This is a genomic window from Mesorhizobium album (genome assembly GCF_033977205.1).
Taxonomy (GTDB): domain Bacteria; phylum Pseudomonadota; class Alphaproteobacteria; order Rhizobiales; family Rhizobiaceae; genus Mesorhizobium; species Mesorhizobium album.
This window is the reverse complement of the sequence record NZ_JAVIIW010000005.1, coordinates 1-110,670: the sequence shown is the minus strand read 5'-3', so window position 1 is coordinate 110,670 and position 110,670 is coordinate 1. Positions and strand designations below refer to the sequence as shown.

The following is a 110,670-nucleotide window of genomic DNA, read 5'->3' as shown; positions in this document are numbered from 1 at the left end:
TTCGAAATGTTCGGCCGCGGCGGCGATGAGTCCGTGCATCCGCTGCGCGTCATCAGGAATTTTCTCAGGCGGTTGTTCGTCAATCCGCTGATCATCGGGATATTGACGGGGCTCGCCTGGCGCATGACCGGCGCGCCGTTGCCGGCGCTGGTTGGGCGTCTGGTCGATGCGCTCGCCAATACCGCCGGACCGGTAGCGCTGTTTGCGATGGGCCTCAGCCTGCGCCGTTTCGGCATTTCCGGCAACATCCGGCCGGCGCTCTCGCTCTCGGTGCTCAAGCTCTTCGTGATGCCGGGGCTGGTGCTTCTCCTGGTCTGGCTGCTCGGCCTGCCCCCGCTGACGGCGAAGGTCGCGGTCGTCGTTGCCGCTCTGCCTTCGGGCGTCAATTCCTACCTCATCGCCGTCCAGTTCAACACCGGCCAGGCGCTGGCGTCGAACCAGATGACGATTGCCACGGCAAGCGCGGTGCTCACGACCTCCTTCTGGCTGACCGTCGTCATCCATGTCTTTGGATAGGGGATGCCGATATTCAGTGATGCGGGACTGAATCCCAACATCCTTCGCTGGTGGCACAAACAAGCGTCCGACGCTCGCTTTTGCTGGCCCAACCCCTATATGCCATCTTGTGATTGCTTGCCGGCCCTTCCCTAGGTAAGAGCAATGCGCCGGCGTGCTACAAGCGCACGCCCACGATACACCAACAAAAACGGCCGTCAGTGCGCCGAACGGAGGCCAGACCATGCTTCAGAAGACCAGCCATTTCCTGCGCCAGGCCAATCTCATCAACGGCGAATGGGTGCAGGCCGACAGCGGCCAGACCATCGACGTCAACAATCCGGCCACCGGCCTCAAGATCGGCACCGTGCCGAAGGCCGGCAAGGCGGAAACCCGCCGCGCCATCGAGGCCGCCGAGGAAGCCTTCAAGAGCTGGCGCAAGACCACCGCGCTCGAGCGCTCGAAGCTTTTGCGCAAGCTGCACGATGCCATGATGGACAATCAGGACGTGCTTGCCGAACTGCTGACCATCGAGCAGGGCAAGTCGCTGTTCGAATCCAAGGGCGAGATCGGCTCGGCCGCGAGCTACATTCTGTGGTTCGCCGAGGAGGGCCGGCGCGTCTATGGCGATATCGTGCCGTCGCCCTGGGGCGACCGGCGCATCCTGGTGACCAAGGAGCCGGTCGGCGTCATCGCCGCCATCACGCCTTGGAACTTCCCCTCCTCGATGCTTGCCCGCAAGATCGGGCCGGCGCTTGCCGCTGGCTGCACCGCCGTGGTCAAGCCGGCGTCGCAGACGCCTTATTCAGGCCTCGCCTGGGGCGCACTTGCCGAAGAGGTCGGGTTCCCCAAGGGCGTGATCAACATCCTGACCGGCTCGGCCGGCGAGATCGGCGACGAGCTCTGCACCAATCCATTGGTCAAGAAGATCACCTTCACCGGCTCGACCGAGGTCGGCAAGATCCTGATCCAGAAGTCGGCTTCGACGGTCAAGAAAGTGTCAATGGAGCTTGGCGGCAACGCGCCGTTCCTCGTCTTCGACGATGCCGACGTCGATCGCGCCGTCACCGGCGCCATCACCGCTAAATACCGCAATTCCGGCCAGACCTGCGTCTGCACGAACCGCTTCCTCGTGCAGGCGGGCGTCTATGACGAGTTCGTCGAGAAGTTGGCCGCCGCCAGCAACAATCTGAAGGTCGGCTCCGGCCTGGAGGAAGGCGTGCAGCAGGGACCGCTGATCGACGAGAAGGCGGTCGAGAAGGTCGAGGAACTGATCGCCGATGCAACGTCGAAGGGCGGCGAGGTCGTCGCCGGCGGCAAGCGCCATGCGCTCGGCGGCTCGTTCTTCCAGCCGACAGTGATCGCCAACGCCACGCCGAAGATGCGCTTCATGAAGGAAGAGATCTTCGGACCGGTGGCTCCCGTGTTCAAGTTCGAGACCGAGGAAGAGGCGATCGCGCTCGCCAACGACACCGAGTTTGGGCTCGCTTCCTATTTCTACACCGGCAATCTTGGCCGCGCCTTCCGGGTCATGGAAGGGTTGAAATACGGCATGGTCGGCATCAACGAAGGCCTGATCACCACGCCGGAGGCGCCGTTCGGCGGCGTCAAGGAATCGGGCCTTGGCAGGGAAGGTGGCCATCAGGGCATCGACGATTACCTCGACACCAAATATGCCTGCATCGGCGGCCTCGGCCTCTGACAGCTATCCTAGGGGCGGGGCAGGCGCGTTGCCTGCCCTTGCCGGACGAGACACAGCCGGCCGAAGTCCATGGATCAACGAACTGACGTTTGGGCACAGCGATGAAGGACGGCGAGGTCTTCGGCACGACGCAGGCAGGCGAGGCCGTGCGCCGCTTCACCATCAGAGGTGGCGGCCTGACCGCCAACATCATCGGGCTCGGCGCGATTGTCCAGGACCTGCGGCTCACCGGCCACGACGCGCCGCTGGTGCTGGGCTACGACCGGTTCGAACCGTATGAGACCGACCGCGCCTATTTCGGCGCTGTGGTCGGCCGCTTCGCCAACCGCATTCGCGACGGCCGCTTCACCATCGCCGGCAAGCGCTATCAGACGGAGCGCAATTTTCTCGGCAAACACACGCTGCATGGTGGCTCGGAAGGCTATTTCCACCGGCCGTGGACGGTCTCGCTGCATGGCCGGGATTTCGTGACGCTGACGCTGCATGATCCGGACGGCACGATGGGCTTTCCCGGCGCACTCGACGTCACTTGCACGTACCGGCTGAAGATCCCCGGCACGCTCAGCATGGAGCTGACCGCCACCTGCGAGGAGCCGACGCTTTGCAACCTCGCTCAGCACTCCTACTTCAATCTCGACGATGGTGGCGCCGGCGATATCCTCGACCACCGGCTGATGCTCAATGCTAGCGCCTACACGCCCGTCGACGGCGAGATGATCCCGACCGGCGTGGTGAAGCCTGTCGACGGCACGCCCTATGACTTCCGCCAGGCACGGCCGCTGCGCATGGAAACGGAAGGCGAGCAGCTTCCCTACGACGTGAATTTCTGTCTCGCCTCCAGCCGCGGACCGCTCCATCAGGCGGCCTGGGTGCAAGGCGCCAATTCCGGCGTCGAGATGGAAGTCTGGACCACCGAGCCCGGTGTGCAGTTGTATATCGGCCAGTATGTCGCGCCGTCGTCAGCGGGGCTGGATGGGCGCCGCTACAAGGCGTTCTCCGGTTTCTGCCTCGAAGCGCAGACCTGGCCCGACGCGCCCAACCGGCCCTATTTCCCGCAGGCCACGCTGTGGCCGGGTCAAATCTACCATCAGGTGACGGAGTACAGGTTCCGCTTACCTTGAGGTCTATTGACGCCTCGGTGAGGCTGGCCTGACCTCACGGCTCAAGGCGCCTCAGCTCTCGAAAGCGGCTCGCAGCGTCTCGAAGGTCGCCAGCGCGCCGCGAACCTGCACGACGGCGGCGGCGACGCGATGCGCGCGCCGGACCGCATCGGCGGGCGCATGGCCGACGAGACGGGCGGCGAGATAGCCGCCGTTGAAGGAATCGCCGGCGCCGGTGGTGTCGACCGGCGTGGCAACATGCACTGCGTCGACTGTTTCCGAGGCGCCGCCCGTGGCAATCGTTGCCGGCTGCTCGCCATTCTTGACGACGACCTCGCCGACCAATTTGCCGAGGCGTTCGGCGGTCGCCTGCGGTGTCTCGTCTGCGAACAGCAGCTGCTCATCCGGGAAGGTGGGCAGAGCGATGTCGGTGACGGCAAGCGCCTCTAGAATCGCGGCCTGAGCGGCCTCGCGGCTTCGCCAGAGCCGGGGGCGGTAGTTGGGATCGAAGGCGACCAGCGAGCCAGCCCGACGGGCTGTCGCTACGGCTGCAAGCAAGGTCTTGCGTGACGCGTCGTCCAGAATTGCCAGGGTGATTCCGGAAAAATAGACAAGCGCCTGTTTTTCGAGGCTCTTCGCCAGCGCGGCCGGATCGGAGGCGAGCTGGCGCGCCGCCGCGTCGCTGCGCCAGTAGGTGAAGGCGCGCTCGGCTCCGGTGAGGGTGATGGCGTAAAGGCCGGGCCTGGCGCCGGCGATGACCGGGCTGCTGCCGATGCCGATGCCGTTTTGGGCAAAGAAGGCGATCTGGTCGCGCGAAAACGGATCGTCGCCGAAGGCCGAGACATAGGTCGCCGGCCGGTCAGGGCTCAGCGCATGCAGCGCCCACAGCGTGTTGAAGGTGTCGCCGGCAAAGCCCATTCGCCAGTTCGGACCCGCCTGGCCCGACAGTTCGAGCATGCATTCGCCGATCGACGCGACACCATTGGCTTCCATATGGCTGATCCTCCTAAGGCTTTGTTGCTGTAGCTTTTTGCAGGCAGTAGCGCCATGCTTGGCGCAGGCCGTTTTTTGCGCCAGAAGCGATTTCCCACAGGCGGGACGGGATGCTGCGCGCAACTCGTGACGTTATCAGCCGATGAGGAACCGGTTTGGCATCGATATGGCGTTACATTCTTGCGGGTCTCGGTCTGGCTGCCCTGCTCGTCGGCATCCTGGCAGTGGTCTATCTGACGGCGCCGCATCCGGCGTCCGGTCCCGATACCTCGCGCTCGAAGAAGACGGCCAACGGCCTGTTCGTTGCGAGCTTCGAGCCGGAACGCGGCGTGATCCGGCAAGGCGAGCTGCAATCCTGGCTGCTGACGCTGAAGACAGCCGCCGGCGCTCCGGTGGAGGGTGCTGCGATCACCGTTTCCGGCGGCATGCCGCGGCACAGTCACGGTCTGCCGACCAGCCCGCAGGCGACCGACTATCTGGGCGAGGGGCGCTACCGCATCGACGGCGTCAAATTTACCATGAGCGGCTGGTGGCAGCTGCGCATCGCCATCTCGGCGGCAACGGGTTCCGATTCCGTCGTCTTCAACATCGTGTTGTGAGCGGCTGATGAGGTGTCTTGCCCGCGTCGCAACCCTGGCCGCTCTGGCCGCGCTCGCCTTGCTCGGCGGCTGCGGCAAGCCTCAGTTCAGCGATGCCGAGAAGAAGACCATCGCTTCGCTGGCGCTGAACACCTTGCCGGCGTTGAAGCCCGACACGACCAACCAGTATGCCGATGTGCCGGCGGCGGCGGCGCTCGGATCGACGCTTTTCTTCGATGTTGGCATGAGCCTTGACGGCACGGTGTCCTGCTCGACCTGCCACAAGATCGACCGCCAGTTCCAGGACGACCTGCCGCAGGCCGTCGGCGTCGGCCGCACCAACCGGCGCACCATGCCGTTGGCCGGCGTGGCGCGCGATCCGTGGTTCTTCTGGGACGGAAGGCGCGACAGCCTTTGGGCGCAAGCGCTGACGCCGCTCGAAAATCCGCTGGAGCAAGCCGGCAACCGCGCCGCCTTCGCGCATTACATCAAGAAGCGGTTCGGCGAGCGCTATGAGCGCATCTTCGGGCCGCTGCCCGATCTTTCGGTGGTGCCGGCCAATGCCAGCCCGCTCGGCACCGATGCCGAGAAGGCGGCCTGGAAGGCCATGCCCGCCGACCAGGCCGACGACGTCAACCGCGTCTTTGCCAATATCGGCAAAGCGATCGCCGCCTTCGAGCGATCGATCGAGCCTTCGCAGACGCGCTTCGACCGCTTTGCCATCGATCTGGCGACCGGCACGAAGCCCGAGGGCGATGCAGCGTTCTCGCCGGAAGAGGTTCTCGGGCTGAAGCTGTTCATTGGCAAGGCCAATTGCGTGACCTGCCACAACGGTCCGCGTTTCACCGACAACTCTTTCCACAACACCGGCGTGCCGCCGGTGAACGGCCTGCCGCCTGATCGTGGGCGGGTCGATGCTGTAGCTCAAGTCCAGGCCGATCCGTTCAACTGCTTCGGCAAGTTACGCGATGGTGATGCCAGCGCCTGCCGCGAGCTGCGCTTTATGGTGAAGGACGGGCAGCAACTGGTGCGCGCCTACAAGACGCCGTCGCTGCGGGGAGTGGCAGACCGACCGCCTTACATGCACGCCGGACAGTTCTCATCGCTCGACGAGGTGGTCGCGCATTATTCGAAGGCGCCGGCGAGTGTCGAGGGCGTTTCGGAGGTGCATCCGCTCAATCTTTCCGACCGCGAACGGGCGGCGCTGGTGGCCTTCCTCAAGACCCTGTCGGAGTAGCTAACGGTCCTTCACCGTTTCCATCGCGACGAAGGTCGAGGTCTGGGCGACGTGGGGGAGGGCCGAGATGCGCTCGCCGAGCACGCGGCGATAGGCGGCGATGTCGGTGGTGCGGACCTTTAGAAGATAGTCGAAGCTCGACGCCATCATGTGGCATTGCTCGATCTCCGGCACGCCCTGCACCGCGCGGTTAAAGGCATCGAGCGCCGCCGAGCGCGTGTCCGATAGCTTCACCTGGACGAAGGCGACATGACCTTCGCCCATGCGCTCGCGGTCGATGATTGCGCGATAGCCTCTTATGTAGCCGTCCTTTTCCAGCCGCTTCACCCGCGCCTGCACCGGTGTCTTCGACAGGCCGACCTTTGTGGCTAGCGCGGACATGGATAGCCTGCCGTCGCGCCCCAGCGCGGACAGGATGTTGCGGTCTATGCGGTCCAATTGGTCTTCAACCATCGAACTGGCGGTCAAAATGATCGTAGAAAGGAATATATGATAGTTCAAACGGACCATCTTGTCGAACTCTTTGGACCGGTCGAAAATTCGCAGCTGTGCTAGCTTTGCGCCAATCGGTTCGGTGACCGCCAGACCGCTCCCTAACGCTTGCTTTATGGACCCGACATGCCGCTTGACGAGATCCGCCAGCAGATCCGCGCCAATTACCTGCCCGACGAAGACGAGGCGGTGAAGCGACTGTCGGCGGCGGCCGGTCTTTCGGCCGAGGAGCGCAAGGCGATCTCGGCCCGAGCCGCCAATCTGGTGCGCGCGGTGCGCGGGTCAACGGACCCTCGACTGATGGAAGTGTTCCTCTCAGCCTACGGCCTGTCGACGAAGGAAGGCGTGGCGCTGATGTGCCTGGCCGAGGCGCTGCTGCGTGTGCCGGACACCGAGACGATCGACGATCTCATCGCCGACAAGATCGCGCCGCATGACTGGTCGGCGCATTCGGGCGGCTCAAGCTCCATCTTCGTCAATGCCTCGACCTGGGCGCTGATGCTGACCGGCCGCGTGCTGGACGAAGGCGAGGGCGGCATCGAAGGCACGCTGCGCGCCATGGTGAGGAGGCTCGGCGAGCCGGTCATCCGCAGGGCGGTGGCGGCGGCGATGCGCGAAATGGGCGAGCAGTTCGTGCTCGGCCGCACCATCGCCGAGGCCGTGCGACGCGGGCGCGCGATGACGCAGAAGGGCTATCTCTATTCCTTCGACATGCTGGGTGAGGCGGCTCGCACGGAGGCCGATGCGCTTCGCTACCACAAGGCCTATGCGGACGCGATTTCCTCGCTTGACGCCGGCTCGAACGGACCCGACATCCGCTACAACCACGGCATTTCGGTCAAGCTCTCCGCACTGCATCCGCGCTATGAGGTGGCGCAGAGGGAGAAGATGCTGCCGGTGATGGCCGAGCGGCTGGTGTCGCTGGCGCTCGCGGCACGGCATTCGCGCATGGGCCTCAACATCGATGCCGAGGAGGCCGATCGTCTCGATCTCTCGCTCGATGTCATCGAACGTGTGCTCGCCGAACCGGAACTCGCCGGCTGGGACGGTTTCGGCGTCGTCGTCCAGGCCTATGGACCACGCGCGGCCTTCGTCATCGACTGGCTCTATGCGCTCGCCAGGAAATACGACCGCAACATCATGGTGCGGCTGGTGAAGGGCGCCTATTGGGACACCGAGATCAAGCGGGCGCAGACGCTGGGGCTTGCCGGTTATCCGGTCTTCACGCGCAAGACCAACACCGACGTGTCGTATCTTGCCTGCGCGCGAAAGCTGCTGTCGATGACCGACCGCATCTATCCGCAGTTCGCCACGCACAACGCGCATACGGTGGCCGCCATCCTGTCGATGGCGAAGGACCGCGATTCCTTCGAGTTCCAGCGCCTGCACGGCATGGGCGAATCCCTGCATGAGACTGTGCGCAAGTCCGAAGGCACGCGCTGCCGGATCTATGCGCCGGTCGGCGCGCATTCCGACCTGCTCGCCTATCTGGTGCGGCGTCTACTGGAAAACGGCGCCAACTCCTCCTTCGTCCATCAACTGACCGACGAAGAGGTCGAGCCCGAGGAGATCGCGCGCGATCCGCTGGAGGCGGTGGAGAAACAGGGTGCGGCCGCCAATCCGGCGATCGCGCGCCCGGCCGCAATCTTCGGCGCCAACCGGCGCAACTCCAGAGGCTTCGATATCACCGATCCGGTGACGCTTGCAGCTGTCGACCGGGCGCGGGCAGAGTTTGCCGGAGCGGACCGCTGGCACGCCAAGCCGATCACGCGCGCCGCCGGCTACGGCAAGCAGCGCCAGATCGTCAATCCGGCCAAGCCGGACGAGATCGTCGGCACGGTGCATGAGGCCGCGGCCAAGCAGGTGGCGACCGCTGTGCGCATCGCCGTCGACGCGCAGCCTGCCTGGGCGAAACGCCCGGTCGTCGAGCGCGCCGCGATCCTCAACCGCGCCGCCGACCTCTACGAGGCCAATGCGGCCGAGTTCTTCGCTTTGGCCACCCGCGAGGCCGGCAAGTCGCTGGCCGACGGCGTCGCAGAGGTGCGCGAAGCGGTCGACTTCCTGCGCTACTACGCGGCCGAGGCGGCGAATGCCGAAGCGGGCACCGAGGCGCGCGGCGCGATCGTCTGCATCTCGCCGTGGAATTTCCCGCTGGCGATCTTCACCGGCCAGATCGCTGCGGCGCTCGTCACCGGCAATTCGGTGATCGCCAAGCCCGCCGAACAGACGCCGCTGATCGCCTTCCGCGCCGTCGAGATGCTGCGCGAGGCCGGCGTGCCGGAGGATGTCATCCAGCTTCTGCCGGGCGACGGCCCATCGGTCGGCGCGCCGCTGACCGCCGATCCGCGCATCGCCGGCGTCTGCTTCACCGGCTCGACCGAGGTCGCCAAGCTGATCGAGAAGCAACTGGCCGAGACCGCGGCGCCCGACGCCATGCTGATCGCCGAGACCGGTGGGCTCAACGCCATGATCGTCGACTCCACGGCACTGCCCGAGCAGGCGGTGCGCGACATCCTCGCTTCCGCCTTCCAGAGTGCGGGGCAGCGCTGCTCGGCGCTGCGCGTGCTCTATGTCCAAAAGGACGTCGAGAAGAAGATGCTGGAAATGCTGAAGGGCGCGATGGAGGCACTCAATGTCGGCGATCCGTGGGCGATCTCGACCGATGTCGGCCCGGTCATCGACGAGGAGGCGCAAGCCTCGATCAGCGACTACTGCAAGAAGAAGGGGCTGGAGGGCCGGCTGATCGCCAAGCTGGAGGCGCCGGCTGCCGGCCGGTTCGTCGCGCCGCATGTCTTCCGCGTCAAAGGCATCGAGGAGATGGAGCGCGAGGTGTTCGGCCCGGTGCTGCATGTCGCGACGTTTGACGCCGACGAGATCGATGCGGTGATCGCCGCCATCAACCGCAAGGGCTACGGCCTGACCTTCGGCCTGCACACCCGCATCGAGGGCCGCGTCCAGCACTTCGTCGATGGCATCCATGCCGGCAACATCTATGTCAACCGCAACCAGATCGGCGCCGTGGTCGGCTCGCAGCCTTTCGGCGGCGAGGGGCTGTCGGGTACCGGGCCGAAGGCCGGCGGGCCGCATTATCTGCGTCGCTTCCGCAAGGGACCGGAGGCCGGCACGGAAGTCGGCGAAGGCCACAAGGTGACGGCGACAGAACTGGCCGACAATCTGCCCGATCCGACGCTTGGCGGCTGGTCGACGCGGCCGGATCGCGTGGCGATCCTGAGAAAACATCTGCGCGGCAAAGGGGCGGCTGCAATTGCTGCCGCCGCGAGCCTCGATTTCGGCCAGGTCGACCTGCCCGGACCGACAGGCGAGGCCAACACGCTGTCGCTGGCGCCGCGCGGGCGCGTGCTCTGTCTCGGCCCGGATGCCGATACACTGCTTGCGCAGACGATCCAGGCTTTAGCTGCCGGCAATGCCGTGCTGGCGGTGGCGCCCGGCGCTCCGGCTGCGCTGTCGGCGCTGACCGGCAAAGGGCTGCCCCTCGCGGCGATCGACGGCCGGCCGGACCCGGTCGAGGCGCGGTCGCTGAAGGTCGATGTCGTCGCCTTCTCCGGCACGCCGGAAGCGGCACGTATCGTGCGCAAGGTGGTTGCCGAGCGCGCCGGGCCGATCGTGCCGCTGGTCAGCGAAGTGCTCAACCCGGCGGCCTACGCGCATGAGCGCGCGGTCTGCGTCGATACGACGGCGGCCGGCGGCAATGCCAGCCTGCTCGCCGCTGCCTAGGGCGTATTGATATTCAGGTGATGCCGGCCTGCAAACGGCGGCTTCCTGCCCTTCCGGTGCTCACGTACGTTAAGTACGCTCCGCTCCGGTTCTCGGAGCCACCGTTTTCGCCTCGGCCTGACCTGAATCTCAACACACCCTGGCCGTCAAAAAGATTGATCGTAGCGGTCAGGCGCCTTCGACGACCGAAAATCCCTCGAATTGGGGATGGCCGAGATAGTGCACCTTCGAGGTGCCGGCGTTGCGATGCGCGGCGCGGAAATTCTCCGATTTCGTCCAGGCGACGAAATCCTCCTGGCTCGCCCAGACCGTGTGCGAGGCAAACAACGTGTAGCCTTCGGTCTCGTTGACCGGGCCGCGCAGCAGGTGGAACTCCCGAAAACCCTTCATTTCGGAGAGGCTGGAATCACGGTTCTTCCAGACGTCCTCGAAGGCCTCTTCCGAGCCGTTCTGGACCTTGAAGCGGTTCATGGCGATATACATGGGTTTCCTTTCGAAATGGCGAGCCAAGATTGATTGGGTTGAAGGCGCGGTTCTCAAAACGGGCCGATGGCGCCGGTGAACTCCAGGCTGTCCCCGACCTTTGCAGGAATCGGAGGGAAGGGCGCTGCCTTGCGGACGAAGCCAAGCACCAGCTTGTCGAAGCTTTCCGAGCCTGAGCTTTCCAGGACGCGCAACTCATCGATGTTGCCGCGTTTGCCGATGACGAATGTCACGACGGTGTTGCTCCTCGCCGTCGCCTGCACCGAGGGCGGCACGCCGCGATAAATGCGGCCAAGCTTGCGGATCACGTCGCTCCGGTAGCTGTCCTCCGCGACAGTCCCCGCCTGATTCTGTTTCTTGCCCTTGCTCGCCGTACGCTCGGAGCGGTTCTGGCCATCCGCCGCGCCGCTCTTCTCGTCGGCTTCTTGCCGACTCGCGGTCACCGGCCTGGCGGTCGGAACCGGCGGCTGCGCCGGAGTGGGAGGAGGAGAAGCACTTTCCGGCTCAATCGCCGCGGTGGCCGCTGTCTTCTCGTCCGGCATGACGCTGTCGGCATCATTACGCGGGGCTTCCGTTGCAAGTATGTCAGGCTCAGCCGGAGGTTTCTTGGCTTCGATGTCAGGCTCGGCCGGAGGTTTCCTAGCTTCCAGCGTCGGTCGCGGCTGCACGGTTTCGGCCGGCCGGGGCGGCTCCGCCGGCGGCACCGGTTTCGCCGGTGGTGGGGGAGGCGGCACCAGGGCAACATTCAATGCCGATTGCTCAGGATTGAGCGCGCTGCCGACCACATTGGCGCCGGACCTGTCGCTGCCTTCAGTTTGCGCCGAATCCTGTAGTGCGGACCTTGCGGAAGGGGATATCAGCAGCGTCGCCGCCACCGCGCCATGGACCAGGCATGAGGCCGCGATCGCCAACCGTCCACTTGCCGTTTTCGCTGCGCGGCTGCGGACCGGCCAGCGGCTCGCCGGGAGCCGCCGTCAACTCGCTGTTGGTGTCGGATGTTTCGCTGATGTCCTGCATGGCGCGGGCCGCAAGCTGCCGCGACCAGTCGCAAATTGTCAAATCAAGATCGCTTGCCGCAAACGGCGGAAGACCAATGCTGGCCAAAGGCCAGACGGCGGCGTTTCGCGCGAGTGCCGGCTCTATGCACATTGCTTGTTCAGACCCCGAAAGCGATGCCGGTTCTGGTCGAGGCCTTCAGACCGCGCATACATGCCGCCGGCTCGACGCCGGGCGCCGGCGCATTCCGTCGCGCTGTTGGTCAGCACGCGGCTGAGCTTGCCGCAGTCGGCGCCGGCAAGGTCGAAGCGCGTCACTTTCGTCTTGCCGGCCGGCAGGTCCTTGAAGTCGAGCACGGTGAGGCGGTCGACGGTGCCGGCCTCGTCGAACAGCGCGATCTCGAAGGCCGCCTTGGTCAGATCGGCGCCGAGCGCGTTGTTGACGACGAAGGTCAGCCGGCAGCCCTTGTCGGAAGGCTGCGCGGCGTTGAGCTCGAGGTTTAGGGCCGGAGCCGGCGCGGACTGGGCCCACGCCGGCACCGGGCCGAGTGACATCGCCGCCGCCGCGGTCAAGAGACGAAGCGATGTCATCAAACGTGGCATGTCCGGTCAGCCTCCGAAGCGCATGGTTGCCGCCAGTTTCAGCGTGATGCCGGGTTCGTAGAGACCGGCGGTCGTGCTTCCGTTGAGCGGGTTGGTGTATTTGACGTCGAACAGATTGTCGGCGCGGAAGTCGACCTTGAGATTGTCGGTCGCCTGGTAGCTGGCGAAGGCATTGACCAGCGTATAGTTCTTGGCCACGGGATTGCCCTTGGGCTTGCGGTTATATTGCACTTCGCCGCCGACGGTCAGCCTGTCTTCGAGGAAGCGAAGGCCGAGCTGCGCTGTCACCTGCGAGGACGGGATGGTGGCGAGGTCGGCCCGCTCGCCTTCATACGAGATGGTGTGGCCGTTGATGATGGAGGCCGAAAGGCCGGCATAGCCCCAGCCGGCGTCATATACACTCTCCAGCTCGAAGCCGCTGATCTTGGCCTTGGCGAAGTTCTGGTATTGGAAGCAGATCGGGATGCCCGGGCCGAACGGACAGCCGCTGGTCGGGTCGAAGGCCGACAGCGTGACGCCGTCGATATAGTCTTCGACATTGTTGTTGAAGTAGGCGGCCTTGAGCCGCAGCGCGTCGCCGGCCTCGACAATGTCGTTCTGCTTGTAATTGACACCGAATTCGAAGGTCTTGCCGGTTTCAGGCTTGAGATTGGGGTTCGGCAGGAACGGGAAGGTGACGCCGGCCGGGTGATTGCCGCTGATCAGCGTCTCAGTCAGCGAGGGCGACCGGTAGCCCTCTGCATAAGTGCCGTAGAACTGCAGGCCTGCGAGGCCGGCGCTTTCAAAAGGCGCGACACCGACGGTTATGCGCGGTGACAGCCGGTCACCCGATGTCTCGTGCTCGGAGTCCTTGAGGCTGTAACTGTCGTAGCGCAGGCCGGTGATGACCTCGAGCCATTCCCAGATCAGCTTGTCCTGGATGTAGGCGCCGGAGACGTTGCGCTTGCCCGACGGTGTGTAGAAGCTGTCGCCGCCGGCAGTGCCGCCGGTCTCGACATCGTCGCCGACCCAGTCGCCGCCATAGGTCAGATCATGCGCGATGCCGGCGGTCTCGAAGCGCGACGTGTTCCAGATATCGATGCCCGTCGTCCCCACATCGAAGGTCGACAGCGAGCCGGCGGGCAGCACCACGGGCAGACCTGTGCCCGGGTCGAACCGTTTTTGCGGGACGAGCGTCGTCAGATCGAGGTCGGTCTTGTTGTAGGAGGCATTGATGTGCAGATCGAGCCAGCTCTTGGCATCGTCGGTGATGTTGTAGCGGGCGGTGAAGGTGTTCGACTTGAGGTCGACATCGTTGGCCGGCACGCCGCCGCTGGTCTCCGTCCAGCCGTCGCTGGAGCCGACCCAGCCGAGCTTCAGCTCGCTGTTCTCGGTCGGGCGAATGGTGGTCTTGAGCAGGCCGCTCAGCACGTCAAAGCCGGTGCCGGCGACGGTGTCGCCGGCACCATTCTTGTAGTCGTCGTAGTCGCGGTAGACGATGTTGCCCAGCGCGTCCCAGTTCTCGTTGAAGCGGTAGGCGCCGCTGGCGCTGGTGGTCCAGCCCTTGCCGTTGCTTTCGTAGCGCCCGGTGACGGAGGCGGCCCAGCTTTCCTCCCGCTTGAGGAAATCGTCGGCGTCCTTGGTATCGAAGAAGACGACGCCGCCGATGGCGCCGGAGCCACAGGTGTTGGCGACCGGGCCGCGGATCACGTCGACGGATTTGACGAGCTCGGGATCGACATAGAAGGTCGATTGCGTACTGTGGTCGGAGCGCTGGAAATCCTGCCTCGCGCCGTCGACGATCACCGCGACGCGGCCGAAATCCTGCAGGCCGCGGATGTTGATGCTTGAGCTGACGCGTCGCGCGTCGGCCTGCACGGCAACTCCCGGGACGCCGAGCAGCATCTCGTTCGGTGTCGTCGCCATGCGGCGCTCAAGCTGTTCCCGGTCGACATGGCTGGCCGAGGCCAGCGACTGGATCGAGGTCTCGCCGGTACGGCTGATGACGAGGATCTTGTCGAGCAGGGTGCCTTCAGCCGCGGCTTTCTCGTCCGTTTTCCTTTGATCGGCCTGCTGGTCGGTAGCCGTCTGCGCGGCCTGTTGAGCTTTCGCGGCCGGCATGCTGAGCGCGATTACCGCCGCTCCGGCCATCAATACTGCGACGCCGTTTGCCATCGATCGGAAGCTCGGGCCCGCGTCAGCCAGACCCGCCCGTCCCCAATTCACCAACCCCATGCCCCAACTCCAATATTTCAGGCTCGACGCTGGCTGGCGCGGGGCTCGCTCGCATTTTTGATCACGTCCGGCGTCTTAAATGTTGACTCATTTTGTCCGGTAATGCACTGACTATTAAACATGATAATTCTAGTCAAGAATTGAATCGGCATTTTACGAGGGCAGCCGGCCAGGTGGCCGAGCAGGAAAGGACCGAATGAGATGAACACGTACAACCCCAACGACTTCCGCTACCGCGTCCGCCGCTCAGACGACACGCCGGTACGCTACGAAAGAGTGCCGATGGCGGTGCGCACGCTCTCCAGCAACACGCTGTTCCAGGGCGAGCACGAGATCGGCATAGAACATCACGGCGCGCTCTACCGCCTGAAGATCACCCGCCAGGGCAAGCTGATCCTCAACAAGTAAGCAGACGAAAACAGGTGGACGACATGGACCAGCGCGTGAAGCTGTCGCCGGACGAGATCCGGCGGGCGCGGGAAGGCAATCCGACCATGCGCGAGCGCGATCTCGCGGCCCAGCTCGGCATTTCGGAAGCGGAACTGGTCGCGGCGCATTGCGGCTTTGGCGCCGTGCGCGTCGAGCCGCGCGTCAACGATCTGCTGACCGGCCTCGAAGCGGTTGGCGAGGTGATGGCGCTGACCCGCAACGGAAGCGCCGTGCACGAGAAGATCGGCGTCTACGACAAGGTCGTTACCGGCAACCACAATGCCATGGTGCTCGGCGACAACATCGACCTGCGCATCTTCCCGAAGGTGTGGGCGCATGGCTTCGCCGTCGAAAAGCGCGATGGCGGCGAGATCCGCCGCAGCCTGCAGTTCTTCGATGCATCGGGCGAGGCGGTGCACAAGGTGCATCTGAGGCCTGCGTCCAACCTCTACGCTTACCAGAAGCTGGTGGCGAGCCTCGAATCGTCGAACCAGGAACCGGACGTTGCGATCGCCTCAAGAGCGCCGGAAAGCGCAGCGGAGGCCCAAGGCTCGGTTGCCAGCGACGATCTGCGCGACCGCTGGAGCCGGCTGACCGACGTGCATCAGTTCTTCGGCATGCTGAAAACGCTGAAGCTCAGCCGCCGCGAGGCGGTGCGCATGGTTGGCCAGGACTACGCCTGGCTGCTCGACAATGATGCCGTCAGCGCCATGCTCCACCACGCCGCCGAAGGCGAGATGCCGATCATGTGCTTCGTCGGAAACCGCGGCTGCATCCAGATCCATTCCGGCCCGATCAAGTCGGTAAAGCCGATGGGACCGTGGATCAACGTGCTTGACGAGACATTCCACCTGCATCTCAGGACCGATCAGATTCACGAAGTCTGGGCGGTGCGCAAGCCGACCAAGGATGGCCATGTCACCTCGCTCGAGGCCTACGACGCCAAGGGCGGTATGATCATCCAGTTCTTCGGCAAGCGCCGTGAAGGCGAGGGCGAGCGCGAAGATTGGCGTTTCCTTGCGGAGAACCTGCCCCGCATTCCTAGCCCGACTGCGGCATGAGGCAGGACCCAATGCGTGTTGTTTTCAATATCGGCTCGGCGCTTGCGCCAGTGCTCGGCGCTCTGCTCGCTTTTACTGCTCTGCCTGTGGGAGCCAGCGAGAGTGCGGCCGTCTTCTCCGATACGTCGCGGATTGCCTCCATCGGCGGTTCCATCACCGAGATTATCTTCGCGCTTGGCGAAGAGAGCCATGTCGTTGCCCGCGATTCGACCAGCTCTTTCCCGCAAGCGGCGCTCAAGCTACCCAATGTCGGTTATATGCGCGCGCTGTCGCCGGAGGGCGTGCTCTCGGTCAATCCGTCGGGGATTCTCGCCCTTCATGGCAGCGGCTCAAAGGAAGCGGTCGACGTGCTGAAGAAATCGAGCGTGTCCTTCATCGAAGTGCCGGAGCACTACAGCCATGAAGGCATCCTCGAAAAGATCCGCATCGTCGGCAAGGCGCTGGGCGTCGACGCCAAGGCTGAGAAGCTTGTTGCCGAGATGGATGCGAAGCTGAAGTCGGCCGAAAAGCAGACGGCCTCGATCAAGGAGCGCAAGCGCATCCTGGTCGTGCTGTCGACGCAGGGCGGCAAGATCCTGGCCGCGGGCAGCGACACAGCGGGCGACGGCATCATCAAACTCGCCGGCGCAGTCAACGCGGTCGAGGGCTTCTCTGGCTACAAGCAGATGTCCGACGAGGCGATCGTCACCGCCAGGCCGGATGCGATCCTGACGATGAAGAACGCCGGGCCGCCGATCTCCGAGGATGAGCTGTTGGCCAATCCCTCGATCGCCTCGACGCGGGCGGGCGCCGCCCGCAAGGTGATCAGCATGGATGGCGGCTATCTGCTGGGCTTCGGGCCGCGTACGGCCGAGGCTATCCACGATCTCGCCGTCTTGCTCTATGGCAACCAGGTCGCGGACTGAGCGGCCATGGCCGAACAGTCGATTGCCGGCCAGGAGGTGAGGGCGATGGCAGCCGATGGCGACCGCTCGGCACGGGCCAGGACCGTCATCCTGCTTTTGTCGCTCGCGCTGGCGCTGTCCGTATTCCTGTCTCTGACGTCCGGCGCTTCCGACGCGTCCGCCGTCCGCGTCATCCGCGTCTGGCTCACCGGAGCCGTGCCTGTCGATGCGGCGCTCGCCGCTCGCGACCAGCTGATCGTCTACGACATCCGCATGCCGCGCGTCCTGCTCGGCGTGCTGATCGGCGCCACGCTCGCGGTTTCCGGCGCGGTGATGCAGGGCCTGTTCCGCAATCCGCTTGCCGATCCGGGCCTGATCGGCGTCTCGGCCGGATCGAGCCTGGGCGCGGTGGCGATCATCGTGCTCGGCACGACCTGGCTTGCGCCTGTCACGCTCGCCCTCGGCACGCTCGCCTTGCCGCTGGCGGCCTTCTTCGGCGGCCTGGCTGTGACGTCGCTGCTTTATGCGATCGCGACGCGGCACGGCCGGACATCGGTTGCTACGATGCTGCTCGCCGGGCTGGCGATCGCCGCCCTTGCCATGGCGCTTACCGGCATCCTGATCTTCATGGCCGACGACCGGCAATTGCGCGATTTGACCTTCTGGCAGCTCGGCTCGCTCGCCGGCGCGACCTGGCCGAAGATCGGTACCGTCGGGCCGGTGATCGTGCCGGCGCTGGCAACCATGCCCTTCCTGTCGCGCGGGCTCAACGCGCTGGCGCTCGGGGAAGCGACCGCCGGCCATCTCGGCATTCCGCTGCAGCGGTTGAAATACACGGCCATCATCGGTGTTTCGGCGGCGGTCGGCGCGTCGGTTGCCGTGAGCGGCGGCATCGGCTTCATCGGCATCGTGGTGCCGCATCTGTTGCGTCTCGCGATCGGTCCGGACAATCGCTACCTTTTGCCGGCCTCGGCGCTGCTCGGTGCCTCGCTGCTTCTGCTCGCTGACGCCGTCGCCCGCACTATCGTGGCTCCGGCTGAGCTGCCGATCGGCATCGTCACCGCGGTCGCCGGTGCGCCCTTCTTCCTGTGGATACTGCTGCGCAAGCGCGGCATCGTCGATCTGTGAGCCGCCGATGATCGAAGCACACGACGTCTCCGTGGCGATCGGCAACAAGCGCATCGTATCGCATGTCTATTTCGCGGCGCGGCCGGGCGAGGTGACGGCAATCGTCGGGCCGAACGGCTCAGGCAAGACGACCCTGCTCAGGGCGCTGACGGGCGAGCTTTTCTATACCGGCACCGTCACGCTCAACGGTCGCGATCTGTCCTCCATGAAGCCGGTGGAGGCGGCGACGCTTCGCGCGGTGCTGCCGCAGTCGACCTCGTTGTCCTTCCCCTTCACGGTGTGCGAGATCGTTCGCCTCGGGCTTATCGGCGGCCGTTCCGGTGTGGTGCCCGGCGAGGATGCGCGCCTGCCTGAGCGGGCGCTGGCGCGCGTCGATCTCAAGGGCTTTGCCCGCCGCTTCTATCAGGAGCTTTCCGGTGGCGAGCAGCAGCGCGTGCAACTGGCGCGGGTGCTGTGCCAGGTCTGGGCGCCGGTGCTGGAGGGCAGGCCGCGCTATCTTTTCCTCGACGAGCCGGTCTCCAGCCTCGACGTCAAGCACCAGCTCATCATCATGAACATCGCGCGCGACTTCGCCCGGCGCGGCGGCGGTGTCGTTGCGATCCTGCACGACCTCAACCTGACGGCCATGTATGCCGACCGCGTTTTCGTGCTGCATGGCGGCCAAGTAGCGGCTGCCGGTTCGCCGCAGGATGTGCTCAATGACGAGCTGATCGAAAGGGTATTCGACTGCCGGCTCAGGGTCGGCGCGCTGCCCGCGCCGAGTGTGCCGTTCGTGCTGCCGCAATCCGCGGCTTAGTTTAGGCTGCCGGAGCGCGCTGCTCCAGGAGGTCGATGCCGAGCAGGTGGCGTACGTTCGGGCGCGCGGCGATGAGATCGGCGATGGTGTAGCGGGATAGCACAGCGAAGAAGGCGTTGAGCGCTTCGCGCAGCGCCGAATTCAGGGCACAGCTGTCGATCAGCGGGCATTCGGCGGCGTCATTCTCGAAGCATTCGGCCATGGCGAAGCTCTCTTCGGTGACGCGCACGACGTCGAACAGGCTGATCTGCTCGGCCGGACGACCGAGCCTCACGCCGCCGTTGCGGCCGCGTACGGTCTCGACCAGCCCCGCCTCCACCAGCGGCTGCAGGATCTTGAACAGGAACAGCTCCGAAACCGAATAGGCGGTGGCGATCTCAGGGATTCGGCTCAGCCTGTCGGTGTTCGCCGCGCAATACATCAGAATGCGCATCGCGTAGTTGGTCTGGCGCGTGAGCCGCATGGTATCCTCGCGAAAACATTAGCTTGGGCCGAATATGGCCCATAGTTTGGAACAATTCCAGACTGGACCGCTACATAGCTGAATAATCGTGTCAACTTTTTGTGCCTGTCCGAGCGAGCGCGGCCCGGTGAGCTTTGAGCGAGCGTTTCGCCGGGGCAGGCACTAGATAAGTTCCGGGTGCAACCAGGAAACCGGCCTTTCCATGTCACAATCAGCTCAAGCCCTCGCGCCGGTCCGATTCGACCCGATGCGCAGGCAAAGCTCTCGGCACTGCGGCGAACCAAGTGGATCGCGGCCGCTGCGCTCGCCCTGTGCATCCTTGTCTTCGCGCTCGCCAAATCCTTTGAAGGTGCTTATCCGTGGCTCGGCTTCGTCGCAGCCTTTGCCGAGGCGGCGACCATCGGCGGCCTTGCCGACTGGTATGCCGTCGTTGCGCTGTTCAGGCGGCCGCTCGGCCTGCCGATCCCGCACACAGCCATCATCCCTGAGAACCAGCACCGCATAGCGGACAATCTCGGTCGCTTCATCGAGGCCAATTTCCTGGCGCCGGAGCCGGTGCGGGAAAAGCTCGCCGAGGTCGACTTTGCCGCTTTGGTCGCCGACTGGCTGGTCGATGCAGAACGCGCCGCCGGGCTGTCGCGATTCGTCGCCCGGCTGGTGCCGCAGACACTCACCGCCGTGGAGCAGTCCGGGCTGCGCGACTTCGTCACCAGCCGCATGCTGGAGCAGATCGAGAAGGTGCCGCTGGCGCCGCTTGCAGCGGAGCTTTTGTCGGCGCTGACCGACGATCGCCGCCATCAAAGACTGTTCGACGAGTTCATCAGGGTGGTCGGGCGTTTTCTGAACGACGAGAAGGCGCTGGCGACGATGCGCGAGAAGATTCGCGAGGAATTGCCCTCGCTGTTCAACCTCTTCCGCGCCGACGCCTATCTGTTGAAGAAGATCGTCGCTTCCGCCGGATCGCTGCTGGAGGAGGTGCGGGCCGACCCCGACCACCCGATGCGCGCCGAATTCGACCGTTTCGCGCTGGCATTTATCGAGAGGCTGCGGACCTCCAAGCAATATGCAAGACGCGCCGAAAAGCTGAAGCGCGATTTCCTTGGCCGTCCAGAAATCAGGGCGCTGGCCGGCGACACATGGGCAAGCCTGCGCCTGTTCATCGAGCAGGACGCCGGCGCGCCCAATTCGATGATCCGCGAGCACCTTGCCAACATGTTCGTCGCGGTTGGCCGGGATCTGGCCAGCGATGCGCAGGTCAGGGCCGACATGAACAAGGGGTTCGTCATGGCACTCGCCTCCTTCGTCGAGAGCCAGAAGAGCGGCGTGTCCAAATTCATCGCCGACCAGGTCAAGCGTTGGGACCTTGCGCAGCTGACGCGGCTGATCGAGGTAAACATCGGCAAGGACCTGCAGTATATCCGCTTCAACGGCATGGTGATCGGCGGCCTGGCCGGTCTGGTGCTCTACATGGCGGAACGACTGTTTCTCCTCAATTGACGCGGGCCGGGCGCGCACTATTCTCCCTTGAGGGTGCCGCAGACGCGGCAGATCGGGAGGCAATGACATGGCAAGACGACCGGAATCCGACTCTTTCCTGGACATGTTCAACAGGTTCGGCCGCGACCTGAAGCTGCCGAAGGTCGATGTCCAGGCGATCCTTGATCATCACCGCAAGAATCTCGAGGCGCTCGAAAAGTCGGCCAGGACAAGTGCAGCCGGCGCGTCCTCGGTTCTGTCGAGGCAGCACGAGATGGTGCAGGAGGCGCTGGGCGAAATCACCCGAATGGCGCAGAGCTACCAGGCTCCGGGCAATCCGCAGGAGATGATGACGAAGCAGGTGGAATTCGCCCGGAAATCCTTCGAGACAACGCTGAAGAATGCCGGCGAGGTGGCGGAGATCGTCAGGAAGTCCGGCACCGAATCGATGGAAATCCTGCGCGACAGGATCAAGGACGCGATGGCGGAAATCCGCGCCGGCTACGACGGAAAGTGAACGAGCCGGCGTAGCTATTCGGTTTTTCCGGATCGGGTTCGCGCTCCTGAGCAACCGGTTCGTGTGGCTGCGCGTTCTCAGTTCACCGCAAAACCGTCAACCCTACGAGTGAAATCGCGGGGCCGCGAATTGACAGGGGCCGCCGGTTCATGGTCGGGAGATTGGCAGAAGCCACCGGGAAAGCTGGAATGACGGAAAATCGGCCGAGAACGCCGCCGACCTTCGAACAGTTGCGCACAATGGCCGGCCAGGAGGTCGGTGTGTCGGATTGGACGACGGTCGACCAGCAGCGCATCGACCAGTTCGCCGAATGCACGGGCGACCATCAATGGATCCATGTCGATCCCGAGCGCGCCAAACGGCAGAGCCCGTTCCGCACCACGATCGCGCACGGGTATCTCACGCTGTCGATCATCGGCGCGCTGGCGCTGGAGATGGGCATCGTGCCGGAAAACACGCAGGCCGCCTTCAATTATGGCTTCGACAAGGTGCGCTTCCTGGCGCCGGTGAAATCCGGCGCGCGCATCAGGCTGCGCACGACGCTGCTTTCCATGGAGGATCGCGGCCCCGGCCAGTATCTGATGAAGGCGGCGAACACCGTAGAGATCGAAGGCGAGCAGAAGCCAGCGCTGACCGCCGAGACGCTGGTGATGATGTACGAGCGCCGCAAGCGGGCAGGCGCTTAGGGTCCGCCGATATTCAGCTAAGGCCGGCCTGCGACGCACCTTTGCGGCGCGACGCCCCCATTGCTCTCTCAAGCACCCTGAAGATGCGCTCGTCGGCGCATTGGGCGACGTTGAAGCGCATGAAACGGCCGGCGCTATGCGACAGGCTGAAGGCATTACCGGGAGCCAACACGACATTGTCCGCCAGCGCATGGCGGGCGACATCGGCGGCGTCGATACCGTCGGGCAGGCGGCACCACAGGAACATGCCGGCCGGCTGATCGATCCAGGGCATGATGCCCGTTGCCTTCAGCCTGCCCGCGGTCTCGGCCATGGCGCGCGACAGGCGGGCGCGCAACTGCTCGACATGCTTGCGGTAGCTGCCGTCCTTCAAAAGCGTCAACACAAGTTCCGAAGACAAGCGTCCGCCGCCGAAAGTCGTGGCAATCTTGAGATCGGTCAGCCCATCCGTCCAGTCGCGCGGCGCCGCGATGAAGCCGCAGCGCACTGAGGCCGATAGCGTCTTGGAGAAGGAGCCGATCTGGACGACGCGGCCGCGGCCATCGAAGGCCGCCAGTCGCGGTGCCGGCGTGTGCTCGAAATCGGCGAAGATATCGTCCTCGACAATGGCGAGATCCGATTGATCGGCGAGCTTTAACAGCCGATGCGCCACGACTGGCGAGAGTACCGCGCCGGTCGGGTTGTGGAGCGCCGAGTTGGTGATGTAGAGGCGTGGCCGATGCTCGGCGAGCGCCTGCGCAAACAGATCGATATCGGGGCCCGACGGCGTCATAGGGACACCGACGACCTTCGCCCGATGGGCGCGCAGCAGCGCATGGAAGTTGAAGTAGCAGGGGTCGTCGACCAGGACGGTATCGCCGGGCTCGAGCAGGAAGCGACATAAAAGGTCGATGGCCTGCGTTCCGGATTCGGTGAGCATGATCTGGTCGGGTGAAGCCTCGACGCCGTGCGCCGACAGGCGGCGGGCAAGCACCTGCCGCAGCGCCGGCAGCCCGAGCGGCGTGCCGTAGTCGGCAAGCGTCGCATCGTCAGTTCTTGCTGCTCCCCGCAAGGCGCGGCGCAAGGCCGCCTGCGGCATCCAGGAGGCCGGCAGCCAGCCGCAGCCGGGTTTCAGCATGTCGCCGCCCGCCTCCAGCGCCTGGCGCGAGACCCAGAGCGGATCGACGGCGCGGTCGAGTCGCGGGCCGATCTCGGCCAGCGACAGCGGCGCCAGCGGTCCGGCGGCATAGAAGCCGGAACCGGGCCGCGAGCGGATCGTGCCTTCGGCGGCGAGCCGCTCATAAGCCTCGACCACGGTCGACTTCGACACCTGCATCGTGCCGGCGAAGGCGCGGATAGACGGCAGGCGCGCGCCGGGCGTCAGGATGCGCGCGGCGATTCGCTGCCGGATGGCCGCCATGACGGTTTCGACGAGCGTTCCGCCGCCTGCATTCGGGTCGGGTGTGTCCATCTGTACTTCCCTGAAGGCCATTACAGTTTTGCGGAATTGTACTCCACTGTCTCTGGCAATGCCATGCGCCGCACCGGTACGGAAGCGCAAACGGAGCGGATGATGGACAAGAGTTTCAACGGCTGGCTGAACGGCTTCATCGGCGTGCTGATCTTCAGCGGCTCGCTGCCGGCGACGCGCGTGGCGGTGGTGGATTTCGACCCGACCTTCCTGACGTCGGCCCGGGCGGCGATTGCCGGACTGCTCGGCTTTGCGATGCTGTTCCTGTTCCGCGAGAAGCGCCCGGGTCCCGGGGACCTGGTTTCGCTCGTCGTCGTCGCGCTGGGCGTCGTGGTCGGCTTTCCCCTGCTGACGGCGCTGGCGTTGAAACACGTCACCGCGGCGCATTCCATCATCTTCGTCGGCCTGCTGCCGCTGGCGACTGCCATCTTCGGCGTGCTGCGCGGCGGCGATCGTCCGCCCCCCGCCTTCTGGCTGTTTTCATGCCTGGGCAGCGCGCTCGTCGCGGGTTTTGCTCTGACGCAAGGCGTGACCGCATCGCCGGTCGGCGACGGCTTGATGCTGGCTGCGATTATCGCCTGCGGGCTGGGCTACGCCGAGGGTGCGGCGCTGTCGCGCAAGCTCGGTGGCTGGCAGGTGATCTGCTGGGCGCTGGCGCTGTCGCTGCCGGTCATGCTGGCGCTGAGTTTTGCGACGCTGCCGCCATCCTTCGCCAGCGTCGGCCCCGGCGCATGGATCGGCCTCGCCTATGTCTCGCTGTTCAGCATGCTGATCGGCTTCGTGTTCTGGTACCGCGGCCTGGCGCAAGGCGGCATCGCCGCCGTCGGGCAATTGCAACTGCTGCAGCCCTTCTTCGGCCTGGCGCTGGCGGCGAGCCTGCTGCACGAGCGGGTCAGCCTGCTGATGGTGGGCGTCACGCTGGGCGTCGTGGCCTGCGTGTTCGGGGCGAAGAAGTTCGCTAGGTAGACTTCCTACTCAGAACTTCGTCACCACGCCGATGCCGACGCCTTCGAAACCGCCCATCGCCATCAGCGCGACAGGCGCCTCCTCGAGGCTGATCCTTTTGCCGACCAGGAGCTCTGGCTTCAGCTTGCCGGTGCGGATCATCTCCATCATCGCGGAATAGCGGTAGGCCTGCATGCCGTGGCTGCCGAGGATTTCGAGCTCGAAGGCGATGACCTTGTCCATCGGCAGCTGCGGGCGGGCATGCTCGCCCAGCATCAGCCCGACCTGAACGTGGCGGCCGCGCCGGCGTAGGTTGGCGATCGAGTTGAAGCATGTCGTCGGATGGCCGAGCGCGTCCATCGACATATGCGCGCCGCCATTGGTAATCTGCTTGACCGCCTTGACCACGTTCGGCGTCGTCGAGGCGTTGATCGTCGCTACCGCGCCGATCTTTTTCGCAAATTCCAGCTTCTCGTCGGTCAGGTCGACGGCGATGACATTGGCGCCCATGGCGCTGGCGATCATGATCGCCGACAGGCCGACGCCGCCGCAGCCATGCACCGCCACCCATTCGCCCGGCGTCACCCGGCCCTGGTCGACGATGGCGCGGAACGAGGTGACGAAACGGCAGCCGAGGCTGGCGGCGGTGGCGAATTCCATCCCGTCGGGCAGGCGCACGAGATTGGTATCGGCATGCTCGATGCCGACATATTCGGCGAAGGAACCCCAGCCGGTGAAGCCCGGCTGGGTCTGATGCTCGCAGACCTGATGATTGCCGGAGTTGCATTCGAAGCAGCGGCCGCAGCCGACGGCGAAGGGCACGGTGACGCGGTCGCCGGCCTTCCAGCGGCTCACCTGCTTGCCGGCGGCGACGACGACGCCCGCCAGCTCGTGGCCGGGGACATGCGGCAGCGTGATGCCGTCATCATGGCCCATCCAGCCATGCCAATCGCTGCGGCAAAGGCCGGTCGCCTCGACCTTGATGACGACGCCGTCCGCCGCCGGCTTCGGATCGGGCACGGTCTGGATCGTCGGCGCCTCGCCGAATTTCTCGAAGACGACAGCTTTCATGGAAGTGCTTTCATATTTCGGTTCAAAGGGCAGTGCGGGTTTGAATGGTCCGAAGCTAAGTTGGCGATGGTGGTTGGTCGAGCAGCGGTTGCCGCCTACGAAACCACTCATCGGCTTCGGCATCCCAAGGCCAAATGCCGGAGGTTGTCGGAAACACGAGTTGCATAACCCGAAAATCCGGACCGTAGTAGAACCATATGTCCCAACCGAAATATTCGGGATAGTGATCCCGATGGACGGCGCCGAATTGGCAGTCGAAGCCACCGCCCAGGAAACCGGACGCTCGCTCTCCGACGCTGAAGCTTTCGCCGCTCCGCACCCGTCGGCAATACTCATTGATGATCGTCTGCGAAAGCTCCGGCTTCAATCCGATGACCACCAACTCAGGTACCTTGAAATTGTGCTCTATCCCCACTGCGTAAGCGAATGGCGGATGCTCGTCCTCCTCCAACACATAAAGGACGTGGCAGCCATACTCTTCGATGTCGGCGAGCGTCTTGGCTTCGTCCGGGTCTGTGGCTTTTCTATTCGGCATCGATCTGGTTCTGCGGTGCCGCCCTCTGAAACGCCGGCAGCGCCATGCAGGCGGCGTGGATGCGCGAGATCTCCGGGTAGGGCGCCATGTCGACGCCGAAGCGGGCGTTGTTGGTGACCTGGGCGGCGAGGCAGATGTCGGCCAGGCCGGGCGTGTCGCCATGGCAGAATGTGCCGGTCCCAGGCGACGAAGCCAGAAGCTTTTCAAGCGGCTGGAAGCCTTCGTTCACCCAGTGCCGGAACCAGTTGACGACATCCTCGTCGCCGGCGCCGAACAAAGTTCGCAGCGAGGTGAGCACGCGCAAATTGTTCACCGGATGGATGTCGCAGGCAATCATCTGCGCCAGCATCCTGACGCGGGCGCGACCCAGCGCATCCTTCGGCAGCAGCGGCGGCTCCGGCACGGTCTCGTCGAGATATTCGATGATCGCCAGCGACTGGGTCAAAAGCGTGCCGTCGTCGAGCACCAGCGCCGGCACCAGCCCTTGCGGATTGACCGCGAGATAGGCGGGCTCGAGATGCTCGCCATGGCGCAGGTGATGCGGCACATAGGTGTAGCTCAACCCCTTCATCTCCAGCGCGATCCGCACCCGGTAGGAGGTGGAGGAGCGATAGTAGTTGTGGAGGACGAGGTTGCTCATCGCTTCGGCTGCCCGATGGTCACCTCGACGGTGCCGATGCCATCGACACCGCCGGTAATCCTGTCGCCTGGTTGGACGGCGCCCACGCCGGCCGGCGTGCCGGTGAAGATCAGGTCGCCGGGCCGGAGCTCGACCGCCTCGCTGCAGATCGAGACGACATCGGCAACCGGCCAGATCAGCTCGGCGAGGTCGCCGTCCTGCCTGACCTCTCCATTGACCGCGAGCCAGATGCGGCCCTTTTCGGGATGACCTGACTTCGCGACCGGCACCAGCGGACCGCAGGGCGCGGAACGGTCGAAAGCCTTCGACCAGTCCCAGGGGCGGGCCTCCTTCTTGGCCTGGTCCTGCAGGTCGCGGCGGGTCAAGTCGACGCCGACGCTGTAGCCCCAGACATGGGCAAGGGCGTCTGCGCGAGGGATGCGAAAACCGGCCCTGCCGATCGCCACCACCAGCTCGATCTCGTGGTGGAGATTGGCGGTCAAAGGCGGGTAGGGGATCTCGGCGCCGCTGTCGACCACCGCATCGGCCGGCTTGGTGAAGAAGAAGGGCGGGTCACGCTCGTCATTGCCGAGCTCGCGCGCGTGCGCTGCGTAGTTGCGGCCGACGCAGAAGATGCGGCGCACGGCAAACCGCTCCGCCGCGCCGGCGACGGCAACCGATGCGATTGCTGGCGGCGGGAGGACGAAGTCGGTCATCGGCATTCTCTGCGTTGTCATGAATCCGTCCGTACCTTCGGCCGATTTGATCAGGCGGGCAAGGTATTAAGCCTTGGAAACTATTGGCCCTGTCGTTTTGCCGACAACGCGACTTTCAGGCGATGTACTATTTGGCAATAATCTAGCCATGGTCACGGGACTATCCTGTGCCCGACGAAACCGAACCGATGCCCGAACTTATGCAATGACCGCCGTCAGCGATCGCGCCCGCTTCCTGATCATCGACGATCACCCGCTGTTTCGCGAGGCGCTGCACAGCGCCGTGCAGATGGCCTACCCGGATGTCGACACCGTCGAGGCGCGCTCGATCGCGGAAGCGATCGATCTTCTGGCCGATGCAAAACCGTTCGACCTCGCCCTGCTCGATCTCAGCATGCCCGATGTGCACGGTTTCGAAGGGCTGCTGCAGCTCAGGACCCGTTATCCGCGCCTGCCGGTGGTGATCGTCTCGGGCTATGAGGAACCCAAGATCATCTCCGAGGCACTGTCCTACGGCGCCGCCGGCTTCATCCCGAAATCGGCAAGGAAAGGCGACCTCGCCGCCGCGATCCGCTCGGTGATGGACGGCGCGGTCTACGTGCCGGAAAATTACGAAGGCCAGCCGTCGGACCCCGACAGCACCGACCGCGCCGACATGGTGCAGCGTCTGGCCACACTGACGCCGCAGCAACTGAGGGTCTTGCAGATGCTGCGCCAGGGCATGCTGAACAAGCAGATAGCCTATGAACTGCAGGTGGGCGAGACCACCGTCAAGGCGCATGTCTCGGAAATCCTGCGCAAGCTCAACGTCTACAGCCGCACCCAGGCGGTGATCGAGGTCTCGAAGCTGGACAATGCGGAGCTGTTCAGGGATCAGACGGGGTTTTGAGTTCTAAGCCAGCAAATGCGCCAACAGCGCCCGCAGTTGCGCAGGCTTTAGCGGCTTGCGCATCAGCTCGATGCCGGCGGCGCGGGCGGCTTTGGCGACGAGCTCGGAGCCGTCGGCGGTGACGATCAGGGCAGGCACGGGCCGGCCGAGATACTCACGGACTTCGGCTATCGTTGCGGTGCCGAGGTCGCCGCCGTCGAGATGCTGGTCGGCGATGACGATGTCGGGTACCCAGTCGGTGTCGCTGATCAGGTCGAGAGCGTCGTCGGTCGAGGTGGCGGCGCGTACCAGGCACTGCCAGCGCTCGAGCAGCGAGGTCATGGCGCTCAGCACGTCGGCGTCGTTCTCGACCAGCAGCACCTTGGTGCCGAAGAGGCCGTAGCCGCGCGGCCGCTCCATTTCGGCGGCGCTTGCGGCCGGCTCGGCAGCGGCGCCGATGCCAATCGGCACGTCGATATGGAAGATGGTGCCGCGCCCGACCTTCGAGGAGAAGGTGACGGGGTGGCCGAGTGCCGCCGCCATGCGGCGCACGATCGCCAGGCCGAGGCCCAGTCCGCCGGCCAGCCCTCCGTCGACAAGGGCCGAGATGCCGCGATGGAACTCCTCGAAAACCGCCTCGCGCTGGTCGTCGGGGATGCCGCAGCCGGTGTCGGCGACATCGATGCGGATGGTGTCGCCCCTATGCCTGGTGCCGACCAGAACGCCGCCGGAGCGGGTGTAGCGCAGCGCGTTGGACAGGATGTTCTGCAGGATGCGGCGCAGCAGCGTGCGATCGGAGCGCACGACGACATTGACCGGTCGGAATTTCAGCGACAGACCCTTCTTCTGCGCCTCAGGCAGGAAATCCGAGCGCAATGAGGAAAACAGCGCCTCCAGGCTGACATCGCCGATTTCCGGCTGCACCACGCCGGCGTCGAGCTTGGAGATGTCGAGCAGCGTGCGCAGCAGATCTTCCATCGTCTCCAGCGAGCGCTCGACCTGCCGGACCAGCTTCTTGCCTTCCTCGCTGGTCTGCACTTCGGCGAGCGCCGAGACCGACAGGTGCGCGGCGTTGAGCGGCTGCAGCACGTCGTGGCTGGCGGCGGCGAGGAACCTGGTCTTGGAAAGATTCGCCAGCTCGGCGTTTTCCTTTGCCGCGCTGAGTTCGATGTTCGACCGCTCGAGACGGCGCAGTGTCGTATGCAACTCCTCGGTGCGGGTGCGCACCTGGTTCTCCAGCGAGATCGCGGTCTGGAACAAAGAGAAGGCGTTGACCTGCTGGTCCATCGAGCGTTCGACGCGGCTGACGAGAGCGGCGTTGATCTTCTTCAGCTTCTCGATGTCGTCGATATCACGAAGCGGCATGGCAGTTCACTCGGCCGCTCGACGCTCACCGAAGGCGATGCCGGTGAAGGTCTGGTTGAGATGCATCGAGCGGTACTGCTCGCCATAGGTGCCGAAACCGATGACGTTGCTGGTCCGGTAAAGCTCGGAAATGTCGCGGAAGACCTGGCGGTTGCGCGCGTCGAGCCGGCGCAGCACGCAGTCGAAGCCGAGCACCATGTCGATACCGCCGAGCTTGCGCTCGACATCCAGCAGGGCGGCACGCGTAGCCTCGACCAAGTTCTTGGGCTGAGCGATGGACAAAACGACGCCGTCGTCGATGGCGCAGAAGAAGGACAGCGAGCCGTCGGCATGCATGCGCTGGATCGAGCGGCAATAATATTCGCCACCAACCTTCACCACGACAGGGTGGGATGCGAAGCTCAGCGGTGTCAGCGCCTGCGGCACCATGCCGACGGCGGCGGCGTATTCCTCCGCGGCGTTGGTGGCGTTGAATTCGCGCACGATCCGATGGTTGGGATCGGACGCCGTCACCACCAGCTTCTCGTCGGTGGGAATGAAATTGTCGGTCTTGAAGACATGGAAGGGGATCTCGGTCGCGATCAGCACGACGATGGCGCTGTCGGAAGCGACCTTGCCGTTCGAGATCAGCCTTGTCGTTTCGAATTTCAGGTCGTCGCCCGCCGAGCCGCCAATCAGCGGAATGTCATCCAGCCCCCAGTGGATAGCCGAGGTGACCGCTTCCTCGGCATAGGACAGCCCATCGATGAAGCAGAGCGCGAACACGCTCTTCGCCCGCTCATCGCCGGCGCGGCCGCGCAGCAGGCGCCTCAGCGAGGCGACCTCGCCGGTGATCCTGTCCATTCCGGAGGAGGAGAGGTTCTCGACCATGGTGCTGGCGGTCGAAAACGATGCGTTTGGCAAAAGCAGCGCGAGGACATGGCCTTCCTCGAGCCCTTGCGGCGTGATCTCGCCTGCGGTCGAGCAGCCGGCATAGGCAAGCGAAGGCGCATGCCGCTGCAGCGCATGCGCCAGTGCCGAAGCGTCGACGAGGCTTTGGGAGAAGAACAGCAACGCAAAGCCGGCGTCGACGGCCGCGGCTTCGGCCGCGATGGCCTGGGCAAAGGCATCTGGGTCGGGCTCATCGGTGGTGAGCGCCGAGAGGCCGCATGCGTAGCGCGTGCTGGAATTGGCCAGCTGCCTTCCTCCTGCTTTCCTCCGACGCTTGTTTTTGCGTGTCTTTGCGTGTCTTTATATGCGTGTCGGGCACGCGCGCGTCTAAGGCATCTTTGCCCTCAATTCCGGTTTTGGCAATGGGCCGGTTGCTGCGCCGCACAGGCGCTCTTGCCATGTCCGAAAGTACAATGGGAGGAGCGCTGGCAGCGCTGTTTTGCCCGTTGTACGGTGTGGAAATAACGCACTGCCGAAGCACAAGCACGGCATCGGCAACGCGATGGACCAAGGTTATACCCAGGGGAGGTTGCATGTCGGAAGTGTCGTTGACAGTGAATGGGAAGCGGGTGAGCGGGAGCGCCGAAGACCGAACGCTGCTGGTGCATTTCTTACGCGAACATCTCGGTCTCACGGGAACACATGTCGGCTGCGACACCTCGCAGTGCGGCGCCTGCGTCGTGCTTGTCGACGGCAGAGCGGTGAAATCCTGCTCGATGCTGGCCGCCCAGGCTTCGGGCTCGACCATCGTCACCATCGAGGGGCTCGCAAGCGGCGCCGACCTGCATCCGGTGCAGGCGGCGTTCAAGGAACATCACGGGCTGCAGTGCGGCTTCTGCACGCCGGGCATGATCATGACGGCGACCGACATGATCTCGCGCCATCCGGAAGGCCTTGACGAGGCCACCGTGCGCGCCGAGCTCGACGGCAACATCTGCCGCTGCACCGGCTACCACAACATCGTGAAAGCGATCCTCGCCGCATCGCAAGCGATGGCGAAGGGATCGAAGGGCAAGGCGAAGCAAGCTGCTTGATAGGGGAGTAAGGGAATAGGGGAGTAAGGGAGTAAGCCACTTGGCACTTAATTCCCTACTCCCTTACTCCCCTACTGCCCTACTCCCCTAATTCCGGAGGAATTTCTAATGGGTATCGAAGGTGTCGGCGCTCGCGTGGCGCGCAAGGAAGACAAGAGGTTCATCACCGGCGGCGGCCGCTATGTCGACGACATGGTGGTTCCCGGCATGAAGCATGCCGTGTTCGTGCGCAGCCCGCACGCGCATGCGCAGATCAAGAAGATCGATGTGAAGAAGGCTCAAGGCATGCCCGGCGTCGTCGGCGTGCTGACCGGCAAGGAGCTCAAGGCCGACGGCATCGGCAACCTGATCTGCGGTTGGATGATCCATTCCAAGGACGGCTCGCCGATGAAGATGGGCGCCTGGTCGCCGCTCGCCGTCGACAAGGTGCGTTATGTCGGAGACGCGGTCGTCATCGTCATTGCAGATACCAAGGGCCAGGCGCGCGACGCGGCGGAAGCGGTCGATATCACCTATAAGGAACTGAAGGCCGTGGTCGACGCCACCAAGGCGCTTCAGCCGGGCGCGCCGCAGATCCATGCGGAGGCCGAGAACAACCTGATCTTCGACTGGGAGATCGGCGACGGCAAGGCGGTCGATGCCGCGATCAAGTCGGCGGCGCATGTCACGCGCATGAAGATCGTCAACAACCGCCTTGTGCCGAACGCCATGGAGCCGCGGGCCGCACTTGGCCATTACGACAAGGCCGAGGACCACTATACCTGCTGGACGACGTCGCAGAACCCGCATGTCTCGCGGCTGGTGATGAGCGCCTTCTACAATGTCGCACCGGAAAACAAGCTCAGGGTGATCGCACCCGATGTCGGCGGCGGCTTCGGTTCCAAGATCTACATCTATCCGGAAGAGATCGTCTGCCTGTGGGCGTCGAAGAAGACTGGTGTGCCCGTCAAATGGGTGGCCGACCGCACAGAGAGCTTCCTCTCCGATGCGCATGGCCGCGACCATGTCTCGACCGTGGAGATGGCCTTCGACAAGGACAACAGGATCACCGGCCTCAAGGTCGACACGATAGCCAATCTTGGCGCCTACATGTCGCTGTTCTCGTCCTGCGTGCCGACCTACCTCTATGCCACGCTGCTGTCGGGCCAGTACAACATCCCGGCCATCCACGCCAATGTGCGCACCGTCTACACCAACACCGCCCCCGTCGATGCCTATCGCGGGGCAGGGCGGCCGGAAGCCACCTACCTCCTGGAGCGCACGATGGAGACGGCCGCGCGCGAGCTCGGCGTGACGCCCGCCGAGTTGCGGCGCAAGAACTTCATCACGTCCTTCCCGCACCAGACGCCGGTGATCATGAACTATGACGCAGGCGACTATAACGCTTCGCTCGACGCGGCGATGAAGGCAGCCGACTATGCCGGCTTCACCAAGCGCAAGGCGGACGCCGCCAAGCGCGGCAAGCTGCGCGGCATCGGCATGAGCTGCTATATTGAGGCCTGCGGCATCGCGCCGTCGGCGGCGGTCGGCTCGCTCGGCGCCGGCGTCGGCCTTTGGGAATCGGCCGAGGTGCGCGTCAACGCCGTCGGCACGATCGAGGTGCTGACCGGCTCTCACAGCCACGGTCAAGGTCATGAGACGACGTTCGCGCAAGTGGTCAACCAACGCTTCGGCGTGCCGATCGATTCGGTCTCGATCGTCCATGGCGACACCGACAAGGTGCAGATGGGCATGGGCACCTACGGCTCACGCTCCGGCGCCGTCGGCTTGTCGGCGCTCGTCAAGGCGCTCGACAAGGTCGAGGCCAAGGCCAAGAAGATCGCGGCCCATCTGCTCGAAGCGGATGAAGGCGACATCGTCATCGAGAATGGCGAGGTCAAGGTCGCCGGCACCGACAAGAGCCTGCCCTGGTTCCAGGTGGCGCTTGCCGCCTATACCGCCCACAATTTGCCGGCCGGCATGGAGCCGGGCCTGAAGGAGACGGCCTTCTACGATCCGTCCAACTTCACTTTCCCGGCAGGCTGCTACATCTGCGAGGTCGAGATCGATCCGGAGACGGGCCTCACTGAAATCATCCAGTTCGTTGCGGCGGACGATTTCGGCAACATCATCAATCCGATGATCGTCGAGGGGCAGGTGCATGGCGGCATCGCGCAAGGCGTCGGCCAGGCGCTGCTGGAAGGCGCGCATTATGACGCGAGCGGGCAGTTGCTGACGGCGAGCTACATGGATTACACCATGCCGCGCGCCGACGACCTGCCGTCGTTCAAGGTCTCGACCTCGAACACGCCGTGCCCGGGCAATCCGCTCGGCATCAAGGGCTGCGGCGAGGCCGGCGCGATCGGCTCGCCGCCGGCGGTGATCAACGCCATCACCGATGCGCTCGGCGTCGTCGACATTGCCATGCCGGCATCGCCGTCGACCGTGTGGTCGGCCATCCATGCCAAGAAGCACTGAAAAGAAGCGAATTGCGAATAGGGAGTAGCGAATAGGGGAAAAGCGCGATGCGAAGGGATAGGTCCTATTCGCTACTCTCTATTCGCTCTTTCCCCGAAGGGAGGAAGACAAATGTACTCAGTCAACTACCATCGCGCCACTTCGGTCGCCGATGCCGCCAAGCTGTTGAAAAGCGGCGGCGATGCCAAGCTGCTTTCCGGCGGCATGACGCTGATCCCGGCGATGAAGACGCGGCTTGCCGCACCTTCCGATCTGGTCGACGTGTCGCGGCTGAAGGAGCTGCAGGGCGTCAAGGTGTCGGGCAAGACGGTGACCATCGGCGCGGCAACGACACATTATGATGTCTCCACCGACGAGAAGCTGAAAAAGGCCTGCCGGGCGCTCGCCCATATGGCCTCCCTGATCGGCGATCCGGCGGTGCGTCACAAGGGCACGATCGGCGGCTCCATCGCCAACAACGATCCGGCGGCCGACTATCCTGCGGCGCTTTTGGCGCTTGGCGCAACGATCGTCACCAACAAGCGCGAGATAGCCGCCGACAAATTCTTCAAGGGACTGTTCGAGACGGCGCTGAAGGAGGGCGAGATCATCACCGCTGTCACCTTCACCGCGCCGGCCAAGGCGGCCTACCAGAAATTCCGCAACCCGGCGTCGCGCTATGCGATCGTCGGCGTGTTCGTGACCAAGGGCAAGGACGGGGTGAGGGCCGCCGTGACCGGCGCCGGCGACGATGGCGTCTTCCGCTCCAAGGAAATCGAGGCGGCGCTGGCCAAGAAATTCGACGCCTCGGCGCTGGATGGCCTCAAAGTGCCCGCGAATGGCTTGATGAGCGACATTCACGCTTCGGCCGACTACCGCGCCAATCTGATCGCTGTGATGGCGAAGCGCGCCGTTGCCGCGGCCAACGCCTGAACGCTCTCAGCTTGGCTGAAAGGAAGGGGCCGCCGTGGCCCCTTTTTCTTTTGTATTCGCAACCACTTGGCAGGAATTGCCTGAGAATTCGCAGCTTCGCACTTGCACAAGATTATCCCGCACTGAAAAATAAATGCGGCGGGAAACGAAGCGGTTCCGGGTGCGGCTAGCCGTGCCGGGGCTTCGAGTTGCGAAGGGACGGGCATGACCGACATCTCCGCGACGGCCGGTGTCCTGCCACGGGCCGCCGTCGACCGCACGGCACGGACAAGGCTGGCCTATCTCGACGGCTGGCGCGGTCTGTCGATCGCGCTGGTTCTGATCGGCCACTTCTTTCCGGTTCCCGGCATCAATCTCGGCGTCCTGGGTGTCGAGTTCTTCTTCGTGCTCAGCGGACGGCTGATGGCGGAGATCCTGTTCATCGAACGCTTTCCGCTGAAGAAATTCTTCAAGCGCCGCTTCTCGCGCATCTATCCTGCGCTGCTGGTGTTCGTGATTGCCGCTATGATGGGCCTTGCCAGCACCTTCATCGCCTTCAAATGGAAGGCGGCACTGACGGCACTGACCTTCACCTACAACTATGCCGGCATTCTCGTTAACCGCGCCGGCGCGCTCGACCATATCTGGTCGCTCGCCATCGAGGAGCATTCTTATGTCATCCTGGCGCTGATCAGCGTGGTGGTATCAGGGCGCGCCAATGTCGTGCGGCTGCTTGTGGCATTGTCATTGCTGGCAATGGCAAACGGCGCCATCTCATACTGGGTTCTCGGCATGGACTACGAGACCAGTTACTGGCGCACCGACGTGCATATCGCCTCGATTCTGCTTTCGGCCGCGATCTGCATGCTCAAGGCCGACGGACGGCTGCCGGCATTCCTCAGGAATCAGCATGTGGCACTGGCTGCGGCCGCGGGCGCGGTCCTGCTTTTCCTCGATACGGTGCCGACGCCGGTGCACTATCTTCTGGGCGTGCCGCTGCTTGCGCTTGCCGTCAATACGCTCGACTTCGCCGGCGGCTATCTGACCGGATTGCTGTCGTCGCGGCCGATGGTGATGCTCGGGCTGTGGTCCTATTCGCTCTATCTCTGGCAGCAGCCCTTCTACAAATTCGTCTATGACCGCGACGGCGCGCCGATCCCGATGCTGGCCGCGGTCTTTGCCTGCGCGCTTGCGAGCTACTACATCGTTGAAAAACCCGCACGCGGCTGGCTCAACCGCAATTGGTGAGGATGGGTCAGGCCACCTTGTCACTCTTCCGCGCGGCGAGATAGCGCCGAAGTCCGGCTTCGCCGCGCGGCGTGGTCCAGCGGTGATTCCACGCGAACGCCGGCCTTAGCAGCGGCGCGAAGAATTTGAGGATCGGCCTCTCGACCGTGACCTGCCAGATGAGATTTACATGCGTGCCGGTCCCGGATGGCGACAGTTCGGCCCGCCACAATCCGTCGAAATCGCCGAAAGTCTTGACCACCACCAGGCGAGCGGGCTCGAGCTCAGCGGCCTCGATGATGAAGTTCAGCTCGTAGGGCAGGGCGCCTCGCGCCCTGGCTCTCGCCCGCGAGCCGACGACACCCTTGCCCTTCCTGTCGAGCGGCTCGACCTCCTTGTAGACGTCGCCCCACCAGAGCGGCAGCAACTCGGCATCGGAAAGCACGTCCCATACTTCCTGAGGCGTCGCTTCCGGGATGTCCCAGCTCTCGTCGAAGCGGAAGACATTGCTTGGCATGTGTTCGCCCCCGAACCCGCGGAGCGGATACATTAGCGTCAGCTTGTCTTCAGTGCCAGTGGCGCTGCTCAGCCTGTGACCGGCTTGACGTAATAGCGCACCGACTTCTTGCCGCCGTCGATCACGGCGTCGCCGACCTCGGCAAAGCCGAGCGCGGCATGGAAGGCGTCCGAGGCAGGGTTCGGCGGATCGGCGTTGACCTCGCAGGTGACGATGGTGTGGCCGTCGCGGCGGACCTGCTCGAACATGTCCTCGTAGAGGCGGCGGGCATGGCCGCGGCCGCGCGCTTCCGCCGCGACCACCACCCGGTCGACATAGACGAAGCGCGGATAGCGCTCGCGAAACCAGAGGAAATTCGGGCTGTCGTAGCGGGCGTCCTGATCGAAGCACATGATGAAGGCCTCAAGCGCGCCGATGCGGCGCGTGTAGAACGCTTCGCTGAGCAGGAAGGAGAGCTGTTCCCGCTCCAGCCAGGACAGTTCGGTCGCGTGCTCGTTGTTGAGCGCGAGGATCGCGGCCTCGTCGGCGGGCGCGATCCGTTCGATCGGCAGCCGGTCCTTCGACATCGTCTTCTCCGGCATCACGCCCTCGCAGCCGCGATCGTCGCCGCCACGAGGGCTCCATCCGTCACGGTGGTGCGATACTCACGGTCGAGGTCGGTGCCGCCCATGCCGACATGCGGGTTGCGGTAGCGCATGGCGCTCGGAACGTCGGCAAGCGCGGCAAAATGCATTTCGCTCAGCCCGGTTCGCCTCAGGACCTCACCGATGTTATCGGGTGCCAGCCCGCCGCAGCCGAGGATGATGATGCGCCCGCCCGCCTGGCGAACGAGCTGGGCGAGCAGATCGGCGCCCTCCAGCGCCGTGTCGCGCTGGCCGCTGGTCAGCACGCGCCCGACCTTGCAGCGGATCAGCGCTTCGAGCGCCTCACTAGAGTCACGCGTCATGTCGAAAGCGCGATGGCAGGTGACATTGAGAGGGCCGGCGGCCCGCACTAGCTCGTTCATGCGCGCCTCGTCGATGGCGCCGTCGGCGGTCAGGCAGCCGACGACGACGCCGGCCACGCCGAGGTCGCGCAAGGCGCCGACATCGGCGAGCATCGAGCGGTATTCGGCCTCGCTGTAGAGAAAATCGCCGCCGCGCGGACGCACGATAACGTGGAAGGGAATGGTCGCGCGCTCGAGCGCGGCACACACCGTGCCGAGGCTCGGCGTGATGCCGCCTTCGACGAGGCTGGCGCAAAGTTCGACCCGGTCGGCACCGGCGGCTTGCGCGGCGAGCAGCCCGTCTATGCCTTCGACACAGAGTTCGATCAGGGGTTTTTGGGTGTCGGTCACTGGTGTCCATCCATGCCAAGAGAAGACCAGCCCTAGCATCGGACAGCTTGCCGCGAAAGCCGCAACGGTCGATCCGGCCATGGAGCACTTGTCACGTGCAAACAGCGCAAAGCCCGTTGACATAGATAACTCTATGGTTATAGATAAACCCATAGCTGGTAGGTTATTGATCTGGATAGGAGAGCCCGCGAATGGTGGGCAAAGTTCCTCGGCCTCCGCCAGACCAGAGACTCCCCTGCAGCAGCCTGGCAGCGTCATGTCTCGGCTCTGGAGACATTGTTGGAGAAACCGGACAAGGAGGATGGCATGAATGACATCACAGAAAGAACGATGACTACTGAGACCAAATCGATCCTCGTCGAACGGCTCCTTCCGCACGCGGTCGACAAAGTGTGGCGCGCACTGACCTCTCCGCATCTGGTCGCCGAGTGGCTGATGGAGAACGATTTTGAACCCGTTGAAACCCACCGTTTCACTTTCCGCGCGAAACCAGTGCCCGGCTGGTCAGGCGTGGTCAACTGCGTGGTGCTGAAGGTCGAGCCGCCGCATCTGCTCGCCTACAGCTGGGGCGACGGAAGCGAGTCCGACAGCGGCTTGACGACTATTGTGACCTGGTCACTGACGCCTGAGGGGCCATCCACGCGGGTGCGGATGGAGCAATCCGGTTTCAGGCCGCAAGACGAGGCTGGCTACAAAGGCATGGGAGGCGGCTGGCCACGCATCCTGGAGCGGCTCGAACAAGTCGCGGCTGGGCAAGGTTGATATTCCCGGCATTGCGCTAGCCGAGCTCGCAGCCTGACAACAGCAAAACCAGACCTAATCCCTGTCGCAGTGCATCCAGGGCTCATGAAAACACATCCAAAGGAGATTGGCCATGGAAGCAAGACTGAAGAATCCGGTGATGCTCATTCCAGGAGCCCTGCAGGCGCTGCTGGCACTCGACAAGTCGACCGAGGCCGCCGAGGTGCCCTACATCACGCGCAAGCTCATCCATCTGCGCGCCAGCCAGATCAACGCCTGCAGCGTCTGTGTCGACATGCATGCGCGCGAACTGAAGAAGGCCGGCGAGAAGGAGGAGCGGATCTTTGCCGTGTCGGCCTGGCGGGAAACGCCTTATTTCACCGGCGCTGAACGGGCCGCTCTTGCATTGGCGGAGGCCGCGACGCGATTGGCAGACCGCTCGGATGCGGTGCCCGACGATGTCTGGGACGAGGCCGCCCGCCACTATGACGACAAGGCGCTTGCCGCGCTGGTAATCCAGATCGCGCTGATCAATGCCTTCAACCGCCTGAACGCGCCGACCCGGCAGCCGGTGGGTGCCTGGGGCTGACATGGATATCGGGCATCCGCCTTGGAGCGAGCGCCCCATTGGCAGAACGGCGTTGCTGCCGGCTACTGCTTCAAGATCGTGTTCTTTGCGCCTTGTTCCACCTGGTCGATGACCAGCAGCTTCACCGGATCGGTGCCGATATTGGTTGCCTGGTGCCACTCACCGATCATCTCGACGATGAAATCGCCGGTCTTGTAGGTGTTGCTGTCGCCGGTCTCGACATTGGTGACCTTGAGTGTGCCGGCCTCGACATAAGCGTAGCGCGGGAAGGGGTGCTTGTGCACCGGGAGCGTCGCGCCCGGCGCGATCTGATAGGCGGAAACTTGGACCTCGACATTCTCCTGCGGCAGCGTGATCGGCTGGCCTGAGGCCGTCTTCGTCTTGGACGCCAGCGGCGTCACGACGACCGGCGTGCCGGAACTGTCCAGCGCGCCGGCGGTGGTCGTGTAAAGGGCCGCCGCCAGCAGCAGCGCCGATGCCAGGATGTTCCGCATGAGTCCTCCCCGAAATGGTCGGCAAGATCGCGCAGGCGCCATCGGCGCGCAAGGACGGTGGCGCGGAAATCTTGCATGGATCGCTGATGACTGGGCTTCCCGGGCAGGATTCGAACCAACGGACCGCCGCGCGTTTTCTTCCAGGCGCCAAACTGGCTCGCGCCTGCTTCCACAAGACACGAGCCAGCCCGGCCCGGTGTTTTTTGTTGGGTGGGTCCACCGAAGGCCTCTGCGGCGTGCCAAGGGCGCACACGGCATTGCCGGCATCGCGCGCCGATTGACCGCCTCTGTCAATTGATCACATTAGGGGAGCGCTAATACGAACGAGTTAGGGTTTCCGGCGCGCCCTATCGACGGCGTCGAAGCCAAAAACGGCTGTCGCGTTTCGATGCCGGCGACCAGTCGAGGCTGATCATTGTTGAGCGTCGTGTACTATTGGGCGGCTCCCGTGGCCTTTTGCCGGAGGGATCTGACCGCCTCCAGCAGTTCACGCTCACTGGTGTGAGCATTTCGAAAAATGGCCACAACCATCACCGCTAAGATTTCGGCGGCCGGGTCCAAAGGATCGAGCTGTTCATCCGCGCAGACCTGATTGAACACGCGTTCGCAAACAGCCAGATCGAGAGGGCTAAGACAGGTGCGATTAAAACGCTGACGCAGCATTGAGCGACCCTTTCCGGCCCGCCGCCCATGCTTTGCGGCGGGCTTTTATCACTGAGGCTTGTGTGAGAAATGTCGTCAATATTCTAGTAAAATTGCCAAGTATACTATGATTGCGTTGCCAATAATCCCAAGATCTCCGCGCATTCGCGAGATCGATATTGTCCTGAGATCATCAGCTGATAATAGTCTTGCCGCTTGTTTTCAGGTATGCGAAAGCCGCGCCGAAAATCTGCCGCCTCTTTTGGGGTTCTAGTGCAGCCAAGTTTGCTGGCGCTGACTTTCAAGCTCGCCAGTGAGCATCCGAGCTTTGCCGCAATGTCTTTCAATGGTTCGTTTTTGACGTATCCATCAAGAATTATCTTGCGGCGAGCTTCTCCTCTGATCTTTTCGTTCATTTTTGTGGTCTCCTCAACATCGCTTTCACGATGTCGGATTCTATACGCACCAGTTTGAAGAGTGTCGTTATCTTCGCATCCAGAAACTTATCTCGGGATGCATTTCTTGCTGTAATCCGGCGTGATCGCCGATGCGGTCGACAGGCTTGCCAGATGCCCAGGATACACCACATGATTGCGAGGGCATGGGCATACCGGAATCGGATATGGCACCACGCGCGGTGGACGCTAAGAGGCAAGACGAGGCGCATGCTGGGCAAGCACAAGCGCCGGAGCGCGAGCGACGTCGTTGGCCACGCGACGTTCAACCTGACAATGAGGCCGCTCCACCACTTGCGCCGGTGCTGGAACCGTTGTCCTTCTCAACGCTCAAACTAGCACCAGAGGATCAATTCACCGCCTGGCAAGCGCATGTGGCACCGCTTGTTGAGGTCAAGCTGCCGGATGACAAATCGCTGGACGACGGCTTTCCCGCCGACCACAGGGCCTGGAATCTTGGTGGCATGCTGATCGTTGAACAGCGCGCGCCCGCGCACAGTTACACGCGGTCTGCCGCGAAGCTACGGTCCAGTTCGATCGATCACTGGTATGTCGCCCTACCACATACTGGTCGGACCTGGACGGAGGTTGATCGCCGCGTCGCGGAGGGCCAGCCGGGCAAATTGGAGATCAGATCGCTTGGCTACCCGTTTCGCGGAAGGACAACGGAATCCGAAAGTCTCTTTCTCTATTTGCCGCGTGATTTGTTCGCCGACGTGGCGGGGACCCTCGACGCAAACAACAACTCAATTCTGTCCGGCAACTTTGCCAACCTTTTGATCGACTACATCAACAGCATCGTAGCAAGACTGCGCAATCTCACGGCGGAAGATCTGCCCCGCATCGTACACGCAACGCGCAGCATGATCATTGCCTGCCTTGCGCCTCCGGCGGAACATGCCGCGGCGGCCGAACAGCTGGCGAGTGTCGCGCTAATGGAGCGAGCACGTCGATACGTCCAAAACAATCTGGACGCGGCTCATCTGACACCGGGTTCAATGTGCCGGGCGCTTGGCGTTTCACGATCTCGCCTCTATCAGTTGTTCGAACCGAGCGGTGGTGTTCTCCATTACATTCAAAGTCGCCGACTCTTGGCTGCCCATCTCGCGCTTAGCGATCCGGCGGACAACCGACGCATTGTTGAAATTGCGGAAGCCTTCGGGTTCAGTTCAGCGGCAAACTTCAGCCGAGCGTTCAGCAAGGAATTCGGTTACAGCCCCCGCGAAGGCCGCAGGACGATGGTATTGCCGCGCCCCGCCCACTCTGTTTCGCTTGGCGAGCACGAGAAGGCCTCTTCCTTTGAAGGTTGGCTCAAGGCGCTTGGAAGCTGATCAGGGCGTCGCCGGCGGTTGAGATCGGCGGCCCCCCGGGTTCTGCTGGGTGCCGGGCGGCAATCCTCCTGCCAGGCCAGGGACTGCGTGGGCTGACGGCACCCAAATGGCAACAGCCGTGGGCGAGAGATGCTGCGCCGATATCGAGATATGTACGCCCGGATAAGTATTTGGATGCGCAGCTAACGACAACGCGACGTTATTCGTAGATGTTCACGATGACTTTAGCGGGGGGCTCGGCACAGGCGGCAGGTTTCCAAGTTGGGGGGAATATCGCACCGCCTGTGCCGACCGCCGCCGCTTCCGTCAAAGGTGGTGGCGTAATTGAGTTAGCGCGCCAAGGCCGGGGGGCGGCCGGCTGGTGTTCATTCCGCCGCAAAATGGCTTCGTGGGGGCTCGATGGCTTAGTGGGGGCTCGGCACAGGCGGCAGGTGTCCAAGTTGGGGGACATCGGATCGCCTGTGCCGCTCGCGCCACCGCTGTCCGTCAAACGTGGTGGCGTAAGTTGGGTAAGCGTGCCAACGTCGACGGCGACCGGCTGGAGTTCATTCCGCCGCAGATGCCAACTCTTGTCGAGCAGCCGCCCCAAGATGAGGGGTGGGTTCACGAGGCCGAGCTCGACGGCTACCGGACGCAGATCATTATCGATAAGGGCGGCGTGCGTCTCTACAGCAAGAACGGTCGTGACTGGACGACAAAATACTGGCCGATCGCGCTGGCGGTCGAACTCCCGTGTCGGGCCGCGATTCTCGACGGCGAGGTGATTGTGTCAGGCGTGCGGGGTGCGCCCGATTCCCCTGAGCTGGAAGCCGCGATCTGGAGCGAGCCGAACCGGCTGGTGTTCGTCGCGTTCGACATCCTGCATCTCGACGGTCGCAATCTTGCCCCCTTGCCCTTGCTGCAGCGCAAGCAAGCGCTGCGGCAATTGGTTGGGCCAGGCGTCGGCAAGATCCAATACAGTGAGCATTTTGAGGGCGACGCGCTGGCGCTCTTTCGCGCCATCGAGAAAATCGGGCCCAATGGCGTCATTTCGAAACGTGCCGATAGCCGCTACAAGGGCGGACCATCCAAAACATGGCTGAAGGCCAGATGTTTGAGAAAGCCGTTTTCGAAATTCTAGGTGTGTGATCCCGCCCGAGCACCCAATCCGCTCAAGGCGAAATCGTAAGCAGAATATTAGCTATGCCGCAGATAAGACAAGGGAATCCACAAGGCGCAATAGATCCTCGACCTTGATCACTCCGTGGGAAGCAGATATCGTAGAATCGCTCGCGGATAGACTGAACGCATGCGTGGAATATTGGTCGGCATAGGAGCGATCCTTGCCGAAGTGCGATTACTGTTGGCGAGCCGAGGGAGCAACAATGGGAGCTGATGCCCCGCATGCATCGGCGATGGTGAATGCTCCGCAGTCGCGGCGCTGGATACCTTTGTTGCGGGTCCTTGCGCCACCGGCGCTTTTGATTGTTACAGCAGCGATTATTCGATTGAGCCTTGGACCAGCTTTGGAGAGGCTGCCGGCTGACTATACCGCCAGCATCATTCTCGAATCGGATAGCCGCTTTCGGCAGACGCCGGATGCGGCCTTCGCCGCGTTCCACCAGGAGGGCCGTCGTGTCGACCAAGTGCTGAGCGCCACCGGTGACGTTGCCATCGTTCAAAGCCATATCGATTGGACGACTGACACCGGTGAGGTGAACTATCAAACTACCGGCCTTTATGGCGTTGATCGCAAGACCCGCCGGAATGTGGCGGGTTACGGCGACCAGAGCCGCAGCGGGCAATTCATGTTCCCGCCGCAGCTGAGGGGCGTTGCTGACGAGGTCTGGGACCCCTACTATGGCGGTCCACGACACTTGGCTTTCGATCGCAATGAGGTGGTCGATGGTCTGGCGCTCGCAGTGTACCGCTTCACGATTGCGGACCTCGATGAGACCAAGACCTATGATTACCTTCCCGACGTACCCGAGCGCTTCGGTGTCGGGACAGACGGCGAAGGCTTTCTGTGGGTCGAGCCCGTCTCAGGTACCCTCGTCGACATGACGGATAATGGCCACAGCTATTTCGTCGATCCGGCCACGGGGAAATCGATCGGAGACTTTAGTGTCTGGCAGGCTAGGTACTCCGCGCGGTCCAAGGCCGACCTGTTCGGCACGGCGACTTCGGTCCGACTGCGCATATTGGCGGCGAAAATCTGGCTGCCCGCTGCCCTGCTAGCGCTGGCTCTCGCTTGGTTGGGGATCGGTTTGCTGCGGCTTCGCCGCGGCGCGCGGCCTGATGCGGAATGAGCACGCGGTCGCATGTAGATCCGCAAGGGGCCTTACCGCCTTTGCGGCTTGGGATTTCACAAAAGCTTACCCTGCTTTTTGCGCTCTTCGCTGCAATTCTCCTCGGCGCGACAGGATGGCTGGCCTTCAACCAGGGCAGGGCCGCGCTTGAGAGCAGCGTTGTTGCCGAGGTCCAATCGCGAGCACTGGAAAAACAGGCCGCGATCGGGTCTTGGCTCGACGGGCAGTTGAGCGAGCTGCGCGGGCTCAGCGAATCGCCCCACATTGTCGACGACGTCACCAAGCTCGCCGATCTTCCCGCGGATGCGACGCCTGACAATTGGGTCGACGTCCGCGATGATCTTGCGGCGCGCACCGGAGAGGGCCAGGACTTTGTCGCCCTTTTTGTAATGGAACCGAAATCGGGCCGAGTCCTAACGGCGACGGATCCCACCGACCGTGGCCGACAGGGCGCTGGCGAGCCTTATTTCACCAATGGCAAGATCCGCGCTGGCCTCTACCTGGTGCCGGACCGTTCAAGCAACTTCACCCTGTTGTCGCCGTTCTTGTCCACGCCGCTTCGTGCCCGCAACGGTGCCCTTGTTGCCGTTCTGGTCGCCCGTCTCGGAACAGAGAGTTTGGCTGGCACCGTCGATCGACGAGCGGGGCTGCGCGCGACCGACGAAGCATACTTGATCGACACGCACAGGCAGTTTCTCAACAGGCCGCGCCTGCTGACCGATGCCGACGCGAGCACCCTTACCTCGGACCGAAGCGAGGCGGCCCGGCTCTGCCTTCAACACAATGATGGCCTGGATCTCTCGAACGACTACCGCGGCGTTCCAGCGATCACCGTTTATCGCTGGATGCCGAAGTTTGGTTTGTGTCTCATCACAAAGCTCGACAAGGCCGAAGCCTTTGCCACTATTTATCAACTCGGCCAGAGCCTTGCGATCGCTGGCGGCCTGCTTTTGCTCGTTGCATCGGCGGCGTCGGGATTGTTGTCGCGAACCATCACCAACCCCATTCGGCGTATCGAGGCGGGCGCCAGACGAGTCGAGGCGGGCGAGCGGGATGTGGTGCTGCCTGAGTCCTCGAGCGACGAGCTTGGTCGTTTGGCGCGTGCCTTCAATCGAATGACGAGCGCGCTCAAAAGCCGGGAATCCGAGCTGCAGGCGCATGCTGCCACCCTGGAGCACCGTGTCGCGGAAAAGACGCGCGAGCTTGACCTGAGGGCAAGCGATCTGGCCCGGTCAAACATCGAGCTTGAGCGCTTCGCTTATGTCGCCTCGCATGACTTGCAGGAGCCGCTGCGAATGGTGGCAAGTTATACCCAACTGCTTGGCAGGCGTTACAAGGGACGGTTGGATGCCGATGCCGACGAGTTCATCCATTTCGCTGTGGATGGCGCTGCACGGATGCAAGCATTGATCAATGACCTGCTGGTCTATTCACGTGTCAGCACGCAGGGCGGCGCGTTCGAGGCGATCGATTGCAACCTTGCGGTCGAGCACGCCTTGACGAACCTCAAAGCGGCGCTGATCGAGAGCGGCGCGATCATCCGAAAGTCCGAGCTGCCGAAAATCGATGCCGATCGATTCCAGTTGGTTCAACTGTTCCAAAACCTGATCGGCAACGCCATCAAGTTCCGTGGCGAGCGCATCCCGGAAATTGAGATCGCGGCGCGGCGAGACGGCAGGGAATGGTTATTCTCAATCGCGGACAATGGCATCGGCATTGATGCCAAGTACATTGAGCAGCTTTTCACCGTTTTCAAGCGCTTGCACACACGGGCCGAATATCCCGGGACCGGCATCGGTCTTGCCATTTGCAAGAAAGTTGTCGAACGCCACGGCGGTCGAATTTGGGTCGAGTCTGAGGTCAACCATGGCTCGACCTTCTTCTTCACGCTTCCTTGCCGGGATATAGAGGACACCAACCAAGCGCGGAAGTTGACTCCAACATCTTCGGCACCTCAAATGGATCCGGTATGAACATCAGCTCGACTGAACGCGCCATCAACATCCTCCTCGTTGAAGACAATCCCGGCGACGCTCGGCTCACGATCGAGGCGTTGCGAGACGCGAAGGTGCGCAATGAACTCAACGTTGTGCAGGACGGCGTCGAGGCCATGGCGTTGCTACGGCGAGAAGGGCGCTACGCCGACGCACCACGTCCTGACCTGATCCTGCTCGATCTCAATCTGCCGCGAATGGACGGCCGTCAGGTTCTCGCCGAGATCAAGGCGGACGAAAACTTGCGACGGATCCCGGTTGCGGTGCTGACCACTTCGCAGGCCGAGAAAGATATCCTGACCAGCTACAACCTGCACGCCAACTGTTACATCACCAAGCCGGTCGACCTGGATGAATTCGTACGCGTAGTGCGGGGGATCGAGAATTTCTGGCTCTCGATTGTAAAACTACCGCCGGAGTAACGCGAGTTGAGCGAAAGCCCGTTAAACATCCTCCTCGTTGAAGACAATCCCGGTGATGCCAGGCTGATCCGGGAACTGCTCACGGACGGCAACGCCAAGGCTTTCATGATCTCGACAGCGGATCGGTTGGCCCATGGCCTCGAGCAATTCGCCGATCAGAGCTTCGACCTCGTATTGCTCGATTTGTTTCTCCCCGACAGTACGGGTTTGGATACGCTTCGGCAGTTTCAGGCGACAGCTCCCGACGTCCCAGTCATCGTGCTGACCGGCCTCAACGACGAAGGGTCCGCGATTCAAGCGGTTCGCGACGGCGCACAGGACTATCTCGTCAAAGGGCAAATCGACGGGCAGCAAATTGTTCGCGCAATCCGCTATGCCCGGGAGCGTCATAGAATGATGCTGCAGATAAGGGACCTGTCGCTCGTCGACGACCTTACCGGCCTTCACAACCGCCGTGGCTTCGCAGTGCTCGCCAGAGAATTGATGAAGCGCGCCGCCAGGACCGGAACCGGGTTGGTGTTGGCCTTCATCGATCTGGACAGCATGAAGCGCATCAATGATCGTTTTGGCCATGACGTCGGTGATCGGGCGTTGATCAGGACCGCGGGGGTTCTGCGTTCCGTTTTCCGGGGATCCGATGTGATCGCCAGGATCGGCGGCGACGAGTTTATCGCGATGACAGATGGCGTCGACGCGGCTGCTGTCGAACTTTTGCGTCACCGCCTCACGAGCGCTGTGGAGGATCACAATCGCGAATCGACGGGGGAGCCGGCGTTGGGCCTCAGTTTGGGCTTCGCCCACCACAATCCAACAACGGGAACGTCGAAATCTATCGACGATTTGATAGCAGAGGCGGACGAGGCGATGTACGTGGATAAAGATAGCCGTCGGACCAAGGCGGCCCAACGATAGCCTCCCTTCCTCATCCTTGGGGTGTTCGTTCTCCCTGCGGCAATTGAATCAAACTTCCTGATCCTATCGAGCCAGGCTCGGAGCTTCCTCCGCGGTGCGCCCTGACAGGCCCCGTACCCGGCTGCAGAGACAGAAGGCCCTGGGCGGAACCTATCGCCAGCCGGGAGGTTTTCGCACTCAGAAGGAGAATAGGGCCATGGCTAAGTGCGACCAGTGCGGCAATGACTACGACAAGGCATTCCAAGTGAGTCTGGGCGGACAAACCTACACGTTTGACAGCTTCGAGTGCGCGATCCAGAAGCTTGCTCCGACGTGCCCTCATTGCAGGGTACGGATCGTTGGGCATGGCGTCGAGCAAGGTGACATCATCTATTGCTGCGCGCACTGCGCCGAGCAGGAAGGGGCCCGCGCTCTGACCGATCGCGCGCCTTGATTCTCCCGCTCTCGATCACCTGAGCCTGCACGAGCGAGCCTGGCCGGCCGCTCGTCATGGTCTGTCCCGGTATACGGGGCAGGTTTCCTGGCTGCGCTCCTAACCGCGAAGCTGGGCAGTCGTTCAAGTTCCAGCCGTGCTACGCCGCCTGAACGATCTCGACCAGCTCAACGTCGAACACCAGGTCCTTTCCAGCCAGCGGATGATTGCCGTCGAGCTTGACGCTGGCGTCGTCAACGCCGACGACCGTCACCTGCATGGCGCGGCCTTCCCGGGTGCGGGCCTGCAATTGGGTGCCGATATCAACGTTGATGTTGTCCGGCACGCTGGCGCGGTCGATGGTTACGACCGCTTCGGGGCGATGGGGCCCATAGGCGGCGTCGGCGGGAACGGTGACGGTGCTTTTCGCGCCGACCTCCATGCCCTCGACATGGGTTTCGAGACCGGGAATCACCTGTCCTTCACCCAGCGTGAATTGCAGCGGTTCACTGCCCGAAGAGTCGAATTGAGTGCCGTCGGTCAGACGTCCGGTGTAGTTGATGCGTACGGTGTCGCCATTCTTGGCCTGTGTCATGGCAGCATCCTTTCGGGAGTTTTGAGGGACCGGCCCAGGGCTCTCGGTCCCGTTCTCGATCATCCACGCATGAGAGTGCGCGGTGCGAAACACTAAAGCTAGGTGCTCGGCTGCCGATGTAAAGTGCTGGGGCTGCGGGAAATGTTGAGGCTGGGTCTTGTGCCTAAGACCTGTCACGCCCAACACCGACCGAACCGTGATCGATTTGCCTTCAACGAGAAGGGCGGGCCAACGCGTCCTTGATGCACCCGATTCATCCCCTAGGTATTCTGTGGGCGCCGCAGTCGCGAGTTTTGCTCGGGGGCACCGGCCGCTGCGCCGATCTGACCGCATGCCGCGGAAGGACGGCCAGGCCGACGCACTTTGGAGGTTGCCGTGCGCCAGTCCCCTGGATCCAGCTTGGCATGTTTCGCATTCACTTGCTCGATTGTGCTAGCTTGCGCGGGAGCCGCAGCCGGCGGCGCGCACGGCGGAGGGCATGACGCTGGTGGCCATCATGGTCAGGACGGCGGTCATGACGACGGCAGCCATAACGACGAAGGCCACAATGGCGGCCCGAACAAAGGACCCGGCGGCGATCCCGGCGACCCCACCAGCGATCCACCGTCGGACGATGACGGGATCAGCACCATTGCAACAGGGGGAGTGTCACCACCTTCAGCCGCCAAAGCCGCCACTGTCGACCCGTCCTCGGACGGCCGACAGTCACTCGACCTGCCGCCCGCCCTGCAGCCTTCCGAAGACATCGCTATTTCGCCAGCGGTCTATCCAATCGAAGCGTTGCCGGGCGTCCCGGATAACGTCGTTCGCGCCTGCCAAGACGCAATCGAGCAGGCCGCAGTCCAGTTTGGCGCGACCAGCGTGCGCGTCAGCAGCGCAGGTCCGATCCATCGGTTGAGCCCGGATACGATCTCGGCCCCCATTCAGGTCAGCATCGACTATGCACATCAAGGCAGCGTGGAGACGCGCCAGTCGCCGGTCGGGTGCGAATTGAACGCGAGAGGAAGCGTGGTCGGGCTAACATAGCGCACAGCACGGAACGCCTCGCCGTCGCCGTCAATTCATCCCATCTCACTCTTGGTTTTCCAAGGCAGTCTTTTGGGACTCACTCCAACGTCGAGTGTGTTGGCCGGAGGGAAAAGGGAAGCGTGATAGAACGCACGCGGATCACCCGCGACGGCTTTCGAACCTTGCTGCGCGCAGCCTTCTGGCTCACAGCCTTCACCTGGCCTGTGTCTGCCGATGCGCGGCCAGAGCGCGGCTTCAGCGGCGACTCGATCTGCGCACTGCGGCGCTCAGCTCTGAGCTTGTCCTTATCCGCGCGCGCGGCAGCCAGGTCGCGAGCCAGAGCAACAGTGGCTTCACGTTGCTTGTCCAAAGCCTCCTGCAGCCCGGCGATCTGTCCCAGAAGTGCTTGGGTCGCGCCGCTCTCGAGGCGGGCTTTATCGAGGTCCGCTTGGGTCGAGACCGCTGAAGCGCTTTCCCGTGCCAGGGCCTGCGCCGTCTCGGCTGCGGCCTGCTCGGCACGCTCTCTCGCCGAGACAGCTTTGGTTCGTTCCTGTTCGGCCGCGTCGCGCTCGAGGCGGGTTTTGGTGAGGTCCTCCTGGGTCGAGACCGATGAAGCGCGCTCCCGTGCCAGAGCCTGCGCCGTCTCGGCTGCGGCCTGCTCGGCGCGCTCTCTCGCCGAGACAGCTTTGGTTCGTTCCTGTTCGGCCGCGTCGCGCTCGAGGCGGGTTTTGTCGAGGTCCTCCTGGGTCGAGGCCGATGAAGCGCGTTCCCGTGCCAAAGCCTGCGCCGTCTCCGCTGCGGCCTGCTCGGCATGCTCTTTCGCCGAGACAGCTTTGGTTCGCTGCTGTTCGGCCGCGTCGCGCTCGAGGCGGGCTTTGTTGAGGTCCTCTTGGGCCGAGGCTGCTGAAGCGCGTTCCTGAGCCAAAGCCTGCGCCGTCTCGGCTGCGGTCTGCGCTACCCGTTCCGTCGCCGTGGCTGCACCGGTCCGTTCCTGCTCAACCGTGGCCGCGATTGCGGCCTTGGACAGTTCCATTTCGGCGAGGTCACTACGAAGGTCCTTCGACTTCCGGCGCTCGTCGTCAAGCATTCCGCTAGCTTGCGCCAGCGAAGCCTTGGCCTTGGCGCGATCCTCGGCGGCCTTGGCTTCAAGCTGTTCAATTTGCGCCCGCGCTTGCGATAGGTCTCGCGCCATTCGTTCGGTTCGCTGATGCTCCAGGTGAGCGGCGGGCATCTGTGTAAAGACATAGGCGATGGTCTCGCCCAGCAGCGCGCGCGCGTCCCCGGCAATGCGCCGAAATGCGTCGAGTGTGCGGGCCGCCACGACTTGGTCGCGCAAACGCTGCTCGCGCGCATTGTCGGCGGCTGCCATGCTTGTCCTTAGCGCGTCGATCTGCTTGCGCGACTCGAAGAGCGCATTCTGCAGAGAGGCACTCCTGGCGCGCGCTCCTTCCGCCGCCCGGTGCTCCTGGCCTGCCAATTCCCTCGCAGCGGCTGCCTGAGCACGAGCTGCCTCGGCTTGTGCCTTGGCAGCCGTGAGATCCGGGCTGAGCAATTCGGCACCGGTTCGCCCGTCTCCCTGGGGTGGTCCGGGCATATCCAATGCAGCACTTGCCGGAAGCTCGAAGGGCCACGAAAGATCGGAATGGCGCTCGGCCTGCAAGGCGGGGGCGCTTTCGATGCCGTTTTGTCTTGTCATCGCAAGACCAAGCGGCACGGCCAGGCAGATTATGGTGATACCCAAACGTGTCACAAGACCGATCGGCCTGCGAACGCGAGGCGGTGGGGCCGCGGCGATGTTTGTCGTGGAAGCGGAAGCATTGGGCAATGGCCCTGGCAAGTTCTCTTCGGAGATCGTGTCGACATGCTCGATTCGCACGCCGGACTGAGGCCGGGCGTCCGGGTCTGAAGGCACGGTAGCCTGAGAAGAAGCACGTTCGCCTGCAAGGTCGACCGGGCGTTCCCAAACCCAAGGAACCTCATCGAGGGGAGTAGGCCTGAATTCGCTCAGGTAGGGATTTGGTTTCAGGCGTCGCCGTTGCACCGCGATAAGGATACGCCGGAGCACAACATAGACGCCAAGCAAAACAAGTATCGTCATCCCGCCTAGGATAGCGAGATCTGCGTTGTTCATGTAAATTCCGGCAAGATTTGGCATCGCCGTGCCTGTGCGGTCTTGGGTGTTACTTTAAGCTCGTGAAGCGGTGTTTTGGTCCTCGCCTTGGTGACGGCTAAGGCCTCTAACTGCTCTCTAAGCCGTCACTGCTTCGGGTCCCTCCAATTTGCGAATTTGTTGTTGCATGGCGAAGCGCCGGCGGTGCGCATGACAGCATGCCGGCGCAGATGATTTTCGCTTGAAACGAAACTCGAAGATGCCGTGGCCGCCGGTCCGAAAAACCGACCCGCAACCTCTCCCTCCCCAACGTCCCGAGAGTTCTCCCACGGTGCGTGCCATTCCGCCATTTCGGAGTCTGGACGGTCCATCGTGAGCTTCAAGCTAGGTCACAGACCTCCGCGGTCAACCGTCTCGGCGATGCAAAACGGCCATTGCGGTTTTCGTAGCGGATCCGCGTCCGCTCAGGAGTCATCTCCAGCAGATTGTGGGGAGGACTGTGCGGCAGGCTGCAAAAATGGCCGTGAGGCTGCTTGATGCGCGCCTCTTCGCCGGAGAATTACGCCGGCCGAGCCCGAAGCCAGCCTTTCATCCTTAGGCCGTCGCGCATGTTGAGGCTGAGCAACGTGAGGTTGGCTGCCCCCGCGACGAGTTCCAGTGTCTGCACCGAATAAAACAGCGGATCGAACTCGGCGTCTCGCGCTTTCGACGCAAGAAACAGCGCAGACGGGATGAGAACCAGGATGCCGTTGGCGGCGATCCACGGCATGCGCTTGAGTTTGGCGCCAATCAGCCCCGCCCGTCGTCCCTTGGCCAGTGCAAAGCCTGAGCCTCCGGCCGCCGTCAGCGCTGGGATCAGCAAGAGGAAGCCCCAAGGAATAGTCATCTTGACGGCGCTAACCGTTGCCTCCGACGCAAACAGCTCGCTGAGAGCCGTCGAGACCCAGAAGGTCCCGATCGTGAGGAGTGCGAGCGCGCCGGCTACCGGATGGATGATCTTCAGCATTGACCTTTCCGCCTTTCAGCAAGCGTGCGTGGGCTATGCGACGCAGATGCCCGGCACCGCGACCTTCTGAAACAAGTGCGGGGTGGCAACCGCCGAGGACGGATAGGCCGAGAGCTTCGCGATGAAATCCGGATGTGCGAATGCGGCCCGGAAGTCGGCCGTCGTTTCCCATACCGCATAGTTGAGATATGTCGGGCTTTCCCCGATCGCGCGATGAAGCTGTGTCGAGATGAAGCCCGGCTGGCGCTTCATGAAGTCTGCGTCGTCCTGCCAGACCCGCAGGAAGGTCTGTTCGTCCGCCTTGTCGAGCGTGAAGACGTTCACGAGCACGACCGGGGAGGCATCGACACCGAGCTGACGTTCGATTGGAAAGGCAGAATCCATTGGGCGCAGTAGCGACATGGCGGGCTCCGTTCGATATGGTGACATGATGTCTATCTGGTATGATGATGACATAGTTAATTGACACCATGATGTCAACAAGGATATATGAGGACAAATGCGCGAGACCAAGCGGACCCCGGCTGGAACTGCCTTGACCGATCTCATTCTCGAGCTGTTCAGCCTGAGCAACCGGATGATCGCTGCCGGCGACAGGCTGGTCGCCGGGCTCGGTCTGACGAGCGCCCGCTGGCAGATCCTTGGCACCATCGTTGCGGCGGATCGGCCGCAACCGGTCGCCTGGCTCGCGCGCGATATGGGAGCCCACCGCCAAAACATTCAGCGCATCGTCAACGATCTGGAAAAGGAGGGGCTTGTCGCGTTCCAGCCCAACCCACACCACCGGCGGGCTCAGCTTGTTGTTTTGACCGACAAGGGGAAGCAGACCTATGCGGCCGCAATGCGCCTGCAGGCACCTTGGGTCAACGAACTCGCGGAAGGGCTTCAGGTCGGGGATATCAAGACGACGCACAGCGTTATGACGGCGCTGCGCAACAAGCTCGAAGGCAACGGAGACGCCGAAGAGCAGGGCTGATCGCTTCGGCGCGATCGCAGTCGGGGAAATTCGCGCTCTGGCGTAGAAGTAATGGCTCCCCGGGCCGGATTCGAACCAGCGACCAACCGGTTAACAGCCGGTTGCTCTACCACTGAGCTACCGGGGAACAGCGCTCTGGCGTGAGTGGCGCAGCCTATAGCAAACACCTTTCGGCTTTGCAAAGCAGCAATTCGCAATTTTTCTGCAGTTTTTCGTGCGGCCATTTGTGGCATGGTTTTGGCGTGCCCACATATGAACGGTTTCACACCGCGCGGAACAAAGCGATCGGTTGTTGCCTTTGGTACTGATGGCTTCGCCGCAGATGGGATCGGGTTTTGAATGACGGCTGCTGACGACGACAACGCACCGGTGCGGAAGATCACGATCTTCGGCCGCGACTTCACCATGCCGCGCTCGCGGGGATTGCGGATCGCGATCGGCGTGTTGCTCACCATCGGCGGCATATTGGGCTTCCTGCCGATTCTCGGCTTCTGGATGGTTCCGCTGGGCTTGCTGGTCCTGTCCTACGAGTTCGCGATGGTGCGTCGCCACAGGCGGCGCTTTGTCGTCTGGTGGCAACGCCGGCGCCGGCCGGATTGAGAGCTTGCCAGGAGCGGCCGCGGCACGCTCAGCCAACACTGTCGAGATCGCCACAAGCGATTGGCAACCACTGTTTCCGATGACGCTTGGGAAAGCGCCCGGAATGACTTTCCGGCGCTTGACGACCATTCACCGCCAACATAATGAGTTCGCTCGGAACGCCGGGAGCATTGTGAGGCCTCGTGGCGGAGTGGTTACGCAGAGGACTGCAAATCCTTGCACCCCGGTTCGATTCCGGGCGAGGCCTCCAGATGCTTGGGCTCCAGCGCTGCCGCGCCGGAGCAACGTTCCAGTCGAATTTTGGCTGCGCATCCAGCGCGGCAGCGGATTGGTTGGAACATGAACGCTGATTTCTCCGAACGCCGGGTGAAGATGGTCGATGGCCAGATCCGCACCACCGACGTGACCAGCGCGCCGCTCATCGAGGCCATGCTTGCCGTGCCGCGCGAAGTCTTTGTCGGCGACGGGCAGCGGGACCTGGCCTATATCGACGTGGACATCCGCATTTCGGGCGGCGTCTATGGCGGCGGTGCCCGCTACCTGATGGAACCGTCGCCGCTCGCCAAGCTGCTGCAACTGGCGGAGATCCGCGACAGCGATTGCGTGCTCGATGTCGGCTGCGGCACCGGCTATTCGGCCGCCCTGCTTTCCCGAATCGCAAAATCTGTGGTTGCACTTGAAAGCGACGCCGCCCTTGCGGAGGCAGCGACGTCGACGCTTTCGGCGCTGGGTTGCCAGAACGTGACTGTGGTCACAGGACCGTTGCCGCAAGGTCATGCCGCCAAGGCGCCCTATGATGTCATCTTCATCGACGGCAGCGTCGAGGAGGTGCCGGCGGCATTGCTCGACCAGCTCGCGGAGGAAGGCCGCCTCGTCGCCGTCGAAGGCCAGGGGAACTCGGGCGTCGCCCGGTTGTTTTTCAAAGCCGGGGGGGGTTGTAACCGGCAGACGCGCATTTAATGCGGCAATTAAGCCACTACCGGGCTTCGAACGTATCCGTGCGTTCGAATTTTAAGCGGTTTTGCCTTGCAGGGAAGGCGCTGTCGTGATCGCTTGCGCCTGAACAATCGTTGCTGATTTGCTTCACGGGCATTTTCGGGGGCTGTCAGCGGGGGAACGATAAACACGCGACGCTGGCCGATCCGGAAGGAAGGCTGCGTGGCGTGGTTCCCATGCAAACGAATGAGGGATAATACGTGCCGCCCCTACACAAGACTTTTCTAACAGCAGTGCTCGTTTCCGCGACCGCGCTTTCGCCGTTGGCCGCATCGGCCGAAACCATCACCGGCGCGCTCGCCAAAGCCTATCAATACAATTCCCAGCTGAACTCGGCCCGCGCCGGCACCCGCGTCACCGACGAGGGGGTGGCCATCGCCAAGTCGGGCTACCGCCCGACCATCAAGGGATCGGCCAGCATCGACTACACGAGCAGCCACAACAACAACCTGGGTAAAACCTTAAACATAACCACAGGCAACTTTGGGGTCGAAATCGACCAGACGCTGTTCGACGGCTTTCAGACCAAGAACAATGTCGCCGCCGCCGAAGCACAGGTGAGCGCCTCGCAAGAGAGCCTGCGCAACACCGAAGAGAACATCCTGTTCAACGCGGCAAGCGCCTATATGGATGTGATCCGCGATCGCCAGATCGCCGTGCTGACCGAACAGAACCTGCAGTTCCTGACCGAGCAGGCGCGTGCCGCAAGGTCGCGCTTCGAGGTCGGGGAGGGTACCCGCACCGACGTCGCGCAGGCCGATGCCTCGCGGGCGACGGCGGTGGCGCAGCTCGCCTCCGCCCGCGCGACGGCGCTGGCGAGCGCTGCGACCTACCACCAGGTCATCGGCGACGAGCCGGGCAAGCTCAAGGCGGCCGCGCCGGTTGGAAAGCTTTTGCCGGCGAGCCTCGATTCGGCCTTCACCATTGCCGCTGCGGAGCATCCGGCCATCCTCGCCACGGGACATCTCGTCGACGCCGCGGCGTTTTCTGTGAAGTCGGCCGAAGGGGCGCTGTTGCCGCAGCTTACCGCCAGTGCCGGGATATCGAGCCAGTACCGCAACACCTCGCCCGGCACTTTTGCGTCGGCGGGGTCCGAAGGGACGACCAATTCGGCCAATATCGGCGCAACGCTTACCGTGCCGATCTATTCGGGCGGCCGCACATCGGCGTTGGTTCGCCAATCGAAGGAATCGCTCAGCCAGGCCCGCATCGAGGTCGACGTCAACCGCGACAAGGTGCGCCAGGCGGTGGCGTCGGCGTGGACGCAATACACCGCGGCCCGCGAAAGCGTGGATGCCAACAGGCAGGTGATCGCCGCCGCGCAGCTGGCGCTCAACGGCGTCATCGAGGAACGCAATGTCGGCCAGCGCACCACGCTCGACGTGCTCAACGCCCAGAACGCCGTCATCACCGCCAAGATCAACCAGGCCAGTTCCGAGCGCGACGTCGTCGTGGCGAGCTATGCCATCCTGTCCGCGATCGGCCGCCTGTCGGTCGACCGGCTCGGCCTGGCGGTCACGAAATACAGGCCGGAAGAGCACTACAACGCGGTCAAGGACAAGTGGATCGGGCTGCGCACGCCGGACGGCCGCTGACCTTCTCCTGAGGTTCCAAGAACGCCGCGTGTCCGCTGGATGCGCGGCGTTTTTGCGTCGGAGGGGCGGCCGGTCGTCTGCCGGCGGAGCGAGCTAATCTGTTGAAATCCAACGTCTCCCCAGATTGGGGATTCTCGGATGGCGATCGGTCGGTTACGCTGTTGCAATTGATTCGAATTCCGGCGGGGCCGGAACCGAAATCTGCAACGGTCACAAGGGCGGCGGATGTGACGATGGCTACGGCAAGCAGCGCACAGCGCGAACCTTCCATGGAAGAGATCCTGGCTTCCATCCGAAGGATCATCGAGGACAGCGACACCGGCCGCAAGCAGCCGGCGGCCGACGCCGGCGACGTGCGCCAGGACCTCCAGCCGGCGCCTGTGGCGCCGGCAGCCGAAGTTGACGCTTTCCGTTCCGAACTCAATGCGGAATCCGCGCCGAAGAAGCCGCTGACGCTGGCGGAAGTGCAGGCCGGGCTCGCGGCCTCCGATCCGGTGACCGCGCGCGCGGAGGCGCGTCCCACGCCGGTGAAGACAGCGCCCGCGCCGACCACTGCGCCCCCCGCCACCCTGGCCGAAGTCGGTGCGAGAGTCGCCGCCGGACCCGATGCACCGGCGGCTGCGGCAAGCGCGCCGCAAAGCGCCGATACCATCGTCGCCGATTGGCGGCGCGAGATCGCCGCCGTCGGCGGAAGCTCCGTCAAAGCGAAGGTGTCGAACCGCCCGCCGGAGGTGGCGCCCGAAGTCGAGCTCGACGAGGAGGACCTTGCCACGCCACCTGTCGAAACCGCGGCGCCCGGCAAGGCATCAGCGCCATCCTCCACCGACTTGCCACCGGCGCGGCCGGCGATCCTGTCCGAGCATGCCGGCCGTCAGGTCGCGGCGGCGTTCGGCGAGCTTTCCGATGCCTTCGCCAGCCGCAGCAAGAAGACCTTCGACGAGATGGCCGAGGAGATGCTAAGGCCGATGCTGCAGGACTGGCTCGATAACAACCTGCCGACGCTGGTCGAGCGGCTGGTGCGCGAGGAGATCGAGCGCGTGGCGCGCGGCGCGCAGTGATTTCGCCCGATCGTCCGAGGTAAATGCGCGGCCATCGAAGCGTGTCGCGCTGAAACGGATTCAGGCGACGCGCTTCAGGTCTTTGTGTTTACGCATGTCGTTTTCCTAAAAACCGCTGCGCATTTTTTCGGGCGGCATGCGCCGGTGGGCGCTCTTGTTTTCCAGAAAATGCGGCCAAGCGATCGTTTGCGGTGAAGCGTGGGATTGCCGTCGCTCAAGGCGGGCCTATTCTCCGAAAGGCGAGCCTGGCCTTCTCGCGGTTGACTTGGCCCGGTGCTTCCGATTTACACCGGACGCTTGTTCCCGACAGTTCGGACTTCCTCCATGCTTGATAAAACCTACGACGCCAAGACCGTCGAGCCGAAGATCGCCAAAATCTGGGAAGAGGCCGACGCGTTTCGCGCCGGCGCCGGCGCGGAGGAAGGGGCGGATGCCTTCGCCATAGTCATCCCGCCGCCGAACGTCACCGGCTCGCTGCATATGGGGCACGCGCTCAACAACACGCTGCAGGACATTCTGGTGCGGTTCGAGCGCATGCGCGGCAAGAATGTGCTGTGGCAGCCGGGCATGGACCATGCCGGCATCGCCACGCAGATGGTGGTCGAGCGCCAGCTGATGGAGAGGCAGATCCACCGCCGCGACCTGACGCGCGATGAGTTCATCGAAAAGGTCTGGGAGTGGAAGGCCGAATCCGGCGGCGCGATATTCAACCAGCTGAAGCGGCTCGGCGCCTCGGCCGACTGGAGCAGAGAACGCTTCACCATGGACGAGGGGCTGTCCAGGGCGGTGCTGGAGGTGTTCGTCACCCTCTACAAGGAAGGCCTGATCTACAAGGACAAGCGCCTTGTGAACTGGGATCCCAAGCTGTTGACGGCCATCTCCGACCTCGAGGTCGAGCAGCACGAGGTCAACGGCAATCTCTGGCACTTCCGCTATCCGGTCGAAGGCGCGGTGTTCGACCCCGAGAATCCGAAGACCTTCATCACCGTCGCCACGACGCGCCCCGAAACCATGCTCGGCGACACGGCGGTGGCGGTGCACCCCGATGACGAGCGGTTCCGCGACCTCGTCGGCAAGAATGTCATCCTGCCGATCGTCGGCCGCAGGATACCCGTGGTGGCGGACGAGTATTCAGACCCGGAAAAGGGCTCCGGCGCGGTCAAGATCACGCCGGCGCATGACTTCAACGACTTCGAGGTCGGCAAGCGCCACAAGCTGCCGGCGATCAACATCCTGACCGTCGAGGCCGCCGTCAAGCTCAAGGACAACGAGGACTTCCTTGCCGGCCTCGAGGTGACGCCGGAGCGCCAGGCCGTCTGGGACGAGCTCGACGGGCTCGATCGCTTCGCCGCACGCAAGAAGGTCGTGGAGCTGATGGAAGCCGGCGGCTTCTTGGAAAAGGTCGAACCGCATCGCCACACCGTGCCGCATGGCGATCGCGGCGGCGTGCCGATCGAGCCGTTCCTGACCGACCAGTGGTACGTCAACGCGGCCGAGCTCGCCAAGCCGGCAATCGCCTCGGTGCGCGAGGGCCGCACGAACTTCGTGCCGAAGAACTGGGAAAAGACCTATTTCGACTGGATGGAGAACATCCAGCCCTGGTGCATCTCGCGACAGCTGTGGTGGGGCCACCAGATACCGGCCTGGTACGGGCCGGATGGGCGCGTCTTCGTCGAGAAAACCGAGGAAGAGGCGCTTGCCGCGGCGGTCGAATACTATCTGGCGCTGGAAGGGCCGTGGAAGGCCTGGGTCGAGGACAAGCTTGAGAATTTCAAGCCGGGCGAGATCCTGACGCGCGACGAGGACGTTCTCGATACATGGTTCTCCTCGGCGCTGTGGCCGTTCTCGACGCTCGGCTGGCCCGATCAGACGCCGGAACTCAAGACCTACTACCAGACCGACGTGCTGGTGACCGGCTTCGACATCATCTTCTTCTGGGTGGCCCGCATGATGATGATGGGCCTGCATTTCATGGACGAGGAGCCGTTCCATACGGTCTATGTCCATGCGCTCGTGCGCGACAAGAACGGGCAGAAGATGTCGAAGTCGAAAGGCAACGTCATCGACCCGCTCGAGCTGATTGACGAATATGGCGCCGATGCGCTGCGTTTCACGCTGACCGTGATGGCGGCGCAGGGACGTGACGTGAAGCTCGACCCGGCGCGCATCGCCGGCTACCGCAATTTCGGCACCAAGCTCTGGAACGCGACGCGCTTCGCCGAAATGAACGAGGTCGCCAGGAACGACGATTTCTGGCTCCGCGATGCCAAGCTCGCGGTCAACCGCTGGATCCTGACCGAGCTGACGCGGGCGGCGCGCGCGATCACCGAGGGCATCACCACCTATCGCTTCAACGAGGCGGCGGGCGCCGCCTATCGCTTCGTCTGGAACCTGTTCTGCGACTGGTATCTGGAACTGCTGAAGCCGGTGTTCATGGGTGCGGATGAGGCGGCCAAGGCCGAGAGCCGGGCCTGCGTCGCTTTCGTGCTCGACGAGATCTACAAGCTCTTGCATCCGATGATGCCGTTCATGACCGAGGAGCTCTGGGCGCAGACGGCGGGCGAGGGCAAGGAGCGTTCCTCGCTGCTTTGCCACGCCGCCTGGCCCTCGCCCGATTTCGAGGATGACGAGGCCGCCGCCGACATCAACTGGCTGATCGAGCTCGTCTCGGGCATCCGTTCGGTGCGCTCGGAAATGAATGTGCCGCCGGCGGCGATCGCGCCGCTGATGGTGATCGGCGCCAACCCGCTTACGCAGGAAAGGCTGGAGCGCCACGCCCAGGCGATCAAGCGGCTGGCGCGTGTCGGCGACATCGCGCCGGTCGATGCGCCGCCGAAAGGATCGGCTCAGATCGTCCTCAACGAGGCGACCGTCTGCCTGCCGCTCGGCAGCCTGATCGATCTTCAGGCCGAAGCCGCGCGGCTGCAGAAGGAACTGGCCAAGGTGACCGAGGAAATCGCTCGCCTGCACAAGAAGCTTTCGAACGAGAAGTTCGTCGCCAACGCGCCGGAAGAGGTGGTCGAGGCTGAGCGCGAAAAGCTTGCCGAATATCGCGAGGCGCAAGAGAAGCTTTCGGTCGCTCTGACCAGGGTTCGCGACGCCGGCTGAACGGCAGATTTTGCACCGCTGGGGCGCTGCTTTCCGAAGCGTCATCTCGCTCGGGCGCGGGCCTGCCGTGGCGTCAATTTTGACGTAAACGGAAAGTTTCGGCCCATTGTTGCCATAATGTAACAATGGGGCCGATTTCCTCTAAAATGGCCCCTTTTTGGGCCGTTTTGAAAGGTTTTGGCAGCTTTTTCCTGCCATTCAATGCCTGATAAGCCGCGATTGGGCTCGATTTCGTGGCCGGGCACCATGGCGAAAATGCGAGCTGTCAAGGTGTATGTGTACAACCCTTGAATTCGCAGTTGCGCCGTTAACCCGAATTGGTTCTAGCTTGATCCCGCGTATTTTGGGGAGGGATTCCATGAACTTTTTGCGTGTGAAAGCGCTGCTGGGGGCAGGGTGCTTTTCGCTGGCCTTGGTCGGAACGGCGATGCACCCGGCGCATGCTGGCGGCCTGGAGCGCGGCGGCTACGACATTGATCTGCTGTTCGATCCGGCGCCGTTCGCGACGGAGGCTGAAGCGACCTTCGTCATGCCGGATCGCAAGTACAAGAATGCGCGCGGTCCGGGAGGGCTCGACCTCGGCTTCGGCACCACGGCCGACGGGGCGGAGGATTATTGGGTGCCGCGCATTGGCGGCAAGGTCCAGGTTGTCCAAGGCGTCGACTGCATGGTCGACTACTCGCAACCTTGGGGCGCGCACACTGCGCCCGGCGTATGGAACGGCGCGTTTTCCAACATGGAAACCGACATCAAGAGCGACAACTACGCGGCAACCTGCTCTTACAAGATGGATGCAGGCAAGGGTCAGCTCCGCTTTATCGGCGGCGTTTTCTATCAGAAGGTCTACGGTTTCAAGGAAGACTTGGTGTCGCCGCTGGTGCCCAATTTCGGGGGTACCGGTCGCGTCGATCTCACCAGCAGTGGCTGGGGCTGGCGCGCCGGCCTCGCCTACGAAATTCCGGAAATCGCGTTGCGCGCGAGCCTCGTCTACAATTCAAAGGTCAAGCTCGACAACATCTCGGGCACGCTCGATCTGACGAATGTCGGCGGGGTTGTTCTGCCGATCTACGGCTCCACGCAGTACATGCCGGATGTGGTGGAATTGAAATTGCAGTCGGGCATCGCGCCCGGATGGTTGGCCTTCGGTTCGATCAAGTGGGTCAACTGGAGCGTTCTGCAAAGCGTTCCAATCTGCGTGGTAGGCACGCCGGCTGCCGCATGTGTAACGGGTGATGCTCTTCATTCAGCTCAGATAACTTCGCTTGACCTGATGTATCGCGACGGGTGGACGGTTTCGGGCGGCATCGGCCACAAGTTCAACGAGCAGTGGAGCGCTGCTGGTCAGCTTTCCTGGGATCGCGGCACCTCGCACGGTTATGGTGCCCAGACCGATACCTGGACGCTGGGCGGCGGCGTCGCCTATACCCCGAAGCCGAACATCGAAGTTAGACTGGCGGGTGCCATTGGTGTCTTGACCAGCGGACATTCAGGTACGGTGGCTGGCGAGAATGGCTACGTTGCCGGTACCGACGCCAGCTACGACTTCGGCAATGATCTGGTCACTGCGATTTCGGGCGGCGTAAAGATCAAGTTCTAAGCCGCTGCTAGAGATTGAAAAAGGCCGGGCACCGCCCGGCCTTTTTTCGTTGCGCAATCAACATTCTGGCCTGATCGGCCAACCCTATGTTGCAAATCCACCTCACAACCGGCGCTCATCACGATTGTGACGTTTCAGCAACAGTTTATGAACAACCCCTGCGCTAGAAGTCGGGCCGAGGACATTGCCAATTTCCCGCCATAAACCCGGAGCAACCCGGATAGGTCTCGGGATGCGTGCCAGGATGGCCCGGCGATGGGACCGGCCGCGGGGTGTGCGGCAAGGACGAGTATGGACGCCAGGGTTATCTCCAAGGCCAAGCTGCCAAGCCGCTACGTGACCGTTGGTCCGGAGCGCGCGCCGCATCGCTCGTACCTTTATGCAATGGGATTGTCGGCGACCGAGATCGCGCAGCCGCTGGTCGGCGTCGCCAGTTGCTGGAACGAGGCCGCGCCCTGCAACATCTCGCTGATGCGCCAGGCTCAGGTGGTGAAGAAGGGCGTGGCCGCCGCCAACGGCACGCCGCGCGAATTCTGCACCATCACCGTCACCGACGGCATCGCCATGGGCCACCAGGGCATGAAGTCGTCGCTGGTGTCGCGCGAGGTGATCGCCGATTCAGTCGAGCTCACCATGCGCGGGCATTGCTATGACGCGCTGGTCGGGCTCGCAGGCTGCGACAAGTCGCTGCCCGGTATGATGATGGCGATGGTGCGGCTCAACGTGCCGTCGATCTTCATCTATGGCGGCTCGATCCTGCCCGGCAGCTATCGCGGCCGCCAGATCACCGTGCAGGATGTGTTCGAGGCGGTCGGCCAGCATTCGGTCGGCACGATCGACGATGACGAGCTGCTCGAGATCGAGCAGGCGGCCTGTCCCTCGGCGGGGTCCTGCGGCGCGCAATTCACGGCCAACACTATGGCGACGGTCGCCGAGGCGATCGGCCTTGCCTTGCCCTACTCCTGCGGCGCGCCGGCGCCCTACGAGATGCGCGACCGCTTCAATTTCGCCTCCGGCGAAAAGGTCATGGAATTGATCGCCAAGAACATCCGGCCGCGCGACATCGTCACGCGCAAGGCGCTGGAGAATGCCGCGACCGTGGTGTCGGCCACCGGCGGCTCGACCAACGCGGCGCTGCATCTGTCGGCGATCGCGCATGAAGCCGGCATCAAGTTCGACCTTTTCGACGTTGCAGCGATCTTCGAGAAGACGCCCTACATCGCCGATCTCAAGCCCGGCGGCAAATATGTCGCCAAGGACATGTTCGAGGCCGGCGGCATCCCGCTCCTGATGAAGACGCTGCTCGACCACGGCTATCTGCACGGCGACTGCATGACCGTCACCGGCCGCACTTTGGCCGAAAACATGGAGCACGTTTCCTGGAATGAAAGCCAGGATGTGGTCCGTCCAGCCAATCGGCCAATCACCAGGACGGGCGGCGTCGTGGGCTTGAAGGGAAACCTTGCCCCCGAAGGCGCGATCGTGAAGGTCGCCGGCATGTCGGAACTGAAATTCTCGGGTCCAGCGCGCTGCTTCGATTCGGAAGAGGAGTGCTTCGAAGCGGTCACGCAGCGCAACTATCGGGAAGGCGAGGTCCTCGTCATCCGCTATGAAGGGCCGCGCGGCGGTCCGGGCATGCGCGAGATGCTGTCGACAACGGCGGCGCTCTATGGCCAGGGCATGGGCGGCAAGGTTGCGTTGATCACCGACGGGCGTTTCTCCGGCGCCACGCGCGGCTTCTGCATCGGCCATGTCGGGCCGGAGGCGGCGGTCGGCGGGCCGATCGGGCTCATCAAGGACGGCGACGTGATCTCGATCGACGCCGTTAAAGGCACGATCGAGGTGGCGCTGTCGGATAAGGAACTCGCGGCAAGGGCGAAGAAATGGAAGGCGCGCAGGACCGACTATCAGTCCGGCGCGATCTGGAAATATGCGCAGACCGTAGGGTCGGCCCGCGACGGCGCGGTCACCCATCCGGGCGCTGCGAAAGAAACACACTGCTATGCGGACATTTGAGGCGTTGAGGTCATTTGTCTTGCCGGCACTGGTCGCTGTCGCGACCTTGGGCGCCGTCGGGCAGGCCATGGCCTTCGACGACAAGGTGTTCGACGACAAGACCGGCGTGAAGCCGCAGTCCAGCCCGTGGGCGGTGTTCCAGTTCGGCTTTTCCGCCTACAAGAAAGGCCATAAGGACCAGGCGGTCGAAGCCTATAAATATGCCGCCGAGAACGGCCAGATCGGCGCCACCTGGAAGCTTGCGCGCATGTATGCCGAAGGCGACGGCGTGGCGCGCGACGACTATGCGGCCTTCAAGTTCTTCTCGGAGATCGTCGACCAGGATGTCGAGCCCGGCTCGCCGGAGGAAAGCTATGTCTCGGACGCGCTCGTCGCGCTGGGCGACTATCTGCGCAAGGGCATCCCAGGCAGTCCAGTGACGGAAAACGAGGTCGCGGCGCAGGAATATTACATGCGCGCCGCCGCCAACTACCGCAACCCGAACGCCCAGTTCGAGATCGGCCAGATGTTCCTCAAGGGCGAGGGCGGCGTGAAGGCCAGCGTCAAGCAGGCCGGACGCTGGCTGCAACTCGCGGCCGAAAAAGGCCATGCCGGCGCCCAGGCGACGCTCGGCAACCTCTTGTTCCAGAGCGGCAAGATCGTGCGCGGCCTGGCGATGATGACTGCCGCGCTCGAGCGCGCTCCGCCGGCCGATCAGCCCTGGATCCGCAGCATGCAGGAAGAAGCCTTCGCCGCCGCCGGCGAGGCCGACCGCCGCACGGCGATTTCACTCGCCGACGACATCCTGACCAAGGGCAACAACGGCGACCAGTAAGCGGTGCTTCCGGTCAGTTCTCGGTAGGTTCCGTCGGCACCGTGCCCGGCACCGGCGTCGAGATCGGGTGCAGTTTCGGCGCCTGGTTCTCGCCGGGGCAGGTGTCATTGACCTTCGTCCAGGACGTGTTGTTGAGAACCATGTCGCAGCGCGCGAGGTGACTTTCGCCGGCAACGGTCAGGCAGGCCGTCTCACCGACCTTGAAGGATTTGCCGTTGGCGAGGCAGGCCTGGGCGAACGTCGGCGCCGGCGCGGCAAACGCCAGCGCAAGGCCGATCGGGCAAAGAACAAATCGGATCGTCATCGAACCCCCGCAACAATCCGCATCAAACGCGCAATTTGTGGCGATATCAGGGTTCTGCGAGAGTTAGCTGAATAGCTTCTTCAGGCCGGCCGCAAGCTGAGATCGATCGCCACCGGCACATGGTCGGAGGGTTTCTCCCAGGCGCGCACATGCTTTTCGACCGAGGCCGAGGAAAAGCGGTTGGCGGCCTCGGGCGACAGCAACAGGTGATCGATGCGGATGCCGTTGTTCTTCTGCCAGGCGCCGGCCTGATAATCCCAGAAGGTGTAGACCTCGGAGGAGTCGGTGACGGCGCGTACGGCCTCGGTGAAGCCGAGATTCTTCAAGCGGCGGAAGGCTTGCCGCGTCTCCGGCTGGAACAGCGCGTCGCCCACCCAGTTCTCGGGAAACCTGGCATCGGCGGGTTCGGGGATGACATTGTAATCGCCGGCCAGCACCAGCGCTTCCTCGAGCCCGAGGCGCTCGATCGCCCAGCGCTCGAGCCGCGCCATCCATGCCAGCTTGTAGGAAAACTTCCTCTCGTCATCGACCGGATTGCCGTTCGGCAGGTAGAGCGACGCGACGCGCAAGGCGCCTTTGTCGGTCGAAAAAACGCCTTCGATGAAGCGCGCGTGGTCGTCCGCATCGTCGCCGGGCAGTCCGCGATTGACCTCGTCGAAGGGGAGCTTGGACAGGAGGGCGACGCCGTTGAAGCTCTTCTGGCCGTTGGTCTCGACATTGTAGCCCAGCGCCTCGATCTCGGCGCGCGGGAACTGGTCGTCGAGGGTCTTGATCTCCTGCAGGCACACGATGTCCGGCGCGCTCTCGGTCAGCCAATGGGTGAGGTTGCCGATGCGGGCGCGAACGCCGTTGATGTTCCAGGTGACGATCTTCATGGGGACCTCAAAGCTGTTCCGGCGCAAGGCGCTCGACGAGGCCGATCGTATTGCCTGCGGGATCCTTTAGAAAGGCCATCCATTCGCTTTCCCCCGCCGGACCGAAGCGACCTTCGGTGTCGCGGTGCACGAGCGTCGGCGGCGCGGTGAAGGGAATGCCGGCGGCCTTCGCTTCGGCGTGGAAAGCCTCGAGGCCGGCAATGTCCAGATAGACCGTGCCGGGCAGCACGCCGTCACCAAAGAACAGCCGCACATCGCCCGCCATGATGAAGGCAATGCCCGGCGGATCGTAGCGCGCATGCACGCTCATACCGAGCACGCCCTGCCAGAAGGCCAGGGTCGCATCGAGATCACGCCCGGCTGACAGCGCGACCTGGCGGACCGCGCCGACCGCAGGCATCGTAATTTGTTAGATAGAGAAGCTGGTGCCGCAGCCGCAGGAGGCGACGGCGTTGGGGTTCCTGATCTGGAAGGACTGGCCCATCAGGTCGTCGACGAAGTCGATCACCGAGCCGCCCATATAGACCAACGAGAGGTCGTCAATCAGGATCGTCGCGCCATCTTTCTCGATGGCCACGTCGTCGTCGTTTGCTGCTTCGACCAGATCGAACTTGTAGGAAAAGCCGGAGCAGCCGCCGCCTTCGACGGCAACGCGGAGCGCCGTCTTGCCCGGCTCGGCGGACAGAATCTTGGCGATCCGCTTCGCGGCGGCGTCGGTCATCTCGACCTTCATGGCAGTCTTGGCATCCGCGCCCATCGGCGTCACCTTGCTTTCGGTTTCCCATGATAGGTATGAAGCGGCAGGGGCCAAGTCAACTGGTGGGTAAATGGGCAAGGATGCTCTCGGCGACATCGGATTCGGCTACCGGCCGCGCGCTGCCTATGCGAGCGATCCGGCGCATTCGCGCGGCCGCCTGTTCGATGAGCCCGAAAGCCCGACCCGCACGCCGTTCCAGCGCGACCGCGACCGCATCATCCATTCCACCGCCTTTCGCCGGCTGAAGCACAAGACACAGGTCTTCGTTGCGCATGAGGGCGACCACTACCGCACCAGGCTGACGCATTCGATCGAGGTGGCGCAGATCGCCCGCGCCCTGACGCGCGCGCTGCGCGGCGACGAGGATCTGGCGGAGGCGGTGGCCCTGGTGCACGATTTCGGCCACACGCCTTTCGGCCATACCGGCGAGGAGGCGCTGAATGAGAAGATGGCGGCCTGGGGCGGCTTCGACCACAACGCCCAGTCGCTGCGCGTCGTCACGCGGCTCGAGCGGCGCTACGCGGAATTCGATGGGCTGAACCTCACCTGGGAGACCTTGGAAGGGCTGGTCAAGCACAACGGGCCGCTGACCGACGCGAGCGGGAAAGGGCTCAAGGGCCCGGTGCCGCAGGCGATCCGCGACTATTCCGAACTGCACGATCTCGAGCTCGACCGCTTCGCCGGCATCGAGGCGCAATGCGCCGCGATCGCCGACGACATCGCCTACAACAACCATGACATCGACGACGGCCTGCGTTCCGGCTTCCTGACGTTGGAGATGCTGGAAGGCGTCGGCCTGCCGGGCTCGATTCTGATGGGCGTGCGCGCCCGCTATCCGCAACTTGACGACGTGCGCACCGGCCATGAACTGATGCGCCGGCAGATCACGTTGATGGTCGAGGATGTCATCACATCGACCAAAGCCAACATCGGCCGCCTCAAGCCGGACAGCGCCGATGCGGTGCGGGCGGCAGGCGAGACGATGGTGACCTTCTCTGCCGATATGGCCGCTGCCGAGAAGGAATTGAAGGCCTTCCTCTACAAGCATCTCTACCGGCACGCCGAAGTGATGCGCGTGCGCGCCGATGCCGAACAGATCGTCCGCGACCTTTTCGATGTCTATTTTGCCGACCCGCGCGCCATGCCGGATGGCTGGCGCGAAGGGCTCGACAAGGCGCAGGATCGCATCAAGGCTCGCAGCGTCGCCGACTTCCTGGCCGGCATGACCGACACCTATGCGATCAAGGAGCACAGGCGTCTGTTTGACCATACGCCCGATTTAAGCTAGGGCGAGCCACGATTTTGCCGGCCAAGCAGCCGGTCGCCTGTTTAAAGCCTAGAGCATACCCAATGAATATCTTCGCCGATTTCAATGCGCGGATCGTAAAAGCTGTCGAAGCCCTTGATCTGAAAGACAAGGACGGCGGAGCGCCGGACCTGTCGCGGATCGCGGTCGAGCCGCCGCGCGACGCCAGCCACGGCGACCTGGCCACCAATGCGGCGATGGTGCTGGCCAAGCCCACCGGCCAGAACCCGCGCGCGCTGGCCGAGAAGCTGACCGAGGCGCTGCGCGCCGATGCCGACATCGCCTCGGCCACCGTCGCCGGGCCGGGCTTCGTCAATCTGAGGCTGAAGGACGGCTTCTGGCAGACGCATCTTGCCACGCTGCTCGGCGAGGGCCGCAACTACGGCCGCTCGAAGATCGGCGGCGGCCGCAAGGCCAATGTCGAATATGTCTCGGCCAATCCGACCGGTCCGATGCATGTCGGCCATTGCCGCGGCGCCGTCGTCGGCGACACGCTCGCCAATCTCATGGCCTTCGCCGGCTACGACGTGACCAAGGAATATGTCATCAATGACGCCGGCTCGCAGATCGACGTGCTTGGACGTTCGGCCATGCTGCGCTACCGCGAGGCGCTCGGCGAAGTCATCGGCGAGATCCCGCCAGGCCTCTATCCGGGCGACTATCTGATCCCCGTCGGCCAGGCGCTGGCCGAGGAGTTCGGCCTCGGCCTGCTGGAGATGCCGGAAGAGGAAGCGCTGCCGATCGTCAAGGATCGCACCGTCGACGCGATGATGGCGATGATCCGCGAGGATCTGGCGCTGCTCAATGTGCATCACGACGTGTTCTTCTCCGAGCGCACGCTGCATGCCGACAATGCCAAGAAGATCCGCTCGGCGATCGCCGACCTGACGCTCAAGGGCCATATCTACAAGGGCAAGCTGCCGCCGCCGAAGGGCGAGAAGCCGGACGACTGGGAGGACCGCGAGCAGACGCTGTTCCGCTCGACGGCGGTGGGCGACGATATGGACCGGCCGCTGGTCAAGTCCGACGGATCGTTCACCTATTTCGCCGCCGACGTCGCCTATCTCAAGGACAAGGTCGAGCGCGGCTTCGTCGACCTCATCTATGTGCTCGGCGCCGATCATGGCGGCTACGTCAAGCGGCTCGAAGCGCTGGCGCGCGCGATCGCCGGCGACGAGGTCAAGCTCACTGTCCTGCTCTGCCAGCTGGTCAAGCTGTTCCGCGACGGAGAGCCTGTCCGCATGTCAAAGCGGTCGGGCGATTTCGTCACGCTGCGCGACGTGGTGGAAGAGGTCGGCCGCGACCCGATCCGCTTCATGATGCTCTACCGGAAGAACGACGCTCCGCTCGATTTCGACTTCGCCAAGGTCACCGAGCAGTCGAAGGACAATCCGGTGTTCTACGTGCAATACGCTTCGGCGCGCTGCCACTCGGTGTTCCGGCAAGCGAGCGAGCAACTGGGCGAGGCGAATTTCGACCGCAACCGGCTCGTGGCCTCGGTCGCATCGCTGACGGACGAGGGCGAGATCGGCCTGATCCGGAAGCTGGCTGAATATCCACGGCTGATCGAGTCCGCTGCCCTTGCGCTGGAGCCGCACCGGCTGGCATTCTACCTCTACGATCTGGCTTCCGCCTTCCACGCACACTGGAATCGGGGCACCGACAACCCAGACTTACGTTTTGTTAAGGTTAACGACCCACAATTGACGTATGCCAGACTAGGGCTGGTGCAGGCTGTTTCGGATGTTTTGACCTCCGGCCTGACGCTGATAGGAGCTGATGCGCCTACCGAAATGCGTTAGGTTTGACTAAAAAACCTGTCACCTTTTGCCCACATTGCGCTGGTAAGGGCCAACCCTGCGCGACGTCCATGGCGTCCGACTGTGTGCGAGTTCGGGAACAATAATGGCAGACAGAACCCCGCTGAAAGTAGTCGAAAACAACATCGCCGACGACGATCCGTTCGCGGAACTGACCAGGATCATGGGTTTCGACCCGCGTCAGCCGGTCAGGCCGCAGACGCCGGTGGTCGCAAAGGCTGCGCCCGCCAACCAGGCTGCGGATGAGGCCGACTTCGACATCGACCTCGAAAAGGAGCTGATGGGCGAATTCGACATTGCCGAGGAACGCGAACCGATCGCGCAACAGCCTGCCCAGCCCGCGTCGGCTTACGGAGCCGCCGCCAACACCACTGCCGCCGCCGACGAGCTTGCCGCGTCCTTCGAGCAGGATTTCGTCTTTGACGACGCTGCCGATCACGCCCACTTTGCCGCGGCCCGGGCGCCGGAGCCGGTTGCCGATGTCGCCTTCGAAGACGATTTCGATAAGGCCGTCGCGAATTCCTTGGACGTTTCGCCGCTGGAGGACGACCTTTCCATCGATCGGGAAATGGCAGCTTCGCTGGACCAGGATTTCCAGCCTGACCATCATGAGGCCGTTGCAGCCTCCGAGCCTGCGGTTGTCGAGCCCGCTGTCGCTGAGCCAGAGGCCGAGGCGGCATTCGATGCCGATTTCGACAATGCCGTGCAGATGTCGCTTGAGGACGAGCTGGCGTTCGACGACCATGAGATCGAGCAGCCGCAGGTCGCCGACGTTCAGCCGATCGAGGCTCACGCCGCCGCCGACCAGCCGGCCGCCGACGAAGATTTCGACAGCCAGTTCGATCAGGCTCAGTTTGATCAGGCCCAGTTTGATCAGGCAACGGCCAATGCCGACACGGGTCTCGATCAGCCGCAGGACCTGATCCTGGAACAGGAATTGTCGGTCGATGACCAGCAGCCGCCGGCTGTCGAGGCGCCTGCCGAAGCCGCGCACTTTGCTGCCGATTCCGAGCCCGCCTTCGATCCCGAACCCGATGCCGATCACGGAGCTGCAGCCGGTCAGGTCGTCGAAGATGATTTCGAGCTCAGCTTCCGTGATGCCCTTGCCGAGGAGCCGGAAGCTCCGGCTATCGATCCTGAACCGGTCGCTGACTACGAGGCCGCGGCCAATCAGGTCTTTGAAGACGATTTCGAACTCAACGTCGGCGACGCGTTGACCGGGGAACCGGAAGCCCCGGCCGTCGAGCCCGTCGCCGCGGCCGAGCCGCCGTTCGCGGAGCCTGCTCCGGCCATATCGGCGTCGGTTCCGCCGGTTGCGGCAGCCGAGCCAATCAAGTCGGCTGCGGCCGCGGGCGAGCGCAGCCTGGAAGACGAACTCAACGCGCTGCTTGGCGCCATGACCGCGCGGCCCATTCCGGCTGCGCCGGCTCCAACCGCTCCCGTCCCAGTCGCTCCCGTTCCGCTCGCCAAGGAACCGACACCGTCACCGCAGCCGGTCGTTCAGCCGGCCAGCCCCGTAGGCCAGAAGGCCGACGCGGCCGACGACCTCGATTGGGATCTCGACGAGCGCAACGAGCCTGCGCGCAACGCGCAGGCCGCTCGGCCCGCCGATGCCGATCTCGATGCGCTGCTCACCGACGAACTCGACCGGCAGGGTTTTGAAGGCGCGGCTTCCGAACAGGATGCCGAGCCGAGCATCGATTTCGATGACGAGGCTTTCGATGCCGCCTTTGCCAAGGGCATCCAGATGGAGCAGGAGGCGCCGGTCTCGCCCGCCGAGCCGTTCAAGTCGTGGAGTCGCTCGACACCGGTCGCGGCGCCTGTGCAGGCGTCGTTCGCGGCGCAGCCGGCGGCTCCGGCGCCGCAGATGGCGGCTCCTGCCTATCGCGACGAGCCGGCGAAGGACTATTCCGGCTACGCCAAGCCGGCGCCACAGATGTCGGCGCCCGCCTATCGTGAAGAGCCGGCGAAGGACTATTCCGCTTACGCCAAGCCGGTCCCGGCGCCGCAGTCTCGCCAGCAGGAGGAAATGCCCGATGTCGAGACCGTCGACGTGCCGGAGCGCGTCGTGGCGCTGGCCGACGACCTCGATATCCCGGAGCTCAGCTTCGAGGAGGATCAGCCGGCGGCACCCGCCTATGACGATCTCGATGCCGAGTTTGCGGGCCTGCTTAGCGAGATGAACGCAACCGAGATCGCTCAGGCGCCGGTGCAGAGCCGGGGCTATGAGGACGATTCCTACAATGCCGGGTTCAAGACCGGCTATGATCGCCGCGAGCTGCGCGCCGAGACGCCCGCCGCCCCGGCCGCCGCGTCCTATGCGGCAGCCGCAAGCCAATTCGATGCCGACGATCTGCCGGGCAGCCGGCCGGTCTCGCAGGCGGACGAGTTCGCCGTCGACGAGCTCGACTACGATCCCGAGCTCGACGAGGCGATGACCGTGCCCGGCCTTGCCGAGCGCGAGGCCACGAAGCCGCGCAGCCGTGGCTTCATGGTTGCCGCGCTCGTCGGCGCTGCGGTGATTGCCGGCGGTCTCGGTGCGCTTGCCTTCTCCTTCGGCGGCAAGGGCGGCAGCGAGGCGCCCGTGATCGTCAAGGCCGACAATAAGCCGATCAAGGTCAAGCCGGAGAATCCGGGCGGCGCCGTGGTGCCGAACCAGGACAACAAGGTCTATGACGCGGTGGCCAAGGGCGGCGCGGCCAAGCCCGCCGAACCCGTGCAGCAGAAGCTGGTGACCAACACCGAGGAGCCGATCGACGTGGCTTCCAAGGAACCGCCGCAGAGCCGTGTCGTCGATCTTTCGCCGGACGACACCGACGCAGCGCCGGGCACCGACGCAGCCGGCAATGCGGATACAGCAGCGCCGGGTCTGAAGGCAGCCGCGCCGGCTCCGGACGCAGCGGCGCCGGCTCCGGACGCAGCCGCGCCGGCTAGTGCCCAGGCCGCCCCCGCAAGTGCTCAGCCGGCCGCTCCGGCGCCGAAATCGGAAGACCGCATCGCCCAGGTGCTGCAGGAGGCAGACAAGGGGACCAACAACGATGTGGTCGCCGTGGCACCGCGCAAGGTGAAGACCATGATGGTCAAGCCTGACGGGTCGCTGGTTGCGCGCGAGGACCCGGCTCCGGCGCCGCAAGTCGCCGCGACCGAACCGACCGATCCGGCGCCGCAGCACGTCGCTGCCGCCGGGCAGGGCGATGCCCAGCCGACGGGTACCGCCACGCCGGCCATAGACCAGGCTGCCGATCAGGGCGGTGACAACCAGGGCGATACCGCCAAGCCGGCTGCGGCAGCGAAGCCCGCCGCCGCGCCGAAGGCCGAAGCCAAGGCCCAGTCGGCCAACACGCCGGCGAAGGTGCCGGTGGCGCCGCCGCGTCCGTCCGACCAGCCGGTCGACATCGTCGGCGAGGTCAAGCCCGACAAGGTCGCCTCCATCGATCCTGCTGCTGCGGCAGGCGGCGGCTCGTGGTCGATGCAGGTCGCCTCGCAGCCGACGGTTGAAAGCGCTCAGTCGACCTACCAGGACCTGCAGCGCCGCTACGGCAGCGTGCTTGCCGGGCGCACTGCCAACATCGTCAAGGCGGAGATCGCCGGCAAGGGCACGTTCTACCGCGTCCGCGTTCCGGCGCAGTCGCGCAATGATGCGATCAACCTGTGTACCAGCTACAAGGCGGCCGGCGGCACCTGCTTCGTGTCGCGCTGATCGTCTCAACGTCTCCGAGCCGGCGCCGCCGCAAGGCCGCGCCGGCTTTCGTTGTGGACGGCTCACGGCTTGCAGGGGCCGGCGGGCAGGGGTGATTCCCTTTGCTCGTCCGAAGCCCTAAGGTTTCACTCATGACCGAATCAAAATCCATGATCCTCGGCTGCGCAGGGAAATCCCTCACTGAAGAGGAAATCAGCTTCTATCGCGATGAACGCCCCTGGGGCTTCATCCTGTTTGCGCGCAATATCGGCGAGACCGAGCAGATCCGCGATCTGGTCGCCTCGATGCGTGACTGCGTGGGGCGTCCGGAGGCTCCAGTCTTCATCGACCAGGAGGGCGGCCGGGTGCAGAGGCTGCGGCCGCCGCTGGCGCCGAACTATCCGGCCGGCGGCGCGCTTGGCGCGCTTTGGCGCGACGATCGGGAGGCGGGCCGCCGCGCCGCATGGCTCCTGGCGCGGTTGCACGCCTTCGATCTCCTGCGCCACGGCATCACCGCCGACTGCCTGCCGGTGCTCGACGTTCCCGTCGAGGGCGCCAGCGATGTGATCGGCGCGCGCGCTTATGGCATGGAGCCCAATGCCGTGATCGAGCTCGGCCGGGCCTCGGCGGAGGGCCTGATGTCGGGCGGCGTCCTGCCGGTCATGAAGCATATTCCCGGCCATGGTCGCGCTTTTGCCGATACGCATTTCGCGCTGCCGACGGTCGATACGCCGCTCGAGGACCTGCGTCGGCACGATTTTGCCCCGTTCAAGGCGCTCAACCACCTGCCGATGGCGATGACGGCGCATGTCGTCTACAGCGCGATCGACCCGGACAATCCGGCGACGACCTCGGCCAAGGTCGTCGACGAGGTGATCCGCGGCGAGATCGGCTTCGACGGGTTGCTGATGAGCGACGACACGTCGATGAAGGCACTTTCTGGGGATTTCCCGACAAAGGCGGCCTCGATCCTTGCGGCCGGCTGCGATCTCGTCCTTCACTGCAACGGCGTTTTCGAGGAAATGTCCGGCATCGCGTCGCGCACGACGGCGCTTGAAGGCAAGTCCTTGGCGAGAGCGGAGCGGGCGCTGACCTATATAAAGAGCCGCGACGTCGCCGACGAAAGCGCCATACGCGCGGAATTCGCCACCTATTTCGAAGCGGTGGCCTGAACCGAAAGGAAAGAAAGGCAAGTGGCGGAGACATTGGACAGCAAGGCCGCCAAGGCCGCACCGATGGACCGTCTGTGGGCCGAGAACGACGATTCACGCCTGACCGGCGATCCGTCGCTGGTCGTCGACGTGGCCGGCTTCGAAGGCCCGCTCGATCTTCTCCTGCATCTGGCCCGCAACCAGAAGGTCGATCTGGCCCGCATCTCGATCCTGGCGCTTGCCGAGCAGTATCTGGCCTTCATCGAGAAGGTGAGGGCGCTGAGACTGGAGCTTGCGGCCGACTATCTGGTGATGGCGGCGTGGCTCGCCTTCCTCAAGTCGAAGCTTCTGATCCCGAAACAGGCGGGCGAAGAGGGCGAGAGCGGCGAGGAACTGGCGGCGGTGCTGCAGTTCCGGCTGAAGCGGCTGGAAGCGATGCGCGACGCGGCGGCGCGGCTGGTCAACCGCAACCGGCTCGGCCGCGATGTCTTCGCCCGCGGCATGCCGGAAATGGTCATCGTCGAGAAGCGCAACGCCTATTCGGCCTCGCTCTACGATCTTTTGACCGCCTATGCGCAGCAGCGCCAGCGGCAGGCCATCAACAACGTGACGATCGCCCGGCGCGCCGTCTGGTCCTTGAAGGACGCACGCGAAGTGCTGGCGCGGCTGGTCGGGACGGTTGGCGACTGGACGGCGCTGGACAGCTTCCTGATCCAATATCTGGCGGCGCCGGAAGAGAAGCGCACTGCGGTAGCCAGTTCCTTCGCCGCGACGCTCGAAATGGTGCGCGAGGGCAAGCTGGAAGTGCGGCAGGATCAGGTTTTCGCGCCGATCTACCTGCGCGGGCGAGCACAAGCGGTCAAGGCAGTCGAGGTGGTATCATGAGCGAACGCGCCAACGCTTCTGTCATCCCGTTCAAGGTCGAGGACGAGCCTGAGGACGAGATGGCCGAACAGGGCTCCATTGCGAACCCCGCCGAGCGGCTGCAGCTTTCGGAATCCGTGCGCATGGCCGAGGCGATCATTTTCGCCAGCGCCGAGCCGGTGAGCGAAAGGCAGCTGGTGGCGCGCCTGCCCGAGGGCGTCAATATCGCGGCGGCGATGGCTGATCTGCAGGAAATCTATGCCAAGCGCGGCGTCAACCTGGTGCGGGTCGGCGATGCCTGGGCATTCCGCACCGCCGGCGATCTGGCCTTCCTGATGAGCCGGGACTCCGTGCAGCAGCGCAAGCTCTCGCGCGCGGCGCTGGAGGTGCTGGCAATCATCGCCTACCACCAGCCGGTGACGCGTGCCGAGATCGAGGACATCAGAGGCGTCGAGACCTCGAAAGGCACGCTGGACACGCTGCTGGAGACGGAGTGGGTCAGGATGCGCGGCCGGCGCCGCACGCCCGGCCGGCCGGTGACTTACGGCACGACCGATGCCTTCCTCGATCATTTCGCGCTGGAGGAAATCCGCGACCTGCCCGGCATGGAAGAGCTAAAGGGCGCCGGGCTGTTGTCGACGCGCATGCCCTCCAATTTCTCGATACCGGTGCCGCCGGCCGATCCGGAGGCGCTTGCCGAGGACGAGGATGCGCTGACCGATATCGACCTTGAGGAACTCGGATTGCTCACCCCGCGCGTCACGGAAGAGTGACCGCAGAACCCGGCGTGAATGGCCTATGCGGAGAGGCTGCGCGGATTCGTAGCAAGCCGGTCACACCGAAAGTGCGTGACATCGGCTAGCCATTTTATCAATTTCATTGCGGTTGTGTTTGAATCCCCGAGCGAAAACGCATAGATCATCGCCGAGGGAAAACATTCGAGAGAGATCGTTATGGGTTCACTATCGATATGGCACTGGCTGATCGTTCTGGTCATCGTGCTTCTGGTGTTCGGCCGCGGCAAGATCCCCGAACTGATGGGCGATATGGCCAAGGGCATCAAGAGCTTCAAGAAGGGCATGGCTGAGGACGACGTCGACGACAAGCGTACCGTCGAGCATCGCGCCGACGAGACCGTTTCGCCGGGCAAGGAAAAGGTCAGCAAGAGCTGAGCCCGGTTGTTGCTTTGAGCATGTCGTTGTCCCAAAACCGCCTGGCGTTTTTGGGCGGCATGCTCTCGTTGGAATAGATTGCCATGTTCGAAGTCGGCTGGAGCGAACTGCTGGTGATCGCGGTCGTCATGATCGTGGTCGTCGGGCCGAAGGATTTGCCCAACATGCTGCGCACCTTCGGCCGCACCGCGGCCAAATTGCGCGCCATGGCGGGCGACTTCCAGAAGCAGTTCAACGACGCCTTGAAGGAAGCCGAACTCGACGACGTCAAGAGTTCGATAGATAGCCTTCGCGGCCTCAATCCGATGACCGAAGTCCGCAAGCAGCTCAATCCGTTCGAGCAGGCGGCGGCCGATGTGCGGGCTGGCGTCGATACGATGATGACGCCCAAACCGGCGGTCGATCCGACGGCGCCGGCCGCATCGACGCCGCAGGCGGCCGAGCCGCTCAAGAACGGCGCGACGGAAATGCCCGGCGTCAACGGGACCGACGCTACTCCGGCTGCGCCGATCTTCCCGGTCATGACCGACGCGTCCGTGACCGCACCGGCTCCGGAAGCCACGGTGCCCGCGCAGCCGGCAAGAAAGGCGGCGGCATCGAAGACGCAGGCGGCCGGCGGTGTGGCGAAAGCAGCATCGGCCAAGGCTCCGGCGGCAAAAACCTCGGCAAAGTCCGCGCCGGCGGCAAAGGCCGCAGCGCCCGCCAAGAAGGCGGCGCCCAAGGCTGAGGGCAAGCCCGCGGCGAAAACGAAGCCGGTCGCGAAAAAGGCCAATACAAAGAAGACGGCGGGAGCCGCCAAGTGAGCGTTTCGGATACAGAAAGAGACGAGATCGAGAAATCGTCGGCGCCGCTGATCGAGCACCTCATCGAATTGCGCCGGCGCCTGATCTGGTCGCTGGGCGGCTTCTTCATCGCCTTTCTCGTCTGCTTCTTCTTCGCCAAGCGGCTGTTCAACCTTCTGGTCATACCCTTCAAATGGGCGACGCAGTGGGCGGGGCTCGACCCGCACAAGGTCGAGTTGATCTACACCGCGCCGCAGGAGTTCTTCTTCACCCAGGTCAAGCTCGCGATGTTCGGCGGCATGGTCATCGCCTTCCCGCTCATCGCCACGCAGATCTACAAGTTCATCGCGCCGGGCCTCTACAAGAACGAGCGCAAGGCCTTCCTGCCGTTTCTGATCGCGTCGCCCATCCTGTTCCTGATGGGCGCCTCGCTGGTCTATTTCTTCTTCACCCCGATGGTGATGTGGTTCTTCCTCGCCATGCAGCAGGTCGGCACCAACGACCAGGTGCAGATCTCGCTGCTGCCGAAGGTGTCAGAATATCTCAGCCTGATCATGACGCTGATCTTCTCCTTCGGCCTGGTGTTCCAGCTTCCGGTGGTGACCAGCCTGCTGACGCGCGTCGGCTTGCTGTCGTCGCAGGCGCTGGCCGAGAAGCGCAAATGGGCGATTGTCCTTTCCTTCGTCGTCGCCGCGGTGCTGACGCCGCCCGATCCAATGAGCCAGTGCGGCCTCGCTATCCCGACCATCCTTCTCTACGAGGTCGCCATCTGGTCCTCGCGCCTGATCGAGCGCAGCCAGGAGCGCGATCGGCTGGCGCGTGAGGCGCGTGAGAGCGGAAAAACCGTGGCCGAGAAGAGGCCGGACGCCTCTTCAACGCAGGCGCCAGGCTAGGCGAAAGCCGGAAAAACGCGGCAGGCGGCCCCGTCTGTCTTGCATCGATCAAGGATGCGGTTTACGCCCTCGAACCTTACTTTGAGGACGGATCAACCATGCTTGACATCAAATGGATTCGCGACAACCCGAAGGCCCTTGTCGAGGCGCTGGTGAAGCGCTCGTGGTCGGCTGACGACGCGCAGTCCACCGTCGACGATCTGATCGCCAGGGACGAGGCGCGGCGCGCGCATCTCAGCGAATTGCAGGTCAAGCAGGAGCGCCGCAACGCCGCCTCGAAGGAGATCGGCAATGCCATGCGATCGGGCGATTCGGCGCTTGCCGAGAAGCTCAAGGCCGAAGTCAGCGATATCAAAGCGTTCATCCAGAACGGCGAGGCGCGCGAGCGCGAACTCGACAAGGCGTTGAACGACGCCCTTGCGGTGCTGCCCAACGTGCCGCTCGACGACGTGCCTGTCGGCAAGGACGAGCATGACAATGTCGTCAAGCGCATCGTCGGCGAGGTACCGACGCGCCCGAACTGGGTGAAGGAGCATTTCGAGATCGGTGAAGCGCTCGGCATGATGGATTTCGAGCGGGCGGCAAAACTGTCGGGATCGCGCTTCACGGTGCTGAAGAGCCAACTCGCGCGTATGGAGCGGGCTATCGGCCAGTTCATGATCGATCTGCACACGACCGAGCATGGCTATGAGGAAATCCAGCCGCCGCTGATGGTGCGCGACGAGGTGCTTTTTGGCACCAACCAACTGCCGAAGTTCGAGCTGGACCTGTTCTTCACACCTCATGGCGATGGACGCCTGGGCCTGATCCCGACGGCGGAAGTGCCGCTCACCAACCTGGTGCGCGAGGAGATCACGCCGCATGAGAAGCTGCCACTGCGCTATACGGCGCTGACGCCATGCTTCCGCTCGGAGGCGGGCTCGGCCGGCCGCGACACGCGCGGCATGCTGCGCCAGCACCAGTTCTACAAGGTCGAGCTGGTCTCGATCACCGACCAGGAGAGCTCGCTTGCCGAGCATGAGCGCATGACCCAATGCGCCGAGGAGGTGCTGAGGCGGCTCGGCCTGCCGTTCCGCACGGTGACGCTGTGCACCGGCGACATGGGCTTTGGCGCGCGCAAGACCTACGATATCGAGGTCTGGCTGCCTGGACAGAACGCCTATCGCGAAATCTCGTCCTGCTCGGTCTGCGGCGACTTCCAGGCCAGGCGCATGGATGCCCGCTACAAGGACAAGGACGGCAAGGGCAACCGCTTCGTGCACACGCTCAACGGTTCGGGCACCGCGGTCGGCCGCGCTCTCATAGCGGTCATGGAAAACTACCAGAATGAGGATGGCAGCGTAACCATTCCTGAAGTGCTGCGGCCTTACATGGGTGGTCTCGCCAAGATCGAATCGAAATGAGTTCATGCGCATCCTGCTGACCAACGATGACGGCATCCATGCCGAGGGGCTAGCGTCGCTCGAACGCATCGCCCGCACGCTGTCGGATGACGTCTGGGTGGTGGCGCCAGAGCAGGACCAGTCCGGCTATGCCCATTCGCTGTCGATCTCGGAACCGCTCAGGCTGAGGACGGTCGGCGAGAAGCACTATGCCGTGCGCGGCACGCCGACCGACTGCGTCATCATGGGCACGAAGAAGATCCTGCCCGGACCACCGGACCTCATCCTTTCGGGCGTCAATTCCGGCGCCAACATCGCCGACGACGTCACCTATTCGGGCACCGTCGCCGGCGCCATGGAGGGCGCGCTGCTGGGCATCCGCTCGATCGCGGTCAGCCAGGCCTACTCCTATGTCGGCGAGGACCGCGTCGTGCCATACGAGACGACGGAGGCGCTGGCGCCGGCGCTGCTCGAAAAGCTGATCGCGACGCCGCTGCCGGAAGGCGTTCTGCTCAACGTCAATTTTCCGAACTGCGCGCCCGACGAAATCGAAGGCACCGTGGTCACCGCGCAGGGCAAGCTCGTGCACAGCCTCTGGGTCGACGAGCGCCGCGACGGGCGCGGCCTGCCATACTACTGGCTGCGCTTCGGCCGCGAGCCGGTCGAAGGCAAGAAGGGCACCGACCTCCACGCGCTGCGCAACCGGCTGGTGTCGGTGACGCCGCTGCAGCTCGACCTCACCGCCCATGAACTCCGCGACCAGCTGACCAAGGCGCTCTCATGAACACCGAAGATCGCGAGGGTTTTGCCGCTTTCCTGCTCCGCCTGCGGGGCAGGGGCACGGCACCGAAGCCGCTGATCGCCGCCTTCGAGGCGACGCCGCGGCGCGGTTTCCTGTCGGCGCAGTTCCATTCGATCGCCTGGTCGGAAGGCATGCTGCCGATCGAATGCGGCGAGGCGATCGAGGGCGCCGACCTGCAGGCGGCGGTTATTGCGGCATTAGCCATCGAACCTGGCAACCGCGTGCTCGAGATCGGCACCGGGTCGGGCTACACGGCTGCCGTGATGTCGCGACTTGCCGCGCGCGTCGTCACCGTCGACTGCTACAAGACCTTGACCGAACAGGCAAAGCAACGCTTCGAGGCGCTCGGCATCGGTAATGTCATCGCGCGCCAGGCCGACGGCTCCAATGGCCTGCCTAACGAAGGACCGTTCGACCGCATCCTCGCCTGGGCGGCCTTCGACAGCCTGCCGCGCTTCCTGCTCGACCAATTGTCGAGCGGCGGCATCGTCATCGCGCCGATCGGCCCCGAGGAGGGCGAGCAGGTGCTGGCCAAGCTCACCAAGGTCGGCAGCCGTTTCGAGCGCGAGGACATCGGCATGGTCAGGCTGCAGCCGATCTTGCGCAGCGTCGCCGTCGTTATTTAGCGGAGCGCCCAACGGCCCCGCCAAAATTTCCTCCAATGTTTTAAGAAAATTTTCGACGAATTCTAATGGGTTAACCGCCCAGTAACATTAACGCGCTTTAATCATGGCCAGTTTGTACCGGGTCTGTGCGGGTTAGTGCGATGCAATTCAACGTTTTGAAGGCAAACGGACGCAATCTGGCGCGTGGCTGCGCCGTCCTCATCATCGCCGGGGCCGCCGCCGGGTGCAGCTCCCAGGCCATGCGCTTCAACGGTGTCGACGATGTCTTCACCTCGTCCACCAACAACCAGCGCGCCATCATCAACAAGCAGAATGTCGATCAGCCCTATCCGGGCGACACGGTCGCGCCGGCGCCGGTCGATGGCAGCCACACCCAGTCGGTGAGCCGCTCCAGCCTCGAGCCGGTAACCTCGCAGCAGCTGCCGCCGCCCTCGGCGCCGGCCGCCGCGCCCGCCAAGCCGATGCGCACCACCTCGGCCCCGGCACTGGCACCGGCTCCTGCCGCGCCGCATCTCGACAAGACGGCCACCGGCACCGTCGCGCCGGCCGCGAAGCCGTTCAAGACCGCAGAGCCTGACGCCGTGCGCAACGCGACCGCGGCGCCGCACGCGACCGAGATCGTGGTACGGGAAGGCGAGACGATCTCCGGCCTCGCGCGTCAATATCATGTGCCGGCCGATGCGATCATCAAGGTCAACGGGCTCGACGCCAGCAAGGGACTGAGGACCGGCCAGAAGATCGTCATCCCTGCCTACGCCTATTCGAGCAAGACCGGGCCGAAGGTTGCCGACAGCACCAAGCCCGCCAATTCGCCGAAGCAGCCTGCCGGCGCGCCGGAGAAGGTTGCCGTGCTACCGCAGCAGCCGAAGCTCAAGGACGGCAAGTCGGCCGCGCAGGTCGATGCTTCCGCTGCCGCCAGCGGCTCGAAGAACGCCAAGCCCGCCCAGATGGCCGAGGCAAAGCCGGCCGGCGTCGGCGGCACCTACACCGTCCAGCGGGGTGATTCCCTGTCTTCGATCGCGCGGAAAACCGGCGTCAGCGCCACGGCGCTCAAGCAGGCCAACGGTATGAAGGACGGCTTCTTGAAGATCGGCCAGACGCTCAAGGTCCCGGCTGGCGGCACTGCCGCTATCGCCGCTGCCAAGCCGGCAGCCGCGGCCAAGCCGACCGTCGATCCGGTGACGACGGCGACCACGCAGCCGCCGGCAAAGACCACGCCCTCGGAGGCCCTCGCTTCCTACACGCCGCCGAAGAAGGACGCCAAGGTCATCCAGCAGGCCGAAGACGACGATGCGGTGGCGCCGGACGCCACGGGCATCGGCAAGATGCGCTGGCCGGTACGCGGCCGCGTCATCTCCGGTTTCGGCTCCGGCAAGGATGGTGTCGACATCGCGGTGCCGGAAGGCACGCCGATCAAGGCGGCCGAGAATGGCGTCGTCATCTATGCCGGCGACGGCCTCAAGGAGTTCGGCAACACCGTGCTGGTGCGCCACGAGAACGGGCTGGTCACCGTCTACGGCCACGCCAGCTCGATCGAGGTGCAGCGCGGCCAGAAGGTCAAGCGTGGCCAGGAAATCGCGCTGTCCGGCATGAGCGGCACAACGGACGCACCGAAGCTGCACTTCGAGGTGCGCAAGAATTCGGCTCCGGTCGATCCGGCCGGCTATCTCGAATAGAATAAGAACAATTGCGGGCCGCCTGACCTCCAGTCCGGCCCGCCGGCTTCAGCCCGCCCCGCCAGGGGTGGGCTTTTTCAGTTCGGTCGAGAAAAGATCGTCAGTCCTTGAGCGGCTTGCCGAGGCGGCCGGCAAGGTCCTGGGTGAACTGCCAGGCGACGCGGCCGGAGCGACTGCCGCGGGTCGTTGCCCATTCCAGCGCTTCCGCGCGCAATGTTTCAGGGTCGATGGTAAGGCCGTGATAGCGGACATAACCGTCGATCATGTCGAGATATTCGTCCTGCGAGCATTTGTGGAAGCCGAGCCACAGGCCGAACCGATCGGACAGCGAGACCTTCTCCTCCACAGCTTCCGACGGATTGATGGCGGTCGAGCGCTCATTGTCGATCATGTCGCGCGGCAACAGATGCCGCCGGTTCGACGTGGCGTAGAAGATGACATTGGCCGGACGGCCCTCGACGCCGCCTTCGAGCGCCGCCTTCAGCGACTTGTAGGAGGTGTCGTCATGGTCGAAGGAGAGGTCGTCGCAAAACAGGATGAAGCGGTAGGGCGCGGCCTTCAGCAAGCCCATCAGCTTGGGAAGCGTGTCGATGTCCTCGCGATGGATCTCGATCAGCTTCAGCGGCCGGTCGAGCTTGTCCGAGACATTGACCTTGGCGTGCACGGCCTTGACCAGCGACGACTTGCCCATGCCGCGCGCGCCCCAGAGAAGTACATTGTTGGCGGCAAAGCCGGACGCAAAGCGCTCGGTGTTGTCGAGCAGGATATCGCGGACCCGGTCGACGCCGCGGATCAGGCCGATATCGACGCGGTTGACCTTGCGCACCGGCTCCAGATAGCCGGGGTCGGCCTGCCAGACGAAGCAGTCGGCCACGCCGAGGTCCGTCTCCGGCACGGGCGGCGGGGCAAGGCGGGAGACCGCCTCGATCAGGCGGTCGAGCTTGTTATTCAGGGCATCGAGGCTGTCGGTCATTTCAGGTCTTTTTTGTTCTGGCATTTCAGCATGCGAATAAAGCTTCGTCGCGGCGCTGCAAGAACCAGCCCCAAGCTTTTGTTGGAGCATGGTCTTTCGCAGGGCTTCGAGCCGCTTCCGGCTGCGACGCTCTAGCACGCGCCAAACGGCTGGAAAAGCAACGGATTCGCCGGGGCGCGCAGTTGCATTGGCAACTTTACCGACTATATTCCGCCCAAATTTTCGCGGGGCCGCCGCGGCGGTATTTCACCATCCAGGAGTTTCTTGATGTTCGTCACACCGGCATACGCCCAAGGCGTCGGCACCTCTCCCGATATGTTCATCAGCATTTTGCCGTTTGTCCTCATTTTCGTGATCATGTATTTTCTGATCATCAGGCCGCAGCGCACGCAGCTGAAGAAGCGCCAGGAAATGCTGGCTGCGGTGCGCCGTGGCGACACGGTGGTGACCGGCGGCGGCTTCGTCGGCAAGGTGACCAAGGTGATCGACGACAATGAGCTGGAGATCGACCTTGGCGGCGGAACCAAGGTCACGGCATTGCGCTCTACGATCTCTGACGTGCGCGTCAAGGGCGAGCCGGTGGCGAACCAGAACGCCAAGAAGTAATTCTCACCTCGTGGCGGAACGCTGCCGCTTGTACGCCTGAACGGATAAGAACGAATGCTCTATTTCTCGCGCCTGAAGATGATCCTGATCTGGCTGGCCGTGGCCGCCACCGTGATCCTCGCCGCGCCCAACCTGTTCCCGGCAAGCATGCTGGCGCAACTGCCGAGCTGGGTGCCGAAACGGCAGATGACGCTCGGCCTCGACCTGCAGGGCGGCTCGCACATCCTGCTCCAGATGGATCAGAACGATCTGATCAAAGATCAGATGGAGACGACGCGCGACGAGATCAGGACGCTGCTGCGAGACGCCAAGATCAATTATACCGGCCTTTCCGGCACCGGTCGCACCGTTCAGGTACGCATCAACGATCAGAGCCAGGTCGACGCGGCCAAGGCCGCGCTGAAACCCATCACAAACCCGGTGAACGCCAGTCTATTCGCCGGCGGCTCTGTCCAGTCGATGACGCTGGACGATTCAGAGCCGGGGCTGCTGAAATTCACCGTCACGGATGCCGGCCTCAAATACCGGACATCGACGGCTTTGTCGCAGGCGATCGAAGTCGTCGAACGACGCGTCAACGCGCTTGGCACCACCGAGCCGATCGTGCAGCGACAGGGCGACGATCGCATCCTTGTTCAGGTGCCTGGCCTTCAGAATCCGCAGCGGCTCAAGGACATTATCGGCCAGACCGCCAAGCTGACGTTCCAGATGGTCGACACGTCGATGCCGGTGCAGGACGCGATGAAGGGGCGCCCGCCGGCAGGCGATTCTATCCTCTATTCGCAGGACGATCCGCCGGTACCCTATCTGGTCGAGAACCGCGTGATTGTTTCAGGCGAGGACCTGTCGCAGGCCACGCCCACCTACAATTCGCAGACCAATGAGCCGGTCGTTTCATTTACATTCAATTCGCGAGGCGCCACCCGGTTCGGCCAGGCGACCCAGCAGAATGTCGGCAAACCTTTCGCGATCGTGCTCGACAATCAAGTCATCTCAGCGCCCGTGATCCGTGAACCTATCCTTGGCGGGTCGGGGCAGATCTCGGGCAACTTCACGGCCGAGAGCGCCAACGATCTTGCCGTGCTGCTGCGCGCCGGCGCCTTGCCGGCAAAACTGACGATCATCGAGGAGCGCACTGTCGGTCCGGGGCTCGGCCAGGACTCCATCCATGCCGGTAAGGTCGCGGGCATGATCGGCTCGATCCTCGTCGTCGCCTTCATGTTCGTCGCTTACGGTTTCCTCGGCTTCCTTGCCAATATCGCGCTTGCCGTGCACGTGGCCATGATCGTGGCGGCACTGTCGCTGCTCGGCGCCACGCTCACCCTGCCGGGTATCGCGGGTATCGTGCTCACCATCGGCATGGCGGTGGACTCCAACGTTCTGATCTACGAGCGTATTCGCGAAGAGCGACGAAACGGCCGCTCCGTCATCCAGGCGATCGACACCGGTTTCTCCAAGGCGCTGGCGACGATCGTCGACTCCAACGTCACATCGCTGATCGCGACAGTGGTGCTGTTCTGGCTGGGCACCGGTCCGGTCAAGGGCTTCGCCATCACCTATGCCATCGGCATCCTGACGACGGTCTTCACCGCCTTCACCTTCACCCGGATGCTGGTGTCGATCTGGCTGCGCCGCGCCCGTCCGAAGGAACTGCCGCGCGCGCCGGTCACCTTCATCCCGCCGGGAACCAAGATCCCGTTCATGGGTATCCGCCGCTGGACCTTCGCGCTTTCAAGCACGTTGTCCATCATTTCGGTTGTCGGATTCCTGACCCTTGGCATCAATTACGGCATCGACTTCAAGGGCGGTTCGCTGATCGAGGTGCAGTCCAAGCAGGGCGATGCCGATCTTGGCGACATCCGCACCAGATTGTCGGAACTCAACATCGGCGAAATCCAGGTGCAGCAGTTCGGCGCGCCGAATGACGTGCTGATCCGCGTCGGAACGCAGGGTGCCGGCGAGAATGCCGAACAGACCGTCATCGACAAGGTGAGGGGAGAACTGCAGGATCAATATAACTTCCGCCGTGTTGAAGTGGTGGGACCGACGGTTTCCGGCGAGCTGGCCAAGCAAGGCACGATCGCGATGCTCATCGCGCTGGTCGGCATCCTGCTCTATGTCTGGTTCCGCTTCGAATGGCAGTTCGCGGTCGGGGCCATCGTGGCGACCGTCCACGACGTGGTGATGACGATCGGCTTCTTCGTCATCTCGGGGCTGGAGTTCAACCAGTCGTCGCTGGCGGCGATCCTGACGATCATCGGCTATTCGCTGAACGACACGATCGTCGTCTATGACCGCGTTCGCGAGGATCTCAGGCGATACAAGAAGATGCCGCTGCCGCAACTCTTGAACAACGCCATCAACGAGACGCTGTCCAGAACCACGCTGACGTCGGTCACGACATCGCTGGCGCTGCTGGCGCTGGTGCTGTTCGGCGGCGAGGTGATCCGCTCCTTCACGCTGGCGATGTTGTTTGGCGTGGTGTTCGGCACCTATTCGTCGATCTTCATCGCCGCGCCGTTGCTGATCCTCTTCAAGCTCAGGCCGCAAGCCACGACCGGCGAAGAGACGAAGCCGGCGAACGGCAAGGCCGTGGCGACTTGACGCCGCCAGAGCCGGATGATTTCAGGTCGAGTCGACCTGAAATCTGAATCCGGCTCTCAATCAAAGAGATAGAGCATGATGTCGTCCGAAAACCGCTCCACACTTTTCGGCATCATGCTCTAGACCCATGGCCAAAGGCATCATCATCCGCGAGGCGCACTTCCCGGGCAAGGCGCCGATCGAGGCTTATGGCAATGGCGGCTTCCGCTTTGCCGACATGTCGCATCGCGGATCGCTGCTCTGCCTGCCATCCGGCATCCATGGCTGGGAGCCGGCCGATCCGCTGGCGTTGAAGATGGCGGATTTCGACAAGCTTTTCGCCGTGGCCGACAGAATAGAGATCCTGCTGGTCGGCACCGGCAAGGATCTGCGGCCACTGTCGGCGGCGTTGCGAACGGCGTTCAAGGAGGCCGGCATATCGGCCGACCCGATGTCGACGGGCGCGGCCGTGCGCACCTACAATGTGCTTCTGGCCGAGGACCGCGCCGTGGCCGCAGCGCTGATCGCCGTCGATTGAATGACCGGCACCTCAACCATCGTCATGGACGCGGTGCGCGCCGCCGATCCTGACCGCTATCTCTCGGCGCTCTATGCGCCCGCCGGCAAGCGCGATGCGCTGCTTGCGCTCTATGCCTTCAACGTCGAGGTCGCCAGCGTGCGCGACCGTATCCATGAGCCGCTGCCGGGCGAGGTCAGGCTGCAATGGTGGCGCGATGTGATCGCGGCCGAAGGCGAGGCGGAAACAGGTCATCCGACCGCCGATGCGTTGAGGGCGACGATTGCCGCCAATCACCTGCCAAAGGCCGCTTTCGAGAACATGCTCGAAGCGCGCGTCTTCGATCTCTATGACGATCCGATGCCGTCGCGGACCGACCTCGAAGGCTATTGCGGCGAGACGGCAGCGGCACTCATCCAGCTCGCGGCGATGGTGCTCGATCCGTCCGCAGCGCCACGCTTTGCCGAACTGGCGGGCCGGGCGGGCTGCGCGCAGGCGATCACCGGCCTGCTGCTTTTGTTGCCGCTGCACCGTCGGCGCGGACAGTGCTTCGTCCCCTCCGACATACTGGCGGCCGCGGGCTCCTCGCCGGAAGAGTTCGTGCAAAGCAAGGGCGATGCTGCCGCGGAGCGAGCAGTGGCGGCGATGATCGCGCTGGCGCGGGAGCATCTTAGCGCTTTCGAGAAGGGCGCGCCGGCTCTTCCCGTGCCACTGCGCCCCGCCTTCCTGCCGCTCGCGCTGACACGCGCCTATCTCGACAAAATGGAGGGGGCGCAGTCGGCACTGAAGGGCACCGCGACGCTCTCGACGTTGCGCCGGCACTGGCTGCTCTTGCGTCATGCCATGCGCGGCTGGGCACCCCTTTGACGTAAACGTCAATCGTGCTAGGTGTTCTGCCGGCTGGACTCGCCGCTGAAGAAGAGCGAGCCGCCGGGGGAGACGCCTTCACATGAGCCTGCCTGTCCTTGTCGTCCTCGTGGTGGTCGGCATCGCGTTGTCGGTCGCGGCCGTGCACTTCACCGGCGGCACAATAACCGCCACGCTTGCCACTGCGGATCAGGCAATCGCGCGCTTCGCCGAGGATTTTCCGGACGAGAAACCTGGCACGGTCAGGCTGACCGCGGACAGGCACGCCGCGTTTCTCGACCTCGGCCTGCAACGCTGCGGCATCGTCCAGAGCATCGGCGACTGTTTTTTGACGCGCATCGCCACCCCGCAGGATGTCCTGGCGCTCGCGAGGGAAGGGAATGTGGTGTTGCTGCGGCTGAACGACTTCACCTGGAAAGGCGGGCGATTTGCCTTCGCCGGCGAGGCCGACGCGCTGATGGTGGCGGCGGCGCTGCAAGGCCACGATCAGATCCGAAAGGCGGCGTGATGGACGATTACAATTTCCCTCAGGTCACCCAGCTTGCGATCCCGTTCTTCGTCGCCGCGATCCTGATCGAGCTCTGGCTGGTGCGCACCGGCCGCGCCAAGGGATCGTTCGAGACGCGCGACACGCTGACCAACCTGATGATGGGAACCGGCAATGTCGTTGCCGGGCTGCTGCTCGGCGTCGTGTCCTACTGGGCGCTGCTGTGGCTCTGGCAATTCCGCTTCTTCAATCTCGGCCTGTCCATCTGGGTGTTTGTTACCGCCTTCCTGCTCGATGACCTGCGCTACTATGTCTATCACCGCATCGCGCATCGTGTGCGCTGGGTTTGGGCCGAGCACGTCAACCACCATTCCAGCCAGCACTACAATCTTTCGACGGCGCTCAGGCAAAGCTGGACGGGGCTTTTCACCTTCACCTTCATCCTGCAGGCGCCGCTGGTGCTGCTCGGCTTCCATCCGGCTGTCATCGCCTTCGTCTTCGGCTTCAACCTGGTCTGGCAGTTCTGGATCCACACCGAAACGATCGGCAAGATGTGGGGCTGGTTCGAGTTCATCTTCAACACGCCCTCGCACCACCGAGTGCACCACGCCACCAATCCGCGCTATCTCGACGCCAATTTCGCCGGCACGCTGATCGTCTGGGACCGCATGTTCGGCACTTTCGTCCAGGAATTGGAGGCAGACCGGCCGCGCTACGGCATCGTCAAGAACATCGGCACCTTCAATCCACTGAAGGTGGCCTTCCACGAATGGATCGGCATGTTCAAGGACGCGGCTATGCCGGGGCTGACGCTCGGCCAGCGCCTCAACTATCTCATCCAGCCGCCCGGCTGGAGCCATGACGGCTCGCGCGACACGTCGGAGATGCTGAAGGCTGCGTATGTGCGGAGAAATCCGGGTGAGGCGGGGAAGCCCGGGTTGCCGGCGGCGGGTGCGGAGCCGGCGGAGTAGCTATTCCGCCGCCTGCGCCTGCGCAGGCAGGCCCAACCATATGCGGCAATCGGCCAGCGCGCGGGCCGTGATTGCGCGGCGCTTGGCGACGGTCTTCTCCTTGCCGCGCAGCCGCTTGCCTTCGACCTTCGGCGCCTCGACCGGCGGAAACAGGCCGAAATTGACATTCATCGGCTGAAAGGATCGCTTACCGGGCTCGTCGTCGGAGACGATATGGCCGCCGGTGATGTGATTGAGGAGCGCGCCGAAGGCGGTGGTCGGCGGTGGCAGCGAAGCCTCTCGGCCGAGGCGTTCGGCGGCGGCGAAACGGCCGGCGAGCAGGCCGATCGCGGCGCTCTCGACATAGCCTTCGCAGCCGGTGATCTGGCCGGCAAAGCGCAGGCCCGGCCGCGACTTCAGCTGCAGCGAGGGATCGAGCAGCGTCGGCGAATTGATGTAGGTGTTGCGGTGCAGGCCGCCGAGACGGGCGAACTCGGCGTTTTCGAGCCCGGGGATGGTCCGGAAGATGCGCACCTGCTCGGCATGCTTCAGCTTGGTCTGGAAGCCGACCATGTTGTAGAGCGTGCCCAGCGCATTGTCCTGGCGAAGCTGCACCACCGCATAGGCCTTGACCGACGGATCGTGGACGTTGGTCAGGCCCATTGGCTTCATCGGCCCGTAGCGCAGCGTCTCGACGCCGCGCTCGGCCATCACTTCGATCGGCAGGCAGCCATCGAAATAGGGCGTGCCTTCCCACTGCTTGAACTCGGTTTTTTGGCCTTCCAGCAGTGCCGCCACGAAGGCCAGATACTGCTCCTTGTCCATCGGGCAGTTGATGTAGTCCTTGCCGGTGCCGCCGGGGCCGACCTTGTCGTAGCGCGACTGATACCAGCAGACATTCATGTCGATCGTCTCGAAATGCACGATCGGCGCGATGGCGTCGAAGAAGGCGAGGGCATCGGCGCCGGTCACCTCGGCGATCGACTGCGCCAGCGACGGCGCGGTCAGCGGACCAGTGGCGATGATCGCCTGGTCCCAATCCGCCGGCGGCAATCCAGGCACTTCCTCGCGCTGGATGGTGATCAGCGGATGCGCCTTGATCTTCGCGGTGACCGCCTCGGAAAAGCCGTCGCGGTCGACAGCCAGCGCGCCGCCGGCGGGGACCTGGTGCGCATCGCCGGCGCTCATGATCAGCGAGCCTGCGAGCCGCATTTCGGCGTGCAGCAGGCCGACGGCGTTGGTCTCGGCATCATCCGAGCGGAAGGAATTGGAGCAGACGAGCTCGGCGAGCCCCTCGGTCTTGTGCGCGTCGGTACCGCGCACAGGGCGCATTTCATGCAGGACGACCGGGACGCCTGCCTCAGCGATCTGCCATGCGGCCTCGGAGCCGGCGAGGCCGCCGCCGATGACGTGAACGAGATTTTTGCTCATGAGCGCCGAAATAATCGCTCGGCGCGGCGAATGCAATTGCCGGCTTCCATGAGCCGATGTGGGAAGCCTGCCGCCAAAAACAACAACACCCGCCGGGGGAGGAGGTCCGGCGGGTGTCGTTTTGTTGGTCGATCTCCGGGAGGAGGTGAAGATCGACCCTATTCGTCATCGCCGGGGAGGAGGTCGGCTTTGACGAAATTCCTTTCGCCATTTGAAAAGGGGCGAAACCTTTCTTGAGAACAACGCCCGCCGGGGGAGGAGGTCCGGCGGGCGCCGTTTCGGTGATCAACCTTCGGGAGGAGGTAAAGGCTGACCGTATCCGTCAGGGTCGGGGAGGAGGTCGACCCTGGCGAAATTCCTTATCAAACCGCCTTGCGGGCGATCATCTTGATCTCGTCGCGAACGATGCCGAGATCATGGAGCTGACGGTTCGAAAGCCGACCCAGCTCGGAAACCGTCTCGCGATAAACGCGCCAGTTACGGTAGCTGCGGATCAGGTTCATTGTCTTACTCTTTCAAAACTGGTTCGGACCATTCGCGGTCCGAAGCGGATTAGACCGCCTTGCGGGCGACGTAGTGGATGTCGCTGCGGCTGATGCCGAGGTCGGTCAGTTCACGGTTTGACAGGCGGCTCAGCTCGGAAACGGTTTCCCGGTAGCGGCGCCAGTTGCGGTAGTTGCGGATCAAGTTCATGGTAGTGCTCGTTTCGTCTTTAGTTCGGATCATTCCGTTTGTGTACGAACAGAAAATAGGTGGGATCATATCGGTTTAAAAGTGCCATTGGCGCATGGCAGCAATGCAAATTGTGCAATGCAACATTAACGGCCATTGGCGCTTGCGACACAAAGAAGACCGAATCGGAAAATGCCGCTGCGTCAATAGTTTGGGCCTTGCGGCTGAAAAAATGACCAAGCTCGGGGGAAACGCATGGCGGGCTATGCGGCGAAGGTGAGGGCGGATATCGTCCGCTGGCGGGATGCGGGCCTGATCGATGCGCCGACCGCCCAAGCATTGACGCGCGATGTGGCCGCGAACGAACGAGCATCGCTGAGCTTCGGCTCGATCCTGGCGATGATGGCCGCGCTTCTGTTCGGAGCCGCGATCCTGATCTTCGTCGCCGCCAACTGGGAAGCAATTCCACGGCTGGCGCGCGTGGCGGCGCTGTTTGCCGTCATCCTCGGCGGCTATGTCGGCGGCGCCGTTCTGAAGGCGCGCGATCACGCCGCGATCGGCGAGGCGCTATGGATCGTCGCCGCAGCGAGTTTCGGCGGATCGATCGCGCTGATCGGCCAGATGTACCACCTGTCGGGCGACGAGGCTTCGGCGCTGGTGACCTGGGGCGCCGGCACGGCGCTGGCGGCGGTCGCGCTGCGCTCCAGCCCGCTCACCGTGGCGGCGGTCGGTATCGCCGACGGCTGGTTATTCATGAAAGGGTTCGGTTACTACTGGCATGCGGGGTTTCCGCATTTCTTCGTCGCCATGGCGATCGTTCTGTTCGCCATCTCGTTCTGGACGCGCAGCCGGCCGGCGCGCCACTTCATCATCCTGTCGCTGATCTTCTATCTTGTTCTTCTAGCCCTCGACCACAACACGCTGCGGGTCGCCATCCCGGTGGTCGCAGGCTCGGCGGCGCTGTTCGCTGCCAGCGTCTTCGCCGCAGGGCCGGTCGACAGGGTCCTGCAGCTTGGCGGCCGGCTGCCGTTACACGCGCTGCTCGGCTTCCTGACGGGCCTGGCGATCATCCAGTTCGAACTGGCGGATCAAAGCATCTACAACGGCGGCTTTGCCATCGCCTCGATCGTCGCGTTGGCCGGCATCGTCGCGGCGATCATGCTGGCGGGGCGTGAGAGCCGCGGGCTGCGCTGGCTGGCCTATGCCGGCTTCGCTTTCGAACTTGCGATCATCTACAGCGTCACCTTGCAGTCGATGCTTGACACGGCCGGCTTTTTCCTCGCCGCGGCCGTGCTGCTCGGCATCCTGGCGCTGCTCATCATCCACATTGAAAAACGCATGAGGGCGGCCACCGGAGGAGCTGCGGCATGAGCGGCAAAAGACTGATCATCTCGGCGCTCGTGCTGGCGCTTGTCCAGATCGGCTTCCTCAGCTGGATCATCGCCGGGCGCGCGGCGATCCTGCGCAACGGCAAGGAGGTTCTGCTCAAGGTCCAGCCCATCGATCCGCGCGATCTGCTGCGTGGCGACTATATTTCGGTCAACAACAGCCTATCGCGGATCCCGGTGAAGCTGATCGCCAACATCCCGCCAGGCAAGTTCTCAAGCGACGACACCCCGATAGTGGTGCGGTTGAAGAAAGGCGCGGATGCCTATTGGCTGCCGACGGCGGCATGGTTTGGTCAGGCGCCGACGCCGGCCACTGCGGATGAAGCCGATATAGTTGGGCACCTCGCCGAGGGCTGGGACCTGCGCTCGCCCGACATGACGATCGCGCCGGAATACGGCATCGACCGCTTCTATGTTCCGGAAGGCGAAGGGATGGCGATACAGAACGACATGCGCGTGCGGCCGTTCGGCATCAAGCTAGCGCTCTCGGCCAATGGCGCGGCGCAGATCAAGGCGCTGATGGATGGCGAAACGACGCTGTTCGAGGAGCCGCTTTACTAAGAGGCATAGGGCCTTGGCATCAGCCCAACAAGTGCGCGTTGACGATGGTCCCGGCTATCGCTGAACGTCGCCTGTCTCGGCGATAATTTTGGGATAGGGACCAATCAATATCGTATAGCTAAAGTTCGATACGCCTTTTTCCTGTTTGTGGATCGAGGGGCTGCGCACAACCCAGTCATAGACGCCTGAGACCACGCAGCGATCGTTATCGCAAGCGACCGTAATGCTGTCATTGCGTACGTTATATCCGCGTTCAGGCCATCGCTGGTAATAGTGCCTCTTGTCCTGAATGATCGAGCTTAGGTTCGTCAACTTGCCATAATAGTCGACCGTGGGAGCGTAGGACGCCTGAACTTGAGCAAGAGCGAAATCGTTGTTGTCGCCATGATGCTCGATGAGATCCCTGACGAAGGCGACCGCAACGCTTTCCGGCTGTCGCCTGGCGTCGGGTGCAGGAGCAGGCACGGGCGCAGGATTTGGCGTCGTTGACATCTGCGATGTACCTGCGGGCGATTGGTTCGCTGCGGCATTGGTGACTCGCAACTCTGCCATTTCGCTGGCCGATAGGTACCTTATGTCATGCTTGTCATAGCTCGAAGCCAATTCCATCAGCTTGGGATCCACTCCCATCTCGACTACATAGGATATGATTGCGGCCGTTCCGAGCTGGACACGGGTGTTCGCTTCTTCGGTGGACATCCCGTCAGCCGGTTTGAAGGACGCCCGATGAACGCCGATAGAACCTGGTTCGGCAACACGGTGGACGCCACCCAAGAAGGCCAGTGAGCAGGCTGAAGCGCACTGCAATTGGCGAACCTGAAGCGTATCCAACCCTGCCGCGCGGATCATACGCCCCAACCTGATCGCACTGCCGACGTTGCCGCCGGGGGAGTTGAATACGATCACCCTGGCCCCGCTGCTTACAACCGCGTTGCTAAAGGCGTTCAGGGGTTCATTGGCGCCAAATTCGCCGGAGACGACAAGCATTGGCTGCCGGCCCTGAGAGGAAGCCGGAGTGTACTCTAAAGCCTCAACCTGACATGTCGCTGCCGCAACAACTGACCCAACCCCCAGAACTAGAGAAACTACGCGCACAGCCTGACAGAGCCCCAACCCGCCTGCTGCAAGTAAGGACCTGTTAACGGGCTATTTCAAGTGCATCGGATACGCAAAAGCGGATTGTCTCCGCGAGCATAGGGGCCTTGCTTGCGCCGCCAGGAGTTGATGGCTCCGGTCCTTCCCTGCCAAGGCTTCGGAGAGGCCCCTTTGTCCACTGATCTTCAGGTGGCCTGCCACCCGAGGCTCATTGGAGCGAAGGGTGGTGCGGATGAAGGGACTCGAACCCCCACGCCTTTCGGCACTGGAACCTAAATCCAGGGCGTCTACCAATTCCGCCACATCCGCGTTCCCCGGCAATCCCATGTAGCCATCATTCTGTCAATGTCGGGGTCCAGATGGGTCGGGTCCAAATGGCCATTATCGCCTGATCGCGAAGATGGTTGAAAATTAGCCTAGCCTGTGACAAAAGGCGTGTCGAATGTGACGGGACGCGACTATCCGCTTCTGCAGAATGTAAAAAGAAGTAGGAAAAACAAAGACTTCTTCACATTTTGGGAAGTGCAGTTCAGGAGGGTTTGAGCCGCTAAGCGGTCAAATCACCGGGTTCCGTACAGAAAGCCATTTCCGGCAAGATTATCCGGCAGGCTGTGAGCGGTTAAGACCGTTTGGCAGCCTCATTGGTGAAAACAAAGGTTTTAGGATGCAGGTCACCGAAACGCTCAACTCCGGTCTCAAGCGTGAGATCAAGATCACCGTGCCGGCCGGTGACATGGAAGCCAAGCTGATGGCGCGGCTGAACGATGCCCGCGACAAGGTGCGGATCAACGGCTTCCGCCCGGGCAAGGTGCCGGTGCAGCACCTGCGCAAGATGTACGGCAAGTCGTTCATGGCCGAGGTCGTCAACGAGATCCTCAACGACTCGACCCGTTCGATCATCTCGGGCCGCGGCGAGAAGGCCGCCATGCAGCCCGAAGTGATCATGACCGAGGACGAGAAGGAAGCCGAGAAGATCCTGGCCGGCGGCGCCGACTTCGAATTCCGCCTCAATTACGAGGTTATCCCGGCGATCGAGATCAAGGATTTCTCCGACATCAAGGTGAAGCGCCAAGTCTACGACGTGCCGGAATCGGAAGTCGACGACCAGGTGAAGCGCGTCGCCGAATCGGCCCGCAGCTACGAGCCCAAGGACGGCAAGGCCGCCGAAGGCGACCGCGTGAGCATCGACTATCTCGGCAAGATCGGCGGCGAGGCCTTTGCAGGCGGCGCCGGTACCGACCAGCCGCTGGTTCTCGGCTCGAAGGAGTTCATTCCAGGCTTCGAGGACCAGTTGATCGGCACCAAGGCCGGCGAGGAGAAGCAGATCACCGTCACCTTCCCGGAGAACTACCAGGCGGCGCATCTGGCCGGCAAGGAAGCCACCTTTGACGTCACCGTCAAGGAAGTGGCGAAGCCCGGCGCGCTCGAAATCAATGACGAGACCGCCAAGAATCTCGGCCTGGAATCGCTCGAGCGCCTGCGCGATATCGTGCGCGGCCAGATCGAGAACCAGTTCGGCTCGATGACCCGCCAGAAGGTGAAGCGCCAGCTGCTCGACCAGCTCGATGCCGCCTATTCCTTCGAAGCACCGTCGAAGCTCGTCGAGGCCGAGTTCAACAACATCTGGGCGCAGGTCAACCGCGACCTCGAAGCTGCCGGCCGCACCTTCGCCGACGAGGAGACGACGGAAGAAGAGGCGCGCGCCGAATATATGCGTCTTGCCGAGCGCCGCGTGCGTCTCGGCCTGGTTCTCGCCGAGATCGGCGAGAAGGCCGGTGTCACGGTGTCTGACGAAGAGCTGCAGCGCGGCCTGTTCGAGCAGGTTCGCCGCTTCCCGGCCAACCAGCAGCAGGAGGCCTTCGAGTTCTACCGCAGCAACCCCGAGGCGATCAATTCGCTGCGGGCGCCGATGTTCGAGGAGAAGGTTGTCGACTACCTGCTCGGCCAAATCTCGGTCGACGACGTCAAGGTCAGCAAGGAAGAGCTGATGGCTGACGACGAGGAGGCGGAGACCGCGACCAAGGCGAAGCCGGCGAAGAAGGCCGCAGCGAAGAAGGCCGAGGCCAAGGCAAGCGAAGCTGCCGACGAGGCCGAAGAGCCCAAGAAGAAAGCCGCGCCGAAGAAGAAGGCCGCCAAGGACGCCGAGTAAAGACGGCTCGATTACCTGATTTTCGAAAGGCCGCCTTCGGGCGGCCTTTTTCGTAGCTGTCCTTGTTGTTGCCGCGCGGCAACACAACCGGCTTCGGATGAATGCCCGCCGCTGGCGATACCGAACGTTGATGATTATCTGCGCGGTATAGCATTTGGCAGGTCGTTTGGAGGCATCGGTGGGGCTGGCGTTCAAGATGAGAGACGTGGTTGCCGCCGCGACGCTCTTGCTTGCCACGGCCGTCGGCGCGGCTGAGGCCGGTCCCGATTTCGGCAACTGGCGTGTCAACGGCGGCAGTGACGGCCAGGTCACGGCATCGCTCTACGCCACCAATAAGTTGATCACCGGCGGCGGGGCGCTGGGCTACAGCCCGGTGCTGACGCTGGCCTGTCGGCACGACGGCGAACCGCGCTGGAGCGAATGGCTTCAGCTCAACGATTCCGTCTCCGCCAGCCGCAAGATCACCATGTCGGTCATGGTCGACCGCGGCGGCGAATTCGATGAAAGCTGGTCTGTCGGCTCGCGCGGCAAAATGCTGGTCAGGGATGGGGCCGATGGCATCAAGCGGCTGGTTTCGGCAAACCGGCTGTTGCTGTCATGGCGCTTCGGTCTGCTGTCCGGACGCGGCGAGGCGGATTTCGAACTTGCCGGACTGTCCGAGGCGATCGGACAGATGGCCGCAAGCTGCAACACCGATCCGCCGTGACTGTCGGCATACGGCCTTAGGCGCGTCGCGTCGAAACGGATTCGGGCGACGCGCTTAGGTCTTTGTTTTGGTGCATGTCGTTCTCCCAAAACCGCTGCGCAATTTTGGGCGACAGCATTAAACCTTCGCAAAAGCTGGCTTTTTCTACCCAGCGAGCCGATTCTGTGGTATGTAGATGCCGCAATTCCACTGAAGGGACGCGGATATTCCGCTCTGCCGTGCAGGCTGCGCCAGCGGAGCTGGTGCGGTGCGGACTGTCCGACGCAAACGACGATCAGGGAGGAAATGCCATGCGTGCAATCGCGTTTTTCATCGTCTCGTCTGCAACGATCTTCATCGCAAGCCCATCGCAGGCGCAGGATGCCGCCGCAGGCGAGAAGGTGTTCGCCAAATGCAAGGTCTGCCACATTGCCGACCAGGACCAAAACAAGGTCGGCCCGTCTCTGCACGGCGTCATCGGGCGCACCGCGGGCACACATCCCGGTTTCACTTATTCCACAGCCATGATCGAAGCGGGAAAATCCGGCATCAAATGGGACGAGCCCACGCTGACAAAGTACCTTCACGATCCCAAGGCGATGGTCAAAGGGACGAAGATGGCGTTTCCCGGCCTCAAGAACGATCAGGACATAGCCAACGTCATCGCTTACCTGAAACAGTTCTCCAAGTAAGCGGGTCGTTCTAGGCCCTGTCGTTGGTCGCCGGCTCGCCCCGAGGGTGGCCGGCAACTGCGCTGCTGAAATATCGCGCCCAGCACCGTCACGCCGGCAGGGCAAAGAATCCCAACACCAGCAGAATAGCTATGCCAAGGCCGAGTATGAGAAGCGTCCGCGTGTCCATGACGTTCACCTTCGACCGGGCGCATGACTCCGAAAATCGAGAAAGGGTCATGCGCCAATCAAAGTGATTCAGCGTACTTAGCGCGCCCCAAAGAGCGAGCAGCGCTGTACAAGAATACCGCAAAATGGCTTCTGGAACCAGCATGCAGCTCTGGTCGGCCACCGCGCCCCGTTCCAATGGAAGACGACAAATCGGGCTTTGCGCTAATCGGCCCATTCGCCGCGATCGGCCTCTACGAGATCAGCCGCAGACGGAAGCCAGGCTCGATTCGTCCTGGCGCCACGCATTCGAGGTCAGGCACTCCCCGGCGCTGCCGGCCATCGCCGCGGTCGGGATCATGCTGTTTACGATCTTCATCGCATGGCTTTTGACCGCCAAGCTCTTCTACGGGCACCTGTTCGGTCCCGAGCCGCCGGCGTCGCTGTCGAGCTTCATAGCGGAGATATTCGCCACCGGACGCGGCTGGACGCTGATCGTGCTGGGCCACGCCATAGGGTTCGCATTCGCCGTGGTGGTGCTGTGCACCACCGTGGTCGCTTTCCCGCTGCTGCTCGATCGCGACGTCGGCGCCTACGAAGCCATCCACACTTCGGTGCGCGTGGTCCTGGCCAACCCGATCGTGATGGCCGTCTGGGGGCTTGTCGTCGCCATTGGGCTGATCACCGGCTCGCTGCCCGTGTTCGCGGGACTGACGGTAAACGGCCATGCCACCTGGCATCTATACCGCAAGGTTGTCGAGCCGCCGGCCGCCCACTGACCGGCGAACTGACCGAACCTTTCCACGGCGCACCACTCAGAAGGCCGGGTGGCTGAACCGCCCTTGACGCGCGCCCGTAGTCAGGTCACGGAAATCCTTGCCGCTGACATGCACAAGCGTCTTGTGGTCGCCGCCTTCGAAATAGATATCGGCGGCATCGCGCAGGCTTTCGTCCAGGATGACCGGCACATCGTAGGCCGCGCCGATCGGCGGTATGGCGCCGATGTCGCAATCATCGAAGAGCGATACCACCTCGTCCTCGGAAGCGAGCCCGAGGCGCTTGTCCATGACGTCCTGGAGCTTGCTGAGTTCGATCCTGTGGGTGCTTGGGACCACGGCCAGCGCATAGCCGAGCTCATGGTGAACGACCACGGATTTCGCCATGATGCTGCCGGGCACATGCGCGGCAATGGCGGCCTGCCTGCTGGTGGCAGTCCGATGATGCGCGACGGTGTCGTACGGGATTCCCTTGCCGTCGATAAAATCCCTCAGTTTGTTTGCTATCGTCATTTTTCGCGTCCTTTGCTTGAGTTCACGACGCATACGCCAAAACCAAAAATGAACCGGCGGCCTGTTATTTCAAGGCACCGGCCCCGGCCATTTCCGGCTGGTCATGCTGCGGATGGATTCGAATCGCGTGTCAGGGGCCGGGCCCGAAAAACGCGATACGGGTCAGCAGCGTATAGTCGGCCTCGAAGACCATCATCGTCACGAAGACCAGCACCAGTATCGGCGGCAGGATGATCGCATACATCATCGCCAGCCGCTCCCAGGCCATGTGCATGAAGACGGCGACGATCAATCCTGCCTTGAGCATCATGAAGATCAGGATCAGCGACCATCTGAGATAGCCGTGGATGCCGAAATAGTCGACCAGGTAGGAGCAGGTGCTGAGGATGAACAACCATGCCCAGACCACCAGATAAAGCTTGATCGGGTGTTCCTGATGCGTGTCCGCCTTGGCGACGGCCGCCGCATCATGGACGGCGTGGTGCAGTGCGTGTTGTCCGAGACCGTTTGCGGTTGCTTCAGCCATATCTGCCTCTCACCAAAGATAGAAGAAGGCGAAGATGAATACCCAGACCAGGTCGACGAAGTGCCAGTAGAGTCCCATGATCTCGACATTCTCGTAACGGCCCCGGCGGCTGGTGAAAAACCCAGGCCGGCCGATGTCGAAATCGCCGCGCCAGACCTTTCGCGCGATGATGATGAGGAAGATGACCCCGATCGTCACGTGCGTGCCATGGAAGCCGGTGATCATGAAAAAACATGAGCCGAACTGTGCGGCCCCCCAGGGATTGCCCCAGGGCCGCACCCCTTCGGTGATCAGCTTGGTCCACTCGAAGGCCTGCATGCCGACGAAGGTTGCGCCGAGCGCGGCGGTCAAAAGCATCAGGATTGCGGTTTTGCGGCGGTCGCGGCGGTAGCCGAAATTGACCGCCATGGCCATGGTTCCACTGCTCGAGATCAGCACGAAGGTCATGATGGCGATGAGGATGAGCGGGATTTCCGTACCGCCGATGCGAAGGGCAAAGACCTCGCTCGGGTTCGGCCAGGGCACGCGCGTGGACATGCGCGCCGTCATGTAGGAGAGCAGGAAGCAGCCGAAGATGAAGGTGTCGCTGAGCAGGAAGATCCACATCATGGCCTTGCCCCAGGACACGTTCTTGAACGCGCGCTGATCCGAGGCCCAGTCGGCGGCAATTCCCCGCCAGCCCTCGGGGCGATTCAACTGGCCGGTATGCGTCAGTGTCGTCTCAGCCATCGGCTGCCTCCTAGGTCAGCAATTGCCGGCAAATGTCGATGAACGTCGCGGCCCAGCCGGCGAGCAGGGCAAAGATGGCCAGCCAGACGAAAAGCAGGAAATGCCAATACATGGCGCAGAGCTCGACGCTGAGGCGAAGCCGCTCCGGCCGCGCCCCGCTCCAGGCGCCGATGCTGGTCCTGCCAAGGCCGACCAGACCGCCCAGTATGTGCAGGCCATGCATTCCGGTGATCAGATAGAAGAAGCTGTTTGCCGGGTTGGAGGCCAACAGGTAGCCGTCTTCGGTAAGCTGCCGCCATGCCATCAGCTGACCGGTCACGAAGGCGAGGGCGGTCAGCCCGGCCGTCGCAAGACCGAGCTTCACCATGTCCATCTGGCCTCTGCGCGCGGCGATCACAGCGCATTGCAGCGCGACGCTGCTCAGCGCCAGCACGCCGCTGTTCAGCCAAAGCAGGCGCGGCAGCGGCAGAGGCCGCCAGTCCGGCAGGCCCATGCGCATGAAATAGGCGCTGGTGAACAGCGAGAACAGGCAGCCGACGACGGCGAGAAAGACGCCGAGGCCGATCTTGGCAGTGGGCAACGCCGACCGGTCGAGGCCGACGAAATCCTCGGCCAGGCCTTGCTCAAGCCACGGCTTGGCCGTCAGCCCCTGATGTGAAAGCCACCATCCGGAAAAGCCGGCGATGACGAGCAGGAATACCAGGATGACGCTCATGCCGGCGGCTCCCTGGAAGGGCCGAGGCCGAAGGAGCCCGGCACGTTCTGCGGGATGAAGTCTTCCTTGGCCCCTGGCACGCTGTAGTCATAGGCCCAGCGATAGACGATCGGCAGTTCCTTGCCGAAATTGCCGTGCGCCGGCGGCGTCTGGGGTGTCTGCCATTCCAGCGTCGTTGCCCGCCACGGGTTGCCGCCGGCCTCGCGGCCATGACGAATGCTCCAGATCAGGTTGAACAGGAACACCATCTGCGCGAAGCCGACGATGAAGGCCATGATGCTGATGAACGAGTTCAGATGGTGGGCCGATTCCGTCATGATATTCATGTCGGTCAGTTCGGCGTAACGCCGCGGGACGCCCATCAGGCCGAGATAGTGCATGGGGAAGAAGATCAGGTAGGCGCCGAGGAAGGTCACCCAGAAGTGGAAGCGGCCGAGTGTCTCGTCGAGCATCCGCCCGGTGACCTTCGGATACCAGTGATAGATGGCCCCGAAGATCACCAGGATCGGCGCGACGCCCATGACCATGTGGAAATGGGCGACGACGAACATCGTGTCCGACAGCGGCACGTCGACAACGACGTTGCCGAGGAACAGCCCGGTCAAGCCGCCATTGATAAAGGTGACGATGAAGGCGAGCGCGAAAAGCATCGGTATGGTGAGGTGGATGTCGCCGCGCCACAGCGTCAGCACCCAGTTATAGACCTTGATCGCGGTCGGCACGGCAATGATCAAGGTCGTGGTGGCAAAGAAGAATCCGAAATAGGGATTCATGCCGCTGACATACATGTGGTGCGCCCAGACCACGAAGCTCAGGGCGCCGATGGCGATGATGGCCCACACCATCATGCGGTAGCCGAAGATGTTCTTGCGCGCATGCGTGCTGATCAGGTCCGACACGATGCCGAAGGCCGGCAGCGCCACGATGTAGACCTCCGGGTGGCCGAAGAACCAGAACAGATGCTGGAAAAGGATCGGGCTGCCGCCATTGTGCTGCAACTGCGCGCCCATCTCGACGATCGCCGGCATGAAGAAGGACGTACCGAGCACCCGGTCAAGCAGCATCATCACACAAGCGACGAACAGCGCCGGGAAGGCGAGCAGCGCCATGACGGTGGCGGTGAAGATGCCCCAGACGGTGAGCGGCAGGCGCATCAAGGTCATGCCACGCGTGCGGCCCTGCAGCACCGTCACCACATAGTTCAGGCCGCCCATGGTGAAGCCGATGATGAACAGGATGAGCGAGGAGAGCATCAGGACGATGCCCCAGTCCTGGCCGCCCGGTGTTCCGGACATGATGGCCTGCGGCGGATAGAGCGTCCAGCCGGCGCCGGTCGGTCCGCCCGGCGCAAAGAAGCTCGACACCAGAACAAGCACGGCGAGCAGATAGACCCAGTAGCTCAGCATGTTGACATAGGGAAAGACCATGTCGCGGGCGCCGACCATCAGCGGGATGAGGTAATTGCCGAAGCCGCCGAGGAAGAGCGCGGTGAGCAGGTAGATCACCATGATCATGCCGTGCACGGTGATGAACTGGTAGTAGGCCTCCGGAGTAATGAAGTCGAACGTGCCGGGAAAGCCGAGTTGCAGGCGCATCAGCCAGGACAGCACCAGCGCCACAAGGCCGATCGCCGTCGCCGTCGCCGAGTACTGGACAGCAATGACCTTCGCGTCCTGCGAGAAGACGTATTTCGTCCACCAGCTATGCGGATGGTAGAGCTCCACTTCCCCGACTTCGGCGGGTGGAACGGCATCTGCAGGTGTGACGTCGACCATGGAAGCACCTCCGTGCCCAGTTCAGCGGGCCTCGAGCGTTTCGAGTTTTGCCGCGACGTCCAAACCGGACGCCATCGTCTTTGCTGGCGGTTGGTTCGCCGAACCTGTCTGCTTGGGTGCCGACAATTGCGCAAAAGTCTGCTGCTGGCCGAGCCAGGCCAGATAGTCCTGCTCGGTGTCGACCACGACCACGCCGTGCATAAGCGGGTGCCCCTGACCGCACAGCTCGGCGCACAGGACCTGGAAGGTTCCGGTCCTGGTCGGGGTGAACCAGAAATAGGTGACCGATCCCGGGATCATGTCCATCTTTGCGCGAAATTCCGGGATGAAGAAATCGTGCAGGACATCGATCGAACGCAGCAGCACCTTGACCGGTTTGCCAACCTGCAGATGCAAATCGGCGGCCTCGACCAAGATGTCGTCCTGGCCGTTGGGATCCTTGGGGGCGACGCCCAGCGGATTGTCAGCGGTCACGTCGCGGGTATCCGAGGTGCCCAGCTTGCCGTCCTTGCCCGGCAGGCGAAAGCTCCACTGCCATTGCTGGGCGACGACCTCGACCTCGGTCGCATCGCTTGGAACAGTGACGAAGCGGCTCCAGACGAACAGGCCGGGAACGAGCAAGGCGGTGACGCCGGCCGCGGTGACGACCATCAGCCACGTTTCGAGGCGCTTGTTCTCCGGTTCGTATGCCGCGCGATTGCCCTCCCGATGCCGGAAGCGGAAGACGCAATAAGCCATGAAGAGGACGACAGCGGAAAAGACTGTGCCGGTGATCCAGAAGGTGATGATGAGGGTGTGGTCGATATAGTCCCAGTTCGAGGCAATAGGCGTCCACCACCATGGGCTCAGGAAGTGGAACAACACCGAGCCCACAACGATTAAAACGAGTACAAGCACAATGGCCATGTCCCGTTCCTCCCGGCATTCCAGGGAACGCGAAGCATTCGGGAATGCTAGAGCGCATCATGCTCGATTTCCGGCTGAAATTCCAGAGCCGACTGTCTGGCCGACTATGTGATGGGCAAGACGTTGCTCTTTGCCGCCAGGCCTTCGGGCATCGGACGAGGTTAGATCAGCGGCAGGCCCTTCATCGAGGCGTTGCCCTTGCGGCCGATGATGATGCGGTCATGCACGCTGATACCGAGGAGCTTCGCCGTATTGATGATCTGCCTGGTCATCTCGATGTCTGCACGAGAGGGGGCCGGTTCGCCGGAAGCAAGAAGCGGTCCTTTGCTTAGCACTCGTCCGAGCAAGCGCGGCCGAATGAACCAAAACCCTGTTGCTGCTCACTCCTCTTTAAAGGCGTGAGCAAAACTGTCGGCAACCGGTTGGAAAAGATATTCGAGCAGGGTTCGCCTGCCGGTAACGACGGAGACGTCCACCGGCATTCCTGGATATAGCTTTACCTGCGGAAGCTTCTTGAGCTCATCGGCGCCCACCTCGACGGTTGCCTTGAAAAACGTCGCTCCGCTGCGCTCGTCGACCTCGGCGTCGGCCGAAACACGGGTAACGTCGCCCTCCACCGTGGGGGTGATCCTCTGCTTATACGCCACGAGACGCACCGTCGCCGGCAGACCAGGGCGAACGACATCGATGTCCAGCGGCTGGATCTTCACGTCCAGCACCATCTTGTCCTGCACGGGAACGAGGTCGAGAATAGGACCGCCCGCAGCCACAACTCCGCCCGGCGTGAAGTAGCGAAGGTTCATCACCACGCCATCCTCCGGCGCGACGACATCCCGGCGCGCGGCCCGCGCGCCGGTCTTCTGAAGCGCCTTTTCGAGCTCGGAGCGTTTGGTCTGAACGTCACGCAGATCCTCGGCGGCCTTCTTGATATACGAGAGCCGGCCATTGTCGATCTGCGCGTCTGCCTCAGCCACCTGCTGTCGCAGGCTTTCTATGCTCGCGCGGTTCGAGTCAGCCTCGCCCTGAGCGGCGATGATCTGCCGCTCGAGCTGGAGCACACGGGACTTCACGCCATAGCCCTTCTTGAGAAGTGTGCGGGCGTCCGCCAGCTCTTCCCGCAGAGACGGCAACTGGATCTCGAAGGCCGCAACTCTCGCGGCGAGCGCCGACATCTGGGCCTGGTACTGGGCGATCCGCTGCTGCCAGACCTCGACCTCAGACGCCTGCACCTTGGCCTGATCCCGGAAGATGCGCTCCTGTCCGGCCATGGCCTCGGCAACGGCCGGCTCGCTTCGCCTGGACGACAAGTCCGCCGGGAAGGGAATTGTGCCCAGGCCGTCGCGCTGCGCCATCAGGCGGGCTTCGCTGGCGAGCGCGGAGTCGAGCTCGCCGCGCACGGCATCGCGATCGGACTCCGCGTCGAGCCCATCGAGGCGGACCAGTGTCTGGCCCTGCTTGACCGCATCTCCCTCGCGGACCAGGATTTCCCGGATGATGCCGCCCTCCAGGTGCTGTACGGTCTTGCGGTTGCTGTCGACCTTCACTACACCCGGCGCGACCGCCGCACTGGTCAGCGGCGCTGTCGCCGCCCAAAGGCCGAAACAGCCGAACAACAGACCGATTACGGTCAGACCACCGAACACGTGGGCCCTTATCGCCGGCCAGGCGGGCGGCGAGGGCGGCATTTCCAACGACAGGGCAGCTTCCGTCATGATCCGGTCCTTTCGGAGCTCACGACCCGGACCTGCGGCGCGGCAGACTGCTGCTCTGGACGGCGCAGCTGCGCCAGCACGCCGTCGCGCGGGCCGAACATCTGCGGCTGGCCTTCGTTAAGGACCAGAACGCAATCAACGTTCACCATCAGTGACGGGCGGTGGGCAACGATCACCACCGTCGAGCCTGCCTCCTTCATCGCGGCAATCGCCTGGTTCAACGCTTCCTCCCCGACGGCATCGAGGTTGGAGTTCGGCTCGTCCAAAACCACCAGCGCCGGACGGTGATAGAGCGCCCTGGCAAGGCCGATGCGCTGGCGCTGCCCACCGGAGAGCACCGAGCCCTGTTCGCCGATCTCGGTATCGTATCCCTCGGCGAGCTTGAGGATCATCTCGTGCACGCCGGCCATCCGCGCGGCGGCCACGACCTCGGCCGGATCGCCTTGTTCCATGCGGGCAATGTTCTCGCGGACAGTGCCTGGAAAGAGTTCGACGTCCTGGGGCAGATACCCGACGTAGGAGCCGAAATCGGCCCGGTTCCAGGCAAACACATCGACCCCGTCGAGCCGCACCTGGCCGTGCTGTGGCGAAGCCATCCCGACGATCAGCCGGGCCAGCGTCGACTTGCCGGCGGCCGATGGCCCGATCACCGCAAGCACCTGGCCTGCCGGCACGACGAAGGAGAGGTTCCTCAAGACTGGCGCCTTGGCACCAGCGGGCGTAAAGGTCACGGCTTCGACCGAAAGCTGTCCCTGCGGCCGGGGCAATTCCATCCCCGGCGGGCGCAGCGACGGAGTCTCGAACAGCCGGTCTAGCCGACCCCAGGCCTCGCGCGCGGCGGTGGTCTGCTTCCAGGTGGCGATGGCCTGCTCGACCGGGGCGAGCGCGCGCGACATGATGATCGAGGACGCGATCATGGCGCCGGGCGAGACCTCGTGGCGCAGCGACAGCCAGGCGCCGAGCCCCAGCACCGCGACCTGCAGGAACATCCGGAACGGCTTGGTGAAGGCATTGATCAGCCCCGCGCGGTCGCTGGCGATCGTCTGCAGCGCCAGCACGGAGGCATTGGCAGCGTCCCAGCGCCTGGCGAGCACGCCGACCATGCCCATCCCCTCGACCACTTCGGCGTTGCGGAACCCGGCATCCGCCGCCTGGTAGGCGCGCGCCGAAGTCGCATTGGCCAGCTTGAGCGTGCCCGCCGTCAGCGCATTGTTGGCGAGCGCGAGGCCGAACAGGATGACGGCGCCGCTTAGCGCCAGAAGCCCGAGCAGCGGATGCAGCAGAAAGATGAAGGCGAGATAGAGCGGCATCCACGGCGCGTCGAACAGCGCCATGATGCCGCCGCCGCCGAGATAGCCGCGCAGCGTGGCGAGGTCGCGCAACGCCTCGGTGCGGTAAGAGGAGCCGCGCAAGGCGTTTTCGAGCCCACGGCCCAGCACCTGCGGCGACAGCACGCGGTCGATCCAGGTGCCAAGCTGTACCAGCAGCCGCGAGCGGAAGAATTCCAGCGCGCCCATCGCAGCGAGCGCCGCCGCCGCGATCAGCGTCAAATAGACGAGCGTCTCGACGCTTCGGCCGGGCAGCACGCGGTCATAGACCTGTAGCATGTAGATCGAGGTCGAAAGCACCAGCAGGTTGATGACGAAGCTGAACCCCGCCACCGCGGCGAAACCGCCGCGGCAACGGGAGAGCGTGTGCTTGAGGGGAGATAGGCCCTGCGTCATCTTAACTGCCGTCCTCGGTCACTCTTCATGCTTGTCAGGCGTGCAAGTTGAAGTCGCTGGCACTGAGCGTGGAGACCCCCATCAGGTGGATTTCGATGATATGAGCTCCGCCCGCCACGCTTTCGGTCGAGCTTCCGGTATTGGCATAAACGATCGTGTTGCCACTCCCATCGCTCTGCCAGGCAACGGTATGAGCGGCCAGGTTTCCACCAGAGACCGTGCTGGTTGTCGTTAGGCCAAGGGCGTTCGCAAAGTCGATGAAGTCGTGCCCTGTCGACCCCGTCCCGTGCTGGAAATCGAGGATGGTGTCGAAGGCCGCCTGGGTTGAATCGCTTACCGCCTCGAATCGGAAATGGTCATCCCCGGCTCCGCCGCTCAACCAGTCCGCGCCGCCAAGGCCCTTGATCGTGTCATTGCCGCTTCCGCCGAAGATGTAGTCGACGCCGCTGGAGCCAGTCAGCCCGTCGGTACCGGCTCGACCGTCCGCGATGTTGGGATTTGTGCTGCTGAGAACGATGCCGACATCATTCCCGTTTGCGCCGCTGCTGCCGTCGCCGATCCATACGTTGAAAGTTTGCGGCGACGAAGAAGCAGCATGATTGTCGGCCGCAGTGACGGTGAGCGTCCCGTTCAGTGTCTGCCCCGTAGGCACGTTGACAATCAGTGAGCCGTTGCTGGAAACGGAGACCGAGCCACTGCTGTTGAGGCCGGGCGTGAAAGTGCTCGTGAATGTGACGGTGTCCTGAGCATCGGGATCCGTCGAAACAAACGAGCCTAGGCTTGGACTCTGTCCATCCGGCGAGGGCGTCGAGCTCGGGACGAAAACCGGAGCGCTCGGCGCATGGTTGGGCACAGGCTCGTCAGCTCCATTCACCGTGATGTCGATCACGTGGTCCGTGCCGTCCACCGACGTCACATGGATCTGATCGTGCGGATGGTCCGCGGACGTCAGGGCCTGAACGTTGGCGGCGGCATTGTTGAGCGTGTAAACCCAGTTTCCAGTGGCATCGATGGTCAGCGAGCCGTAAGTGCCCGCAATCGGATTGCTGCCGTCGTGCACCTGGAACGAACTCTGGCCCGCGTCGGGGTCGTTGATCGTCAGCGCGCCGTTTGCGGTCAGCACGGCATCTTCGGTCACTGAACCGCTACTGGCGCCGCCGATCACCGCCGCATCGTTGGCGCCGGTGATGGTGAGCTGGGCGGTCTGCGCCACCGCCGCGCCGTGCTCGTCGACCACGTCGTAGCTCAGGTTGAGCACCGCGTTCTCGCCCTGCTTGAGCGCATCATAGGCGTTCGGATCGACATGCAGCGTGTGGCCGTCGGCATCGAGCGTCAGTCCGGCCGGCAGCGGGGCGGTCAGATTGGCGATGTGCAGCACCGCGTCGTGGTCGACATCGGCGGCGTTGGTGAGCAGGTCGATCGTGTAGGCGGCGGCGTCTTCCGAGGCCGTCGAGGTGACCGCCGCCGACACCGTCGGCGCATCGTTGGCGCCGGTGATGGTGAACTGGGCGGTCTGCGCCACCGCCGCGCCGTGCTCGTCGACCACGTCGTAGCTCAGGTTGAGCACCGCGTTCTCGCCCTGCTTGAGCGCATCATAGGCGTTCGGATCGACATG

105 protein-coding genes, 3 tRNA genes and 5 pseudogenes (1 of these 113 only partly in view) are annotated in these 110,670 nt (G+C 63.5%); 66 read left to right on the top strand and 47 right to left on the bottom strand.

The annotated features are described in order from the left end of the window. From RFN28_RS06190 to RFN28_RS06180, 3 genes are all read left to right on the top strand, one after another. A protein-coding gene (locus RFN28_RS06190; protein ID WP_320286488.1) for an AEC family transporter crosses the window boundary here: on the top strand, nucleotides 1-516 show its 3' portion. The gene continues 435 nt to the left of window position 1, outside the view; 516 of the gene's 951 nt are visible here — the last part of the coding sequence; the start codon falls outside the window, past its left edge; the stop codon is at nucleotides 514-516. A 223-nt stretch (nucleotides 517-739) separates the two neighbouring features. After that, nucleotides 740-2,197, top strand: a complete 1,458-nt coding sequence (locus RFN28_RS06185; protein ID WP_320286487.1) for an NAD-dependent succinate-semialdehyde dehydrogenase — start codon at nucleotides 740-742, stop codon at nucleotides 2,195-2,197. A gap of 101 nt (nucleotides 2,198-2,298) precedes the next feature. Continuing rightward, entirely contained in the window at nucleotides 2,299-3,318 is a 1,020-nt protein-coding gene (locus RFN28_RS06180) for an aldose epimerase family protein (protein WP_320286486.1), read from the top strand. Nucleotides 3,319-3,369: 51 nt separating this feature from the next. Here RFN28_RS06180 and RFN28_RS06175 read toward each other — a convergent pair whose 3' ends face one another. Then, on the bottom strand, nucleotides 3,370-4,290 hold the full coding sequence (locus RFN28_RS06175) for a sugar kinase (RefSeq protein WP_320286485.1): 921 nt from the start codon (nucleotides 4,288-4,290) through the stop codon (nucleotides 3,370-3,372). 155 nt (nucleotides 4,291-4,445) lie between these two features. Between RFN28_RS06175 and RFN28_RS06170 the strand changes: the two genes are divergently transcribed. Both RFN28_RS06170 and RFN28_RS06165 read left to right on the top strand, forming a co-directional pair. Then, on the top strand, nucleotides 4,446-4,889 hold the full coding sequence (locus RFN28_RS06170; protein ID WP_320286484.1) for a FixH family protein: 444 nt from the start codon (nucleotides 4,446-4,448) through the stop codon (nucleotides 4,887-4,889). Between the two features lie 7 nt (nucleotides 4,890-4,896). Then, nucleotides 4,897-6,105, top strand: a complete 1,209-nt coding sequence (locus RFN28_RS06165) for a cytochrome-c peroxidase (protein ID WP_320286483.1) — start codon at nucleotides 4,897-4,899, stop codon at nucleotides 6,103-6,105. Here RFN28_RS06165 and RFN28_RS06160 read toward each other — a convergent pair whose 3' ends face one another. Then, entirely contained in the window at nucleotides 6,106-6,558 is a 453-nt protein-coding gene (locus RFN28_RS06160) for an Lrp/AsnC family transcriptional regulator (protein ID WP_320286482.1), read from the bottom strand. It lies immediately after the preceding gene. A 165-nt stretch (nucleotides 6,559-6,723) separates the two neighbouring features. On the opposite strand from RFN28_RS06160, the gene putA reads away from it, so the two are divergent. After that, complete coding sequence (putA, locus tag RFN28_RS06155) at nucleotides 6,724-10,332, top strand: bifunctional proline dehydrogenase/L-glutamate gamma-semialdehyde dehydrogenase PutA (RefSeq protein WP_320286481.1); 3,609 nt, start codon at nucleotides 6,724-6,726, stop codon at nucleotides 10,330-10,332. A gap of 168 nt (nucleotides 10,333-10,500) precedes the next feature. On the opposite strand, the gene hmuQ is transcribed toward putA, so the two are convergent. The 5 genes and pseudogenes from hmuQ to RFN28_RS06130 all read right to left on the bottom strand — a co-directional run bounded on the left by hmuQ (nucleotide 10,501) and on the right by RFN28_RS06130 (nucleotide 14,567). Next, nucleotides 10,501-10,815 (bottom strand): heme-degrading protein HmuQ, encoded by a 315-nt coding sequence (gene hmuQ, locus RFN28_RS06150; RefSeq protein ID WP_125001846.1) that lies wholly within the window; start codon nucleotides 10,813-10,815, stop codon nucleotides 10,501-10,503. 53 nt (nucleotides 10,816-10,868) lie between these two features. Further along, complete coding sequence (locus RFN28_RS06145) at nucleotides 10,869-11,357, bottom strand: TonB family protein (RefSeq protein WP_320286480.1); 489 nt, start codon at nucleotides 11,355-11,357, stop codon at nucleotides 10,869-10,871. Between the two features lie 268 nt (nucleotides 11,358-11,625). After that, the gene (locus tag RFN28_RS06140; RefSeq protein ID WP_320286479.1) at nucleotides 11,626-11,832 is read right to left on the bottom strand and encodes a hypothetical protein; all 207 of its coding nucleotides are present in this window, start codon (nucleotides 11,830-11,832) and stop codon (nucleotides 11,626-11,628) included. A 139-nt stretch (nucleotides 11,833-11,971) separates the two neighbouring features. Further along, nucleotides 11,972-12,413: pseudogene (locus RFN28_RS06135) on the bottom strand (hypothetical protein). Nucleotides 12,414-12,419: 6 nt separating this feature from the next. Beyond that, nucleotides 12,420-14,567, bottom strand: a complete 2,148-nt coding sequence (locus tag RFN28_RS06130) for a TonB-dependent hemoglobin/transferrin/lactoferrin family receptor (protein ID WP_320286478.1) — start codon at nucleotides 14,565-14,567, stop codon at nucleotides 12,420-12,422. 261 nt (nucleotides 14,568-14,828) lie between these two features. Between RFN28_RS06130 and hemP the strand changes: the two genes are divergently transcribed. The 5 genes from hemP to RFN28_RS06105 are packed head-to-tail and all read left to right on the top strand — an operon-like array spanning nucleotide 14,829 to nucleotide 18,925. After that, nucleotides 14,829-15,035: a hemin uptake protein HemP gene (gene hemP / locus RFN28_RS06125; protein WP_320286477.1), complete on the top strand. Its 207-nt coding sequence runs from the start codon at nucleotides 14,829-14,831 to the stop codon at nucleotides 15,033-15,035. Nucleotides 15,036-15,058: 23 nt separating this feature from the next. Beyond that, entirely contained in the window at nucleotides 15,059-16,117 is a 1,059-nt protein-coding gene (locus RFN28_RS06120) for a hemin-degrading factor (RefSeq protein WP_320286476.1), read from the top strand. A gap of 11 nt (nucleotides 16,118-16,128) precedes the next feature. After that, nucleotides 16,129-17,022: a heme/hemin ABC transporter substrate-binding protein gene (locus tag RFN28_RS06115; protein ID WP_320286475.1), complete on the top strand. Its 894-nt coding sequence runs from the start codon at nucleotides 16,129-16,131 to the stop codon at nucleotides 17,020-17,022. A gap of 6 nt (nucleotides 17,023-17,028) precedes the next feature. Beyond that, complete coding sequence (locus RFN28_RS06110) at nucleotides 17,029-18,129, top strand: FecCD family ABC transporter permease (protein WP_320286474.1); 1,101 nt, start codon at nucleotides 17,029-17,031, stop codon at nucleotides 18,127-18,129. Between the two features lie 7 nt (nucleotides 18,130-18,136). After that, nucleotides 18,137-18,925 (top strand): heme ABC transporter ATP-binding protein, encoded by a 789-nt coding sequence (locus RFN28_RS06105; protein ID WP_320286473.1) that lies wholly within the window; start codon nucleotides 18,137-18,139, stop codon nucleotides 18,923-18,925. A gap of 1 nt (nucleotide 18,926) precedes the next feature. On the opposite strand, the gene rirA is transcribed toward RFN28_RS06105, so the two are convergent. Further along, nucleotides 18,927-19,388, bottom strand: coding sequence for an iron-responsive transcriptional regulator RirA (gene rirA, locus RFN28_RS06100; protein WP_320286472.1), 462 nt, complete (start codon nucleotides 19,386-19,388; stop codon nucleotides 18,927-18,929). Nucleotides 19,389-19,590: 202 nt separating this feature from the next. On the opposite strand from rirA, the pseudogene RFN28_RS06095 reads away from it, so the two are divergent. From RFN28_RS06095 to RFN28_RS06085, 3 genes and pseudogenes are all read left to right on the top strand, one after another. Continuing rightward, nucleotides 19,591-20,885, top strand: a pseudogene (locus RFN28_RS06095) (DUF445 domain-containing protein). Nucleotides 20,886-20,952: 67 nt separating this feature from the next. Beyond that, entirely contained in the window at nucleotides 20,953-21,381 is a 429-nt protein-coding gene (locus RFN28_RS06090) for a phasin family protein (RefSeq protein WP_320286471.1), read from the top strand. A gap of 188 nt (nucleotides 21,382-21,569) precedes the next feature. Next, entirely contained in the window at nucleotides 21,570-22,067 is a 498-nt protein-coding gene (locus tag RFN28_RS06085) for a MaoC family dehydratase (RefSeq protein ID WP_320264477.1), read from the top strand. 13 nt (nucleotides 22,068-22,080) lie between these two features. On the opposite strand, the gene RFN28_RS06080 is transcribed toward RFN28_RS06085, so the two are convergent. Continuing rightward, the gene (locus tag RFN28_RS06080) at nucleotides 22,081-23,517 is read right to left on the bottom strand and encodes an aminotransferase-like domain-containing protein (protein WP_320286470.1); all 1,437 of its coding nucleotides are present in this window, start codon (nucleotides 23,515-23,517) and stop codon (nucleotides 22,081-22,083) included. 102 nt (nucleotides 23,518-23,619) lie between these two features. On the opposite strand from RFN28_RS06080, the gene RFN28_RS06075 reads away from it, so the two are divergent. Then, nucleotides 23,620-24,483 carry a DMT family transporter gene (locus RFN28_RS06075; RefSeq protein ID WP_320286469.1) on the top strand — a complete coding sequence of 288 codons (864 nt, stop codon included), beginning with the start codon at nucleotides 23,620-23,622 and terminating at the stop codon, nucleotides 24,481-24,483. 9 nt (nucleotides 24,484-24,492) lie between these two features. Here the strand turns inward: RFN28_RS06075 and RFN28_RS06070 are convergent, their stop codons facing one another. Genes RFN28_RS06070 through RFN28_RS06055 form a run of 4 tightly spaced genes read right to left on the bottom strand, consistent with a single transcriptional unit; the run spans nucleotide 24,493 to nucleotide 27,403 of the window. Beyond that, entirely contained in the window at nucleotides 24,493-25,533 is a 1,041-nt protein-coding gene (locus RFN28_RS06070) for a zinc-dependent alcohol dehydrogenase family protein (protein WP_320286468.1), read from the bottom strand. 55 nt (nucleotides 25,534-25,588) lie between these two features. Beyond that, on the bottom strand, nucleotides 25,589-26,068 hold the full coding sequence (locus RFN28_RS06065; protein WP_320286467.1) for a DUF4262 domain-containing protein: 480 nt from the start codon (nucleotides 26,066-26,068) through the stop codon (nucleotides 25,589-25,591). Continuing rightward, nucleotides 26,058-26,708, bottom strand: coding sequence for a maleylacetoacetate isomerase (gene maiA / locus RFN28_RS06060; protein WP_320286466.1), 651 nt, complete (start codon nucleotides 26,706-26,708; stop codon nucleotides 26,058-26,060). Before maiA ends, RFN28_RS06065 begins: the two co-directional genes overlap by 11 nt. Continuing rightward, a complete protein-coding gene (locus tag RFN28_RS06055; RefSeq protein WP_320286592.1) occupies nucleotides 26,705-27,403 on the bottom strand; it encodes a fumarylacetoacetate hydrolase family protein in 699 nt (232 codons plus the stop codon). Before RFN28_RS06055 ends, maiA begins: the two co-directional genes overlap by 4 nt. Nucleotides 27,404-27,608: 205 nt before the next feature. Here RFN28_RS06055 and RFN28_RS06050 point away from each other — a divergent pair, with 205 nt between their 5' ends. Beyond that, nucleotides 27,609-28,292, top strand: coding sequence for a response regulator (locus RFN28_RS06050; RefSeq protein ID WP_320286465.1), 684 nt, complete (start codon nucleotides 27,609-27,611; stop codon nucleotides 28,290-28,292). Between the two features lie 3 nt (nucleotides 28,293-28,295). Here the strand turns inward: RFN28_RS06050 and RFN28_RS06045 are convergent, their stop codons facing one another. Further along, complete coding sequence (locus RFN28_RS06045) at nucleotides 28,296-29,636, bottom strand: hybrid sensor histidine kinase/response regulator (protein ID WP_320286464.1); 1,341 nt, start codon at nucleotides 29,634-29,636, stop codon at nucleotides 28,296-28,298. A gap of 6 nt (nucleotides 29,637-29,642) precedes the next feature. Beyond that, nucleotides 29,643-30,812: an FIST N-terminal domain-containing protein gene (locus tag RFN28_RS06040; RefSeq protein ID WP_320286591.1), complete on the bottom strand. Its 1,170-nt coding sequence runs from the start codon at nucleotides 30,810-30,812 to the stop codon at nucleotides 29,643-29,645. Nucleotides 30,813-31,099: 287 nt separating this feature from the next. On the opposite strand from RFN28_RS06040, the gene RFN28_RS06035 reads away from it, so the two are divergent. From RFN28_RS06035 to RFN28_RS06020, 4 genes are all read left to right on the top strand, one after another. Continuing rightward, nucleotides 31,100-31,600 carry a (2Fe-2S)-binding protein gene (locus tag RFN28_RS06035; protein ID WP_320286463.1) on the top strand — a complete coding sequence of 167 codons (501 nt, stop codon included), beginning with the start codon at nucleotides 31,100-31,102 and terminating at the stop codon, nucleotides 31,598-31,600. Nucleotides 31,601-31,708: 108 nt separating this feature from the next. Continuing rightward, nucleotides 31,709-34,057, top strand: a complete 2,349-nt coding sequence (locus tag RFN28_RS06030; RefSeq protein WP_320286462.1) for a xanthine dehydrogenase family protein molybdopterin-binding subunit — start codon at nucleotides 31,709-31,711, stop codon at nucleotides 34,055-34,057. Nucleotides 34,058-34,168: 111 nt separating this feature from the next. After that, nucleotides 34,169-34,969, top strand: coding sequence for an FAD binding domain-containing protein (locus tag RFN28_RS06025; protein ID WP_320286461.1), 801 nt, complete (start codon nucleotides 34,169-34,171; stop codon nucleotides 34,967-34,969). Between the two features lie 204 nt (nucleotides 34,970-35,173). Continuing rightward, nucleotides 35,174-36,196 carry an acyltransferase family protein gene (locus RFN28_RS06020; protein WP_320286460.1) on the top strand — a complete coding sequence of 341 codons (1,023 nt, stop codon included), beginning with the start codon at nucleotides 35,174-35,176 and terminating at the stop codon, nucleotides 36,194-36,196. Nucleotides 36,197-36,203: 7 nt separating this feature from the next. On the opposite strand, the gene RFN28_RS06015 is transcribed toward RFN28_RS06020, so the two are convergent. The 3 genes from RFN28_RS06015 to RFN28_RS06005 form a co-directional block, all read right to left on the bottom strand. Beyond that, nucleotides 36,204-36,692 (bottom strand): SRPBCC family protein, encoded by a 489-nt coding sequence (locus RFN28_RS06015; protein ID WP_320286459.1) that lies wholly within the window; start codon nucleotides 36,690-36,692, stop codon nucleotides 36,204-36,206. Nucleotides 36,693-36,760: 68 nt separating this feature from the next. Further along, nucleotides 36,761-37,273 carry a GNAT family N-acetyltransferase gene (locus RFN28_RS06010; protein ID WP_320286458.1) on the bottom strand — a complete coding sequence of 171 codons (513 nt, stop codon included), beginning with the start codon at nucleotides 37,271-37,273 and terminating at the stop codon, nucleotides 36,761-36,763. Beyond that, nucleotides 37,273-38,067, bottom strand: coding sequence for a copper homeostasis protein CutC (locus RFN28_RS06005; protein WP_320286590.1), 795 nt, complete (start codon nucleotides 38,065-38,067; stop codon nucleotides 37,273-37,275). The genes RFN28_RS06010 and RFN28_RS06005 overlap by 1 nt, the downstream gene beginning before the upstream one ends. A gap of 267 nt (nucleotides 38,068-38,334) precedes the next feature. Between RFN28_RS06005 and RFN28_RS06000 the strand changes: the two genes are divergently transcribed. Together RFN28_RS06000 and RFN28_RS05995 are read left to right on the top strand one after the other, a co-directional pair. Further along, nucleotides 38,335-38,790 (top strand): SRPBCC family protein, encoded by a 456-nt coding sequence (locus RFN28_RS06000; protein WP_320286457.1) that lies wholly within the window; start codon nucleotides 38,335-38,337, stop codon nucleotides 38,788-38,790. Between the two features lie 112 nt (nucleotides 38,791-38,902). After that, complete coding sequence (locus RFN28_RS05995) at nucleotides 38,903-39,358, top strand: carboxymuconolactone decarboxylase family protein (protein ID WP_320286456.1); 456 nt, start codon at nucleotides 38,903-38,905, stop codon at nucleotides 39,356-39,358. 62 nt (nucleotides 39,359-39,420) lie between these two features. Here RFN28_RS05995 and RFN28_RS05990 read toward each other — a convergent pair whose 3' ends face one another. Continuing rightward, nucleotides 39,421-39,852 carry a cupin domain-containing protein gene (locus RFN28_RS05990; protein WP_320286455.1) on the bottom strand — a complete coding sequence of 144 codons (432 nt, stop codon included), beginning with the start codon at nucleotides 39,850-39,852 and terminating at the stop codon, nucleotides 39,421-39,423. Nucleotides 39,853-39,866: 14 nt separating this feature from the next. Between RFN28_RS05990 and RFN28_RS05985 the strand changes: the two genes are divergently transcribed. Further along, nucleotides 39,867-40,133 (top strand): hypothetical protein, encoded by a 267-nt coding sequence (locus tag RFN28_RS05985; protein WP_320286454.1) that lies wholly within the window; start codon nucleotides 39,867-39,869, stop codon nucleotides 40,131-40,133. Between the two features lie 151 nt (nucleotides 40,134-40,284). Here the strand turns inward: RFN28_RS05985 and RFN28_RS05980 are convergent, their stop codons facing one another. Together RFN28_RS05980 and RFN28_RS05975 are read right to left on the bottom strand one after the other, a co-directional pair. Further along, nucleotides 40,285-40,515, bottom strand: a complete 231-nt coding sequence (locus RFN28_RS05980) for a hypothetical protein (RefSeq protein WP_320286453.1) — start codon at nucleotides 40,513-40,515, stop codon at nucleotides 40,285-40,287. Nucleotides 40,516-40,619: 104 nt separating this feature from the next. Next, nucleotides 40,620-40,910 (bottom strand): hypothetical protein, encoded by a 291-nt coding sequence (locus tag RFN28_RS05975; RefSeq protein ID WP_320286452.1) that lies wholly within the window; start codon nucleotides 40,908-40,910, stop codon nucleotides 40,620-40,622. A gap of 185 nt (nucleotides 40,911-41,095) precedes the next feature. Here RFN28_RS05975 and RFN28_RS05970 point away from each other — a divergent pair, with 185 nt between their 5' ends. The 7 genes from RFN28_RS05970 (at nucleotide 41,096) to RFN28_RS05940 (ending at nucleotide 48,329) form a co-directional block, all read left to right on the top strand. Next, the gene (locus RFN28_RS05970; RefSeq protein ID WP_320286451.1) at nucleotides 41,096-42,280 is read left to right on the top strand and encodes a helix-turn-helix domain-containing protein; all 1,185 of its coding nucleotides are present in this window, start codon (nucleotides 41,096-41,098) and stop codon (nucleotides 42,278-42,280) included. Nucleotides 42,281-42,785: 505 nt separating this feature from the next. Continuing rightward, nucleotides 42,786-43,400 carry an ATP-dependent DNA ligase gene (locus RFN28_RS05965; protein WP_320286450.1) on the top strand — a complete coding sequence of 205 codons (615 nt, stop codon included), beginning with the start codon at nucleotides 42,786-42,788 and terminating at the stop codon, nucleotides 43,398-43,400. Nucleotides 43,401-43,644: 244 nt separating this feature from the next. Further along, complete coding sequence (locus tag RFN28_RS05960) at nucleotides 43,645-44,568, top strand: porin PorA family protein (protein ID WP_320286449.1); 924 nt, start codon at nucleotides 43,645-43,647, stop codon at nucleotides 44,566-44,568. Beyond that, nucleotides 44,565-46,541, top strand: coding sequence for a sensor histidine kinase (locus RFN28_RS05955; protein WP_320286448.1), 1,977 nt, complete (start codon nucleotides 44,565-44,567; stop codon nucleotides 46,539-46,541). Before RFN28_RS05960 ends, RFN28_RS05955 begins: the two co-directional genes overlap by 4 nt. Then, complete coding sequence (locus RFN28_RS05950) at nucleotides 46,538-46,984, top strand: response regulator (RefSeq protein WP_320286447.1); 447 nt, start codon at nucleotides 46,538-46,540, stop codon at nucleotides 46,982-46,984. Before RFN28_RS05955 ends, RFN28_RS05950 begins: the two co-directional genes overlap by 4 nt. Nucleotides 46,985-46,990: 6 nt before the next feature. Continuing rightward, a complete protein-coding gene (locus RFN28_RS05945; protein ID WP_320286446.1) occupies nucleotides 46,991-47,896 on the top strand; it encodes a GGDEF domain-containing protein in 906 nt (301 codons plus the stop codon). Between the two features lie 196 nt (nucleotides 47,897-48,092). Beyond that, nucleotides 48,093-48,329, top strand: a complete 237-nt coding sequence (locus tag RFN28_RS05940) for a metallothionein (RefSeq protein ID WP_320286445.1) — start codon at nucleotides 48,093-48,095, stop codon at nucleotides 48,327-48,329. Nucleotides 48,330-48,468: 139 nt separating this feature from the next. On the opposite strand, the gene RFN28_RS05935 is transcribed toward RFN28_RS05940, so the two are convergent. After that, nucleotides 48,469-48,903, bottom strand: a complete 435-nt coding sequence (locus RFN28_RS05935) for an FKBP-type peptidyl-prolyl cis-trans isomerase (RefSeq protein WP_320286444.1) — start codon at nucleotides 48,901-48,903, stop codon at nucleotides 48,469-48,471. Nucleotides 48,904-49,302: 399 nt separating this feature from the next. On the opposite strand from RFN28_RS05935, the gene RFN28_RS05930 reads away from it, so the two are divergent. Then, complete coding sequence (locus RFN28_RS05930; protein ID WP_320286443.1) at nucleotides 49,303-49,929, top strand: hypothetical protein; 627 nt, start codon at nucleotides 49,303-49,305, stop codon at nucleotides 49,927-49,929. A 79-nt stretch (nucleotides 49,930-50,008) separates the two neighbouring features. Here the strand turns inward: RFN28_RS05930 and RFN28_RS05925 are convergent, their stop codons facing one another. The 3 genes from RFN28_RS05925 to RFN28_RS05915 form a co-directional block, all read right to left on the bottom strand. After that, nucleotides 50,009-52,042, bottom strand: a complete 2,034-nt coding sequence (locus tag RFN28_RS05925; protein ID WP_320286442.1) for a coiled-coil domain-containing protein — start codon at nucleotides 52,040-52,042, stop codon at nucleotides 50,009-50,011. A gap of 538 nt (nucleotides 52,043-52,580) precedes the next feature. Further along, nucleotides 52,581-53,027 (bottom strand): hypothetical protein, encoded by a 447-nt coding sequence (locus RFN28_RS05920; RefSeq protein WP_320286441.1) that lies wholly within the window; start codon nucleotides 53,025-53,027, stop codon nucleotides 52,581-52,583. Between the two features lie 33 nt (nucleotides 53,028-53,060). After that, nucleotides 53,061-53,429, bottom strand: a complete 369-nt coding sequence (locus RFN28_RS05915; RefSeq protein ID WP_320286440.1) for an antibiotic biosynthesis monooxygenase family protein — start codon at nucleotides 53,427-53,429, stop codon at nucleotides 53,061-53,063. Nucleotides 53,430-53,526: 97 nt separating this feature from the next. Here RFN28_RS05915 and RFN28_RS05910 point away from each other — a divergent pair, with 97 nt between their 5' ends. Next, complete coding sequence (locus RFN28_RS05910) at nucleotides 53,527-54,003, top strand: MarR family winged helix-turn-helix transcriptional regulator (protein WP_320286439.1); 477 nt, start codon at nucleotides 53,527-53,529, stop codon at nucleotides 54,001-54,003. A 52-nt stretch (nucleotides 54,004-54,055) separates the two neighbouring features. Here RFN28_RS05910 and RFN28_RS05905 read toward each other — a convergent pair. Then, nucleotides 54,056-54,130: transfer RNA gene (locus RFN28_RS05905), tRNA-Asn, on the bottom strand. 212 nt (nucleotides 54,131-54,342) lie between these two features. Between RFN28_RS05905 and RFN28_RS05900 the strand changes: the two genes are divergently transcribed. The 9 genes and pseudogenes from RFN28_RS05900 (at nucleotide 54,343) to RFN28_RS05860 (ending at nucleotide 65,787) form a co-directional block, all read left to right on the top strand. Beyond that, nucleotides 54,343-54,603, top strand: a complete 261-nt coding sequence (locus RFN28_RS05900) for a hypothetical protein (RefSeq protein WP_320286438.1) — start codon at nucleotides 54,343-54,345, stop codon at nucleotides 54,601-54,603. A gap of 176 nt (nucleotides 54,604-54,779) precedes the next feature. Beyond that, nucleotides 54,780-54,853: transfer RNA gene (locus tag RFN28_RS05895), tRNA-Cys, on the top strand. Between the two features lie 89 nt (nucleotides 54,854-54,942). After that, a pseudogene (locus RFN28_RS05890) lies at nucleotides 54,943-55,618 on the top strand (protein-L-isoaspartate O-methyltransferase family protein). 181 nt (nucleotides 55,619-55,799) lie between these two features. After that, nucleotides 55,800-57,194: a TolC family outer membrane protein gene (locus tag RFN28_RS05885; protein ID WP_320286437.1), complete on the top strand. Its 1,395-nt coding sequence runs from the start codon at nucleotides 55,800-55,802 to the stop codon at nucleotides 57,192-57,194. 233 nt (nucleotides 57,195-57,427) lie between these two features. Then, complete coding sequence (locus RFN28_RS05880; protein ID WP_320286436.1) at nucleotides 57,428-58,252, top strand: PopZ family protein; 825 nt, start codon at nucleotides 57,428-57,430, stop codon at nucleotides 58,250-58,252. Nucleotides 58,253-58,576: 324 nt separating this feature from the next. Next, on the top strand, nucleotides 58,577-61,360 hold the full coding sequence (locus tag RFN28_RS05875) for a valine--tRNA ligase (protein WP_320286435.1): 2,784 nt from the start codon (nucleotides 58,577-58,579) through the stop codon (nucleotides 61,358-61,360). Nucleotides 61,361-61,718: 358 nt separating this feature from the next. Continuing rightward, nucleotides 61,719-62,957: an outer membrane protein transport protein gene (locus tag RFN28_RS05870; RefSeq protein WP_320286434.1), complete on the top strand. Its 1,239-nt coding sequence runs from the start codon at nucleotides 61,719-61,721 to the stop codon at nucleotides 62,955-62,957. A 291-nt stretch (nucleotides 62,958-63,248) separates the two neighbouring features. Beyond that, nucleotides 63,249-64,973 carry a dihydroxy-acid dehydratase gene (ilvD, locus tag RFN28_RS05865; protein ID WP_320286433.1) on the top strand — a complete coding sequence of 575 codons (1,725 nt, stop codon included), beginning with the start codon at nucleotides 63,249-63,251 and terminating at the stop codon, nucleotides 64,971-64,973. Beyond that, nucleotides 64,960-65,787, top strand: a complete 828-nt coding sequence (locus tag RFN28_RS05860; protein ID WP_320286432.1) for a tetratricopeptide repeat protein — start codon at nucleotides 64,960-64,962, stop codon at nucleotides 65,785-65,787. Before ilvD ends, RFN28_RS05860 begins: the two co-directional genes overlap by 14 nt. A 13-nt stretch (nucleotides 65,788-65,800) precedes the next feature. Here RFN28_RS05860 and RFN28_RS05855 read toward each other — a convergent pair whose 3' ends face one another. The 4 genes from RFN28_RS05855 to erpA all read right to left on the bottom strand — a co-directional run bounded on the left by RFN28_RS05855 (nucleotide 65,801) and on the right by erpA (nucleotide 67,723). Then, on the bottom strand, nucleotides 65,801-66,091 hold the full coding sequence (locus tag RFN28_RS05855; protein WP_320286431.1) for a hypothetical protein: 291 nt from the start codon (nucleotides 66,089-66,091) through the stop codon (nucleotides 65,801-65,803). An 80-nt stretch (nucleotides 66,092-66,171) separates the two neighbouring features. After that, nucleotides 66,172-66,966, bottom strand: coding sequence for an exodeoxyribonuclease III (xth, locus tag RFN28_RS05850; RefSeq protein WP_320286430.1), 795 nt, complete (start codon nucleotides 66,964-66,966; stop codon nucleotides 66,172-66,174). 7 nt (nucleotides 66,967-66,973) lie between these two features. After that, complete coding sequence (locus RFN28_RS05845; protein WP_320286429.1) at nucleotides 66,974-67,366, bottom strand: VOC family protein; 393 nt, start codon at nucleotides 67,364-67,366, stop codon at nucleotides 66,974-66,976. A 9-nt stretch (nucleotides 67,367-67,375) separates the two neighbouring features. Beyond that, entirely contained in the window at nucleotides 67,376-67,723 is a 348-nt protein-coding gene (gene erpA, locus RFN28_RS05840) for an iron-sulfur cluster insertion protein ErpA (RefSeq protein ID WP_320286428.1), read from the bottom strand. A gap of 70 nt (nucleotides 67,724-67,793) precedes the next feature. Here erpA and RFN28_RS05835 point away from each other — a divergent pair, with 70 nt between their 5' ends. From RFN28_RS05835 to RFN28_RS05775, 13 genes are all read left to right on the top strand, one after another. After that, entirely contained in the window at nucleotides 67,794-69,011 is a 1,218-nt protein-coding gene (locus tag RFN28_RS05835) for a deoxyguanosinetriphosphate triphosphohydrolase (RefSeq protein ID WP_320286427.1), read from the top strand. Between the two features lie 62 nt (nucleotides 69,012-69,073). Further along, complete coding sequence (gene argS / locus RFN28_RS05830) at nucleotides 69,074-70,831, top strand: arginine--tRNA ligase (protein ID WP_320286426.1); 1,758 nt, start codon at nucleotides 69,074-69,076, stop codon at nucleotides 70,829-70,831. Nucleotides 70,832-70,934: 103 nt separating this feature from the next. Continuing rightward, nucleotides 70,935-74,549: an SPOR domain-containing protein gene (locus RFN28_RS05825; RefSeq protein ID WP_320286425.1), complete on the top strand. Its 3,615-nt coding sequence runs from the start codon at nucleotides 70,935-70,937 to the stop codon at nucleotides 74,547-74,549. 131 nt (nucleotides 74,550-74,680) lie between these two features. Further along, on the top strand, nucleotides 74,681-75,700 hold the full coding sequence (nagZ, locus tag RFN28_RS05820) for a beta-N-acetylhexosaminidase (protein WP_320286424.1): 1,020 nt from the start codon (nucleotides 74,681-74,683) through the stop codon (nucleotides 75,698-75,700). Nucleotides 75,701-75,763: 63 nt separating this feature from the next. Then, entirely contained in the window at nucleotides 75,764-76,564 is an 801-nt protein-coding gene (locus tag RFN28_RS05815) for a segregation and condensation protein A (protein WP_320286589.1), read from the top strand. After that, nucleotides 76,561-77,316, top strand: coding sequence for an SMC-Scp complex subunit ScpB (gene scpB, locus RFN28_RS05810; protein WP_320286423.1), 756 nt, complete (start codon nucleotides 76,561-76,563; stop codon nucleotides 77,314-77,316). The genes RFN28_RS05815 and scpB overlap by 4 nt, the downstream gene beginning before the upstream one ends. A gap of 180 nt (nucleotides 77,317-77,496) precedes the next feature. Continuing rightward, nucleotides 77,497-77,715, top strand: coding sequence for a twin-arginine translocase TatA/TatE family subunit (locus tag RFN28_RS05805; protein ID WP_320286422.1), 219 nt, complete (start codon nucleotides 77,497-77,499; stop codon nucleotides 77,713-77,715). 83 nt (nucleotides 77,716-77,798) lie between these two features. Beyond that, nucleotides 77,799-78,518 (top strand): Sec-independent protein translocase protein TatB, encoded by a 720-nt coding sequence (tatB, locus tag RFN28_RS05800; protein ID WP_320286421.1) that lies wholly within the window; start codon nucleotides 77,799-77,801, stop codon nucleotides 78,516-78,518. Beyond that, nucleotides 78,515-79,390, top strand: coding sequence for a twin-arginine translocase subunit TatC (tatC, locus tag RFN28_RS05795; RefSeq protein ID WP_320286420.1), 876 nt, complete (start codon nucleotides 78,515-78,517; stop codon nucleotides 79,388-79,390). The genes tatB and tatC overlap by 4 nt, the downstream gene beginning before the upstream one ends. 98 nt (nucleotides 79,391-79,488) lie before the next feature. Continuing rightward, nucleotides 79,489-80,793, top strand: coding sequence for a serine--tRNA ligase (gene serS, locus RFN28_RS05790; protein WP_320286419.1), 1,305 nt, complete (start codon nucleotides 79,489-79,491; stop codon nucleotides 80,791-80,793). A 4-nt stretch (nucleotides 80,794-80,797) separates the two neighbouring features. After that, on the top strand, nucleotides 80,798-81,556 hold the full coding sequence (gene surE, locus RFN28_RS05785) for a 5'/3'-nucleotidase SurE (protein ID WP_320286418.1): 759 nt from the start codon (nucleotides 80,798-80,800) through the stop codon (nucleotides 81,554-81,556). Beyond that, complete coding sequence (locus tag RFN28_RS05780) at nucleotides 81,553-82,200, top strand: protein-L-isoaspartate(D-aspartate) O-methyltransferase (RefSeq protein WP_320286417.1); 648 nt, start codon at nucleotides 81,553-81,555, stop codon at nucleotides 82,198-82,200. Before surE ends, RFN28_RS05780 begins: the two co-directional genes overlap by 4 nt. 140 nt (nucleotides 82,201-82,340) lie before the next feature. Then, complete coding sequence (locus RFN28_RS05775; protein ID WP_320286416.1) at nucleotides 82,341-83,876, top strand: peptidoglycan DD-metalloendopeptidase family protein; 1,536 nt, start codon at nucleotides 82,341-82,343, stop codon at nucleotides 83,874-83,876. A 100-nt stretch (nucleotides 83,877-83,976) separates the two neighbouring features. Here RFN28_RS05775 and RFN28_RS05770 read toward each other — a convergent pair whose 3' ends face one another. Continuing rightward, nucleotides 83,977-84,849 (bottom strand): ATP-binding protein, encoded by an 873-nt coding sequence (locus RFN28_RS05770; RefSeq protein WP_320286415.1) that lies wholly within the window; start codon nucleotides 84,847-84,849, stop codon nucleotides 83,977-83,979. 267 nt (nucleotides 84,850-85,116) lie between these two features. Between RFN28_RS05770 and yajC the strand changes: the two genes are divergently transcribed. The 6 genes from yajC to RFN28_RS05740 all read left to right on the top strand — a co-directional run bounded on the left by yajC (nucleotide 85,117) and on the right by RFN28_RS05740 (nucleotide 90,880). After that, a complete protein-coding gene (gene yajC, locus RFN28_RS05765) occupies nucleotides 85,117-85,455 on the top strand; it encodes a preprotein translocase subunit YajC (protein WP_067000009.1) in 339 nt (112 codons plus the stop codon). A 54-nt stretch (nucleotides 85,456-85,509) separates the two neighbouring features. Continuing rightward, complete coding sequence (gene secDF, locus RFN28_RS05760) at nucleotides 85,510-88,059, top strand: protein translocase subunit SecDF (RefSeq protein WP_320286414.1); 2,550 nt, start codon at nucleotides 85,510-85,512, stop codon at nucleotides 88,057-88,059. 127 nt (nucleotides 88,060-88,186) lie between these two features. Then, a complete protein-coding gene (locus tag RFN28_RS05755) occupies nucleotides 88,187-88,576 on the top strand; it encodes an Mth938-like domain-containing protein (RefSeq protein ID WP_320286413.1) in 390 nt (129 codons plus the stop codon). After that, a complete protein-coding gene (locus RFN28_RS05750; protein ID WP_320286412.1) occupies nucleotides 88,577-89,422 on the top strand; it encodes a phytoene/squalene synthase family protein in 846 nt (281 codons plus the stop codon). An 82-nt stretch (nucleotides 89,423-89,504) separates the two neighbouring features. Next, the gene (locus RFN28_RS05745) at nucleotides 89,505-89,930 is read left to right on the top strand and encodes a hypothetical protein (protein ID WP_320286411.1); all 426 of its coding nucleotides are present in this window, start codon (nucleotides 89,505-89,507) and stop codon (nucleotides 89,928-89,930) included. After that, nucleotides 89,930-90,880, top strand: a complete 951-nt coding sequence (locus RFN28_RS05740) for a sterol desaturase family protein (RefSeq protein WP_320286410.1) — start codon at nucleotides 89,930-89,932, stop codon at nucleotides 90,878-90,880. Before RFN28_RS05745 ends, RFN28_RS05740 begins: the two co-directional genes overlap by 1 nt. Here the strand turns inward: RFN28_RS05740 and trmFO are convergent, their stop codons facing one another. From trmFO to RFN28_RS05725, 3 genes are all read right to left on the bottom strand, one after another. Further along, nucleotides 90,881-92,290 carry a methylenetetrahydrofolate--tRNA-(uracil(54)-C(5))-methyltransferase (FADH(2)-oxidizing) TrmFO gene (trmFO, locus tag RFN28_RS05735; protein WP_320286409.1) on the bottom strand — a complete coding sequence of 470 codons (1,410 nt, stop codon included), beginning with the start codon at nucleotides 92,288-92,290 and terminating at the stop codon, nucleotides 90,881-90,883. 362 nt (nucleotides 92,291-92,652) lie between these two features. After that, nucleotides 92,653-92,793, bottom strand: a complete 141-nt coding sequence (locus tag RFN28_RS05730) for a DUF1127 domain-containing protein (RefSeq protein ID WP_071096637.1) — start codon at nucleotides 92,791-92,793, stop codon at nucleotides 92,653-92,655. A 49-nt stretch (nucleotides 92,794-92,842) separates the two neighbouring features. Then, nucleotides 92,843-92,983, bottom strand: coding sequence for a DUF1127 domain-containing protein (locus tag RFN28_RS05725; protein ID WP_071031999.1), 141 nt, complete (start codon nucleotides 92,981-92,983; stop codon nucleotides 92,843-92,845). A 234-nt stretch (nucleotides 92,984-93,217) separates the two neighbouring features. Between RFN28_RS05725 and RFN28_RS05720 the strand changes: the two genes are divergently transcribed. Next, nucleotides 93,218-94,333 carry a DUF2157 domain-containing protein gene (locus RFN28_RS05720; RefSeq protein ID WP_320286408.1) on the top strand — a complete coding sequence of 372 codons (1,116 nt, stop codon included), beginning with the start codon at nucleotides 93,218-93,220 and terminating at the stop codon, nucleotides 94,331-94,333. Then, nucleotides 94,330-94,911 (top strand): GDYXXLXY domain-containing protein, encoded by a 582-nt coding sequence (locus RFN28_RS05715; protein ID WP_320286407.1) that lies wholly within the window; start codon nucleotides 94,330-94,332, stop codon nucleotides 94,909-94,911. Before RFN28_RS05720 ends, RFN28_RS05715 begins: the two co-directional genes overlap by 4 nt. A gap of 54 nt (nucleotides 94,912-94,965) precedes the next feature. Here RFN28_RS05715 and RFN28_RS05710 read toward each other — a convergent pair whose 3' ends face one another. Then, on the bottom strand, nucleotides 94,966-95,898 hold the full coding sequence (locus RFN28_RS05710) for a COG3904 family protein (RefSeq protein WP_320286406.1): 933 nt from the start codon (nucleotides 95,896-95,898) through the stop codon (nucleotides 94,966-94,968). Between the two features lie 332 nt (nucleotides 95,899-96,230). Beyond that, nucleotides 96,231-96,315, bottom strand: a tRNA-Leu gene (locus RFN28_RS05705). Nucleotides 96,316-96,670: 355 nt separating this feature from the next. On the opposite strand from RFN28_RS05705, the gene tig reads away from it, so the two are divergent. The 3 genes from tig (at nucleotide 96,671) to RFN28_RS05690 (ending at nucleotide 99,532) form a co-directional block, all read left to right on the top strand. After that, entirely contained in the window at nucleotides 96,671-98,155 is a 1,485-nt protein-coding gene (gene tig / locus RFN28_RS05700; protein WP_320286405.1) for a trigger factor, read from the top strand. A 196-nt stretch (nucleotides 98,156-98,351) separates the two neighbouring features. Next, complete coding sequence (locus RFN28_RS05695) at nucleotides 98,352-98,861, top strand: hypothetical protein (RefSeq protein ID WP_320286404.1); 510 nt, start codon at nucleotides 98,352-98,354, stop codon at nucleotides 98,859-98,861. 290 nt (nucleotides 98,862-99,151) lie between these two features. Then, on the top strand, nucleotides 99,152-99,532 hold the full coding sequence (locus tag RFN28_RS05690) for a c-type cytochrome (RefSeq protein WP_320286588.1): 381 nt from the start codon (nucleotides 99,152-99,154) through the stop codon (nucleotides 99,530-99,532). Nucleotides 99,533-99,620: 88 nt separating this feature from the next. Here RFN28_RS05690 and RFN28_RS05685 read toward each other — a convergent pair whose 3' ends face one another. Beyond that, complete coding sequence (locus RFN28_RS05685) at nucleotides 99,621-99,863, bottom strand: hypothetical protein (protein ID WP_320286403.1); 243 nt, start codon at nucleotides 99,861-99,863, stop codon at nucleotides 99,621-99,623. A 29-nt stretch (nucleotides 99,864-99,892) separates the two neighbouring features. On the opposite strand from RFN28_RS05685, the pseudogene RFN28_RS05680 reads away from it, so the two are divergent. Continuing rightward, nucleotides 99,893-100,458 (top strand): annotated as a pseudogene (locus tag RFN28_RS05680) (DUF2189 domain-containing protein); the annotation flags it as partial. Nucleotides 100,459-100,494: 36 nt separating this feature from the next. Here RFN28_RS05680 and RFN28_RS05675 read toward each other — a convergent pair. The 10 genes and pseudogenes from RFN28_RS05675 to RFN28_RS05630 all read right to left on the bottom strand — a co-directional run. Further along, nucleotides 100,495-100,968, bottom strand: a complete 474-nt coding sequence (locus tag RFN28_RS05675) for an aminoacyl-tRNA deacylase (protein ID WP_320286402.1) — start codon at nucleotides 100,966-100,968, stop codon at nucleotides 100,495-100,497. 130 nt (nucleotides 100,969-101,098) lie between these two features. Further along, nucleotides 101,099-101,494 carry a cytochrome C oxidase subunit IV family protein gene (locus tag RFN28_RS05670; RefSeq protein WP_320286401.1) on the bottom strand — a complete coding sequence of 132 codons (396 nt, stop codon included), beginning with the start codon at nucleotides 101,492-101,494 and terminating at the stop codon, nucleotides 101,099-101,101. A 9-nt stretch (nucleotides 101,495-101,503) separates the two neighbouring features. Then, complete coding sequence (locus tag RFN28_RS05665; RefSeq protein WP_320286400.1) at nucleotides 101,504-102,223, bottom strand: heme-copper oxidase subunit III family protein; 720 nt, start codon at nucleotides 102,221-102,223, stop codon at nucleotides 101,504-101,506. Between the two features lie 10 nt (nucleotides 102,224-102,233). Next, complete coding sequence (locus RFN28_RS05660) at nucleotides 102,234-102,938, bottom strand: cytochrome c oxidase subunit 3 (protein ID WP_320286399.1); 705 nt, start codon at nucleotides 102,936-102,938, stop codon at nucleotides 102,234-102,236. Next, nucleotides 102,935-104,713 carry a cytochrome c oxidase subunit I gene (gene ctaD, locus RFN28_RS05655; protein ID WP_320286398.1) on the bottom strand — a complete coding sequence of 593 codons (1,779 nt, stop codon included), beginning with the start codon at nucleotides 104,711-104,713 and terminating at the stop codon, nucleotides 102,935-102,937. Before ctaD ends, RFN28_RS05660 begins: the two co-directional genes overlap by 4 nt. 21 nt (nucleotides 104,714-104,734) lie before the next feature. Further along, nucleotides 104,735-105,619 (bottom strand): cytochrome c oxidase subunit II, encoded by an 885-nt coding sequence (locus tag RFN28_RS05650; protein WP_320286397.1) that lies wholly within the window; start codon nucleotides 105,617-105,619, stop codon nucleotides 104,735-104,737. Nucleotides 105,620-105,780: 161 nt separating this feature from the next. Then, nucleotides 105,781-105,927, bottom strand: a pseudogene (locus RFN28_RS05645) (JAB domain-containing protein); the annotation flags it as partial. A 72-nt stretch (nucleotides 105,928-105,999) separates the two neighbouring features. Continuing rightward, nucleotides 106,000-107,331 carry an HlyD family type I secretion periplasmic adaptor subunit gene (locus tag RFN28_RS05640; protein WP_320286396.1) on the bottom strand — a complete coding sequence of 444 codons (1,332 nt, stop codon included), beginning with the start codon at nucleotides 107,329-107,331 and terminating at the stop codon, nucleotides 106,000-106,002. Then, the gene (locus RFN28_RS05635) at nucleotides 107,328-109,055 is read right to left on the bottom strand and encodes a type I secretion system permease/ATPase (protein ID WP_320286395.1); all 1,728 of its coding nucleotides are present in this window, start codon (nucleotides 109,053-109,055) and stop codon (nucleotides 107,328-107,330) included. The genes RFN28_RS05640 and RFN28_RS05635 overlap by 4 nt, the downstream gene beginning before the upstream one ends. Before the next feature lie 34 nt (nucleotides 109,056-109,089). Then, nucleotides 109,090-110,670: VCBS domain-containing protein (locus RFN28_RS05630; RefSeq protein WP_320286394.1), on the bottom strand; the 1,581-nt coding region annotated here is incomplete at its 5' end.

Bases quoted from the DNA above. Each gene is read 5' to 3' on its own strand.
- RFN28_RS06185 (WP_320286487.1), top strand. From the start codon at position 740: ATGCTTCAGAAGACCAGCCATTTCCTGCGCCAGGCCAATCTCATCAAC.
- RFN28_RS06180 (WP_320286486.1), top strand. From the start codon at position 2,299: ATGAAGGACGGCGAGGTCTTCGGCACGACGCAGGCAGGCGAGGCCGTG.
- RFN28_RS06175 (WP_320286485.1), bottom strand. From the start codon at position 4,290: ATGGAAGCCAATGGTGTCGCGTCGATCGGCGAATGCATGCTCGAACTG.
- RFN28_RS06165 (WP_320286483.1), top strand. From the start codon at position 4,897: ATGAGGTGTCTTGCCCGCGTCGCAACCCTGGCCGCTCTGGCCGCGCTC.
- RFN28_RS06160 (WP_320286482.1), bottom strand. From the start codon at position 6,558: ATGGTTGAAGACCAATTGGACCGCATAGACCGCAACATCCTGTCCGCG.
- putA (WP_320286481.1), top strand. From the start codon at position 6,724: ATGCCGCTTGACGAGATCCGCCAGCAGATCCGCGCCAATTACCTGCCC.
- hmuQ (WP_125001846.1), bottom strand. From the start codon at position 10,815: ATGTATATCGCCATGAACCGCTTCAAGGTCCAGAACGGCTCGGAAGAG.
- RFN28_RS06145 (WP_320286480.1), bottom strand. From the start codon at position 11,357: ATGCCGGACGAGAAGACAGCGGCCACCGCGGCGATTGAGCCGGAAAGT.
- RFN28_RS06140 (WP_320286479.1), bottom strand. From the start codon at position 11,832: ATGCAGGACATCAGCGAAACATCCGACACCAACAGCGAGTTGACGGCG.
- RFN28_RS06130 (WP_320286478.1), bottom strand. From the start codon at position 14,567: ATGGCAAACGGCGTCGCAGTATTGATGGCCGGAGCGGCGGTAATCGCG.
- hemP (WP_320286477.1), top strand. From the start codon at position 14,829: ATGAACACGTACAACCCCAACGACTTCCGCTACCGCGTCCGCCGCTCA.
- RFN28_RS06120 (WP_320286476.1), top strand. From the start codon at position 15,059: ATGGACCAGCGCGTGAAGCTGTCGCCGGACGAGATCCGGCGGGCGCGG.
- RFN28_RS06115 (WP_320286475.1), top strand. From the start codon at position 16,129: ATGCGTGTTGTTTTCAATATCGGCTCGGCGCTTGCGCCAGTGCTCGGC.
- RFN28_RS06110 (WP_320286474.1), top strand. From the start codon at position 17,029: ATGGCCGAACAGTCGATTGCCGGCCAGGAGGTGAGGGCGATGGCAGCC.
- RFN28_RS06105 (WP_320286473.1), top strand. From the start codon at position 18,137: ATGATCGAAGCACACGACGTCTCCGTGGCGATCGGCAACAAGCGCATC.
- rirA (WP_320286472.1), bottom strand. From the start codon at position 19,388: ATGCGGCTCACGCGCCAGACCAACTACGCGATGCGCATTCTGATGTAT.
- RFN28_RS06090 (WP_320286471.1), top strand. From the start codon at position 20,953: ATGGCAAGACGACCGGAATCCGACTCTTTCCTGGACATGTTCAACAGG.
- RFN28_RS06085 (WP_320264477.1), top strand. From the start codon at position 21,570: ATGACGGAAAATCGGCCGAGAACGCCGCCGACCTTCGAACAGTTGCGC.
- RFN28_RS06080 (WP_320286470.1), bottom strand. From the start codon at position 23,517: ATGGACACACCCGACCCGAATGCAGGCGGCGGAACGCTCGTCGAAACC.
- RFN28_RS06075 (WP_320286469.1), top strand. From the start codon at position 23,620: ATGGACAAGAGTTTCAACGGCTGGCTGAACGGCTTCATCGGCGTGCTG.
- RFN28_RS06070 (WP_320286468.1), bottom strand. From the start codon at position 25,533: ATGAAAGCTGTCGTCTTCGAGAAATTCGGCGAGGCGCCGACGATCCAG.
- RFN28_RS06065 (WP_320286467.1), bottom strand. From the start codon at position 26,068: ATGCCGAATAGAAAAGCCACAGACCCGGACGAAGCCAAGACGCTCGCC.
- maiA (WP_320286466.1), bottom strand. From the start codon at position 26,708: ATGAGCAACCTCGTCCTCCACAACTACTATCGCTCCTCCACCTCCTAC.
- RFN28_RS06055 (WP_320286592.1), bottom strand. From the start codon at position 27,403: ATGACCGACTTCGTCCTCCCGCCGCCAGCAATCGCATCGGTTGCCGTC.
- RFN28_RS06050 (WP_320286465.1), top strand. From the start codon at position 27,609: ATGACCGCCGTCAGCGATCGCGCCCGCTTCCTGATCATCGACGATCAC.
- RFN28_RS06045 (WP_320286464.1), bottom strand. From the start codon at position 29,636: ATGCCGCTTCGTGATATCGACGACATCGAGAAGCTGAAGAAGATCAAC.
- RFN28_RS06035 (WP_320286463.1), top strand. From the start codon at position 31,100: ATGTCGGAAGTGTCGTTGACAGTGAATGGGAAGCGGGTGAGCGGGAGC.
- RFN28_RS06030 (WP_320286462.1), top strand. From the start codon at position 31,709: ATGGGTATCGAAGGTGTCGGCGCTCGCGTGGCGCGCAAGGAAGACAAG.
- RFN28_RS06025 (WP_320286461.1), top strand. From the start codon at position 34,169: ATGTACTCAGTCAACTACCATCGCGCCACTTCGGTCGCCGATGCCGCC.
- RFN28_RS06020 (WP_320286460.1), top strand. From the start codon at position 35,174: ATGACCGACATCTCCGCGACGGCCGGTGTCCTGCCACGGGCCGCCGTC.
- RFN28_RS06015 (WP_320286459.1), bottom strand. From the start codon at position 36,692: ATGCCAAGCAATGTCTTCCGCTTCGACGAGAGCTGGGACATCCCGGAA.
- RFN28_RS06010 (WP_320286458.1), bottom strand. From the start codon at position 37,273: ATGCCGGAGAAGACGATGTCGAAGGACCGGCTGCCGATCGAACGGATC.
- RFN28_RS06005 (WP_320286590.1), bottom strand. From the start codon at position 38,067: ATGCTAGGGCTGGTCTTCTCTTGGCATGGATGGACACCAGTGACCGAC.
- RFN28_RS06000 (WP_320286457.1), top strand. From the start codon at position 38,335: ATGAATGACATCACAGAAAGAACGATGACTACTGAGACCAAATCGATC.
- RFN28_RS05995 (WP_320286456.1), top strand. From the start codon at position 38,903: ATGGAAGCAAGACTGAAGAATCCGGTGATGCTCATTCCAGGAGCCCTG.
- RFN28_RS05990 (WP_320286455.1), bottom strand. From the start codon at position 39,852: ATGCGGAACATCCTGGCATCGGCGCTGCTGCTGGCGGCGGCCCTTTAC.
- RFN28_RS05985 (WP_320286454.1), top strand. From the start codon at position 39,867: ATGGTCGGCAAGATCGCGCAGGCGCCATCGGCGCGCAAGGACGGTGGC.
- RFN28_RS05980 (WP_320286453.1), bottom strand. From the start codon at position 40,515: ATGCTGCGTCAGCGTTTTAATCGCACCTGTCTTAGCCCTCTCGATCTG.
- RFN28_RS05975 (WP_320286452.1), bottom strand. From the start codon at position 40,910: ATGAACGAAAAGATCAGAGGAGAAGCTCGCCGCAAGATAATTCTTGAT.
- RFN28_RS05970 (WP_320286451.1), top strand. From the start codon at position 41,096: ATGGGCATACCGGAATCGGATATGGCACCACGCGCGGTGGACGCTAAG.
- RFN28_RS05960 (WP_320286449.1), top strand. From the start codon at position 43,645: ATGGGAGCTGATGCCCCGCATGCATCGGCGATGGTGAATGCTCCGCAG.
- RFN28_RS05955 (WP_320286448.1), top strand. From the start codon at position 44,565: ATGAGCACGCGGTCGCATGTAGATCCGCAAGGGGCCTTACCGCCTTTG.
- RFN28_RS05950 (WP_320286447.1), top strand. From the start codon at position 46,538: ATGAACATCAGCTCGACTGAACGCGCCATCAACATCCTCCTCGTTGAA.
- RFN28_RS05940 (WP_320286445.1), top strand. From the start codon at position 48,093: ATGGCTAAGTGCGACCAGTGCGGCAATGACTACGACAAGGCATTCCAA.
- RFN28_RS05935 (WP_320286444.1), bottom strand. From the start codon at position 48,903: ATGACACAGGCCAAGAATGGCGACACCGTACGCATCAACTACACCGGA.
- RFN28_RS05925 (WP_320286442.1), bottom strand. From the start codon at position 52,042: ATGAACAACGCAGATCTCGCTATCCTAGGCGGGATGACGATACTTGTT.
- RFN28_RS05920 (WP_320286441.1), bottom strand. From the start codon at position 53,027: ATGCTGAAGATCATCCATCCGGTAGCCGGCGCGCTCGCACTCCTCACG.
- RFN28_RS05915 (WP_320286440.1), bottom strand. From the start codon at position 53,429: ATGTCGCTACTGCGCCCAATGGATTCTGCCTTTCCAATCGAACGTCAG.
- RFN28_RS05910 (WP_320286439.1), top strand. From the start codon at position 53,527: ATGCGCGAGACCAAGCGGACCCCGGCTGGAACTGCCTTGACCGATCTC.
- RFN28_RS05900 (WP_320286438.1), top strand. From the start codon at position 54,343: ATGACGGCTGCTGACGACGACAACGCACCGGTGCGGAAGATCACGATC.
- RFN28_RS05880 (WP_320286436.1), top strand. From the start codon at position 57,428: ATGGCTACGGCAAGCAGCGCACAGCGCGAACCTTCCATGGAAGAGATC.
- RFN28_RS05875 (WP_320286435.1), top strand. From the start codon at position 58,577: ATGCTTGATAAAACCTACGACGCCAAGACCGTCGAGCCGAAGATCGCC.
- RFN28_RS05870 (WP_320286434.1), top strand. From the start codon at position 61,719: ATGAACTTTTTGCGTGTGAAAGCGCTGCTGGGGGCAGGGTGCTTTTCG.
- ilvD (WP_320286433.1), top strand. From the start codon at position 63,249: ATGGACGCCAGGGTTATCTCCAAGGCCAAGCTGCCAAGCCGCTACGTG.
- RFN28_RS05860 (WP_320286432.1), top strand. From the start codon at position 64,960: ATGCGGACATTTGAGGCGTTGAGGTCATTTGTCTTGCCGGCACTGGTC.
- RFN28_RS05855 (WP_320286431.1), bottom strand. From the start codon at position 66,091: ATGACGATCCGATTTGTTCTTTGCCCGATCGGCCTTGCGCTGGCGTTT.
- xth (WP_320286430.1), bottom strand. From the start codon at position 66,966: ATGAAGATCGTCACCTGGAACATCAACGGCGTTCGCGCCCGCATCGGC.
- RFN28_RS05845 (WP_320286429.1), bottom strand. From the start codon at position 67,366: ATGCCTGCGGTCGGCGCGGTCCGCCAGGTCGCGCTGTCAGCCGGGCGT.
- erpA (WP_320286428.1), bottom strand. From the start codon at position 67,723: ATGGGCGCGGATGCCAAGACTGCCATGAAGGTCGAGATGACCGACGCC.
- RFN28_RS05835 (WP_320286427.1), top strand. From the start codon at position 67,794: ATGGGCAAGGATGCTCTCGGCGACATCGGATTCGGCTACCGGCCGCGC.
- argS (WP_320286426.1), top strand. From the start codon at position 69,074: ATGAATATCTTCGCCGATTTCAATGCGCGGATCGTAAAAGCTGTCGAA.
- RFN28_RS05825 (WP_320286425.1), top strand. From the start codon at position 70,935: ATGGCAGACAGAACCCCGCTGAAAGTAGTCGAAAACAACATCGCCGAC.
- nagZ (WP_320286424.1), top strand. From the start codon at position 74,681: ATGACCGAATCAAAATCCATGATCCTCGGCTGCGCAGGGAAATCCCTC.
- RFN28_RS05815 (WP_320286589.1), top strand. From the start codon at position 75,764: ATGGACCGTCTGTGGGCCGAGAACGACGATTCACGCCTGACCGGCGAT.
- scpB (WP_320286423.1), top strand. From the start codon at position 76,561: ATGAGCGAACGCGCCAACGCTTCTGTCATCCCGTTCAAGGTCGAGGAC.
- RFN28_RS05805 (WP_320286422.1), top strand. From the start codon at position 77,497: ATGGGTTCACTATCGATATGGCACTGGCTGATCGTTCTGGTCATCGTG.
- tatB (WP_320286421.1), top strand. From the start codon at position 77,799: ATGTTCGAAGTCGGCTGGAGCGAACTGCTGGTGATCGCGGTCGTCATG.
- serS (WP_320286419.1), top strand. From the start codon at position 79,489: ATGCTTGACATCAAATGGATTCGCGACAACCCGAAGGCCCTTGTCGAG.
- surE (WP_320286418.1), top strand. From the start codon at position 80,798: ATGCGCATCCTGCTGACCAACGATGACGGCATCCATGCCGAGGGGCTA.
- RFN28_RS05780 (WP_320286417.1), top strand. From the start codon at position 81,553: ATGAACACCGAAGATCGCGAGGGTTTTGCCGCTTTCCTGCTCCGCCTG.
- RFN28_RS05775 (WP_320286416.1), top strand. From the start codon at position 82,341: ATGCAATTCAACGTTTTGAAGGCAAACGGACGCAATCTGGCGCGTGGC.
- RFN28_RS05770 (WP_320286415.1), bottom strand. From the start codon at position 84,849: ATGACCGACAGCCTCGATGCCCTGAATAACAAGCTCGACCGCCTGATC.
- yajC (WP_067000009.1), top strand. From the start codon at position 85,117: ATGTTCGTCACACCGGCATACGCCCAAGGCGTCGGCACCTCTCCCGAT.
- secDF (WP_320286414.1), top strand. From the start codon at position 85,510: ATGCTCTATTTCTCGCGCCTGAAGATGATCCTGATCTGGCTGGCCGTG.
- RFN28_RS05755 (WP_320286413.1), top strand. From the start codon at position 88,187: ATGGCCAAAGGCATCATCATCCGCGAGGCGCACTTCCCGGGCAAGGCG.
- RFN28_RS05750 (WP_320286412.1), top strand. From the start codon at position 88,577: ATGACCGGCACCTCAACCATCGTCATGGACGCGGTGCGCGCCGCCGAT.
- RFN28_RS05745 (WP_320286411.1), top strand. From the start codon at position 89,505: ATGAGCCTGCCTGTCCTTGTCGTCCTCGTGGTGGTCGGCATCGCGTTG.
- RFN28_RS05740 (WP_320286410.1), top strand. From the start codon at position 89,930: ATGGACGATTACAATTTCCCTCAGGTCACCCAGCTTGCGATCCCGTTC.
- trmFO (WP_320286409.1), bottom strand. From the start codon at position 92,290: ATGAGCAAAAATCTCGTTCACGTCATCGGCGGCGGCCTCGCCGGCTCC.
- RFN28_RS05730 (WP_071096637.1), bottom strand. From the start codon at position 92,793: ATGAACCTGATCCGCAGCTACCGTAACTGGCGCGTTTATCGCGAGACG.
- RFN28_RS05725 (WP_071031999.1), bottom strand. From the start codon at position 92,983: ATGAACTTGATCCGCAACTACCGCAACTGGCGCCGCTACCGGGAAACC.
- RFN28_RS05720 (WP_320286408.1), top strand. From the start codon at position 93,218: ATGGCGGGCTATGCGGCGAAGGTGAGGGCGGATATCGTCCGCTGGCGG.
- RFN28_RS05715 (WP_320286407.1), top strand. From the start codon at position 94,330: ATGAGCGGCAAAAGACTGATCATCTCGGCGCTCGTGCTGGCGCTTGTC.
- RFN28_RS05710 (WP_320286406.1), bottom strand. From the start codon at position 95,898: ATGCTTGTCGTCTCCGGCGAATTTGGCGCCAATGAACCCCTGAACGCC.
- tig (WP_320286405.1), top strand. From the start codon at position 96,671: ATGCAGGTCACCGAAACGCTCAACTCCGGTCTCAAGCGTGAGATCAAG.
- RFN28_RS05695 (WP_320286404.1), top strand. From the start codon at position 98,352: ATGAGAGACGTGGTTGCCGCCGCGACGCTCTTGCTTGCCACGGCCGTC.
- RFN28_RS05690 (WP_320286588.1), top strand. From the start codon at position 99,152: ATGCGTGCAATCGCGTTTTTCATCGTCTCGTCTGCAACGATCTTCATC.
- RFN28_RS05675 (WP_320286402.1), bottom strand. From the start codon at position 100,968: ATGACGATAGCAAACAAACTGAGGGATTTTATCGACGGCAAGGGAATC.
- RFN28_RS05670 (WP_320286401.1), bottom strand. From the start codon at position 101,494: ATGGCTGAAGCAACCGCAAACGGTCTCGGACAACACGCACTGCACCAC.
- RFN28_RS05665 (WP_320286400.1), bottom strand. From the start codon at position 102,223: ATGGCTGAGACGACACTGACGCATACCGGCCAGTTGAATCGCCCCGAG.
- RFN28_RS05660 (WP_320286399.1), bottom strand. From the start codon at position 102,938: ATGAGCGTCATCCTGGTATTCCTGCTCGTCATCGCCGGCTTTTCCGGA.
- ctaD (WP_320286398.1), bottom strand. From the start codon at position 104,713: ATGGTCGACGTCACACCTGCAGATGCCGTTCCACCCGCCGAAGTCGGG.
- RFN28_RS05650 (WP_320286397.1), bottom strand. From the start codon at position 105,619: ATGGCCATTGTGCTTGTACTCGTTTTAATCGTTGTGGGCTCGGTGTTG.
- RFN28_RS05640 (WP_320286396.1), bottom strand. From the start codon at position 107,331: ATGACGGAAGCTGCCCTGTCGTTGGAAATGCCGCCCTCGCCGCCCGCC.
- RFN28_RS05635 (WP_320286395.1), bottom strand. From the start codon at position 109,055: ATGACGCAGGGCCTATCTCCCCTCAAGCACACGCTCTCCCGTTGCCGC.